Genomic DNA, 115,343 nt, shown 5'->3' on the forward strand with positions numbered 1-115,343 from the left:
CAGTTAAGGACAATTTCGCCAGCGCCACGGCGTTGCACTTCAGCTATCCAGTCAAAGGTTTGCCATGAGGTTTTTTGCGTGCGCGCCTCATCACCAGTAAATTGATAAACCTGATATTGTTGCGTTTCTTGATCAAAATAGCTGTCGATTCCAACCACAATACATTGCTGACCAAACTGATCAGCTAACCGTGAAATTAAACTAGGATCGAGCAGGGCGGGTGAGTTTATACTGATTTTGTCAGCGCCCATATTGAGGATTTGTTGTGCATCTTCAGCGGTTTTAATGCCACCAGCAACACAAAACGGAATATCGATCACTTGGGCAATTTTACTGACCCAACTTTTATCTACCACTCGTTGATCAGCACTTGCGGTGATATCGTAAAAAACTAACTCGTCTGCGCCTTCTTCGGCGTAACGTTGAGCAAGTGGCACGATATCGCCAATAATTTCGTGATTGCGAAATTTAACGCCTTTAACCACTTTGCCATTTTGTACGTCGAGACAAGGAATTATCCGTTTGGCCAACATGCGATAGCCTCCTCTAAGGTAAACTTGCCTTCAAGTAAAGATTTGCCAAGGATGACACCGCTAACGCCTGTAGGGATCAGTGCTTTAATATCATCAATGGAACCAATACCTCCTGAGGCTTGCCATGCGATATCTGGGTATTGCTGACAAAGTTCGCGATATAATTCAACGTTACTGCCAGATAACGTGCCATCTTTTGAAATATCGGTACATAGTACGTGTTTAATGCCAGCATTATGGTATTGCGCGAGTAAATCTTCTAAGACAACGCCTGAATCTTCAATCCAACCGTGGGTAGGCAGAGTTTTCTTGCCGTTTTCATCAATTTTAATATCTAGCGCTAAAACGATTTTGTCACCGCCAAATGTTTCAAGCCATTGGCTAACCAAATCTGGTTGTTTAATGGCAAGTGAGCCGATTACCACGCGATCAGCGCCTAGATCTAAAAGTTGGATAACGTCTTGTTCACAGCGCACGCCACCGCCGACTTGAATTGTCATACCGTCAAAGTTGACCAGTGGTTTTAAGGTTTCAAGTTGACGCTTGGCACTGTCTTTGGCGCCGTCTAAGTCGACAAAGTGCATCACTTTAGCACCGGCGGCAAAGTAAGCTTGTTGGCGCTCTTGCGGCGTGTATTGATAATTGGTTTTTTGCTGGTAATCGCCCTGAAACAGTCTCACGACCTGACCATCGATAAGGTCAATTGCTGGGATCATCATAAGTTACATTTCCAAAAAATTCTGAATAATTCGACTGCCAACATCACCTGAGCGCTCTGGGTGAAATTGGCAACCAATAAAGTTGTCTTTGGCTATCGCTGCACTAAACGGTTGACCGTAGTCACAGCTAGCAATGGTGTATTGGCTGATTGGCGCACAAAAGCTATGCACGAAATAGACATACGCGCCAGATGCTATGCCGTTAAAAATTGGGTGAGTGCCTTCAAGTGTTAAGGTATTCCAACCCATGTGCGGCAAACGAAGCTCGCCAACTTGCATGGCATTGACCTCGGTTGGAATAACATTAAGGCAATCAATGGTGCTTGAATTGTTAAAACCTGCTTCTGCTGATTGTTTACACATTAACTGCATGCCCAAACAAAAGCCAAGTACAGGTTGGCTAAGTGATTGAATGACCTCTACTAAACCTTTTGCTTTAATGTTATTCATCGCGTGTTTTGCACTGCCGACACCGGGTAAAATAACTTTATCAGCGCTTTTGATCACATCTGCCTGATCGCTAATCGCAACGGAATAACCGAGTCGTTCAACGGCATAACGCACCGATGCGATGTTGGCACAGCCAGTATCAACAATAACGATATTGGCACTCATTACAGGCTTCCTTTTGAACTTGGTAGTTCATCACCATTAACTAAAATCGCTTGACCTAATGCGCGCCCAAAGACTTTAAATAGGCTTTCAACCTGGTGGTGGCAATTGCCTTTAGTCGTTGATAGGTGAATAGTCGCTGCCATTGAATCGGCTAGGCTTCTAAAAAAATGAGAGACCATTTGAGTCGACATGGTGCCGACGTTGTCAGCAGTAAATTCAGCGTCAAATTCCAGCCATGGTCTGCCCGATAAATCGAGCGCTGCTTGCGCTAAGCACTCATCCATTGGCAAGACAAATCCAAACCGACCAATGCCGCGTTTGTCACCTAACGCTTGCTTTAGCGCTTGGCCGAGTGCAAGCGCGGTATCTTCAACACTGTGGTGCTCATCGATGTGATAATCACCATTGACCGAAACTTGCATGGAAAAACCGCCGTGGGTCGCTATTTGCTCTAACATATGATCGAAAAAGCCAAGGCCAGTATTGATGTTTATGGGCGCTTTCTTGTCTAAATCGACGGCTATTGTAATATCGGTTTCTTTGGTCGTGCGCGTTACCGTGCTCGTACGATTGGCTGACAATAGTTGCTCTGCAATCGATAGCCAGTTGTTATCTTGACGATCGTATTGAATACCGACAATGCCCATGTTTTTGGCTAGCTCAATATCGGTTTGACGATCGCCAATAACAAATGAATTTTGAAAATTGACCTTACCTTGTTGCAGATAGTCTGACACTAAACCGAGTTTGGGCTTGCGGCAGTTGCAGTTATCTTCATCAAAGTGCGGGCACAATAATACATCGTCAAAAATAACCCCTTGCGAGCTGAATAAATCCATCATTTTATTGTGCGGTAAATCGAAATCTGCTTGTGGATAGCTGTCTGTACCCAAGCCATCTTGGTTTGATACCATCACTAACCGGTAGCCTTTCGCTTGTAGCTTTAACAAGGTTGGGATCACCATGGGCTCAAAGACAAGCTTTTCGAGCGTGTCGACTTGTTTATCGCTGACTGGCTCCTCAATCAAGGTGCCATCTCTGTCTATAAATAGAATATCTTGCTGTGCCATGGTATTTCCTAAACCTTTGTTGAAACAGGTACTTGGGTGTTTGTATCAAGTGCCTGAGATAAAATCGTTTTAACTAATGTTAATTCTTGCTCGCTACCAATGCTGATGCGTAAGCAATTTTCTAGCTGTGGTTGCTTTGATTGATCGCGGATCAAAATATTTTGTGCTTTTAATAGATTGAAAATTTCATCTTTATCACTACATTCAAACAAGATGAAATTAGCACTGCTATCAAATACCCGTTTGCACCAAGCTTGTTGTGCTAGCCATTGGCTCAAGGCATCACGCGAGCGATTTATCGATGCTGCTTGCGCTTGCATTTGCTTTACGCCGTCTTGTGTTAATGCTTGGCTAGCAATTTCCGCCACTGGCGCCGCGATGGGATAGGGCGCAATGACTTTTGACAACATGGTAATAATTGCGGAATTAGCTAGGGTGAAACCGCAACGTAAGCCGGCTAAGCCGAATGCTTTTGACAGTGTGCGCAGGACCACTAAATTGTCGTAGCTATCAAGTAAGTCTTGCATACTCGATGTTGGTGAAAACTCGATATAAGCTTCATCGACGACAACAATTGCGTCATTTTTAAAACGCTCGAGCACTTGTAGAATTTGCGCTTTCGGCAATAAATTCCCCGTAGGGTTACCCGGTGAGCATAAAAATAATACTTTCACGTTACCTTTTTGCTCAGCGATCGCCTTAACGTTAAGTTGATTATTTACCAGCGGCACTTCAACGATACCAACGCCTTGGGCTTGAGCGCTGATGCCATACATGCCGTAGGTTGGCGGACAGATCAAAATGTTATCTTGATAGGCGCGGCAAAACGCTTTGATGACAAGTTCAATCCCTTCATCTGCGCCTCGGGTTGCCAATAGTTGAGACTTTGGCAACTTGGTGTACTGGCTATAGCCATTTAGTAAATTCTCAGGCTGAAAGTCCGGGTAGCGGTTTATATTACTCGCTTGTACTTGATATGCGCCATCACCAGGGGCTTCATTAGCATTAAGCCATACGTTATTCGCCGCGCTTTGCTCACTTGAGGCAAATAATCGACGCGCTGATTGGTATGGCATCATCTCTACCAATTCTGGACGAGCAAGGCTGTTAATAAGTTTATTTTGTTGGCTCATCGCTACTTCTCACCTTGTAGTTGCTGGTTTTCTAAACGTATGGTTACAGCGCGTTGGTGAGCGTCTAAACCTTCAGCATCGGTTAATTCAATTAGGCAAGGTGCTAAATTTGCTAAGCCTTGCTGGCTAATTTCTTGTACTGTGTATCGTCTTGAAAAATCGGCTAACGATAAACTACTAACCACTTTTGAATAACCATAAGTTGGCAACACGTGGTTGGTGCCACTTGCATAATCACCAGCAGATTCAGGCGTGTAATCGCCTAAAAAGATGGAACCCGCGTTTCTCAACTTACCCACTAAGCTATTTGGCTCAATGGTTTGAACAATTAAATGCTCAGGCGCATATTGGTTTGATACATCAATTGCTTCTTCGATATCACCAACCAAAATAAAACGAGCGTGTGCTAGTGACGCTTGGGCGATTGCTTTTCGAGATAATTGCGCAAGTTGTTTGGTGATTTCAGCTTTTACTTGCTCAATTAGCGACTCATCAGTTGCAACAAGTACGACTTGAGAGTCTGCGCCGTGTTCGGCTTGCGATAATAAATCGGCGGCAATAAACGCTGGATTTGCGCTAGTATCAGCGATCACTAACACCTCCGATGGGCCTGCTGGCATATCAATAGCAAACCCTGGTACTTGTTGTGAAAGCTGTTTTTTTGCTTCGGTGACATAGCTATTTCCTGGGCCAAATACTTTGTTGACGGGAGCTATGGTGTTAGTACCAAGAGCTAACGCAGCGACAGCTTGTGCGCCACCAACGGCGTAAATTTCGTCAATACCACATAATTTGGCTGCAGCTAACACTTCAGGGGCAATATCACCTTGATTATTTGGCGGTGAGATTAAAACTTTGCGCTGACAACCAGCAAGCTGAGCCGGTACACCTAACATTAATACCGTTGAAGGTAATGGTGCACTGCCAGCTGGAATGTACAAGCCAACACTTTCGATCGCTTCTGATTTTAACGTGCAAACTACGCCGGGGCTGGTTTCAACGCGAATATCTTGAAAAACCTGTGCTTGGTGAAACACCTTGATTTGCTGGTAAGCAGTTTCTAACGCGTTGAGCCTAGCAGGGGCAAGTGAGTTTATTGCTTGCTCAATTTGCTCTGTTGACACTCTCAATCTTGCTAAACGAGCGCCGTCAAATTTTTCTGTTAAGTCAAATAATACTTGATCACCGCCTTGGCTCACTTGGTCAATAATACTGGCAACTTGCTCACTCAACTGAGCGTTATTGGCAATTGCTGGTCGCTCTAATAGCTGACTTTGTGCCGATATTGATAAAGCTGACCACGAAGTTGTCGTAAACATGAGCTACTCCATCATTTTTTCTATTGGCATGACGAGAATTGAGTTGCAACCTAAAGCTTTGAGGGCTTCCATGGTCTCCCAGAAAAAGGTTTCAGTGGCAACAACGTGTACGGCAACTAAATCGTCACGGCCAGCAAGCGGCAAAACCGTTGGCGTTTCTTTCCCAGGCATTAATTCACTGACTTGTTCTATTTTATCTTTTGGCGCGTGCAACATTATGTACTTGCTTTCTTTGGCTTTCATCACGCCTTGCATGCGTTGTAATAACGTATCGAACGCTGCTTGTTTAGCCTCGCTCATCGGTGTTGGCGTTTGGATCAAAGCCGCCGTTGAGCGATAAATGACTTCTACTTCTTTAAGCCCGTTGGCTTCAAGTGTTGCGCCGGTAGAGACTAAATCGCAAATACCATCGGCTAAACCTACACGAGGGGCGACTTCTACCGAGCCTTTTAATAAACAAAAATCAATATCGATGTTGTTTTGGGTCGCATAGCGCTTGAGTAGTTGCGGGTAAGTGGTGGCAAAGCGCAAGCCGTTGAGTGATTCTATGCCTTGATAATCAAACTCTTCTGGCATCGCCAATGATAAGCGGCAACCACCAAAATTTAGCCCCATGGTGCGAGTATACTCACTTTTACTGCCAAGAAGTTTGCGCTCTAACGCAGCTTCTTCTAACGTGTTGTCACCAACAATACCTATGTCGCAAACACCGTCCATGACAAGACCAGGAATATCACTTGAGCGTACACGCATGATGTCAATCGGCATATTAGCTACATGAGCAAGTAAACGTCGGTCGGTTAAGTTGAGTTTTAAGCCACAGCGTTTGAGCAAGTCTTGAGTATCATCGCTTAAGCGACCTGACTTTTGCATGGCAATGGTTAAGCGTTTTGTACTTGTCATGATATATCCTTTAATTTATCACTTTTTTAAAATTTGAAACTTAATACGAAAAAACCCCCGATAGAGATGGACTCTTTCGGGGGTTTTTCTAATGTGTTGTTTCCCGCTGAAAGGTCCATAGCCCCTCAGCGATTAAACCTGAGCAGCTAACCGTGAATATGATGATGGTGATGTAAGTTGCTTAGGTTGTACATATTGCTTGAATCTCTTTAACTTTTACTTGTCTATAATAATTACTGCTGACGCTAGCACATTGTTGTTATTTTTATCTTGTGATTGGCTAACGAATGCTCGATTGCTTTTTACATTAACGGGAAAATTTTGGCGTTGCAAGTGGTGTTTGTGAAAGTTTTATGAAAAAAAGCACTAAGATATGTAGAAATTGATATTAAGGTTGTGTGATATTTAACCGATATAGTATGTGAAGATCATATGTTCTATAGATTGACGTAGATGAGGGAACTGTACGATGGACATTTTTACCACTCAATTGCGACGCGTTGTCCCAGTGAGAATTAAGCCAGAGAAGCTTAAGGTTAAGGCGTTAGCAAAAGACAGTAAAGTTGGAAAACTATCTGAAGAGCAAGATCACAGCCTCAAAGATGAAGTCGACGTTTATATTCATGCCGAGCATCAACAAGCTCAAGAGCAATCACAAGAGCAATCAGCAACTACTGAAACTATTGAGCCAACGAAAGACGATGACGATGAGTCACACAAGGGGACTAAACTAGATATTTTTGTCTAAGCGCTGTTGTTATCATCAATGTTGTATATAATGCGCTAAACTCGAATTTTCATTTCATTACATGGCAAAAGTCGAACACGCTTTTTCGGCATCTGGCGCATTGGCGCAAGTAATTCAAGGTTATCACCCCAGACAAGCCCAAATCGATATGGCGCTTGAAGTTGCCCTCGCCATTGAAAATCAATCATCACTGGTGGTTGAAGCCGGTACAGGAACCGGTAAAACCTTTGCTTATTTGATCCCTGCGCTACTGAGCGATAAAAAGGTGATTGTTTCGACGGGGACGAAAAACCTACAAGAGCAGTTATTTCACAAAGATTTACCGCTGATCAAAAAGTCCCTGAAATACGGTGGTCAAGTTGCACTGCTCAAGGGCAGGGCTAATTACTTGTGCTTACAAAGGCTTGATCAATTCTCGCAAAGTCGTGGTCAGTTGGACGCTCAAGGTTTACAAGATTTGGTCAAGGTTAAAACGTGGTCGAGTGCTACTAGCTCGGGCGATATTGGTGAATTGGTTGATGTTGCTGAGGATTCAGCAATATTTCCATTAGTCACCTCGACTGTAGATAACTGTCTAGCCAAAGATTGCCCATTCATCAAAGAGTGCTATTTGGTAAAAGCAAGACAACAAGCCATCGATGCCGATGTGGTTGTGGTTAATCACCATTTATTTTTTGCTGATATGGCGCTAAAAGACACCGGCTTTGGCGAGTTGATCCCAAAAGCGGAAGTGGTCATTTTTGACGAGGCTCATCAAATCCCCGATATTGCCAGCGAATATTTTGGTGATGCGTTTTCAACTCGACAAATTCACGAGCTCACCAGTGATGTTATGGCGCAATATAAAACCGCACTCACCGACGTCAAGCAGTTGGGCAAGGCGGCTGAAAAGCTCGATAAAACAGCGCAGGAGTTTCGCTTGCTGTTTGCCTATGATCCAGAGCGTGGCAATTGGCGAGAGAAAATCAACAAATCACAATTTAAAGCACAATATCAAGCGATAAAAGATGACTTAGATTTTCTCTATCAGGTGTTAAAACTTTGCGTTGGTAGAACCGAAGAAATAGATCACTGTTTTGAGCGAGCGGTTAGCTTATTGCAAAAGCACGAGATGATGGCCAATACCGATAGTTTTGGCATTAGTTTTTGGTATGAAACCACGCGTCGGCATGTGGTTTTGCATCAAACGCCATTGTCTGTTGCCGATAAATTTAATGATTATGTCGAAAGTTCACATGCAGGTTGGATTTTTACCTCCGCGACACTCGCGGTTGATGGCCATTTTGATCACTTTAACGATCAATTGGGCATAAAAGCTAAAGCCTTATTCCTTGATAGCCCATTTAATTACCTTGAGCAATCTCAATTGCTAGTACCGCGCTACTTGCCGAGTGCCAATCACCCGAGCCGAGCGCAAAAGCTTGCAGCGTTAGCCGTTGAATTGATTGCCGCCAGTGGTGGCGCTTGTTTCATGTTGTTCACCAGTTACCGAATGATGAATATGGTAGCTGATCTTTTAGCTGAGCAAATTGACAATCCGTTACTCATTCAAGGGCAAATGAGTAAACGCAAAATTTTAGCGCAATTTATTGAAAGCGAAGATGCAGTATTACTCGCTACTGCTAGTTTTTGGGAAGGGGTTGATGTACGAGGTGATAAACTGACGTGTGTGATCATCGATAAATTGCCATTTGCTTCACCCGATGATCCATTATTACAGGCACGCAGTGAAGATGTTAAACGACAAAACGGTGATCCGTTTGCCCAAATTCAAATGCCGCAAGCTGTGATTGCCTTAAAGCAAGGAGTAGGGCGGTTAATTCGCGATATTAACGATAAAGGTGTGCTAGTGATCTGTGATGATCGCATTGTTAATCGACCTTATGGCGAAGTTTTTGTAAAATCCCTCCCCAATATGCGAAGAACGCGAAATTTACAACGTGCTATCGCGTTTTTGAACACCATTAAAAAAGACGAAAGTGAATGAATTTATTAGCTATTGATGCTTCAACAGAAGCTTGCTCAGTTGCCTTATCTTTTGAAGGTAACACGTATCAAAAATTTGAATTATGCCCGCAATCTCATTCGTTATTGCTATTGCCAATGATTGATGAAGTGCTAGCTCAGGCCAACATCAAGTTGAGCCAACTTGATGGTTTGATTTTTGGTCGAGGCCCCGGCAGTTTCACTGGTGTTCGCATTGGCATTGGGGTGGCACAAGGTTTGGCTTTTTCATCAGATCTGAAGGTAGTAGGTGTTTCAACGCTACAAGCCATGGCTCAACAAGCTTATGAAGAAGAACAAGCCACCCAAGTGCTATCGGGCATTGATGCGCGGATGGCTGAAATATACCTCGGTCGTTATCAAGTTAACGAGCAAGGTATTATGCAACCTTGTCTCGATGAAGTTGTTATCAAACCAGAGCTGGCAGAAGCCCATTTAGCAATAACCGAGCCTTTGTATTGTGTGGGTACCGCATGGCAAGCCTATGACAATGTGCTTAGCGAATTGCGCACGGAGCAAGGCGAGCCAAAAATCAGTTTTCCCCATGCTCAATATATGCTCAATATCGGCAGGCAGGCGTTTGAAGCCGGCGAAGCGGTAACTGCTGAGCAGGCGCAGCCGGTTTATGTTCGCGATACTGTTTCGTGGAAAAAACTCCCGGGTCGTGAGTAAAGTAAAAAGATATTAAATAGATTTGTAGCCTATTGTTATCTTTGCTAAATTGAAGTCATGCAGATAAATTCATCAACTAATTCGACTGCCTTAGGGCAAGTGATTAATCCGAACCAAGGCGTTTCTCGCGAACAGGTTCGGGTTGAGCGTGCGCGTGAACAAAACGTTGAAACTAACGCTCGGCCGGCGCAACGTCTCGATGTTAATGAGCAGGCATTAGCCATTGTAGACGAGCAGCGCCAACAACAAGCACAGCAGCAAAACTTGCAGCAGGCTGTGGTACTGTCGAAGGATGATGAATATGGCAACACGGCGCGCGAACAAGTATCAAATAGTAATTTAACTGCTGTTTCAGCGTATCAAGGTGTAGAAAACCTTCAGCAACGCAGTGACATCGAACAGCTTTTTGGTGTTGACCTTTACGCCTAATGTCAGAAGCGCGTCAGTCTTTGTTTAGTAAATATCAATTTTATTGGCTACTCCTAGCCGCCGTTATTCTCCGTCAAATACCCATTGTATCGGTACCATTTAATTGGCTAGAAAGTTATTTTCACGAGTTAAGCCATGGCTTAGCCGCCATCCTTACCGGCGGACGGATCGTTCAAATCGAACTATTTACCAATGGTGCCGGCCTTTGTACTACACAAGGCGGTATTCGGTTTGTTGTGAGTTTTATGGGGTATTTGGGCGCAACCCTTTTCGGCATGTTAATTTATCAAGTCTCAGGTCAAACACTAGTAAAGGCAAAAGTCGTGTGTGGTGGGCTGATCTCACTACTGGTTATTACCTTGTTCTTGTGGACGCGAGATTTGTTAACTGCAGTTATTTTACTGATTTTAATAGGTTTGTTTTTGGCGAAATGGCAAATAAAACACACCTATTCATTAAACATATTATTGAAATTCACCGGAATCATTGTTTTATTAAACAGTGTTTATTCACCATTGTATTTAATTGATGGTCGCCACATGGGCGATGGTGCGACATTAGCCTCGCTAACCTTTATCCCCGAATTGATCTGGGTCGCACTATGGACAAGTTTAGGTCTGCTCGCTTTGTTTTATTTGGCGAAAAAAGCGACTTAGTCATGCGTAGTTATTGATATGTACGAAATTAAAATACCATTAGCACATCTCAATGTTGCAGCGATGTCTAATCAGCAACAGTTTGAGTCAAACAAAGCCAAAGTTATTTTTCTTCACGGGTGGCTCGATAACGCGGCAAGTTTCACTGATTTATTGCCAGCATTAGCTGATTACCACGTAGTGGCGATTGATTGGCCGGGGCACGGTTTATCTGATCACAAAAGCAAAGGCGCGTATTATCATTTTGTTGATTGGGTAGATGATCTCTATCAGATTATCCAAGCACTAGGCTGGTCAAGTTGCCATATTGTTGGCCATTCGATGGGGGGCATGATCGCTAGTGCTTTTTCTGCAGCCTTTCCCGAGTATGTTAGATCACTAACGCTCATTGATGCATTTGGCTTTATCACCGATGAAGCAAAAAATACCACCAAACAGATTCGCCAAGGCATAGAAAGTCGTTTTAAACAGCAACAAAAATCAACCAAGTATCATCCAAACTTATCGTCGGCAATTAAGGCGCGAGTAGCGGTATCTGACTTTTCGCTGAAAGAGGCTACACTGATAGTGGAGCGGGGTACTGAGCAAACAGAACAAGGCGTAGTTTGGCGCACAGACAGCCGGTTGAGAAATTTATCACCTTATCGCTTCACTCACGCTCAGGCACAACAATTAATGAGTGATTTAGCTGTTCCTGTACAACTTATCTATGGTGACAAAGGCATGGCTTTTGTCAGTAAAATGCTAGAGAAATTTCAAGGTGTAGTCAGCCAGATTACCATACACAAACTCGCTGGTGGTCATCATGTGCATATAGAGCAACCAGAAAAGACGACTGAACACATTTTGTCGTTTATTTCAGCACATTAACGTATTTTAGTAACAAAGTTCTGGGCTTTTGTCTCAAAGTGTGAAATTATGCGCAACTTTCGAGTAAAAACTCAGTGTAGAATTTAAGTGCTCAAACATAAAAACGTAAGAACGATAAATAATGAGCCCAACGAGTCGTATTAACAGGAGGAGAAAGTGGAAAAAATTTGGCTAGAGAAGAGTTATCCGCCGGGTGTGCCCCACGATATAAATCCAGATAAATATTCATCACTTGTTGAGATGTTTAACAAGTACGTTAGCATTTATGCGAACCGAACGGCATTCATTAACATGGGTGCGGAAATTAGCTACCAAGAATTGGAAGAGCAAGCAACTGCCTTTGCCGCGTATTTGCAACAAGATTTAGGCTTAGTTAAAGGTGATCGATTTGCCATCATGGTACCAAATACTTTGCAATACCCGATTGCTTTGTTTGGTGCGTTACTGGCTGGTTTAACCGTCGTTAATGTTAACCCGTTATACACCGCTCGTGAATTAAAACATCAACTTAATGATTCCGGCGCAAAAGCAATGCTAATCATTGAAAACTTTGGCGCAACCCTAGAAGAAGTTATCGCTGATACGCCTGTTGAACATGTCATTTTAACGTCGCTAGGCGATCGATTAGGTGCGGTAAAAGGCGGTATTGTTAACTTTGTTGTAAAACACGTGAAGAAAATGGTTCCTGCATTTCACTTGCCAAATACCATTCGTTTTAATCACGTCATCAAGGCTGGCTCGAAATTGCCTTACACGCCGGTATTGCTAACTGGTGACGATTTGGCGTTTTTACAATACACAGGCGGTACAACGGGTGTTTCTAAAGGTGCCATGTTAACGCACCGCAATATGGTCGCGAACCTTGAGCAAGCAAAGGCGATGATCAAAGAACTATTACTTGAAGGTGAAGAGTTGGTTGTAACAGCGTTGCCGCTTTACCATATCTTTGCGTTAACAGCGAACTGTTTAACCTTTATGACCATTGGTGGTACTAATTTGTTGATCACCAATCCGCGCGATATGCCTGCGTTTGTTAAAGAATTAGCAAAATATCCTTTTACGGCACTTACCGGTGTGAATACGCTATTTAATGGCTTACTCAATACGCCTGGCTTTAGTGACATTGACTTTAGTCGTTTAAAGCTTGCTTTAGGTGGCGGTATGGCAGTGCAAAAAGCTGTTGCTGACCGCTGGCAGCAAGTTACCAAAACGCGTTTATTGGAAGGATACGGCCTAACAGAATGTTCGCCGATGGTTTCAATGAGCCCGTATGATCAAGACGGTTACAATGGCACCATTGGTGTTCCAGCGCCTTCAACTGATATCAAGATTATGTTGGAAAATGGCGAAGAAGCACCGTTTGGCGAGCCAGGTGAAATGTGGGTGAAAGGCCCACAAGTGATGAAAGGCTATTACAACCGTGAAGATGCGACTAACGAAATCTTAAAAGATGGTTGGTTGGCAACCGGTGATATTGCTAAGTGCCATGAAAACGGTCACTTCTCAATAGTCGATCGCAAAAAAGACATGATCATTGTCTCTGGCTTTAATGTCTTCCCGAACGAAATTGAAGATGTCATCATGATGCATCCTGCTGTTGTTGAAGCTGCAGCCGTAGGTGTGCCACACGAGGTGAGTGGTGAAATTGTTAAAGTATTTGTTGTGGTTAATGACAAAAACGTTTCAGAGTTAGAGCTAATCAAACACTGCCGCGATAATTTAACGAACTACAAGGTACCCAAAATCATCGAGTTTAGAGATGAACTACCAAAAACCAATGTCGGTAAAATATTGCGCCGTGAATTGAGATAATGCATCACGCCTAGCACCTAAAAGGGTCAGACTAAAACGTCACAAATAATGTTCGACGTTTTAGTCTGACCCTTTTTGTTTGCTGCCTTAAATTATCAAAATTAGCGAATTGTTGTAAATAAAACGCTTTTCTCGTCATCTTAATTATGACAAAAGTAAAACGAGCCTCGAATTACACACCAGTCCCATTCGCAATAGATTAATTTTTCACTTCCATGTTTATTGCTGGGCGAGGCAGGGCGCCGAGGGAGATTAAAGAGGGAAACAGGCGCTTTTTCCCTCTTTAGTGCTGTCGCCACCGCGACAATATGATGAGAAAGGATATCTGATCTAGAAAGTATTTTACCTAAAAAGATAACCTCAGTTTTAACTAACCTTGTTGCTTTATTTCACTACTGAGCGTTAATGCGCTCGCCGTTAACTTCAATACTATCGTCAGACATTAAATAAACATACAGCGGCATGATTTCTTTAGGTGTCGCAATAGTGTCTTTGTCTTCAGCAGGGTAAGCACTAGTGCGCATTGGCGTATTCGTCGCCCCCGGATTTATTGCATTGCAACGCAAATTCGTACTGTCGTATTCATCAGCGATCACCTGCATCATGCCTTCAGTGGCAAATTTTGAAATACTATAAGCACCCCAAAATGCACGACCTTTATTACCTACACCTGAGGTAGTAAAAACCAATGAAGCGTTTTGTGCTAATCTGAATGCCGGCAGTAAGGCTTGAGCAAGTAAAAACTGAGCAGTAACGTTTACTTGCATAACATCATTCCAAATTTGCTCGTGAATAGTTTCAAACGGTGTCAGTTCACCTAACATTGAAGCATTGAGTAGGGCACCATCTAGGCGGCCAAATTGGCTGACAATAGTCGATGACATATCTTGGTAGTTTTTCTTCGTCGCACCCTTGAGATCGAGTGGGATAATTGCCGGCTCTGGTGAGCCTTGTGCGACAATTTCATCGTAAACACTTTCTAATTTCTCAACGGTTTTTCCCAATAATATAACCGTTGCGCCAAGGCTAGCGTAGGTCAGTGCGGCTTGCTTGCCTATACCGTCACCAGCACCTGTTACGAGTATGATTTTGTCTACTAAACTGTTTTCTTTGATTTGGTAATCGAACATAAATATCTGATCAGCGATGAATAAAACCGATATTTTAAACCTAAAGCCAAGCGCTGACGAGACAAAACTGCGCAATTTAGTCACTTATCTCTAAAATGTTATCAATTGATAAAAAAATCGCTAGCAGATTGCTAAATCTTAAGGTAATGTTAACTGGTCTAACTAGTTTGTTTTTGCTTATTTCAAATAAAAATATATTAAGCAATTTAGCAAACCAGTTAATTACAACAGTAATAAAAGACTAGTCCTTGGGGAGATATAATGAAAAAGCTAGTTCTTAGTATAGCGATCACCAGTGCGCTCGGTTTAGCCGGTTGTGGCGGTGATGAGACTATTTCGAGAGTTCAAGAAAATTTAGAAAATAACGGAACGACCGTTTTACCTGCCTCACGTGTTGTATTTGACCCATCAAATGGTGTCTTATCAATTCCAAATGATTTGCTTTTCTCTGGTACGGTAGATGGTACGTTGAACCTTCCGGTTGACGATCCAACAGATTTTGGCGATCCAACGGTAGCGCTGAGCGCGTTAGACGGTTGGTCAACAGTTAACCCTTTCACCATCGCAATTAATTTCCAAAGTGGTGTTAGCTTAGATGCAGACAGTGTAACACCGACATCGGTTCGCGTATTTGAAACTGTCATGGGTGGCCCTGTGCAAAACCCTGGTTTTGAAGATTGTGCAGCTGTACCACAAGGTGCTGCGTGTACGGTAGTGGGTGAATTACAATTCGGCGTTGATTTTGTGGCGCAAGCAAGCGGTGACAACATTGCGATTGTGCCAATCAAACCGTTAAAAGGAAAAACAAGCTACATTGTGGCGTTAACTAATGAGTTAACTGACAGCAATGGTAATGCTGTACTAGGCTCGCCAACTTACGAGCTGGTTAAGCAAGATTTAGCGACTAAGCCATTAGGTAGTGAAGCTCAGCGCAGTTTACAAGGCGTAGTAAACAGCTACGAGGCGGCAATTGGTCAAGCAGGTGCCGATACAGAAAACGTTATCTACACGATGGCGATGACCACACAATCAACGGTTGACGTGCTTGGTTCATTAAAAGCCTTGATGGCGCAACAGTTTGCAGCAGAAGCAGCGGCTATGGTGCCGCCGTCATTGTCGATTACCAATGTAATGGATACAACATTATCTGTGGCTGATGTGTTAGCTGGTCAAATTCCTCCTGAAGCTGTCCCTTTATACAGCTCAGCAAATTTATACTCAGCGACTATTAATCTACCATACTACTTAGGTACGCCTTCGGCTGAAAACCCAATGGCACCCGTAACTGATTGGTGGAAAGCATTATGTGATTCAGGTGCTATGTTAGCGGGTCTAGCTGCGCAAAACCCAGATGCTATCCCTGCTGATCCTGTTGATGCTATCGACGGTCAGTGTATGGCGATTTCACAAGCTAGCGGTTTACCAGCGCCAGGCTTGCGTAATCTCGGTATTGACGAGGAGCGCAACTTAACCAAATTTAACCCAGTACCAGCGCCAACAAGCACACAAACAGTATATATTCAGATGACAACACCTGATGTTACTGTTGCCAATATGGTGCGTGCAAGCCTAGGTTTACCGGCGATTTCAATGCCAGCAGCTGGTTGGCCGGTAGCGATTTTACAGCACGGTATTACCTCGAAGAAAGAAGATATGCTAGCGATTACTGGCGCACTCTCAATTCAAGGTATTGCAACGGTTGCGATTAACCATCCGTTACATGGTGACCCGGCATTAGGCGGTAGCCGTGGCTTTGATGTAAATCCTATGGTGCCAGGTGATGAAATCAACGCAACAACGGTTTCAGCAACGCATTACATGAACTTAGCAAGCCTATTAACCACGCGTGATAATTTACGTCAATCAGTGGTAGATACCTTAGGTTTACGCTTAGGCCTAAATACTTTACCGGGCTTTATTGATGGCTCTAACGTAACTTACTTAGGTCATTCATTAGGCGCGATCACAGGTACTAACTTTACGGCTTTAGCAAACGCACCACTTAATCCGCAAATTGATGCGTTATTTGCTGTTTCTGCCTCGTCGCTAGCGATGCCAGGTTCAGGTGTGGCTAACTTCTTATTAGAGTCGCCGTCATTTAGCGGCTTGATCAAAGCGAGTTTAACACTTGAGTTGTCTGAAGACTTTGCTGCATTAGTTGGTGCAACTTACCCAGACGGTCCATCAGAAGCAGAACTAGTGGGGTTATACACGCAGTTCTATGAAGCCTTAACTGCTGAGCAACAAGCTGAATTAGACGGTGGCTTTGCACAATTTACTTTTGCTGCGCAAACCGTAACAGATGCAGGTGACCCTGCAAACTATGCTGAATTGTTAGCTGCCACTCAAACGCCAATTCATTTAATTGAAGTTGTTGGTGACGGTGTGGACAACTTACCTGACCAAGTGATTCCAAATCGCGTATCAACTACACCAATTGGTGGTACTGAAGGCTTGATTATGTTGCTAGGCCTAGATAATGCTGGTGACAATATCACCGACTTACCTGCAGAAGTAGGCGGTGGTATGGGTGTTATGGGCTCTTCAGCAGTTCGCTTTACTGAAGGTTCACACTCGTCGGTATTAAGCCCTGCGTCAAGCCCTGCGGCAACGTCTGAAATGCAAACACAAGTGGCGACCTTCTTCGCAACGATGGGCGCATTATTCAAAGTGACCAACGAAGACGTGATTCAATAAGCAACTAATGCGAATTAATCGTTAATTAAGCCCTCTTTAAGAGGGCTTTTTTTTATCGCCTCATTTATTGAAATGTGTACAATGAGAGCCAATATCATTTGAAGAAAACAATAATATCCGGAGTACTCATTGGAATTTTTATATGAATATGGCTTGTTTTTAGCTAAAGCCATTACCTTTGTTATCGCATTTGCAGCGATTGTTATCACGATAACGGCGGCGGCAGTTAAGCAAAAACCCAAGAAAGGTGAATTAGATATCACCGATTTAAGCGAACACTTTGAAGAGGTAGAAGATGAAGTTATTCATCATTTACTGACTAAAGAAGAGTTAAAAGAAAAAGCCAAGCAAGACAAAAAAGCCGCTAAAGAAAAAAAGAAAGAACACAACACTGATGAAGAGAATAAATCTCGATTATTCGTTTTGGACTTTAACGGCAGTATTGATGCAAAAGAAGTGAGTGGCTTACGCGAAGAGGTAACGGCACTATTAACCGTAGCAACGCCACAAGACGAAGTATTTGTTCGCCTTGAAAGTGGTGGAGGAATGGTTCATGGCTATGGTTTAGCGGCCTCTCAACTTGATCGCATTCGTCAAAAAGATATACCACTTACGGTAGCCGTTGATAAAGTTGCCGCCAGTGGTGGTTATATGATGGCGTGTGTTGCAAATAAAATTTTATCGGCGCCTTTTGCCATTGTTGGCTCGATTGGTGTGATCGCACAAATACCTAACTTTAATAAGTTATTAAAGAAAAACGATATTGATTACGAACAACTCACAGCCGGTGAATTTAAGCGTACTTTAACCATGTTTGGTGAAAATACCGAAGCAGGTCGCGCTAAATTTATTGAAGAGCTCGAAGAAACGCATGTTTTGTTTAAAGACTTTGTCCGTGAACATCGCCCGAGTCTAGATATTGATAAAGTGGCTACCGGTGAGCATTGGTTTGGCACTAAAGCTAAGGAGCTTGGCCTGGTTGATGAGATCCAAACAAGTGACGACTACTTGTTAGATGCAAGTAAAACAAAACAAGTCATTGCAATTAAGTACGAGGTCAAAAAAGGTCTTGCTGAAAAATTCTCAAAAGCCGCTAGTTTGTCTTTTGAGACAATTTGGGGCAAATTATGGCAAAAAAATCAGCTTTATAAAGGTTAATTGTGGAAGCAAGTTTTTGGCATAACTGTTGGCAGAAAGACTCGATTGGCTTTCACCAAGATGAGTTGCACCCGTTTTTAACTCAGTACATACAACCGTTAATTGGTGCTCAAGACCATAAAGTGTTCGTACCTTTGTGCGGTAAATCACTTGATATGTTTTTTTGGGCTGAGCATATGCAAGTTGATGGGTGTGAGTTAAGTGAAATCGCGTGTCGAGACTTTTTTGAAGATCACAATATTGATTATCAAACACACTTAAAGCCGCCATTTGTTTGTTATAGCAAAGATGAAATAAGGCTCTATCAAGGCGATATTTTTGAACTTTCGCCAGAGATGTTAGGCAAAGTAGACTGGGTTTATGATCGCGCTGCGCTCATCGCCTTACCTAAGTCCTTGCAATTGCAATACGTTGATTATATCCGTAGCTTAGTTACCACAGGGGTTAAGCTTGCTTTGATAACGCTTGAGTTTCCGCCAGAAGAGTTATCAGGCCCGCCATTTCCTGTGTTTCAAGCTGATGTTAATCATTTGTTTGACGGCTTTAATATTGAATTAATAGGCGAGCGGGAGTTAACTAATAAACAATTTGCTCGACGGACGTTTGACGTCAGTTTTTTGCGTGAAAAGCTTTATTTGATTACTGTTTAATAATAAAAAGAGTCATATCTATTATATTGAGTCATACCTGCTTTATTGAGTGATACCCGAGTAGTCGGGTATCTCTCTTTTGAGTATCAAACCAAGAGATTCCGGCCTAAACCAACGCCGGAATGACGAACTAGGTCATGCCTTAGCAGTCCGGGCCTCACAGCAAAGCAGCCATACCCGAGTAATCGGGTATCTTACAGATAAAACGTCATACCCGAGTAGTCGGGTATCTCTTTAGGTCGCAGCCACAAAAAAAGGTCAACGTGTTACTGCGTTGACCTTTTTTGTGTAGGTTGACATCCCACTTCTAGGCTTTGCCGTCTTTCATATGGTGAAAGTCAATCTCTTCAATCTTCTGGCCGGCGTTTTCATCGTTGAAAACACTCTCATCAAGCTGGCCTTCTGTTTTCGCAACAACCATAGTCACCATTGAGTCACCTGTTACGTTAACCGCTGTACGTGTCATATCTAATAAACGGTCAACACCGATAATCAAACCTATACCTTCAACAGGTAAACCAACTTGGTTCAATACCATAGCGAGCATGATTAAACCGACACCCGGTACACCGGCAGTGCCGATAGAAGCTAGGGTTGCAGTTAAAATTACCATGAGGAAATCAGCAATGGTTAAATCAACATTAAAGACTTGGGCGATAAATACGGTCGCAACACCTTGCATAATTGCGGTGCCGTCCATGTTTATTGTTGCACCTAATGGCACGGTGAATGAGGCAATTGAGTTATTTGCGCCCATTTTCTTGGTGGTTGTTTCTAATGTTACCGGAATGGTCGCATTTGAGCTTGCCGTCGAAAAGGCAAAAATGGCCGTATCACGCATTTTGCGTAAGAACATGATTGGGTTTAAACCCGTTAATAGTTTTAATAAAACAGGGTAGGTAACCAGTGCATGAATAATCAATACACCCAATACCACCATAAAATAAGCGATCAAATTACTGATCGTGCTTAATGAAATGTCGGTGAATAGCTTAGCTAATAAACAAAATACGCCGTATGGAGCCAAGTTCATTAAAATGGTTACCAAGCGCATGATCACTTCATTTAAATCGACAAATAAGGCAGCGATGCGCTCGCCGGCTTTTCCCGATAACGCGGTAGCAATGCCAAAGAGTAGGGCAAAAACGATGACTTGAAGCATGTTACCTTGCGCAAACGCGGTAAAAGGGTTACTCGGGAACATTTGGATAATAACTTGGGCAAGTGAAGGCGCTTCTTTACTAGTAAATAAGGTGTCTGAGTCCATATTTACGCCTTCGCCTGGCGAAACTAATAGCGCTATTGAAATAGCAAAGGTAATTGCTAGGGCCGTGGTAATTAGATACAAACCTACCGCTTTACCACCAATGCGACCTAACTTAGCTGTGTCGTTTAGCGAGCAAGTACCGCACACTAAAGAAACAAACACCAAAGGTACAACGAGCATTTTCAAACTCGCAACAAATACTTGACCACCAATTTCAAAAACGCCATCGACAAAAAATGAGCGGAAAGAAAAGTCGAAAAAGTAGAGTGGAATGACGAAGTCGTTGCCGTCTGGCATCAGTAGTTGGAGGATAAAACCTACTAAAATGCCCAATCCCATACCGATGACAATTCGCGTTGTTAGATTTTTTGTTTTATTTTTAGTCATAACAAGAAGTAATTAGCTGAAAATCCCCAATAGCGTATCAGATTTTTAAGGATAAAAAACCTTAGAAGACGATGTTTGCTAATTTTGTCGTGACCTTACGGTGAATATTCGGTTAAGATGTTGTTGCTTATTATAATAATACTAGGGAGAGCCAGTATATGGAGCTACTTCGTCGCTTAAGTGTATTGCTTATGCTTGTTACGGTCGTCAGTTGTGGCGGTGGTGGTGATGGTCTGTCGAGAGACGGTAATGGAGGCGGAGATGACGGTGGTGGCAATAATAGCACCATTACAGTTTCGCTATCTAGCACAGACACCAACGTTACCGGACAAGCACCTATTACCGTCACTGCTACGGTACTTGAAAATTCTCAACCCAAAGAAGGTGAACTCGTTACGTTTACGACAACGTTAGGCGCGTTATCACCAACCTCAGGTACGGCTAGAACTAATGCTGACGGTGTCGCAGATATCGTCCTTACTGCTGGTTCTGTTCGTGGTGCAGGCGAAGTCACCGCTACATTGAATTCAGGCGAATCGGCAAGTTTAACATTCTCTACCCAAGGAGATGATATCGGCGTTGTTGGCGATATTAATATCTCTGTAGCGTTAGTCGATGCTCAAGGTAATCCTACCGATTCAATTACCGCTTCAAAACCTGCTAAAGCGATTGCTACCGTTAATGGTATTTCAGCGCCAGTAATCGTAACTTTTAATGCAAGTATTGGTGATTTACCTATTCCAACCGCCATTACTGATGCCAACAATCAAGCGTCGGTCGATTTATTTGCCGGTAACAGTTTAGGTGCCGGGACAATCACTGCCAGTATAGCGTCAGGTGAAAGTGGCCAAGAAATTTTCGTCATTGGCTCAACCAATGTATTAATGGGCAGTGGCGAGCCATTTGTTGAAGGTGTCGCAGCGATTGACCTAGCCGGTAGTTTATCTGCGGGTGGAACTGCGGTTATTTCCGTTAATATTATTGATGAAGAAGGCAACCCTTTTACTGAAGCGATTGACGTAAACTTTACTTCTGGTTGTGCTAGTTTGCCAACACCAACAGCGTTAATTAGCTCTCCGATTAATACGTCAAATGGTACGGCATCGACAACTTATTTAGCACAAGGTTGTGTTGGCGACGATACCATTAACGTTACAGCAAATGCTGGCGGAATAAACCTATCAGCAAGTGCGGTTATTAATGTGTTACCGGCTAATGTTGGTAGTATTGAGTTTGAATCGGCAACCCCTGAAAATATTTCTTTGTTAGGTACCGGTGCTTTAGGTGGCTCAGAAAGCGCAACTGTCGTGTTTAAGGTACTCGATACTAATGGCGATCCGGTAAATGGTCAGCAGGTTGATTTTAGCTTAAATACCGATGTTGGTAATGTATCAATTAGCCCAACGTCGGCAACAACTAATGCGCAAGGTCTAGTACAAACGGTAGTCAATTCAGGAACGGTAGCCACTACGGTACGTGTACAAGCTGTGATTGCGGGTAGTGATCCACAGATTACCTCACAATCGAGTTTACTGGTTGTTTCGACTGGTATTCCAGATCAAGATAGCTTTAGTTTATCTGCGGATGTGTTGAATCCCGAAGCGTGGATCATCGATGGTACTCAAGTGGTTGTAACAGCGCGCTTAGCTGATGCCTTTAATAACCCTGTGCCTGATGGTACTGCGGTTTCATTTACAACGGAAGGTGGTTCAATTGATCCGGCCTGTACCACGGTAAATGGTTCTTGTAGCGTAAATTGGTACAGTCAATTTCCGCGCCCAGAAGGCAAGGAGTTGGCAATCGAAGGGCGTACACCTGAAATCGTCAACACCATGGGGCAAAAATACGGTGGCCGCGCAACCATTTTAGCTACCGCAATCGGTGAAGAGTCATTCCCTGATTTAAATGGTAATGGTCGTTTTGATGCTTCTGAGCAAGCAGCCTTTACTGGCACCGATATCAGTGGTTTTGCCTATGACTTAAAAGAAGCTTTTGTCGATCACAACGAAGACGGTTTGTACAGCCCAGTAGAAGCAGGCGCGGAAACTGGTGGTGAAATAGAAACTTTTGTTGATTTTGATAATTCACAAGACTTTACAGTTAACGATGGCAAATATAATGGTGTTTTATGTGCGATTCCCGCTCATGATGGTTGTAGCACACAAAAGTCGATTAACGTGCGTAAATCCCTTGTTCTCGTCATGTCGGGTTCATCGGCAAACTTTGTTACCTTATCAACAACCGATGCGGTGGTTAAAACTATCGACGACGATAACGACCCTAATACACCTGAGGTTGCAAACCCCAACTATGACCCAAATGATGACACCGTTTACATCGCCGGTGAAAACGTGGGCTCTGCCAGTGTAATTATTGCCGACTTACACAATCAGCCAATGCCTGCCGGCAGTGAGGTGCGATTCAACGCAACAGTAGGGTCTGTTCAAGGTACTTCAAGCTTTACGTGGCCAAATGATAACCACAACGGTGGTGCTGCGTTTGGTGTATCAATTAAAGGTGAAAACGAACCTAAAACAGGTACGTTATTAATTGAGGTGGAAACACCAAGTGGCACAGTGACTACATACAACGCGATCACTATCGTGATTCAGTAGCAGCAAGCACCACAAGGAATAAAAGCGGAAGGTCGTTAATACCTTCCGCTTTTTTATTGGCTTAAATAAAAAGATACCCGACTACTCGGGTATGAGTCATGTTGTCGCGGTGTAATGCGAGTTCGTCATGCCGGCGTTGTTTTGGCCGGAATCTCTTGGATTGATAGTCAAAAGAGAGATACCCGACTACTCGGGTATGACGTCATGTTGTCGCGGTGTAATGCGAGTTAGTCATTCCGGCGTTGGTTTAGGCCGGAATCTCTTGGCTTGATAGTCAAAAGAGAGATACCCGACTGCTCGGGTATGACGTTCAATCTGTAAGATAGCCGATTGCTCGGGTATGACGCTAGTTCGTCATGCCGGCGTTGTTTTGGCCGGAATCTCTTGGTTTAATATTTAAAAGAGAGATACCCGACTACTCGGGTATGACCTTCAATCTGTAAGATAGCCGATTGCTCGGGTATGACGCTAGTTCGTCATTCCGGCGTTGGTTTAGGCCGGAATCTCTTGGTTTGATAGTCAAAAGAGAGATACCCGACTACTCGGGTATGACGTTCAATCTGTAAGATACCCGATTGCTCGGGTATGACGCTAGTTCGTCATTCCGGCGTTGTTTTAGGCCGGAATCTCTTGGTTTGATGCCTAAAAGAGAAATACCCGATTGCTCGGGTATGACTTATGTTAAAGCGAGTTACTTATTCATTGCCTTGATCATTAACGCCGACAAATCGCCCGCGACTTTAAAGGTTTTCGCTACCGCTTCTTGACCTCTGCCCGTACTATCGGTAAACGGTGCTAATTCCATCATGTCGGCACCAGTAATCGGATAGAGCTTTGCGAGCTCAGAAATGATCTTCTCAGCTTCGTCAGGATACAAACCGTCTGGCTCAGGCGTACCTGTTGCGGAAGCAAATTCTTGGTCGATGGCATCAATATCAAAACTAATGTATAGCTCATCAATTGCTTCAGGTGCTAATTGCGCTTTGATATTTTCGATAACGGCGTCAACGCCTTGCTCACGCACCTCGTGTGCCCAGTGCTGTTTAACACCAAAGGTTTCTTCCCAGTGTGATTTTGGTTTACCGCTTGAGCGAATACCCACCTGAATTAAGTGATGTGGTTCATGTAAATCATCAAGAATATGAGTACACCATGAGCCAAAGCACAAATCGATGCCTAAACGTTCGTGCAATAAATCGGTATGAGCATCAAAATGGATGATCGCTACGCGTTTGCCTTGTGCTTTTTTCGCCATTAAATAAGGCTTGGTCAGCGCATAACTAATTGAGTGATCACCGCCAATACCGAACACGCCTTTTTCCGGAAACTCGCGGTAAAACTCGTGCAATGTTTCTTCCGTAATGCTCAATGGGCTAACAGGTAAGTTGCTATTTTCATCTTGGTACAAAGCACGGCGGCAGTTGCTTAACGTCGCTTCATTCAAATATTTATCGTGCAATAAATGTGGGATAACGCGTACGTCACCTAAATCAAAGCTAGCAAGGTTTGGGTGTTGTTCTAATAATGTTGAGCGCAAGAATAGCGGCCCCCAGTTTGCACCGCGCAATATTCCACCGCCACAATCAGAGGCAACACCTAAAATTACCGTATTACACGCTGTCGGTAATTTGTCGAAAGATTGATGCCAGAGCTCATCAATATGCTGAGTTTGCCCAAATAAGCTGTAATGCAGCGCTTCTTTGCGCTCTTTAGCTGTGTTTACGGTAAAAACGCCATTGCCCGGCGGACAAAGCGTTTGCTTGATGTTGTCAAAAAATGCTGTTTTTGAGTCTGCCATAATAATCTCGAACTACTTGTTTTAGAGGAAAGCGCCCATACTTAGAGGTTTTAGTATTTATTATGTGCTATTTCACGGCTCGGCTTTGTATTAATTCAAAAAGCGGTTACCTTTTATAGCAAAGTCTATTATGATGTGGCGCCAAAAAATTGGGCGTCATTATATCTAAATTGATTTATTTGGGTAATATAAAAAAATTATTACTTGTCAGCATTGTTAATAATAGATATATCTAATAGTTATTTTAAAAAGCTTATTATAAGCGTTTTAATCATCATCGCCTCGCTCATCCATATTTAGTGCGATAAAAGATCGATAGGGGACTGCCCCTTAATTTAGGAATTTATATACGTATGGCAAAATCACTGGTTATCGTCGAGTCACCAGCAAAAGCTAAAACGATCAACAAATACTTAGGCAAAAACTTTGTTGTTAAGTCGAGTGTTGGTCATGTGCGTGATCTTCCGACGGGAAGTTCAGGCAAAAAAGTTGCAGCCAAATCTCCAGCAGAAGTGAGAAAAATGTCACCTGAAGCGAAGGCAAAGTACAAAGCAAAGCGTGACAAACAAGCCTTATTTAACCGCATGGGTATTAACCCTGAAAAAGATTGGCAAGCGGATTACCAAATACTGCCAGGTAAAGAGAAAGTTGTTACTGAATTAAAAAAACTGGCGCAAAACGCTGATACTATTTATCTCGCAACCGATTTGGATCGCGAGGGAGAAGCGATAGCATGGCATTTGAAAGAAATTATTGGTGCCGACGACGATAAGTACAAGCGTGTTGTTTTTAACGAAATTACGCAAAACGCGATTGAGCAAGCATTCTCTGAACCGGGAGAGTTAAGCATGCCGGGCGTAAATGCACAACAAGCGCGCCGCTTTTTAGATCGCGTTGTTGGCTTTATGGTAAGCCCGCTGCTTTGGAAAAAGCTCGCTCGCGGTTTATCGGCTGGCCGTGTTCAGTCAGTTGCTGTAAAACTCGTTGTTGAAAAAGAGCGTGAGATAAAAGCCTTTATCCCAGAAGAGTTTTGGGACATTCACGCGCAAACCCTAACGAGCGACAAAACAGCGTTAAAATTAGCGGTTACTCACGAATCGGGCAAAGCGTTTAAGCCAACCAATGAAGCACAAACGATGAGTGCGGTTAAAGCGCTTGAGAATGCCTCATACCAAGTCAGTAAGCGCGAAGATAAACCCTCAAAAAGTTCGCCTTCAGCACCATTTATTACCTCGACTTTACAGCAAGCGGCAAGCACGCGATTGGGGTATGGTGTTAAGCGTACTATGAGCTTAGCTCAGCGCTTATATGAAGCTGGCCACATTACCTATATGCGTACCGACTCAACCAACTTGAGTAAAGACGCAGTAGCTATGTGTCGCACTTATATTAGTGAAAACTTTGGTGATGATTATTTACCAGAGAAGGCGAAAGTATACGGTGCAAAATCAAATGCACAAGAGGCTCACGAAGCTATTCGTCCGTCCAATGTGAAATTAGAGGCTGCGCTATTAACAGATATGGACGCTGACTGTAAGCGTTTATACGAGCTTATTTGGCGCCAATTTGTCGCTTGTCAGATGACGGCAGCGCGCTACGATGTTTCAACGCTAACGGTATCAGCTGGCGACTTTGATCTTAAAGCCAAAGGCCGTGTGATGAAGTTTGACGGTTGGACGCGTGTTCACCCGCAATTATCAAAATCAGATAAAGACACGCATTTACCCGATTTACAAGTTGGCGATAGTTTGTCATTGGTTGAATTAGAGCCGGCCCAACACTTCACCAAACCACCTGCGCGTTACGGTGAAGCTTCACTTGTTAAAGAGTTAGAAAAACGCTCGATTGGTCGCCCATCAACCTACGCATCAATTATTTCAACGATTCAAGACAGAGGTTATGTTCGCCTAGAGAACAAACGTTTTTACGCTGAAAAAATGGGTGAAATCGTAACCGATAGCTTATCGGCAAGCTTTGAAAACTTAATGAGCTACGACTTTACCGCCAATATGGAAAGCGAGCTTGATGCAATCGCCGGTGGTAATAGCGACTGGAAAGCAGTATTAAATGAGTTTTACAAAAACTTCACTGGATTATTAGAAAAAGCGGATAAACCGGTTGAAGAAGGCGGTATGCCGAGTAATGAAGTGGTACTCACCGATATTGACTGCCCAACCTGTGGCAGAAAAATGGGTATTCGCACCGCATCAACTGGCGTATTCTTAGGTTGCTCTGGCTATGCGCTGCCACCAAAGGAGCGCTGTACTACTACGATGAACCTAACGCCAGGTGAAGAAGCGGTAAGTGTATTAGCAGAAGATCAAGAAACTGAAGCCTTACGTGCGATGCATCGTTGCCCTAAGTGTTCAACAGCGATGGATAGCTATCTGATTGATGAAAAACGCAAGTTACACGTATGTGGTAATAACCCACAATGTGACGGCGTAGAGTTAGAGTCGGGTGAGTTTAAGATCAAAGGTTATGACGGGCCAATTATCGAGTGTGATAAGTGTAGTTCAGACATGGAACTTAAATCGGGTCGCTTCGGTAAATACTTTGGTTGTACTAACAGTGAATGTAAAAATACTCGTAAACTATTAGCCAATGGTGAAGCTGCGCCACCAAAAGAAGATCCGGTGCAACTACCAGAATTGCCATGTGAAAAATCAGAAGCGCACTTTGTTTTGCGCGATGGTGCAGCAGGCATATTCTTAGCGGCGAGCACATTCCCTAAATCTCGTGAAACCCGTGCGCCCAAAGTGGCTGAGCTGGCTCGCTTTAGGGATCGCATTTCACCTAAGTTCTATTATTTAGCCGATGCACCAGCCAAAGATCCTGATGGCAATGAAGCTATTGTTCGCTATAGCCGTAAAACCAAAGAGCAGTACGTAATGACAGAGGTTGACGGTAAGGCCACTGGATGGACGGCCAAATATATTGACGGCAAATGGGTTGAAGAGGCCAAAGCAAAAGCTAAACCTAAGGCTAAGGCGAAAGCCAAGCCAAAAGCCAAAGCGAAAAAATAACGAAAAAAGCTCAACAATGTTGAGCTTTTTTATTTGCGCAATACTATTCCTTCAAGCCTTCAAGCCTTCAAGCCTTCAAGCCTTCAAGCCTTAAGTTTGCGTCGTTGCAATGAGCTTGTCTAACAAAGAGGTCAGTTGACTAAATTCAGTCTCAGAAAGCCCTGTTTGGCTAAATAAGCTTATCGGGATATCAAGTGCTTTACTTTCTAGTGAAGCGCCAAATTCAGTCAAGCCGATAGCAACACTGCGCTCATCTTCCTCGCTGCGAATACGATCAATTAACCCTTGGCTTTGCATGCGCTTTAACAATGGCGAAAGCGTGCCAGAGTCAAGCTCTAGCTTTTTACCTAACGCTTTTACACTCATTGTATTTGGCGCTTCTTGCCAAAGCACCAGCATGACCAAGTATTGCGGATAGGTTAAGCCTAGCCCCTTTAACAGCGGAGCATACATTTTGGTCATCCGCTTATTGAGCCTATATAGGCGAAAGCAAAGCTGATTTTCTAAACGTAATTGTTCAGCCATATAACTTACTTAGCTAATTCAGCTTTAATATCTGCTTCTATGTCTTGAGGTTTAGTCGTTGGCGCATAACGTTTTACCACGTTACCGTTTTTGCCAATTAAAAACTTAGTAAAATTCCACTTAATCTTTTGCGTACCTAAAATACCCGGTGCTTCGGCTTTAAGGTGCTTAAATAGTGGGTGAGTGTTGTCACCATTTACGTCAATTTTGGCAAATAGTGGAAATGAAATATTAAAGTTGAGATCGCAAAATGATTTAATTTCTTCGTTGGAGCCTTTCTCTTGCTTACCAAATTGATTACACGGAAAGGCTAACACTGCTAAACCTTGATCCTGGTATTGGCTGTAGAGCTTTTGTAAGCCTTCGTATTGCGGAGTAAAACCACAAGCACTTGCCGTGTTAACGACTAAAACTACTTTACCTTGGAATGATGACATTTCAACCTTGTCACCTTTAAAGTCTGTTGCATCGAATTGATAAAAGTTACTCATAATTTTTCTCCAATAATTTAATGATAGTGATAGTAGTGCAAAATTAAATTGTGCGCAACCTAATTTTGTGGGTGAGATAAAAAATGCTTTTCGATAGAATGCAAAAAAGCATTAAGGAGTAATAGATGAAAGTTGCATTCATTGGTTTAGGCGTCATGGGGTATCCGATGGCGGGGCATCTACAAAATGCCGGGCATCAAACTTGTGTTTATAATCGCAGTAGTGAAAAAGCAAGTAAGTGGCAGACACAGTTTGGTGGTAAGGTTGGCGATACGCCAAAAGCCGCGGCACAAGATTGTGATATTGTGTTTTGCTGTGTTGGTAATGATGATGATGTGCGAAGTGTGGTATATGGGGATGATGGTATTTTAGCAGGCCTTAAAGCCGGTGCTATTTTAGTTGATCACACCACCGCATCGGCTGAGCTTGCTAAAGAATTAGCTCAAGCATGTGCTAAACAAAGTTGTGGTTTTATTGATGCGCCGGTTAGTGGTGGCCAAGCTGGCGCAGAAAACGGCGTACTTACCGTTATGTGTGGTGGCGAGCAAGCGCACTTCGATAAAGTCGCACCAGTGATGGATGCATACGCGCGCTTTACCCAATTAATGGGCGATGTTGGGGCAGGTCAGCTAGCCAAAATGGTTAATCAAATTTGTATTGCAGGTGTAGTACAAGGTTTGGCTGAAGGTTTTAACTTTGCTGAAAAAGTCGGCTTAGATCCAGATAAGCTCGTCGAAACTATTGCAAAAGGTGCTGCAGGTTCATGGCAAATGGAAAATCGCTATAAAACCATGTTTGCTGGTGAATATGATTTTGGTTTTGCTGTCGACTGGATGCGCAAAGACTTAGCTATTGCCTTTGAGCAAGCTAAACAACACAACGTAGAGCTGCCTATGACGACTATGGTCGATGGTTTTTATCAAGAAGTTCAAGCTATGGGTGGAAACCGTTGGGACACTTCAAGCTTGATTGCTCGCTTTAAAAAATAAAATTCAACCCAATGATTAAAAAAGCCTCTATACTTGTTGAGACTTGTAGAGGCTTTTTATGACATTGAAACGTAATGTATCTACGTTTGTTGTATGCGTACTACTATGTTGTGCGCCAATAAATGTTGCTTATGGACAAGCCCAACAAACTTCTGAACAACAGTTATCGCCGATTGAGCTTGTGATCCCCGGACCGCTTGATGGCAATGCTGTGCGCAATCCTTTTATTGAAGACTTACTTAAATTGGTGTTCAAGCAAGAGGGTTATAATCTATCTCTTGTTTATTTTAAACGTCAATATACCCAAGGCAGGGCATTGAGAGAACTGGAGCACGGCAGTGATATTGATCTGAATTGGTCGACAACATCGATTGAACGAGAACAGCACCTTCGGGCAATTCGCTTTCCACTCTACAGAGGGTTAATTGGTTGGCGCGTCGCGCTTATTCGCCAAGGTGATGATGAGCAGTTTGCTAGAGTAACAACACTTGATGACCTTAAACAGTATTTAGCTGTACAGCGCTTTGACTGGACTGATTTTGACGTTTTTAAAGAGAACGATTTGCCAATAGAAGGTAACTTTACTTTCGCGACCATGTCTAAGGCAGTACGTACAGGTTTGGTTGATTACTTTCCACGCTCTGTTTTAGAAATAGGTAATGAAATTAAACATCCGCGAAATAATGAATTAGCTATCGAGCAGACACTGCTATTCAAATACCCTGCAGCCTATTATTTCTTTGTTAATAAAAAAGACGAAGCGCTAGCTCAAACGGTTGAATCTGGTTTGATTAAAGCCTTTAAAAATGGCAGTTATCAAATATTGTTCAATCGCCATTTTGGTGAAAGCTTGGCGTTACTAAATTTAGATAGTCGCAAGATAATTCACTTAACCAACTCAACGTTTCCCGATGAAGAAACCGTTGAGCGTTTCTGGTATAAGTAGTGGTATAAGTAATAGATTTTGATGTCAGAGTTCGCTAACTCTGACCCCGATTTATTATTTGAACTAAACAGATCAAGTTAAGAATTATTCAGTAATATAGTGATATAGCGCTTTTAATATCGCCATTTTATGCTCATTACTCTCGTGCTCGTAGGCTAAGTTTTCCAGCTTTAACATAAACTCTTCGGCGCTCAATAGTCCTTTACCGCCAAGTTGTATCTTATCTTTACAATAAAGCTGCCATTGCTGTTTTTCTGTTTCGTTGAGCAAATGTGGGTAATTACGCGCTCGATACTTAAAGAGCATGGGTGATAATCGAGGATCGGTAAATTCAAATTGATAACTTGCTAATTGTTCAACGGGTAATTGGTGTAATAACGCCATTTGCGCTTTATCGCTATCGTTGAAAAACGCGCCTGAATAGAGCGCATGCTCAGGATCGATATCTGCATCTGACTGGTAACTACTCGTAAATACTTCAGTCATCGTTTCTCGAAGTTCAGGGTGTTGTTTAAGCTTCGCCAAATTAGCTAAACAAGCTTCGCGATCAATACCAAGGCGCGCTGCGTTTTCGGGTAACAATGTTTTGGCCGGAGCGACAACAGGGCACTTATTAATGTGAATAAGTTTTACAGGAATCGGTAACTCATCTTCAGCTAAATCTTTATATGAGGTATACAAACGCGCTTTAATTTGCTCAGCATCGAGCTCAAATATTGGCGAAATATCTTTTGCTAAATCAACACAAACTACGGCATTTTTATTGGTTGGATGATAACTAATGGGTGCAAACCAGCTAGTGCAGCCCTGAGCTGATGGTATTTTACTGGTGGTGTGAACAACCGGCGTCATACTGTAAACATCAAGAAGTTCAGCAACCGCTTTCTTATTGCGCAAACTAAATAAGAAATTATATAGCTTAGGTTGTTTTTCTTTGATTAGCTTTGCCATGGCAATGGTAGCGTATACATCTGACATTGCATCATGTGCCTCCTCATGACTAATAGCATTGGCAGCAGTTAATAATTCTAAACGAAAGCTAACAATACCATCTTCGTTTTCTGGCCAATTAATACCTTCTGGGCGAAGGGCATAACAGGCCCTAACCATATCAATGATATCCCAGCGACTGTTGCCATTTTGCCACTCACGCGCGTAGGGATCGTAGAAGTTGCGATAAAGCAGATACCGCGTGACTTCATCGTCAAAGCGAATGTTGTTATAACCGGCGACACAAGTATTGGGCGCAGAGAAAAGCGCGTGGATACGATCGGCAAATTCAGCCTCTGGTAGTCCTTCTTTTAATGCTTTTTGTGGGGTAATCCCAGTAACAAGCGCAGCTTCAGGATGCGGCAAATAATCGGCTGGTGGTTGGCAATAAAACACTTCGGGCTCGCCAATAATGTTTAAATCAAGATCGGTTCGAATAGCGGCAAACTGAGATGGTTTATCGTACTTTGGCGATACGCCCCAAGTCTCATAATCGTGCCATAAAATCGTAGGTTGGCCGTTAAAATTGTCGGTATTATTGCTTTGAGTGACAGTCATTATATGTTGCGTGTATCTTTTTATTTTGATGCTCTGCCTGTAATAGAAACAGGTAATTTAGCTTAGTGCTTTGCATGATAAACGCTTTGTGCTTTGAAATCGAGAATCACAGGTTGTTACTGAGCTTTTATTAATCATTAAGTAGTTATTGTGATGAATTTGTTACTAAAATATATGGGTTGTTTAAAGAGACAGGATTAAAGATTTTCAGCAGTTAGATGATAGGGTTTAACACCTGAGCTAGCTTAAATGTGTTTTGACTGTTTAATTTTTGGCATTAGGAGAAAGAATTTGAATAGTAAACTCTATAACTGTCATTGGGGCTTCAAATGTGACAAGACCTGGGAGTCGTTAACTAACACTGACGATCCTAAGGTGAAGTATTGCACTAATTGTAAACGCAATGTTCATAAAATCGAAAATGAAGCCGAGTTACATTATCAAATTAACCTAAATCGCTGTCTTTATTTTAGTGGTTTATTCGTTGATCACAAAAAAGATTATAAATACCCTGTTGATAGTAATATCAGTGACCAAATGTACGTTGGTGAAGTCCGTGCTGACTATGTTATCGCCCCTAAAAAAGACTAGCGTGAGGTTGATTAAAACCAGCCCCAATACTAGGCTTTAGTTAGCGTCCATAGTATTAAATCACGAATTTTTATGCGCATTGAATTACGTCAATTCGTATGAGTGATGGAGTTATTAAACACAACACATGAAATTTTTCTCTCCTCGCCAAAAGGGCAATATGATAATGGCTCTTTGTATTATTGGAGTTCTAGTAATCGCTCCATTTGGCGTCGTGCGTTTACTGCAGGAAGACTATATGATGATGACATTCGATTTCATCATCTCAGGGCTAATTGCCTCAGCTGCTTTATACATCTACTTTACCGGTAAGATTGACTTTCCGACATATCTCTTGGGTTTTCTCTGCTCTGTTGGCACAATTACGACAATCTACATACAGGGAGCTAGCGTTGCTTATTGGGCATACCCCCTAACCATCGTCCAGTATTATATATTCAAACCTAAGGTCGCATTTTGGCTAAATACCTTTACTTTAATTGGCATCTTCCCGCCTTGCTACGCTTCATTAAATTCCATCGAGTTAGCGTCTTTATTAATCACGTTATTCACCACCAATATGTTTTGCTATACCTTCGCTGTGCAAACCGATAAAAGCACCTCTGTATATGAAGAACAAGCACTCAAAGATGGTTTAACAGGCACCCTTAACAGGCGAGCCATGGACAATCGATTTACCCAAATTGAAAAAGGTGGATTAGCAACATCACTGATTATCTTTGACATTGACCGATTTAAAAAGATAAACGATCAATATGGGCACCTAGTTGGCGACGATTTACTGATAAAACTAAGTAGTACAATTAAACAAGAGCTGAGAGCTGAAGATGGCATTTATCGATATGGCGGTGAAGAATTTGTTGTGATAGCACCTAACACACCACTTTCAAGTGCTCATGCGCTTGCAGAAAAACTTCGTGAACATGTCGAAAATGAGGAGCTTTTAGCTGACAGGAAGGTCACGATTTCATTAGGTGTCGCTGAGCTAATGACAAACGAAAGTATTCACGATTGCTTTCAGCGTTGTGATGAAGCACTTTATAATGCTAAGTCCAGTGGCAGAAATCGTACTTGCATCGCCGCCTGATAAACCAATTGCCGCTATTAGCCTACGTATATTTTACCGGTTAACAAGCGATAATTATTCGTCGAATTTCCATGGGTGTTCATAAAGATAAGCCGTAGCTGACTTTAAGGAATACCGAGCGGAAACTGCGGTGCAACTGCCGAAATTCATCATTGGTGAAGCCAACGTCATTGTATCCGGCATACACTACCGTCTGAGGGCTGACTTTGTAGGAATATAGAATTTGTCGGTTGATGTCTTTACTTTGTGCATTAAAGTCCTGTGGATTGCGGTATAAATCGAGATTACGGCTGGTATTGATCTTCTGAAAACTAATACTGAATTGAGTGCGATTCGAGAGTTGGTAAATCATCCGCGCATCAAGTGCTTGAGCCTTGAACAAGGTGCCTCCTGTAACATCCATGCGCTGAAAGTCCATGCCCACATCCATTTGTAAGTGTTTGCCGTATTCAAAATTTATCCGCGGTTGAAAACGCAAATTTGAGCCTGAACGATTGTTGTCATAATCGATTTTATTACCACCGGATACGGCGAGTTTTACTTTTGATGTGGTATGAGGGCGAAACTCTGCACTGAGATTAATATCAGAAATATCAAAGGTGTCTCCCTGATAATATTCGCTACCGCTATTAGCACCGAGCCTTAACGAGGATTGTAGGTCGCCTTTGACGTTGATAAAGGCGTAATACGATTCTTTAAGGGATAGGCCATCACCGCGAGATTGACGTTCGCCACCACCTTGGAGCCTAACTTCATTCCACCACTTGTTCGGCTTAGCGTACCAAGTGCGTGCACCGCCAAGCGCTTGTTTGGCAAAGTTTACCTTTTCGACAAAGCCCATGTCAGCGCGAAAATCTTCATCGTATTCTTCCGAATTAGCATACATTAACCAATCTCTTGACTGATAAAGATAAAGGGCTCGATAAGCAAATCCATCCTTGTCATTCTCCTCACCGTAGCGCTCAGACAAAAGCGCATAATCAAAGGCGTCACGGGTTTCACTGAGCGCGACCTGATAAAAAACACTGTGGTTATCTGCTAGCCGGTGTTTACCGTCTACCGATATCAGATAGTTGTGATAATCATCACTTTGTCGCAGCGTAGAAACGATGCCAGCAAAAGAGTTATCGCCATAATCTCGGCGATACCTCAATACCGCATTAATGCTTTTCTCGTCTAATGTCGTTACCGTAGAGCCGTCAAAATCAGGCACGATAAAAGAGGTGGTGTCGTCATCGGTGATAATAATCCCACCGGTGTTGTTGCCAAGTTTACTGGTGATCTTAGCGCCCCAATTTGGGGTGGCGATATTTCGGGTGTAAACCAGCCGCATAAAGTTCTCAAAATAGTCGGCATTGTCGAGAAAAAATGGCCGTAACTCAGGGTAAAACAACGTAAAGTTATTGTTGACGTCGAGTTGTGCACCATCGACAGAGACCTGCGAAAAATCTGGGTTTATCGTCATGTACAGTGAGGTAGACGGCGTGATCCCCCAGCGAATATCGCCACCGATTTCTGTGTTGCTGAGTGCTTCGGTTTCGCCGCGCTCGGTATCCAAGGTTTGGGAGTTTCCTGTTACAGCATAGGGAATAACATCCAGACTGCGTCCAGGTGATGCGTTGTCAAATCCTTCTAGCTTGGGAAGCTGGCACAAATAACAGGGGTTTTCTCTGTCTAACGGGATATAAGAAATACGCTCAAGGATGCTACGAGGACGGTTGCGAATAAAATTTACCCCCCAGCTTTGCTTACCTGAAGAAGCGACAAATTGCATGACTTTCAACGGGATAGCCATTTCAACTACATAGCCCTGATCGGTCAGTTTTCCGGCTGATTGCCATAAACCATCCCATGCGCTGTTGCCTCTGTTTGACACGCCGTCGTAAACTAAATCCATTTGTGCGCCTAGCGCATTGGCGTAAAACATATAAGAGCGTCGAGCTTCACCGAAAGTGTCTAATACTACGCCGACAAAATCATCTGACCAGCCTTTATCCTGATCTCGATAGGCCGCACGAATAGTATCTGGTTCAGGATCATTGGCGGCAAATGCAATATAAAGCATGTTATTGTTTTCAAGGATCCAGACTTGTGTGCTCGCACTAGGCGCGACATTTTCACCAGGGCGGATTTGATAATCCAGGGTCAGCGTCTTGGCTTGATGCCAAGCTTCATCGTCGAGTACACCATCGATTTTAATCGGTAGCTCGACCTTAGGTAGCGACATAACCTCTATATTAGATGCTAACGAAATCGCTGATAAAACCGCGCAGCTCCATGCAAAGAATAAATTTCGTACAGTGATCCTTGGCCTGAACTGCATAATTGTCCTGTCTGGTCGTTACTTAAAGATGCGTAATAAGCACAGCTTAGCCAACATTTTTATCTAAAACAATCGCGCAAAAGTGTGCAGTGCTTGATATACCAGTATACGCCTCGACCATAGTTTAAAGGCTAAGCATAGACAAATATGCTCAATGACGTAAACTAGCGATCAATCTAGTTCAACATAGTCGGTTATAAAAAATGAAGTACATTGTTATTATGCTTGTTGTTGCCCTAATGGTGTTTATGTATCAACGCGCGGGCAAAAATAAAGCGTTGGCAGTAGAAAATAAACAGATAGGCGAGGCATTTCTTACAACAAATAAACAGCAAGAAGGTGTCGTAGAAACTCAATCTGGTTTGCAGTACTTGGTGTTAAATAAAGGTGACTCAACGATTCAACCATCGGCTAATTCAACGGTAAATGTTCATTACCACGGCACACTCATCGACGGCACGGTGTTTGATAGCTCTGTTGAACGAGGCTCGCCGATCAGTTTTGGTCTTAAGCAAGTTATTGCTGGTTGGACAGAAGGCCTTCAAACCATGCATGTTGGCGATAAAACACGATTTTTTATTCCTGCAGAATTAGCTTATGGCGATCGCGCTGTTGGTAAAATCCCTGCCGGTTCAACGTTGATTTTTGACGTTGAGCTGTTAGCTGTTCAATAAGGTTTTCTCTTGAACACGATGGCAAATTCTTTGGTCGTTTTAGATTTTGAAACGACGGGGTTATCGCCGCAACAAGGTGATAGGGCGATTGAAATAGGTGCGGTAAAACTCGTTAACGGCGAAGTCGTTGATAGTTTCCAAGCGCTAATGAATCCTGGACGCAAAGTAAGTGGTTTTATAGAAGATTATACAGGTATCTCAAATGAGATGCTGGCATCAGCAAAACCCAACGCTGAAGTAATGGAGGAGTTTTGTGATTTTATTTCAGGCAATAATCTGCTTGCCCACAATGCCTCGTTTGATCAGAAATTCCTCGATGCAGAACTGGCGAAAATTGGTCGCAGTTATCAAGGGCAGTTTGTTTGCTCATTACTCACATCGCGCCGGATATACCAAGATGCGCCAAATCACAAATTAGGCACCTTGATTCGTTATAAAGGTATCATCGGCGATGGCAGTTTTCACCGCGCCTTATATGACGCACAAATGACCGCGAAGCTATGGCAAGTCATGTTACTTGATATTGAGGCTCAATTGGGTGAGGCGCTATCCTCTTCTTATCAAGGCGTACCATTTTCCTTGATACAAAAAATCGCTAACACGCCAAAAGCAAAAGTCGCGAAACTGCTCGCTAGTTACTGATAAACTTCAGGCGCTCGTGAACACCCGTTTACGAGGCTAATCTAATAATTTTTTTAGAAAAAGTGACCCAGCTTGGTTATTTTGGTGTATAACATTAGGATTCAATCTAACCAGAAAAATCAAGGTAAATAACAATGAAATATGGAAGAAAATTATTACCCTTGTCTGTTGCGCTAAGTTTAGCGCTACCGTTTGTTGCTAGTGCCGACAAACACGGCACACACAGCATTGATAATACCCACCGCAGTGAAGCTAATCAGCAACGTGATCAGTTTCGCAAGCCACATCAAACCCTTGACTTTTTTGGCGTGAAAGCGACCGACAAAGTTGTTGAAATCCTACCTGGTGGTGGTTGGTATACAGAAATTTTAGCGCCAATGCTAAAGGACAATGGCCAATTAGTTGCGGCACATTACCCAACCACGACAGAATCGAAATATCGCAAGCGCTCAAGAGATAATTTTGAGAAAAAACTCGCTGATAATAAGTCTGTTTATGGCAAAGTGGTTGTTGCCGACTTTGACCCAAAAGCTAGTGTTGATGCCAAAGCACAAAATGCGGATGTCGTATTAACATTTCGCGGTTTACACGGTTTACAAAATGGTAATGATTTAGCTGCAGCTTTCGCTCAGTTCAATGCCATGCTAAAACAAGGTGGTAAATTAGGTGTTGTTCAACACCAAGCGCCAGAAGGTTATGATCCGGTAGAAACGGCGAAAAAAGGCTATTTGCCTAAATCGCATGTGGTAGCTGTAGCAAAAGCAGCTGGTTTTGAGTTAACCGCAGAGGGGTATTTTCACAATAACCCGATGGACCGTATTATCGCAGACGGTGTAGCAGGCGGTGTGTGGACATTACCACCTTCATTACGCACTGAAACTGATGCTGATAAAGAAAAATATCAGAAAGTTGGCGAGTCAAATCGCATGACTTTATTGTTTACCAAGCGCTAATTCTCGAGCGCTCAATATAAGGGCTACCGTTCTAGTTTAACGTGGTTAATGCGTTATAAAGTAAAAGAACGGTAGCCTTTTCACATGTTAGTATTTATACAATATAATGAGATACCCGATTACTAGGGTATGACGTCATTTCTGTAGCGGGCCTAAAACCACTTCGTTATTCCGGCGTTGTCTTAGGCCGGAATCTCATTGCTTGTTATCCCTAACAAAAGATACCCGACTACTCGCAATGACACCATTTCGTCATTGCCGCGAAAGCGGTATTTGCATGCTACCTTTTAATGTCAATTCAAAACCCGGTAACTTAGCAAAACCACACAATTTAATTGCCCCTGGCAAATTAATACAGGTTATAATAGGTAGATTAATAAAAGCAGGACTGGAGTAACACTTGCAATTTTCTGATTTTGGTATTGAACGAAAACTTCTTGAAACGGTTGATCATTTAGGTTTTAAAGCACCCACTGAGATCCAACAACAAGCAATACCTGCAGCGATGGCTGGTCACGATTTGATCGCATCTTCAAAAACCGGCTCAGGCAAAACCCTCGCTTTTGTCGTACCGGCCATGCAACGTGTTATGCGCCAAAAAGCGTTGACCAAAAAAGATCCTCGCGTACTTATTCTTGCACCAACCCGCGAGTTAGCTAAGCAAGTATTCAATCAATTGCGTTTGTTTACTGCCAATACCCCTTTAAAGCTGTGTTAATTCTCGGTGGTGAAAACTTTAACGATCAAGTCAAAGTCCTTGAAAAACACCCGCATTTTTTAGTCGCCACGCCTGGCCGTTTAGCGGACCACTTAGAGCAAGGTCATTTTTACTTAGAAGGGCTAGAACTGCTGATATTAGACGAAGCAGACCGAATGTTAGATTTAGGCTTTGCAGAGCAGCTGAGTAAAATTAATCAAGCGGCGAACCATCGCAAACGTCAAACTCTAATGTTCTCGGCAACCTTAGATCACGCGCAAGTGAATGAGTTTGCCATGGCAATGCTAAAATCTCCTAAACGTATAGCAATAAACCAAAGCCACGATGAGCATGCAGATATCAGCAAGCGCTTTTACCTTGCCGACAACCTAGAGCACAAAGAAGCCTTGTTAACCCATGTATTAGCAGCCGAAAATTACAGCCAAATGATTGTATTTACTGCAACACGCGCCGATACAGAACGTTTGGCATCACTGTTAGCGCAAAAGGATATTCCAGCGGTTGGCTTAAGTGGAGAGTTAAACCAAGGTCAACGCAATCAAATAATGGATCAATTTAGTCGTGGGCAATACAAAGTATTGATCACCACAGATTTAGCGTCACGCGGTTTAGATTTGGTTAACGTTTCACATGTAGTGAATTTTGATATGCCAAAACACACTGAAGAGTTTGTTCACCGCATTGGTCGCACAGGGCGCGCTGGTAGCAAAGGTGATGCGATATCATTTGTCGGGCCCAAAGACTGGTTGAGTTTCAAAAATGTTGAAGGCTTTTTACAAACCCAATTTAAGTTTAGTGTTATTGATGAGTTACCGGCAAAATTCAAGGGCTTGAAGCCAAAGAAAGTGAAGGTTGCAAAAGCAATAAAACCGGCCGATAACAAACCCAAAGCAGCTGATAAAGTTCAATTAGGGCCTAAGGTGAAGAAGAAGGTGAAGTTTATTGACGATGCCGGCGATTTACCTATTTTAAAACGAAAATCTGGCTTACAAGATAACGATAAAGAAGATTAATCGAAGAGTTATTGATGAAAAATATCGTGGTAATGACGGGCGCAGGGATGAGCGCGGAAAGCGGTTTGAAAACCTTTCGCGATGACAACGGTTTATGGGAAGGCCACGATGTGATGGCGGTTGCCTCTATTGAGGGCTGGTATAAAGATCCCGAGTTAGTATTAGCATTTTACAATCAGCGACGAGCGCAATTGCTAACGGTTGAGCCAAATGCTGGCCACAAGGCTGTTGCACAATTAGAAAAGGCTTTTGAGGTAAAAGTTATCACTCAAAATGTCGATGATTTACACGAACGTGCTGGTTCAACTCAAGTTATTCATTTACATGGCGAGCTTTTGAAAGCGTGTAGTGTTGTTCAAAAAGCGCATGTTCACGAGTGCCGCACGTCGATAAATCTCGGTGATACTGGCGTTGATGGCGAGCAAATTAGGCCGTTTATTGTTTGGTTCGGTGAAGATGTTCCGTTATTACCCGAAGCAGCATTTGAGGTATCGCAAGCGGATATCATTTTGATTATTGGTACCTCTATGCAAGTATACCCAGCAGCTAGTTTAGTTGAATATGCTAAGTCAGATTGCCAAATTTACTATATTGATCCCAATCCTCAAATCAATTATGCCTTGGCGCAATCAAATCAATTAAAAGTCATTGATAAAAGTGCTGGTGAGGCGTTACCTGCGCTTATCGAAGCGCTATTAACTCAAGCATGAGCGATAGCTAAAAGCCCTTAACGAAGGTTGGTTATTGGCGTATAAAGCAAAGCGTTGTTGTAGCGTTTCATTAAGCTTATGCGGCTGTGTGATGACAAACTGCGCTTGCTGATAAAACGGTGCTAATTGCTGATCTGCAAAACAGACAATTGAATGGTGAACGTTAGCACAGTGCGTTAATAAGCTATGACCAAACCCTTGATTTCGATGTTCATTATCAACAAATAACGCATGCAGAAATAGCGAAGATTGAGGCGAGGGCACTAGTGACTCTTGCCCTGAGTGAAGTGCGTGTACCTTTTCTAAGTCTGATAAAATCACACTGGCAATTATTTGCTGTTTGGTTTTAATGACATAACAAATATCGAAACCCATAAACTTTGCGCTATAACCATGGCGACGATAAAACGCTACAACGTCTTTTTTATCAGCTTTAGTGGCTTTGCGAATAGGGTAGGGATTGATGAGTTCACGCATGTATTACTGACGATATCACTATTTATAGAGGTTATGGCTACTACTAGTGTACTTGATTTGACAATGTTGCCATAGCCATTACAAAAATTACCGCCATACCCGCTACAGAACTTTCGCCATATGCGATACAAAACTTTCGTCATACTCGGTACAAAACTTTTGTCATACCGAGTAGTCGGGTATCTTGTTTTTTTGATGAATCGGCTAAGAGATTCCGGCCTAAAACAACACCGGAATGACGGTGTAGGAAAACGGCGATGAACGCCGTTATCTGCTAGTCTACGGGATTAAACCCTAAGGGCTTTTTCACCACGGGCAATACCTACTGTGCCAGAACGCACTGATTCAATAATCTCGGTTTCATTGGCTAAGATCTGTATAAAGGCATTAATTTTTTCAACATCACCTGTCAATTCTATGGTGTAAACTTGTTTGCCAATATCGACAATTGAGCCGCGAAAAATATCTGTGATGCGCGTCACTTCAGTTCTCGCTTTGTCGGTCATTGCGAGTACTTTAATCAATAATAATTCACGCTCAACATGGTTGCGTTCAGTTAAATCGGTAATTCTGATCACATCAATTAACTTGTTAACTTGTTTAACGATCTGCTCAAGTACGCGATCGTCACCTTTTGTCACTATGGTAATCCGAGAAAGACTGTTGTCCTCGGTTGGCGCGACACTCAGGGTTTCAATGTTAAATGCGCGTTGAGAAAATAGCCCAACAATACGCGATAAAGAGCCCGGTTCGTTTTCTAATAAAATAGCTAGTATTCGGCGCATTATGCTTTAACTCCTTTGCTCAACCACATATCGTCAACCGCACCATGCTTAATCTGCATCGGGTAAACGTGCTCTTTTTCATCAACTAAAATATCAACAAATACCAGGCGATCTTTTATCGCAAATGCCTGCGCCATTTTATCCTCTAATTCATCTAAGTGATTAATTTGAATGCCTACGTGACCATAAGATTCTGCTAGCTTGATAAAATCAGGCAGTGATTCCATATAGGAAGACGAGTGGCGTCCACCGTAAATCATATCTTGCCATTGTCTAACCATCCCCAGTGATCGGTTGTTCAATGAAATGATTTTAACGGGCAAATTGTATTGTAAACAGGTTGATAACTCTTGAATGTTCATCTGAATGGAACCATCGCCTGTGACACACACTACATCAGAGTCTGGAAAGGCCATCTTAACCCCCATTGCAGCCGGTAAGCCAAAGCCCATCGTGCCTAAACCACCAGAATTGATCCATTGGCGGGGTTTATCAAAGGGGTAATATTGGGCTGCAAACATTTGGTGCTGACCTACATCAGAACAGATATAAGCTTGGCCGTTAGTGATCTGATACAGTGTTTCAACCACGCGCTGTGGTTTTATTTTGCCATCACCTTGCTCATAGCTAATACTTTTTTGCGCACGCCACGCTTCTATCTGTTGCCACCACTGGGCATTAGTATCTTGATTGAACGTAAATTCTTGGGCAGCGATTTCATCGAGCAGTTGCTGAATAACGATATCAACTAAGCCGACAATAGGAATGTGGGCATTAATCGTTTTTGAAATGGATGTCGGATCAATATCAACATGTACGATAGTGGCATCGGGGCAAAATTTAGCAACCTTATTCGTTACCCGATCGTCAAAACGAGCACCTAAGGCCAAGATAACATCGGCATTGGCCATGGCTTTATTTGCCTCTAAAGAGCCATGCATACCAAGCATGCCGATAAAGTTCTGATGTGTACCGCTAATGCCACCAAGTCCCATTAAGGTGTTAGTGATCGGGGCGTTAAGTGTTTCCACTAATTGAGTTAACAAGCCACTGGCATTAGCACTAATAATGCCACCGCCAGAATAAATGACTAAGCGCTTGGCTTTGGTAATAGTGTTAACCGCTTTTTTTATTTGTTTTTGATGTCCTTTGATATTCGGGTTGTATGCGCGAAGGTTGATCTCTTTTGACATCTTAAATGGCGCTTTGTGATCGGGAATTAGCATATCTTTTGGCAATTCAACGACAACAGGGCCAGGGCGGCCGGTGTTGGCAATGTAAAAAGCTTTAGCAATCACATTGGGAATATCGACCAGTGTTCGACAACTGAAGCTGTGTTTCACTATTGGCCGTGAACAACCAACAATGTCAGTTTCCTGGAAGGCATCATCGCCAATCATATTGCTAGCAACTTGACCCGCCAGTACTACCATCGGAATAGAGTCCATATAAGCGGTTGCAATACCGGTAACACAATTGGTTGCACCAGGCCCCGAAGTTGCTAAGACAACGCCGACTTTACCTGTTGCTCTAGCATAGCCATCAGCCATGTGGGTAGCCGCTTGCTCATGGCGAACAAGAACATGTTCAACTTTATCTTGGGTAAAAATCGCATCGTAAATATCTAAAACGGAGCCGCCGGGGTAGCCAAAGATGTATTGCACATCCAATTCAGCTAACGCTTTGATCACCATTTCTGCGCCGGTATAGTGTTGCGTTGTCATGAGTGTTGTTGCCCTATCTAAAAAATTAAATCATTGAAAACAAAAAAGCCCCCAGTCCTAAGAGTGGGGGCTTTGCGATATGCGTTAGTAAAACTTAACTACGACAAGCTCCCCGAGGTAATAAAATTACCACGACGACGAGGAGGTTGAGGACGGTTAAGTTGTTCATTTAAAGTTAACGCTCTAAAAATTTGAATTACCTCTATTTATAACCCATCAACGAGAAGTGTCAACAACTTTTTACGAAATAGTGAATATTGTAACTCGTGATGATCAATTTGTTATCTTGACAATAAATCAGTTTTCAATCTGCTAGCGTAAGTCTATAGTAAATATCGAGTTAAATTCCTTTTGAACTTAGTTTTATTCGTACAATCATAGTAAGATACTTATCGTTAAATAATGTCACTAAACAAGGGTTTACAATGCAATTAAAAAATATTTTCTCAGTTATCGCGCTTTCATTAGTGTTAGCGGCGTGTTCGTCAACTAATAGCGCTAAAGTGAACGCCGATAAAAACGATCAAATTGACACGTCAGGCTACAAAACATTTGCTTGGATTTCCGATGCAAAAACACTATCGCTACCTATTGATTTAAACCCAGTGATGCAAGTTCGCGTTGAAAAAGCTATTGAGCAAGCCTTTATTAACAAAGGTTACGAGCTAATTGACGATAGAGAAGCGGCGGATTTCACGATTGCCTATACAGTTGGCTCGCGTGACAAGATCAAAGTTGATAGCTATCCGGCAAGTTACCACGGCCAATTTGGTTGGGGCCGAGGCTATTACCCGCGTCATAGTTACTACGGTGTTGGTATGGGGACAGAAACTCAAGTACGTTCATATACAGAAGGTAAGTTAGCGATTGATGTATTTGACGTTAAAAGCAAGCAACCTGCATGGCATGGTTGGGCGGTGAAGCGTTTAAAAAGCGGTACACAAGAAGCTCCTACAGAAGTGATTACCCAAATTGTTGATCAAGTGATCAGCCAATTTAACGTTACTGAGTTGAAATAACATTATTGAGAGCATAGCTTGATTTGTAAAATTCTGTTTTACAAGGAATTTTGTGTTGACCGCCAATAGTTGAATATTTCAATTATTGGCGGTTTTTCTTATCTTCCGTGGTAAGGTAAACCTAAATTTTATGGCCATTGGCAAGCGGCTTTTTTAGCCAAGCCTCAAATTCAATTTTTGGTAGCGGCTTGCTGTAATAATAGCCTTGAAAGTACTGGCACCCCATCGAGCTCAATAGCTCAACTTGCTCTAAAGATTCGGTCCCTTCTGCAATATTGATTAGTTCCATCGCTTGGCCTATCGCCAAAATGGACTTAACCAATTCTCTATTGCGCTCATCGTATAAGCCATCAACAAACGATTTATCGACTTTTAGTACATCGAGTGGTAATTCGTTTAAATAACTCAATGAAGAATAACCTGTACCAAAGTCATCTAAAGCTATGGTAAAGCCATGCTTTCTAAGTTTTGATAAGGTAATGATAGCGTTATCTTTATCCGTTAATAAACCTGACTCGGTAAGCTCGAGTTCTACTAGGTGATAGGGTAGGTCTAAGCGCTTTACAATCGAAATTAAAAAAGCGATAAACTCAGGATCTTCAAATTGAGAAGCGGTTACGTTGATCGAAATGGGTACAAGCGGTAAGCCTTGTTCTCGCCACTGGCAAAAATCGGCTATTACTTGCTCAACCACCCAACGTCCTAGTGCGTGAATAGCACCGGTTTCTTCCGCGACAGGAATAAACTCAGCAGGAGAAACAAAGCCGCGTTTGTCACTATTCCACCTCAATAGCGCTTCTGCGCCAAACAGTTCAGCTGCTTTATTGACTTTGGGTTGGTAGTATACTGACAAACCATCTTCAACTTTCAGGGCTTCAAGCAAATCAGCTTCGAGTGCTCGGATGTATTCTTTATTAGATAAAAATGTCGGGTCAAAAAAGGTATATTTACCGCGGCCCTGTTCTTTGGCTCGGATCAGCGCTTGTTCAGAGGCGCTGATCACATCAAAATTATCTTGTTGCTGAGAAGGGAAAAGTACGGCGCCCATGGTGCAGCTTATATTGATTTTTCGATTACCAACAAAACAGGTTTGATTGACAATCGCTTTAATCGCTGTCCAATGAACATTGATAAGTGCGTTGATATCTGTTTTTACTTTATTAATGACGAGGGCAAACTCATCGCCACCGCTACGGGCAAAAAATAACCCTTCAGCACTGTAGTTGTTTAACCTTTCACCGATCACTTTAATGACTTGATCGCCAATATCGTAACCGTACTTTCTGTTAATGTCGCCAAAGTAGTCTAGGTCAAATAGCATCAGTAATGCTTGCTCGTCTCTCCCCGCAAATTCGGTGTTAATTCTATTGATATAAGTAAGAAGCTTAGTACGATTGGGCAAACGGGTTAAGTAATCGACATAGGCAGTAGCTTTAAGCTCATTTTGCAAAGCTTCACGGCGAAGCTCTGCGCTTATGCGCGTAGCAAATACATCGGTTACTGTTCGCAGTATTTGCTCATCGTTAAGAGGGGCTTTAAACAGTAATACTAAAACACCTATCGTACATTTATTAGCCCCGACGATAGGGTAACCCACATACGCCTCAATTCCTTCCTGCATCAGCATTAGGTCTTTTGGATAATCTAATGCAACCCCTGAGCGATGAACACAAGCATCGATTGTTAGCACATTTTCGCAAGGTGTCCCCGCGCGTTCATACAAGAAATTATCAACTTGATTACCATCTTTATAAACGAGGTTTGTTCGTATTTTACTGCGATCTTGGTCATCGACTAACCCGTAAATAACATAATCGGCCTTGCTGTATTGACACAGTAGTTCGATTGCCTGCTGATAAAAACTCGCATCGTTTTCTTCATTTGATATTTTTGCCAAACGTGAAAACACCAGATGCAGTGATTCCTTTTGTTTGACTTCACTAGAAAGCGCAATCGATTTTTCCTTGTAGCCCCGACTGATAATCGTTAATGCGATAAATGATAATAACGTCATTGGCACACCACCAACATATACCCAGTTACTATTTAGCTGATCTATCTGATAACCAATATAACTGGTTATAAATTGCAAAAAGACGGTAAATACTAAGATTGCAGATAACTCATTTTGTTTGCGTCGATAGAACCTCAGCGCGCAATAAGCCAAAAATAACGACATCGCGCCATAGATAAAGTGCATGATTGGGAAGTAGACGTAGGTCTCACCCGTCAAAAGATAAGCCTGATCACCAAATATCGTAATGTACGATACTAATTCAACTTGTTGACCATACCTTAGCGATGTTTCTGATAGGAAATTAATAAACAATAAGGGAACCGATAGTAATGTGAATAAGGCAAAGACAAGTTTGGTGTGCTTAAATCGAGTCCAATACCCGAAAATCAAGACAAAAACGGGATAACCAAAAATGATAGAAGCTAAATGAAGTTTACTAAAATATATAGCTGATTCGATATCATCAGATGTTAATAACATCAGTGAAAACCAATGAAAAATAAAGATTATTATGTTGAGCATTGCTAATGCTAAAAAGTGTTTATTGCGTCGATTAATGCCTGATATTAGGATCAAACACACGCACAGCGCATTTAGGCACATCAAAACACTGTAAAACGCTACCATAAAAAATCCTTCTTGCTTCTCTATCAACCAAAGCGATTTATTTGGTTTCAATCTTTACTATGTATAACACAAGGGGTTGGTTTCTTCCTGTTAATGGTATTTGCCAATTCATTTTAATCATTGAACACTAAAGCTAAGTTTGGAGACTTCTGCATCTTTATTACCAAACGGCCATATTTCCTCAGTCAATGTGAGACATGTCTTACATTAGCGTAGGAGATATGTGTTATTTGCGGTAGTCCTATATTTTATTTTTGGCTTTAATATGTTGTTTTTTAATGTTTTATTAGGGTTTTGTTGTTTGTTGCAATTTTGTTAAATAGAATCATTTTAATTGAGTGTATTCAGCTTTAATCTCATTCGCGTAATATTATCAACGTCAGGAAGACAAAGGTCAGGAAGACCTTCTACTAGGAAGGTAACTTACTAGGATGGTCAGGGAAAGTTTCAGGATGAAACTTGTAATAGGGATGTTACACAGGAAGTCTTTAACTCATGGATGAGTTAATAAGGAAGACAAACGCCAGGATGGCGATAAGGATAGCTTAAAATTTGTATTTGCATTTCAAGGTTGGAAGTGCTGCCGAGGATGGCAAAGGACAAAGAACGGATACTTCGGATAAACTAGGGATAGTACTTCAGGATGAAGAAGGGACTAAGATTGATGAAGGATTTATCAAGCTAGATAGTTAAAAAGCGACTCGCACTGGAGTCGCTTTTTTCTTTTTAGCGCGCTAACACACTCTTGCACTTCATTTTATTTATTAGCTCAAGATCATTCCCGGAAAACAGTCGTTCAACTTGTTGAAAATGACACTCGTCGTTATTCGTTGGCAGTTTGTCTTTATCATGCTAGCTTGAGGTTATGATTTAACGTTTTATTAACGCAAAAGTTCATGACGACAATAGATAATCATATCGAAAGCTTGTTAACGCATTGGTGTTTACACAAAAATAAATGCCAATGGGTTTTAGCCACAGTCATCGAAACACAGGGATCGGCATATCGCAAAGCCGGTGCCATGATGCTGATCAACGACTTAGGGCAGTTTTTTGGTTTGGTTAGTGGGGGCTGTTTAGAATCTGATGTCATGCGGCACGCAAAGCAGTGCTTGGTTAGTGGTGAAAATAAAATCGTGACCTACGACATGCAGGACGATAGCGACATTAGCTGGCAACTTGGCATTGGCTGTGGTGGTATGGTCAAAGTGTTGCTTCAACCACTCCTCGAATCGAATCAATATTTACAGCTTGAGCAGGTACTTAAGCTGTTAAAGCAAGGTTTACCGGTTAATTATCATGTTAACGCTGGCGATAAACTTGCCGATAATACAGTGCTCTCAAGCGATTATGATAGTGACGCTAATCGTTTGGTATTTACCTTAGCGCCTCGCGTTAAGCTGATTATTTTTGGTGCAGGTAGTGATGCCATTCCGTTGGTGAATATGGCAAAACAACTTACTTGGCATGTTAACCTCATCGATTCTAGACCTAGCTATGGCAGAAAAAGTCTATTTGGCCAGGCTGATAATATTATTAAAGCGAGCTTTACTGAACTTTCAAATCATCCAGAAATACTAGCTGCCGATATTGCTATTATTATGACGCACAACCTCACATTAGATGCCAAAGCACTGAGCTTGTGTCAAAGCCTTAATCTAAAATATTGTGGTTTATTAGGCCCGCAGCACAGAACTGAGCGAGTATTGCGAATCGCGAAAATGACGATAGACGCGCTTACCACGCCATTGTTTAACCCAGTGGGTTTTGATATTGGTGGCGAGTTACCTGAATCGATTGCATTGTCGATGCTAAGTCAGGCTCATGCTTGTGTACACGGTAAACTTGAATTGGCAAAACAACATAATGTACTGGTAAAAAGAGGCTTTAAAAATGCCGTATAGTGCTTTGTTATTTGCCGCTGGTGCGAGCACGCGATTTTCGGGCCTTAAACAGCTACAAAAGGTTGGCAAAACCACCTTAGTAGAGCATTGTTTTAATGCGCTTAATGGCAGTGACATCGATGATGTCAGGTTGGTGTTGTCAAATCAAAATCGTCATATTCTAGATACGGTGAGTATTGCGTTAAAACAGGTATTAGTCGCGTCGAATGCCAATGACGGGTTAAGCTCAAGTATTAGTGATGCGATCAAACAACTGCGCCAAGAAAACAATACCTTAGCTAAGTTTACTTTACCGACAACCTCTCATGTATTAATCAGCTTGGCTGACCAAATCAGCTTAACAACCGATGATTTTCAGCGGCTCATCTTAGCTTCAAAAAATAACCCTAACAACATTGTATGTGCCAGCAGTCAGATTGGCCTGAGCCCGCCAGTGATTTTTCCTTCGCAATTTTTTAACGCGTTAGCACAACTCACAGGTGATAGCGGCGCTAAGTCAGTATTAATAGATAACAAACAGCATATTTTACCGGTAACCATCAATAACGCAGCCTGTGATATTGATACCCACGAAGATTTTGCTCAATGGCAGCAACAACAAATACACTTTACAGCAGCGACTTAACAAGGAGCTAACCGCATATGATTAAATTCAAGATTAATAATAAGGATGTCACATTAGGTGTTGAGCAAGAAATGCCAATCCTCTATGCCATTCGAGATGAATTAAAGTTAACGGGTACCAAGTTTGGTTGTGGGGCTGGTCAGTGCGGTGCGTGTACAGTGCATGTTGATGGTCAAGCGATTCGCTCTTGTATTACGCCAGTTTCATTTGCTAATGGCAAGCATATCACCACCATTGAGGGGCTTGATAAGAACAACGATCATGAACTTCAGATCACTTGGCGCGAATTTAACGTACCGCAATGTGGCTACTGTCAGTCAGGGCAAATTATGAATGCAGCGGCTTTGTTATCGCAAAACCCAGCGCCAAGCGATCAAGATATCGATAACGCAATGCAAGGTAATATTTGTCGTTGTGGTACGTATCCTAGGATCAAAGCGGCGATAAAAAAAGCGGCACAGCTCAAGGCTGATAACAAAGTGAAGGAGGCGTAATCATGGAGCAGGTAAAAGCATCGCAAAATGTTGTGGTCAATGTCAGTCGCCGCCGGTTTATTCAAGGGTTGGGCTTAGGCTCTAGCGCATTGGTTTTGGGCTTGTCGTTACCAGGCTTTTCGGCACTTGCGAGTGGTCAAACAGCGACAGAAAAGGCCGAGCACGCACTTAACTTTTTTGTCGCAATTGATAACGATGGTACTACATCTATTGTTTGTCATCGCGCTGAAATGGGCCAAGGGATCCACACCTCAATTCCTCAAATGATCGCCGATGAACTCGAAGCCGATTGGGCACAAGTTGTTATGGTGCAAGGCAAAGCTGATAAACGCTATGGCTCGCAGGGCACTGCCGGGTCAACGTCTATTCGAAATCAATATATTCAAATGCGCCAGATTGGCGCGAGTGCTCGGCAAATGCTTGAGCAAGCGGCGGCAAATAAGTGGCAGGTGCCGTTGGCAAAAGTGAGCGCTGAAAATCATCGAGTGAAAAACTTGGTGACTGGTGAAAGTATCGGGTTTGGCGCACTCGCGATGGCGGCTAGTGCTCTTGAGGCACCTAAAACTGAAGCGATTAAATTAAAATCACCTGAGCAATTTCGTTATATCGGTAAATCGGTCAAGCTGTTTAATATTGACGACATCGCCGCTGGTAAAGCGATTTATGCCCAAGATATCCAACTCCCTGATATGTTGATTGCCAGTATCGCTAGACCACCTGTAGTGGGTGGTAAGGTGAAGTCTTTTGATGCTAGTAAAGCGCTAAAAGTAAAGGGTGTAGTTGATGTCATTCAACTTAAAGATCGCAACATGCCAGTGAGCGTGCTTCCTTTGTCGGGCGTTGCCGTGTTAGCGACTAATACTTGGGCAGCTCACCAAGGTCGTAAACAGTTAATTATCGAATGGGACCACGGGGATAACGCTAGCCATAATACGAAGCAGTATCAACAAGAGCTGATTGATAAAGTGAATGCCAAGGGTATTTCAATTAGGCAAAAAGGCGATGTCTATCAACATAAATATGATGATAAACGAACGGTTGAAGCGACTTATAGTGTGCCTTATATCAACCATTCACCCATGGAAACACCAAGCGCAACAGCTGTGGTTACTGGCTCGGGTGACAATACCCAATGCGTCGTTTGGGCGGGAACTCAAAACCCGCAATGGGCGCAGTCAGTTGTTGCGGCAGAGCTTGGCTTACGTGAAGATAAGCTAGAAAATGTTGAGATTAACCTGACCTTGATGGGCGGGGCTTTTGGTCGTAAATCAAAGGCCGACTTTATTGTTGAGGCCGTTGAGCTCTCACAAAAGGTTAAGCGCCCCGTAAAAGTTGTTTGGACGCGTGAAGACGATATTCAGCACGGTTTTTATCATTCTATATCTGCTAATTACCTAAAAGCTGAGCTAACGGCTGACAACAAAGCTGATTTTTGGTTGCAGCGCGTGACTTACCCACCTATTGGTTGGTTATTTAACGATAAACAGGACAAACCAAGCCATCGAGATTTATCACTAGGGTTTGGCGACATTCCATTTGAGTTGAATAACTTAATGTGTGAAACCCAAACGGTAACGACTCATATTCGCACCGGTTGGGTGCGTTCTGTTGCCTGTATTAACAATGGCTTTGCTTTGGGGTCATTTGTTGATGAGCTCGCGGTCAAAGCCAATATTCCGACAAGACAAATGTGGCTGAACTTACTTGGTTCGGATCGCCACATTGATGAATTGAAAGACGAAGGTTTTGATTACAGTAACTACGGCATGGATTATTCGACCCATCCTATTGATGTTAAACGAATGAAGTCGCTAATAAATTTGATTAGTGATAAAGCTCAAGTGGAAGAAAAATTACCTGAAAATCAGGGCTGGGGCATTAGCTTTTTACGTAGTTTCGGCTCTTATGTTGCAGCTGCAACCAAAGTAGAGGTGACTAATAACACAGTAAAAGTGCTAGAGATGCATACTGCGATTGACTGTGGTGTTGCGGTAACACCTGATCGGGTTAAGTCGCAAATGGAAGGCGCGATGATTTTTGGCTTATCGATCACCTTAATGGGTGAGATTACGACCAAAGACGGTAAAGTGGAGCAGTCAAACTTCCACGACTCACCTGTAACGCGTATGCATCAATCACCACCGATGTTTGTTCATATTGTTGAGTCCAATGAACCTCCAGGTGGTGTCGGTGAGCCAGGTGTTCCGCCAATTATTCCAAGTATTACTAATGCGATTTACCACGCGTGTGGTAAGCGGATAAGGCACTTACCCGTTAATAAAACGATGTCGGTATAAGGCGCTAAGGTTAAGGCTGAAAGGCTATAAAGCGGTAACGCTCGAGGGTGGTAAGGTTTTAGGGTTATAAGTAGAGTGACCCCGTTTTAGTGGACACCTTTTTAAATTTAATATTTAGAGGTGTCTATGCGATACAAATCTCGAAAACAATACAGTGAATGCTATAAGATGGATGTTGTAAGACAATCTGTTGAAAGCATTGAAACTCTCCCAGAGTTTGCCAAGCGAGTTGGCATAAATGTTCACATGATACAGCGGTGGCGTAAAAAATACCTTTCATCAGATCCAATAGTTCCAGTGGAGTTAAAAAAATTGAAAGGTCCTGATAAAAGCTACAAACAACTTGAAAAAGAAAATGAACGTTTAAAGAAACAACTTGAACGTGCGAATGAAGATATTGAAATCCTAAAAAAGGCGGAAGAGTTCTTCAAGGAAAAACGGCAGAAAAATTCGAGTTCATAGAGCAAATTCGAACGCCTGGAGATACTCTTCACTTGTGTAAACTGCTAGATGTATCAAGCTCTGGTTTTTATGCGTACTTTAAGCGTGGCACATCGAAAAGAGATGCAAGCAACGCTGAGTTATTACGTGCAATAGACAAGATAATTCAAATATCTGAAGGGGCATTTGGCTACCGGCAGATTCATGAGCAATTACTTGCTGAAGGCTATCAAGCAAGCCCTAATAGGGTTCAACGCCTATTACAGGCACAGCACTATCGTGCTGTTATGTCTCGAAAACAAAAGCGCTACCCTAAGGTTAGCCGTATTAACACACGGCCCAATTTATTAAACCGAGAGTTTTTACCTAAATCAGTAAATCAAGTTTGGGCGACGGATATTACGCAAGTTTATTGTCGTGAAGGTTGGCTGTATGTTTGCGTCATTATCGATTTATATTCTCGAGCTGTGCTTGGTTACAGTCAAGGGCGCGCAGCAACTTCGGATTTAGTTAAAAAGGCGTATTTGAATGCAAAGCGTTTTAGTAAGCTCAGTAACTTAAATGGTGTTCTTTGTCATTCAGACCAAGGCTCTCAATATAAAAGTGACTTGATCGTTCGGTGGCTAAATGCTCAAGGTGCTATAATTAGTATGTCTCGTAAGGGAAACTGTTGGGATAATGCTTGTGTTGAAAGCTTTTTCTCACTCATGAAACAACAATGGCTACACCCACAAGGGGTACAGCCATTGAAATACATGAGTCAAAGGGTTACGGGTTATATTGAAAATATTTATAACCGATTTAGAGTGCATGGCACTCATGGAGAAGTACCATTAGCTCGATACTTACGAGCAAGTTAAATGTGTCCATTATTATGGGGTCACACCAAAGGTGGTAAGGTTTTGAAGTGTCATACCCATTAATAAGTGTCGTCATCCCCATTAATAAGAGTCGTCATACCCGAGCAGTCGGGTATCTCTTTTTGGCGCGAATAACCATGAGATTCCGGCCTAAACCACCGCCGGAATGACGAGCTGGGGGCACTAATTCGGAACTAGAGTCTAGCCATTAGGAAGTGGCGTCATGCCCATTAAGAAGTGACGCCATACCCGTTAAGACATATCGTCATACCCGAGCAGTCGGGTATCTCTCGAGTTAGCCCAAAAACCTAAAGCGTTTCTATTTCTGCAACCTTTTGCGAAAACTCATCGAGACCTAACTCTTCGCAATCATTATCGTCGGCCCAATTAATACCGATAATAATGTTGTCGGCACTTAAGTCTTCCACCCAAAACTCTAACCATTGGCTTACCGTAATAGCTGAAGGTTGATAACTTGCCCACTCATCAATGCAATGGGCTTGAGCTAATGCTTGGCTCGACCACAGTGGCATTACGTCGGTATTTTCAAAGTGAACAGAGTCAAGAATGACCCAATCTTCAGATGCTGGCTCACAAAGAGCCCAAAATTTTTGCTCTGGTTTTACTTGGTTTAAAAATTCGCTAAGTGTGGCTTCGTTCATGCGTTTGCCTAAAAAGTAAGAAATAAAATTGGCGCTATTATAGCGATTGTTGGCCTAACTTTCTTATAATTTATTTTACGCGATATTAATGCCGTTTTAGCTTGAGAGAGACTACTTACTTAGCAGTTGATGTCTTGGCCTTGCTGATGTTGACTTATTACTTCGCTGATGAATAACGCAATGTTGTCATTTACTATATTTTTCTTTTTAAACCGAATACAGCCTTTACCGCAATCTAATCCAGCGAGTAGGGGGGTACTGTTGGGGATCTTGTCAATATTACCAACATATAAACCAACAAAGTGCTTTTGCGCGTTTAAATGAAAGATGAATTTATCACCCTCATGGTAGCCGAGCATTTTGTAATTGATTGATTCTTGGAGTTGTTGTGGGTGATTGAGAATAAGTTGGCGCAGAGCTAATAATGTTGCTTTGCGCCAATCGTTATCAAGCTTGGTTAGGTATTGCTCAGGCGAGCTTGCTTGATATTGCATTATTTGTTTGGATTGAGCTCGTTAAACTTAGCTAATTGCTCTGGTGTTGCTGGTAACTGGTATTTTTCTTTCCACTCGCTATATGGCATACCGTAAACTTGTTCGCGGGCGGTCTCAATATCTACTTCAACACCGAGTTTTTCAGCCTCTGCTACTGTCCATTTTGAAAAACAGTTACGACAAAATCCCGCGAGGTTCATCAGCTCGATGTTTTGTACATCTTTACGGTTATCTAGGTGTGCAAGCAACCTTCTAAAAACGGCTGCTTGGATCTCGATTTCTTTATCCATCATATTCTTCTTCTCATTGTTGTCGTTATTGGTTGGCATCAAAGGGTTTTGTCGGTACTTTATAACGTCTAATTTGTACTATCATACCCATGTATGGGTGATCAAAATAATGCACTTCCTGTGAGATAACCCGTCGATTTTGTGAAAAGCGAATGGCTTCAATTTTACTTTCTGGCGTTGTTAACAGCGCGGTTTCGTGCTCAGCTAGACTTTTGTTCGCAATATTAAATTCTGCGGTAATGTACAAGTAATGATTAAGATGAACATTAAACAAGCCGTCGATTGTCCAATCAACATCAGGTGCAACAGGCATGACGAGTTGCTTGTTATCTACCTCATCTTCTGCAGCTAGCGTTTGATTAGTATCTGCAAGCGCCTGCTGTGCTGAAATATCGCCGCGCTTAAGCGTATCAATGATAGTACTAAAAGGATGAGTTATAGCTGCGGTAACGTCTTGCTCACGTACTAGGTTATTTTGCTCGCCTTCAATTAGCTGATTTTCTTGCGCCAAAGTGAGTGCAAGTGCCAGTGCTTCACGCTCTTGAACTGCTTGTTGATAGGCTTGCATCGCTTGTTCGTGGGCGTATTTTAAGTTCTCGCCAGCAAAAAGTCGCATCGGGCGTGAGCGGCGCTTGCTCACCGCCGGTTGTCGCCAACCAAGGTGCATTAGCGGTTTAAAGTTTTTACTGCGTCTTAATTGAACCACAATATCGTGTAGCTCAAGTGAGTCGTCGTTGAGTAAATATGGCTGCTGGCTATAGATATCTTGGTAGCGCAAAATTTTACTTGGCATTACATCGAGGGCGAAATAGTCTGGATCAAACTTACTATTTGCTTGTTTTAATTGAGCGATGACTTCATCAGAGAGCAAACAAACCTCTTGGGGTAAACTAAAGTCATAGCTAAATTGCTGGGCGTCAAAATATGCTTGCGCTTGAGCCACTTGCGTTTGAAGTTGCGCTTGCTCCTCAGGCGTTAAACTCGAAACAAAGACTTCTTCACCATCGCTAGGTGCTACGCCAACTAAGCTTAACGGTGAGTTTTCTTGAGCAAATAAATCATCAATCGACTCAACAGCTTGGTAGCCTTCGGTACTCAGGCCTGATGATAAGTTAACGTTATCAATTGAAGAGTCGATAAATTGTTGATCGCGCTGTTGAAAATCAAACACCTCATCGGCACTTAATTCGCGCTGATCAATGTCTTCAAGATTTAAAACGCTAAACTCGGTGGTTAGTATCGACTGGCTTTCAATAAGTGGTGCAGGGTAATTGTCACCGCATACCGGCACCAAGGCTTTAACCGCTGTTAAATCTGGGTTGATATGCGGGGTTAGCAAATCACGCGGACGGTTGAGCTTTACCGGTGGTAGCTCAATAGCAAAGTCTTCTTTTAAGGCTGATTTATCACCAAGCTGTGAAAATAAGATCACTTCTATTTCAAACCAGCGCTGCTTTGCCTGTTGAGCAATTGCATTTGGCGCAAAACTTAAGGCACCAATAAGGGCAAAACTAAGTGACTGAGTTAACTTCATTTATCATCCATTTAAACGCGTGTAGCTTAATAGTGTTTGATAATAACAAATATTTATCAAACACTTCGACTGATATTTTTTATTCCCGTTCATTTCTTACCACCACTGGCTGGACTCAAGTCACTAATAATCGAGGTTATCAGGGTAAATCTTGCTTGTGTTGAGTCGGTTTTCTTAACGAACTTAACCTTATTGGCCCCTTCCATTTTATAAACCGTTGGCTGTTTTTGGATCATCGAGATAATTTGCATCGGATCAACGTTAGTATCATCACTAAATTCGATAACACCACCGTTATCGTGCGCATCGATACGGGCAATCCCGATTTTTTGTGCTTTGAGTTTTAACTTAGCAATTTGAATTAAGTTCTTAGTCGCTTGCGGTAATAAGCCAAAGCGGTCGATTAACTCTACTTGAATATCGTCAAGCGCTTGTTTAGTTGTACAGCTGGCAATGCGTTTATAAATACTCAGTCGTAAACTGACATCAAAAATATAGTCTTCTGGTAGTAAGGCTGGCAAGCGCAAGTCAATCTCGGTTTGCTTAGAAGTAACTTCTTCAAGCGAAAGCGGTTTGCCTTCTTTAAGCGCTGTTACCGCGTTATCCAGCATTTCCATATATAGGCTAAAACCAATTTGGCTCATTTGGCCCGATTGATCTTCACCGAGTAATTCACCGGCGCCACGAATTTCCATATCGTGAGTTGCCAAGGTAAAGCCGGCGCCTAAATCTTCAAGAGAGGCAATGGCGTCAAGGCGCTTTTTCGCATCTTTGGTCATGCGCTTTTCATGCGGCGTTAATAAATAGGCATAGGCTTGGTGGTGCGAGCGACCAACACGACCGCGCAATTGATGCAGCTGAGCAAGACCTAGGTTATCGGCTCGATCCATGATAATGGTATTAGCGCTCGGTACATCGATACCGGTTTCAATAATGGTGGTACAAACAATTACATTAAAGCGTTGATGATAAAAATCACTCATGATTTTTTCTAGTTCGCGCTCGCGCATTTGACCGTGGGCGGTAATAATTTTGGCTTCTGGCACGAGGGCTTGAATATCAAGCGCCGTTTTCTCAATAGTATCAACGTTATTGTGCAAGAAATAGACCTGACCACCGCGCAGTATTTCACGCAAAATGGCTTCGCGAATGAGGTTATCTTCGCGCTGACGAACAAAGGTTTTAACCGCTAATCGCTTAGCTGGCGGGGTTGCGATGATGGATAAGTCACGCATGCCGCCCATCGCCATATTAAGCGTTCTTGGAATTGGCGTTGCAGTTAGCGTTAAAATATCAACATTGGCGCGCAGTTTTTTCACTTGCTCTTTTTGTTTAACGCCAAAGCGGTGCTCTTCATCAACAATTAACAAGCCTAAATCGTGATATTTTATCGAGTTTTGTAGCAATTTATGGGTGCCAATTAAGATATCAATATTACCGGCTTCTACATCATCAATGATCGCCTTTTGCTGTTTTGGCGTTTTAAAGCGAGATAATACTTCGATGTTGATTGGCAAGTCGGCAAAGCGATCGCGAAAGTTTTCATAGTGTTGCTGAGCAAGCAGGGTGGTTGGTACTAATAACGCGACTTGCTTGGCATCGTTGGCAGCAATAAATGCGGCGCGCATGGCGACTTCAGTTTTACCAAAGCCAACATCACCACAAACTAATCTGTCCATCGCAGTTGGCTGTTGCATGTCATGGATCACCGCGTTGATCGCTTGCTCTTGATCTAAGGTCTCTTCAAAACCGAAACTGTTAGCAAAGGCTTGGTACTCGTCAGGATTTATCTTGAAGCTATAGCCTTTATGGCTTGCACGCTTGGCGTAGACATCTAGTAGTTCAGCAGCGACATCTTTAATTTTTTCAGCCGCTTTTTGCTTGGCTTTTGTCCAACCTTCATTGCCTAGTTTGTGCAATGGTGCGTGCTCAGCATCGGTACCTGAATAGCGTGAAATTAAATGCAGTGAGGCAACAGGGACATAGAGCTTGGCCTCATTGGCGTAACTGAGCACCAAAAATTCAGTGGTTAAACCGCCATTTTCTAGCGTTTGTAACCCCATATAACGGCCAATACCGTGTTCAAGGTGAACAACCGGTTGGCCAATGGATAATTCGGCTAAGTTTTTGAAAATCGCATCGGCTTGGCCATCTTGTTGTTTGCCACGGCGGCGCGATTGCCTGACCACATCACCGAGTAATTCCGTTTCGGTGATTACGTTAAACAGTTGCTTTTTGTGCTTAAAGATAAAACCGTTAGCAAAGCTGTTAACCGTAATACCGATAGTGTCATCAGCATTGATAAAGTCGTCAAAGTTTTTAAATAATTTTGGCGATAACTGATTCTTTTTCAGTAGCTCTAATACACTTTCACGGCGACCTTGGCTTTCAGCGACGAATAGCGTTCTTGCCGGTGGCTTAATTGACTGCTGACTTTGTAAAAAGCTATTGAGTGAAGTAAACGGCTGCTTTAGCTGATGATTAACCGCAACTTGTGGTAGCAATTCAACGTCAAAACCAATATCAGCTGTGCTTTGCACGTCACTTGGCGGCTTAACGATATTAATACGTTGAAATTGGTTAAGCTGACCGTATAGCTCATCAATTTTGAGATATAACTGCTCTGGTGGCACTAAGGGGCGAGTAGGGTCGTAGCGTCTGTCTTCATAACGATAGGTGATGTCGTGCCAATAATGGGCAACGGACTTTTCAATATCGCCTTGAATAATCAATAACGTGTTATCGGCTAAGTAATCAAATAGGGTACTGGTTTGCTCGAAAAACAGCGGCAAGTAATATTCAATACCGGCCGGCATGACACCGGAACTGACTTGATGATAAATCGACTCTTTATCGATGGCGCCGGTAAATAACTCACGGTACTGCTTTCTAAATAAATTAATACCTTCTTGGTCAGTGGGAAACTCGCGAGCGGGCAACAAATTAATCGCATCGAGTTTATCTGTAGAGCGCTGATTTTCTGTGTCGAAAAGGCGAATTTCATCAATTTCATCGTCGAAAAAATCAAGGCGATAAGGCGCATTACTGCCCATCGGGAAGAGATCGAGAATGGCACCTCTTACTGAAAACTCACCGTGCTCCATGACTTGATCAACACAGCGATAACCATTGGCTTCAAGATTTACCCTTACTTGGTGTAAATCTAGGGTATCGCCAACCTTGATCATCAAGGCGCTTTGTTCTAAATATTGTCGCGGTGACAGCTTTTGCACCAAGGTCGTTACCGGCACAATAATAATGCCTGACGACATTCTTGGCAGTTGGTATAAAGTCGCTAAGCGTTGAGAAATAATATCTTGATGTGGCGAAAAGCTATCAAACGGCAAGGTCTCCCAATCGGGGAATAGGCATAAGCTGAGCTGTTGGCTGTTGATGCTGTGTAACTCGTGTTCTAAACGGATCGCACTAGGCGTGTCATCGGTAATTACGAGTAGTGGCTTATCGGCTTGCAGCGCAGCTTGATAAATCGCTAACGTTGCACTTGAGCCAACTAAGCCATGCCACGCTTTTTTGTCGACTTTGCGTTTAAATTCAGCGGTAAGTATAGGCGCGTAAAGCTGAGATAGTTTTGACATAACAGATAATAAGAGTCGGTAATAAGAGTCGGGAAAATTAGTCGCGATACAGTTTGGTTAAATCTTGGTAGTGGTCAATTCTACGATCGCGCAGATAAGGCCAAATCCGTCTTACGTCTGTCGAGCGAGATAAGTTTACTTGCGCGTGTAAGATTTCTTCGTCTTGATGCTGGGCGTGGGCAAGGAATTCTCCTTGTGGTCCCGTAATAAAGCTATTGCCCCAAAATTCAATGCCGTGTTTAGCATCTGTAGCTTTCGGATCTGCTTCAAAACCAACGCGATTAGCACTTAATACTGGCACACCATTGGCGACGGCGTGTGAGCGCTGAATGGTGATCCAGGCATCGAGCTGACGTTGCTGTTCGTCTTGCTCGTCAAATAAATCCCAGCCAATGGCCGTTGGGTAAATTAGCAATTGTGCCCCTGCCATTGCCATTAAACGCGCGCCTTCTGGGAACCATTGATCCCAACAGACCATGACACCGAGTTTACCTAGCGAGGTTTCAATCGGCTCAAAACCTTGATCGCCAGGGGTAAAATAAAACTTCTCGTAAAAACCAGGATCATCAGGAATGTGCATTTTGCGATATTGGCCGGCCATTGAACCGTCAGTATCAAAGACCACTGCAGTGTTGTGATACAAACCTTCAGCCCGCTTTTCAAATAATGAGCTAACAATGACTACACCGAGTTTAGCTGCCAATTGACCCAATTTATCGGTTGATGGGCCGGGAATGGTCTCAGCTAAATCGAACTGGTCAACATCTTCTTGTTGGCAAAAATACAGTGAATTGTGTAACTCTTGCAAAACGATAAGTTGAGCACCTTGTTTTGCTGCTTGCTCAATATTAGCAAGGCACTTTGTAAGATTATCTTCAACAGTGGCACTATTGCGTTGTTGAATAACTGCGACGTTTAATGTGTTAGTCATGAAAAGCGAGTGTTATCTGGTTAAAATTAATAGCCCGTTATATTAGCACGAGTTTTTTAAAAGCTTTAACTTTTAAGCTTGCAAAAGTTGGCTTTTAGTCAATCTTTTAAGATCTGGTTAATTGTTAGCTGATAAATCGTCAAATGGCTTGTTATTCATAGACTTTTTAGCGCTGATATCTTATTTTAAACAGTAGTTAAAAAGATCTTTATCCTGCAAGGAATAATAATAATGAGAAAGCTGTATACCAGTGTTTTTCTAGCCAGTGCCGTTTTTCTAACGGGGTGTAATGGTAAATCAGGTGAGAATGAAGCTCCGCCAGTTGATGGTCCTGTTGTTGAACTTTCTGCTATTAGCATCGCTATTCAAAATGCCCAAGGTGATACTCAAGTGAGTTTTGAGCAAGGTGAGTCCGCAACGGTTATAGCAACATTAACCGATACTAATGGCGCATTAGTAACCAACACAACGGTCACTTTTTCAACCTCGTTTGGTCAACTTTCACAAGACAGCAAACTGACTAACAGTGAAGGTCAAGCTACTATTACTTTAACAAATCCTGAGGCGCTAGCTGGAGCGGGTAGTATAGCCGCAACCGCGGGCGCTCTAGAGCCAAGTACCATAGATTTTGAATATTTGGTGTCGACCGAATCTGAAGAAGCACTGCCGAGCTTGTCTTTGTCTTTGAGTTTAAACGGTGAGCAAGTTAATAACTTCAAATCAGATGAAACGGTTCAACTGATCTCTACGTTAGTTGATGGTCAAGGCCAGCCAATTAGCGGCGAAATTATTACTTACACAGCAGATATTGGTGCGTTAACACCTAATACGGCATTAACCAATGCGCAGGGGATCGCGATAGTCACGCTTGCCGGCAACGATCAGACAGGTGCAGGTATTGTCACTGCTAGTTATGGCGAGACTGATGTGATAGCGTCGAGTCGTATGAACTACCAAGTTATCGCGAGTGATGAAACCATTTTAGATGATGTTATTCGCATCGGTTACTTTGATGATAATGGCGATTTTATTGAAGGCGCAATTGAGCTTTCGATTGATGGTAATATCGTTAGCGCAGGTGGTACTTTAGGGTTAAGTGTTGATTTAGTCGATAGTGAAGACGCTCCAGTGACGATCCCAACATCTGTCAGCTTTAGCTCTAATTGTGTTGCCAGTGGCAATGCAACGATTGAAGAAACGGTTTTTAGTATTCAAGGCAAAGCGAAAGCGACCTACGAAGATATTGATTGCGCAGGTTTAAACGGCATTGACGATGTCATTCTTGCATCGGTTAGTTTAAATGGCGTGACCAATGTTGCTCAAGCGGTTATTTCAATTACGGGTGAAGAATTGGGGTCAATCGAGTTTTTATCGGCGGCGCCTGAAACGATTGTTTTAAAGGGAACTGGTGGCCAGGGTAATCAAGAAACCTCAACCTTAACTTTTCAAGTTAAAAGCTCGCTAGGTAATCCGCTTGCTCAACAAGATGTTGAATTTATTCTCGACACAACAGCAGGTGGTATTGTGGTAAATCCCGTTATTGGTGTTACCAATAGCCAAGGTATTGTCACGACTAAAGTGACTGCAGGCTCAGTGCCAACGGCTGTCCGAGTGACGGCAAAGGCAGTGGCTGAAGATGGTAGTACCATTCAAACGCAATCAGATCTATTATCGATTAATACAGGTTTACCTGAACAGCGTTCATTTACTTTATCAACGGCAGTTCGAAACCCTGAAGCAGGCTCTATTAACGGTGTAGATGTTGATATTACAGCCCAGCTTGCTGATAACTTCAATAACCCAGTGCCAGACGGTACAACAGTTAATTTTACCACCGAAGGTGGTGTAATTGAGCCAAGCTGTTTAACAGTTAACGGTGCGTGTAGTGTCACTTGGACCAGTGCAGAGCCGCGCGTTGCTGATCACCGCATCACCATTTTAGCAACTGCTCTTGGTCACGAAACTTTCTTTGATACCAATGGTAATAACATTTTTGATGACGCTGATGGCAGCGCGGTAACCGAGGCCTTTATTTCGGCAGGCTTTTCTCGTATCACACCAAGAGCAGATGGTTTCGTCGATATGACAGAAGCTTGGCGTGATGATAATGAAAACGGGCTGTTTGATGCCGGTGAAACCTTCTTAGATTTTAATAATGACGGCAGCTTTAGCATTGAAGATGGCTTGTTTAATGGGCCTCAGTGCGAAGGCAGTAGTTGTGGAGCACAAGGCAATCAGGCTATCCACGTTCGCCGAGCACTAGTGATGGTGATGGCAAGTTCAACAGCTTTGTTTACGTTAACCGACGAAAACGGCGTGAATTACCCGACCGGTGGCACTGAAACCGTTGTAGATACCTTAAGCTTTACTTTAGATTTTAGCGATACGGCAAGCCAAGCTATGCCATTTGGCACAACAGTAACCGTTGAAGCAAGTGCTGGTACTGTTGAAGGGACAACCAATTTCACCGTGCCAGATACCTTAGAACCACACTCGATAGAGTTTGTCATTGTTAATCCGCCATTGGATGATCCGGCAATTGGCACCTTGACCATCACCATTACCTCACCTTCGGGTGTTGAAACCACCATAGTACAAACGCTTGATTTACCCTAGTTTTTAGTACTCGTGTGTTGGAACAAATATCGAGCCAGTGTTAATCACTGGCTTTTTTTTGAGCTTGCCATTGATTTTGTCAAAGCTTGCGGTAACTTAGGTTAATAAAAGATTAATCCAATTATGGTTTTGATCAAACTTTTACCACAAAGAATACGTAGAATGTCTAGTTGAACCGTCTATACTAAAAGGGTCGGTATATACACTATCATTGAAGAGATGACATTATGGCAAATGTGTTAATTACTGGTGGAACAGGGCTTATTGGCCAAGCGTTAGTCGCACAATTAAAGCGTCATCATCACGATGTCACGGTATTAACTCGCCATGTAGCCAAAGCCGAAAAGGTCTTTGACTTTGATGTGGTGATTGTCGACGATCTTTATCAAATTGATGACGATATTTACTTTGATGTCATTGTCAATTTAGCGGGCGAGCCAATCGCTGATAAGCGTTGGTCAGAGGCGCAAAAACAGCGAATATATCAATCTCGGGTTGATAGTACTCATCATTTAGTTAAATGGATGAAAACTCGATTAATGATGCCTTCTGTACTTATTAGTGGCTCTGCTGTGGGCTGGTATGGAGACGGTAAAAACAGTTTGTTAACCGAGCAATCGGGCTTTCACGATGAATATACCCACCAATTATGTGACGCGTGGGAGCAAGCCGCCTTAAGTGCCAAACAACTTGGTTGTCGAGTTTGTATTATGCGTACGGGGCTTGTGGTATCAAGTGAAGGTGGCTTTTTGAAAAAAATGCTGCCGAGCTTTAAGTTATGCCTCGGTGGTCCGCTTTCTAATGGTCAACAATACATGCCGTGGATCCACATTGACGACATGGTTGCCGCTATCTTATTTCTCGCCTTTAGTAAAAATAAAAATGAATTATCAGGTATTTATAACTTCACTGCGCCTAAACCGGTGACTAACAAAGAATTTAGCCAAACGTTGGCCAGTGTGTTATCCAAACCGTGCTTGTTTTTCGTGCCTGCGTTGGTGTTAAAGTTGATGTTAGGGGAAATGTCCCGCTTAGTACTTACTGGTCAAAATGCCATTCCTGAGCGGTTACAACAAGCTGGCTTTGAATTTACATACCATACCTTGAAACCTGCCTTAGAAGATGTCTTAGGTAAACGAGCTAACGGTTGATGCGATTCTACAATATAGGTGAGTGGCGTTAAATCTTGTTTTCGTACTGGATTAGCACTTTTATTTCAGATAAAAAACGAGCCTCGAATTACACACCAGTCCCATTCGCAATAGATTAATTTTTCACTTGCATGTTTATTGCTGGGCGAGGCAGGACGCCGAGCACTGATGTCATACAGGACGTATCTTCTTCAGGAACAGCTAATACCAATTTCGTTAAATAGTTAATCATTCAGAGCTACGTCAGGGAAGTTAGAACAAAGCAAATTGGTGCAGGTATGGTTATTCCATATCAAGGCAATTTGTAAAGTTATCACTTTTCTGACGAGCTCCCCAAGGGCGAGTTTAAATGGCTTATATGCTTCGTTACTGATTTTGCTAAGGGAATAACCATTACCGGCAATCAAAGCCTTGCCTATAAGCCATTTAATTCTCGCTGAATGACCAACTATTTAATGAACTTGGTATGATAAACACAAGTGAAAAATTAATGCTGTCTATTGCGTTGTCGCCGAGGGAGATTAAAGAGGGAAACAGGCGCTTTTTCCCTCTTTAGTGCTGTCGGCACCCCGACAATATAACTAGAAAAAGTCATCAATCTAGAAAGTATTTATCCAATATAGTTAACACTTTTTAGATAGTTAACACCTTTTATCAGTTGTTTTTAACATTAAGTCGCAGCTTTCATCTGTTGAACAAAGCTGGTTAGCTCCGCTAGCATCTTGGTTTCATCTGCTAGGTTTTTCTCAATAATATTTACCACAGCCGAGCCACTAATAGCGCCTTGTGCGCCACTAGCTAGTGCTTGTTTTACTTGCTCTGGATTTGAGATACCAAAACCAATAACCGCTGGCGCACTATTTAATGCTGTTAATTTTGCCACTAACTTGTCGGCAACACTGGTTGCTTTGACATCAGCGCCGGTAACGCCTGCGCGACTTAAAACATAAGTGTAGCCTCGGCTATATGAGGCGATTGCTTGGAGTGTGTCGTCATCTGCATTAGGCGGTGCAATAAAAATTGGCGCGATACCATTGGTCATTGCCGCATCTCTAAATGGTTGACTCTCACGAATAGGTAAATCGGCGATCAATACTGAATCAACACCAGCACGTTGCGCATCTTGATAAAATTTTTCAATGCCGCGAGCAAAGACAAGGTTGCCATACAGCAATAAGCCAATGGGGATGCTTGGCGCATAATCACGCACTTTCGCTAAAATATCAAAGCAGATATCAATATCAACGTTGGCGTTTAACGCTCGTAAACCGGCTTTTTGAATGGTAACGCCGTCGGCGCTAGGGTCTGAAAATGGAATGCCAAGCTCGAGGGCATCGGCGCCAGCGTCGATTAGCGTTTTGATGATCTCAAACGACAATACTGGATTGGGATCGCCGATAGTCACAAATGGAATAAAGGCACCTTTGCCTTGTGCTTTTAATGCGCTAAAGCATTCATTGTAGCGCTGCCCAACTTGGCTCAGCACAGGATTTGGGGTAACAGAACTAATAGTACTCATTGTGGGTCCTCGTGCCTTTACTCGGCGTTTTGCTGTGCTTGAAAGTTATCACCTAAAATGGTGTGAACATGGGCGAGATCTTTATCGCCACGGCCAGATAAATTCACTAAAAAGATGGTTTCTTCTGTGACTTGTTCCGCCATTTTTAATGCTTGTGCCAGCGCGTGAGATGATTCAAGCGCAGGAATAATGCCTTCATTTGCCGCTAAAGTTTGAAAGGCAGCAAGTGCTTCATCATCGTTGATCGCCACGTATTGCGCTCGACCTGTTTCTTTTAAAAATGCGTGTTGTGGACCAACACCTGGATAATCTAAGCCCGCTGAAACAGAATACGACTCTTCAATTTGACCATCCGTCGTTTGCATGATGTAAGTATAATTACCGTGCAACATACCTTTCGTACCCGCGGTTAGCGTTGCGCCGTGATGATCAGTTGTTATGCCCTTACCACCTGGTTCAACACCAACGAGTTTTACGTCTTTTTCTTTAATAAAATCGGTAAACATACCAATGGCATTCGAACCACCGCCGACACAAGCAATCACATAATCAGGTAAACGTCCTTCTTCGGCCAATAATTGCTGTTTAGCTTCTTCGCCGATCATTTTTTGAAATTCACGCACGATCGTTGGGAATGGGTGAGGGCCGGCAGCTGTGCCTAACAGATAATGAGCATTGTCGTAATTGGCTGACCAGTCGCGCAGTGCTTCATTAACAGCATCTTTTAAGGTGCCAGAGCCTGCGGTGACTGGAATGACTTCAGCGCCCATCAGTTTCATGCGAAATACATTGGGTTGTTGGCGTTCACAGTCTTTCGCGCCCATATAAATACGACACTTTAAGCCAAGTAATGAACATGCAATAGCGGTGGCAACACCGTGCTGACCAGCACCCGTTTCTGCGATAATTTCATGTTTACCCATGCGTTTTGCGAGTAGTGCTTGGCCTAACACTTGGTTGGTTTTATGGGCACCACCGTGAAGTAAATCTTCGCGTTTTAAATAGATTTTTGCCAACGGGTTTTTAACGATGTTACGACATAAGGTTAGTGGTGTAGGGCGACCCGCGTAGCTATGCAACAAGTGGTTAAACTCATCGATAAAAGCCTTATCGTTTTGCGACTCGATAAAGGCTTGTTCAAGCTGTTCAAGCGCGGGTACGAGCAATTCGCCAACAAACATGCCGCCAAATTCACCAAAGTAGGCGGGTAATTTATCGTGTTTTTTGTTTTGAGTATGATCTTGTACTGAATGAGTCATGATTAATAATTCCGAATGTTTTTGAACACCGCAGCTATCATTGCTGAGCATTTGTGTCCTGGGCTTGATTCTACGCCCGAATTAATATCTAAACCTAATAAATCTAGGTTGTTCATGGTATCTATTGCTGTTGAAATATTCTCACAGTTAAGCCCGCCAGCTAACATACACTTAGTTAAATCGAGCTCACTTTGGTGTAACGCTTGCCAATCAAACTGCTCACCCGAGCCACCTTGCTTGTTGTCTAAAATAAAACGTGAAATGTTTGGGTTGGCGCTTAGTGAAAAGTTGTGATCTTTCACACTAACTGCTTGCCAAATTTGCGTGTTTACGGGCAAACTTTTTCTTAATTCATTGATATAGGCATCATTTTCACTACCGTGAAGTTGCACTGCAAATAAGTTCAACGTGTTAGCTAACGCTGCAACGGTTTCTATTTCGTGGTTAACGAAAACACCAACGTAATTGAGGCCGCTCACTTGCTCGGTAATGGTTTTAGCCATTGCTTCACTTACAAAGCGAGGTGATTTCTCAGCAAAGATCAAACCGCCGTATACACCACCGTTTGCTAATACCGCGCTGGCACTTTCAGGTGAGGTTAAACCGCAGACTTTGTTTTCACCGAAGATCAGCTGTCGACAAGCTAAGTCAATATCAGCTTGCGCCATGATTGAGCTGCCCACTAAAAAGCCATCTACTGCAGGGGCTAACTCGCGAACCTGCGCATTGGTGTATATGCCCGACTCTGAAATCACTAAAGTGCCATCGGGTAAATGTGGTGCATAATCAAACGTGCGAGAAATATCGGTGGACAGATCGCGCAAGTTACGATTATTAATACCAATTAACTTGGCGTTAAGCTTGATCGCTCGCGCCATTTCTTCGGTGTTGGATATTTCCGTTAAGATTGCCATTTGGTAGCGTTCGGCAATTTTCGCCAGTTCAATATATTCTTGATCTGTTAACACGCTAAGCATCAATAAAATGGCGTCGGCGCCTAAATGACGAGCCAAGTAAACTTGGTAAGGCTCAAAGAAAAAGTCTTTATTGAGCACTGGGCAGTCAACAGTTTCACAAACGGTTTTTAAATACTCATACTTGCCTTGAAAGTACTTCTCATCGGTTAGTACCGAAATCCCTGCCGCGTATTTGTCGTAGATTCGGCAGATATCTAGTACGTTAAAGTCATCGCGAATTAACCCTTTAGACGGTGACGCTTTTTTACATTCCAAGATAAAGCCTGCTTCAGGCTGTGATAAGCTGGCATATAAATCTTTAGTGCTTGGCGTTAAGCTGCCAATAAAATCTTCTAACGGATTTTCTTGCTTATAAGTTGCCATAAAAGCGCGTTTATCTTCGACAATTTTTTCTAAAATATTGGCCATTAAAACTATCCTTGTGAAACTTCAACATATTGCATGAGCGTGCTGTAACCTTTGCCACTAGCGAGTGCTTCAGCGGCAAGCTCGGCGCATTTTACTAATGAGTCAGCTTTGTTGTGCAAATACAAAATGGCTGCCGTGTTGATTACAACCGCGTTGTTATGCGCTACTTGGCCATTGCCTTGTAAAATAGCTTTAATGATATTGGCATTTTCCTGCGGTGTGCCGCCTTTGATATCTTCCAGCGTTGCCTCAGCTAAGCCAAAATCTTGAGGAAAAATTTGCTTTTCAACAAGCTTACCGTTTTCAATGGCAACGATTTGAGTCGTGCCGTGTAAGGCGATTTCATCTAAGCCGCTACCGTGAACAACCCAAGCACTTTCGACACCGGTAATTTGTAGCGCGCTTGCCATGGTATGCAGTAACTCAGGCGTATAAACACCTAATAACATGGTTTTTGGCGCAGCAGGGTTAACCAGTGGCCCAAGAATATTAAACAGCGTGCGTACACCCATGGCTTTGCGCACGGGGGCAGCGTGTTTAAAACCGCTGTGATAAGCAGGGGCAAATAAGAAACAAAAGTTGGTTTGGCTTAAACATTTTGCCGCAACCTCTGGTGACATCGTTAAGTTGGCGCCAAATGCTTCGAGTAAATCCGCTGAGCCAGACATCGATGATACGCTGCGATTGCCGTGCTTTGCCATTTTTACGCCACAGGCGGCGGCTAAAATTGCTGCCGTGGTTGAAATGTTAATGGTATTGGCACCGTCACCACCGGTACCCACGCAGTCGGTCACGTCAAAATCGACTGTTGGAAAGGCGGTCGCCGACTGGCGAACCGCAATGGCTGCACCGCCAATCTCACTCGGAGTTTCACCTTTTATTTTTAACGCGGTTAATACGCTAGCCAGCAGTTCTGGTGCTACTTGGCCGGTGATCATTTGTTGGAAAAAATCTTGCGCTTGTTGTTGCGATAAACTTTGGCCTTCAATGAGTTGTTGTAAAACGTCGCTCATATTAGCAGCTCCCTGTTAATAGCGTTTCGGTATGCTTTGCCGCTAAGTAACTCATCGCTTGCTTGAGTAGGGCAGAGCCATAATTGGTTAAAATTGATTCGGGGTGAAATTGAAAGCCAATAATGGCTAACGTTTTGTGCTCAATGGCCATGACAATATCATCAGTTTTCGCCGTTGTGATCAGTTGCTCCGGCATTTTTGTTGCCATTAATGAATGATAACGAGCGACCGATAATGGATTAGCAATACCTTCAAACGCGCCTGTTTGACTGTGCTCGACCATAGATGCTTTACCGTGAACAATGGCATTTGCTCGGCCAACTTCACCACCAAAGTGCTGGACTAAGGCTTGATGGCCTAAACAAATACCGATAATTGGAAACTTACCGGCGACTTTTTCAATCAACGCCATTAAACAACCGGCTTGGCTTGGGTTACCTGGGCCTGGTGAGAGCACTAAAATAACATTTTCACCGGTGGTTTCTTGGTGTTCACACATTTTATTAAAAATAAAATCGGCACTTAAGGTGTTGCGATAAATTTCAGGTTTAAAGCCTAGCTGATAAAATTCGTCTACTAGGTTGTAGGTAAACGAATCTAGGTTGTCGAGCATAAAGATTTTGTCTTGTTTCATATCTACTGCTCCTGCTTGTCAAACGTAAGGTTTGATACTAGCGACGTCGTTTGTGCTTGTAATAGCGCGCCAATTACCGCTTGTGCTTTTTGACGAGTTTCATCGGCTTCCGATTGTGGCACTGAGTCGTAGACTACACCAGCACCTGCTTGAACATGTGCCGTATTATCTTTAACAAAGGCTGAACGAATCACGATACAGGTATCCATTTCTCCTTCACCTGTCATGTAGCCGACTGCGCCGCCATAGCTACCACGGCGTTTTTGCTCCACTTGGCGAATTAAACTTGTCGCTTTTACTTTTGGTGCGCCAGATAGTGTCCCCATATTCATACAGGCTTGGTAGGCGTGTAGGGCATCTAATTCGGGGAGTAGGGTGCCGCAAACACGAGAAACTAAATGCATGACATGTGAATAACGATCTACTTTTAGCAAATCGGCGACATGGCGCGAGCCGCCTTGGCTGACTCGTGCAATATCGTTGCGTGCCAAGTCAACTAACATAATATGCTCTGCAAGTTCCTTTTGGTCTTGTCTTAGCTCAAGCTCAATTCTGCTATCTAGATCAAGAGCAATACTACCATCGGCATTTTTACCGCGCTGACGAGTACCTGCAATTGGATAAAGCTCAACTTGGCGAGACTTTTGTTGATATTTCAACGCCGATTCTGGCGATGCGCCAAACAAACAAAAGTCTTGGTCTTTTAAAAAGAACATGTAAGGACTAGGGTTACTTTGTTTCAACAAAGCGTACGTTGTTAGTGGTTTTTCACAGGGTATTGAAAAAGTACGAGAAGGCACGACTTGAAAAATATCACCAGCGCGAATGTTTTCTTTTAATTGCTCGACGATATCGCAAAATTGCTGATCACTAATATCAACTTCTGGAGCTACTGCTGTTGGCGTATGCTTTAGCGATTCAACAGTTGCGCTAATAGCTTCACTGAGTGTCCCTTTGATTTGCTGGATCCGACGGCTCGCTTCAAAGTAGCATTTTTGCTGCTCAGGGCCAGAAAAGACTTGGCTAATAATATCGGTGGTGCGTTTTTCGTGATCGATAACAATCACGTTTTCCGCGAGATAATAAACATAATCTGGGCAAGTATTTTCACCACTTTCAACTTCTGGCAAGTCTTCGGCGATAGCCATTAAGTCAAAGGCAAAAACGCCACCTAAAAATACGGCAAGTGGGTGATGGCTTTCATTGTTAAGTTGATTGAAAATACGCAACACTTGAAACGGGTTAGCGGCTTTTAAGCGGGTTAACTCATCAACTTCGGCATGAGCTTTTTCAAAGGTGACAGTTAAAACGTTCGCATTAAGCTCACATGTTGCGTCATTTTCTAATGCTTGGTGGGCAAAGGCGATCGCACTTTGGCCGTTAATACTTAAACTTGTTAACTTAACTTGATGACCATTACACTCGATGCGAACTGCCGCATGGGTTAACAGCAAACTTTTAGTTTGTTGTTTGTTATCTATTTCGGCAGATTCAAGCAATAAACTATTGTTTAAGTCACCGCACAGCGCTTGATAAACCGCAAGCGGATCACTTTGGTAGCGCGCTGTACTCGTTAGGGTTGAAACCGAGCCAATCTCGGTGTTGATGTTGGCAAATCCTCCACTCATAGTTGTTTCCCTGCTGCCGAGATAAATGGTTTTATATCGGCCATCAACTGAGCAAAATCATCGGCAGTTAACGCTTGATGACCATCTGACAACGCTTCTTTCGGGTTTAAGTGAGTTTCAACAATAATACCATCGGCGCCAACCGCTGCTGCCGCTCTTGAAAGTGGATTAATTAATGATTTAACGCCCGTACCGTGTGATGGATCAACCAATACCGGTAAATGGGTTTTTTGTTTTAATAGCGCAACGGCATTTAAATCGAGGGTATTACGGGTTGCTGTTTCAAAGGTGCGAATACCGCGCTCACATAAAATGACGTTAGGATTACCGGCATTAATAATGTATTCAGCGGCTAATAACAGCTCTTCAATCGTTGCGCTCATACCGCGCTTCAACAACACGGGCTTGTTTTGTTTGCCAACGGCCTCGAGCAAGCGGAAGTTTTGCATATTGCGAGCACCGATTTGGTAGCAATCGATATACTGCGCCATTAAGTCGGCATCACTTGGGTCGATAATTTCAGAAACAACGGGTAAGCCGTAAATGTCTTTTGCTGATTTTAGTAGTTGTAAACCTTCTTCGCCTAAGCCTTGGAAACTGTATGGGCTGGTACGTGGCTTAAAGGCACCTCCGCGCAGTAAAGGCACTTGTTGGTTTTTTAGCATTTCGGCAATGCCAAAAAGCTGATCTTGGCTCTCGACCGAGCATGGTCCAGCAATTATTGTAAAATTACCGCCGCCGACTTTTACGCCGCCAAGAGAGACAATACTGTCGTGGGCTTGGAGCTCTCGAGAAACGAGTTTATAGGGGCTGAGAACGGGTTTAACTTCATCAACCATTGGATAGCTGTCTAAATGAAGTTGGCGAAGAATACGCTCATCACCAAGCGCGCCAAGTACGGTGCGTTCAACACCGGGCATATAAAGTGGTTTTAATCCCAAACTTGAGATTTTATCTAATATTTCGTTAGCGTCTTGTTCAGTAGCTTGTGGTTTTAATACGATAATCATAAATAATCCTTAATTTTATAAAATAAAAACGAGTCAGCCTGCGTAGATTGGCTGAAGCCACCAGATGAACCAGCTTTTAACCTTAGTTGTTAACATTGTTAATTCCTAATATGCTTAAAAATCAATGAGTAAAAAACAAAAAAGCCCACTTTAAAAGTGGGCTTTTTTGAAAAAATTTGCGTACAAGCAACTCTCACAACCCACTTACGTGTTGTTGTGCCACCACCAAATTGTGTTATGTGATACTGAGTTTGAAATAGTCATTGCTTGTAATTTTCGTTTCCAAGTACGTTGATTCAACGTAGAATTGCGTTAATGCCTATATGAAAAGCTATTTTAAATTAGATGTCAACAGCTTCAATCCAATTAAATCGTCAGCAGCGTATCGACTTGCACAGCCATACGACATGCTCTGATGGTAAATTTACCGCGACCGAGCTCGTTGATAGGGCGGTAAACTTTCAACTCGACGTATTAGCCATTACCGATCACGATTCGATTGACGCATTAGCTAGCGCAAAAAGTTATATTCAAGCAAACCAATTACCACTGAAAATTATTAATGGGGTTGAAATATCTACCCGTTGGCATGGCTTTGAAATTCATATTGTTGGTTTGAATTTTGATCCAAATAATTCTGCTCTGAATGCGTTACTTGAACAGCAAGCTCAGGCACGTGAAGAACGCGCGATTAATATGGCAGTCAAACTCGAAAAATGTGGTTTTGTTGGTATTTATGACGATGCCAAACAGCTAGCGAAAGATGGGACGATTACCCGCTCGCATTTTGCCCAAGCGCTGTATAATCGTGGCGAAATCAGCAAATTACAGTCCGCGTTTGATAAGTATATCGGCAAGAATAAACGCGCATTTGTTAAATCTGCGTGGTGTGATTTGCAAACCGCGATTGAGACCATTCATCAGGCTGGCGGCAGTGCAGTGATGGCGCACCCCATTCGATATGATATGTCGGGTAAATGGCGTAGAAAGTTGATCATTGAATTTAAATCCTTAGGTGGCGATGCCTTAGAAATTGTTCTGCCGCAAATGAACCCAGATCAGCGCCGATTAATGCTTTCTTATTGCCAAGAGTATGAGCTAAAAGCTTCACTTGGCTCAGATTTTCACTACCCAACACCGTGGAGTGATTTAGGTAAGAACTTAACCTTGCCTGAGGATTGCATTGAAGTGTGGAGTAACTGGGACAATATCCACCCATAAAAAAGTTGGGGTCAGAGTTATTTGACTCTGACCCTGAGGGATCCCCACAAATTTAAGCATCGCAAGTATTCCAGTAGGATATAACGCGATTTATTTGCTCAAAGGCCAGCCGAACTAAGGCTTTTGAGCACTTAAACCGCTTATCTCTTATCAGTCTTCGTCCAAGAAACGACAAGGACAATACGCGTTTATTACGTGTAGTGTTTGCTTGGTACCGTCTCGCAACTCGGCTAATCTCACCACAAACACCCACTATAATCGATAACCAATGAGCAATAGTTGTTAGCAATAATAGGTTGTTGAGTCTATGAGTTTTGTAGCTAAGGTGTAAGTTTAAACTAAAGCCATAGCGCTCACTTTTTACATCTCTAAACGCCTCTTCTTCCTGCATCCGTGTTTTATAAAGCTCAACAATACGCTTTGCTGTGTTTGAAGATGTTATGAGGGATGTAGCTAGTACCCAGGGCTCTCGCCCACTTTTAGCATGTTGTTTAGCAAGCTTACTTTTCCGAGGTAGCCCTTCATTATTCAATGATTTACGACCTTTAGATTTACTTTTATAAACAACAACGTTAACTGCTAATGGGTTAGTTTTAGTTATGTGTCCAATGAAGTATTTTGGTGTCGGTGTTGCAATTTCATGTAGCTTACTAATGTGCAACCATTGATTACCGGTGCAATTATAATAATTATTGCCACGTATACGTCCGATAAAATCCCAACCCAATTTGAGAATTTGTTTAAACCAAGGCACTTTAAAACCGCCATCTGTTACAATGACTGGTCTACAGCACGCAGGTAGTACTTGTGCAAGCGAGATTAAAAACGCTTTATGAGTCGCAGGCTTTTCCTTAGTAGCCATGCCGTGCACCTCTTCATAGACCGTAATACTACGACCATCCAAAGCAACAGATGCTCGAATTAGAAAATTACGCTTGCGATTATCTAAGTCTGACCAATCAACTTGAATGAGCGGGCGACTATAGGGAGATATGTGCAACGAAGTCATTTCCCTATATATATCAACACGTTCTCTATACAGATGCGCATTGGAGAGTAGTCTGTCAGCACGCTTAATTGAATGCTTTTCATAGGCACAACTATCAATACCACGTCCAATTGATGTCACGGTCGCAAAACTATCGAGTAGTAAGCTATCGACACAGCTTTTAATAGCCATTCGGCGCTTGGCGTGAATATTATTAGTGATCTTTAAAAAGGTTTGCTGCAAACTAGTGGTAACTTTCATGTGTGGTTATGGCTTTTCTTTTTGGCGATTGATCAGATCATCAACCGCCATGAAAGTTCCAAATTTTTAAAATAATATAACTGTTTGAAAAAATTAAATTATTTGTGGGGATGGCTCAGACTCTGACCCCCTTGTTGGTGATTAGCTGAAGTTGCGGTTTTGGTATGACTTTTTATCTTGGTTATCGCTAGCCATTTCTCGTTTAACGGCAATGCGTTGATTTTTACCCATCAACACCTTGATTTGATACCAAGACTCACGAAATAGCGCGAAACCAGCGCTTGACCACCATGATTTGCGATACAGTTTTTTAACAGCAGCCAGAGCGTCGGGCGATCGATTGAGTAATTCATCGGCCAATTGATGGGCATGAGCTGTAGGGTCGTCACTGACATGAGTAACTAAACCGAGTGTTTTTGCTTGCTCACCACTGATTTGTCGAGCGGTCATCGCTAACTCAAGTGCAACATCTTTACTGACTAACTCTCTCAGTGGCAACGAACCGCCCATATCGGGAATGAGCCCCCATTTTGCTTCCATTATTGACAAGTTGGCGTCAGGTTTAGCGATGCGAAAGTCTGCGCCAAGAGCGATTTGTAAGCCGCCGCCCCAACAAATACCTTGAATAGCACAGATTACCGGCACCGGCACTTCACGCCAACCAGTACAAACGTACTGTGCTTTATTAGCGATAAAAGGTGACCATTTTGCTAATAATTTTATGCCATTACTTGAGCTGGTTAATACTGATTTAACATCAAGGCCCGTGCAGAAATTGTCGCCATTACCTTGTAAAATAATAACGCGAACTCGCTTGTCTTTTTTTAATGATTTTATTGTTGCGCAAATCGCGTCAAACATTGGCATATCTAATGCGTTCCCTTTGTCTGGTCGGTTGAGGGAAACGGTCGCGATTCCTTTATCATCAAGGTTGACGGTTACTCTATTTTGTTTGGTCATTTCGGCATTTTTATGATTGGTCGTACCAGTAGGTTAATGGAATTTTAGCAAGAGGTGAAGATATTTAATTGGGATAGCTACGCGCTATCGTTAATAAATCGAATTTTTAATTAATTTAACGAGAAAAGTATCCACTTACCTTAATTATTCGATGCAAATCAGCTTATTTGCTGTTTTATTTGAAGATTATTACATACAATAAAGTTATCTATGTGGTGGGGCTTTCGATATTTTACCCGCCAAATTTGCCAAGGAATCATCATGAGTCAGTTTTTCTATGTTCACCCAGATAATCCGCAACAGCGCTTGATGAAACAAGCCGTTGCTATGATCAACGATGGTGCGGTTATTGTTTATCCGACCGATTCAGGCTATGCACTAGGTTGTCATTTAGGTGACAAAAAAGCGCTAGAGCGTATTTGTCAGATTCGCAATATCGATATGGATCATGACTTTGCTTTGGTTTGCCGTGATTTATCTGAATTATCTGATTACGCCAAAGTTGATAACACGGCGTTTCGCCTAGTTAAAAATAATACGCCCGGCGCATATACTTTTATTTTTAAAGCAACTAAAGAAGTGCCCAAGCGCTTGATGAACCCTAAAAAGAAAACCATTGGTATTCGTATTCCACAAAATAACATCGCTCAGGCCTTACTTGAGGAGCTCAATGAACCCTTGTTATCAACGACCTTGATCATGCCTGGTGCGGCAATGGCAGAGTACGATCCTGAGCATATTCGCGATATTCTAGAAAAACGCGTTGATTTAATCATAAATGGTGGCTATTTAGGCGAGAACCCAACCACGATAATTGACTTTAGCGAAGGTGAGGTTGAAATCATTCGCGAAGGTGAAGGTGATCCCGAGCCCTTTAGGTAGTGCGATGCAAGCTAATGAAGATAACAAGTCACCACATGGTGCCATGATCCAACAAGAATTGCCGCTTGCTTTTGTCAAAGGTGAAGCGGTGATCGAAAAGCCGCAAGACTTGTTTATTCCGCCCGATGCCCTTGAAGTCATTTTAGAAAGCTTTGAAGGGCCCCTTGATTTACTGCTTTATTTAATTCGCAAACAAAAATTCGACATTTTGGATTTACCGATAGCACCTATTTCTCAGCAATACATGCAGTATGTTGAAGTGATGAAAGACTTTAATATGGAGCTTGCGGCAGAGTACTTGGTGATGGCCGCTATTTTAGCGGAAATAAAATCAAGGCTGTTGCTGCCCAAGCAAGCGATTGAAGAAGATGAACTCGATCCTCGTGCAGAACTCGTTAGACGCTTACAAGAGTATGAAGTGTTTAAGCAAGCGGCGGAAAAAATCGATGAATTGCCAAGGTTAGAGCGCGATAACTTCACCGGCCAAGCCATGATGCCCGATGCCTATAAATTGCAGATACAATTACCCGATGTTGACCTACAAGAGCTCGTCTTTGCTATGCAAAGCGTACTTAAAAGAAGTGAAGCGTTTGAGCATCATCACATTCACAAAGAGGCCTTATCCACGCGCGAACGGATGAGTTTGATTTTATCGCAATTACAAACATCGCCTGAACAGATGTTAGATTTTGTGCAATTGTTCGATGTTAAAGAAGGCCGGGCAGGGGTTGTGGTGAGTTTTCTTGCGATTTTGGAGCTGTTAAAAGAATCGCTAATAAAATGTATTCAAACTACCGCTTTTGGTACAATTTCGGTTAAACTTGCCTGATGAAAAAAATTGATGATAAGCAAGTGGTTAAATTAATTGAAGCAGCAGTTTTTGTTGCCGATAAACCCTTGTCAAAAAATCAAATTAAATCAACGGTTTTAAGCCCGTATCAGGTAAGCTCGCAACAATTTAATCAGGCGATTACTCAGTTAATAGCCGATTATCAAGATCGCGGCATAAGATTTCTTGAGGTTGCTTCTGGTTATCGGTTTCAAGCTGTCGATGAAGTTGCACAAGAGTTATCTATTTTGTTTCAAGAAAAAGCGCCGAGGTATTCTCGAGCATTACTTGAAACTTTAGCGTTAATTGCCTACAAACAACCCATTACGCGCGGTGAAATTGAAGAAGTTCGCGGCGTAGCGGTGAGTAGTCACATAATGAAAACGCTACAAGATCGAGAGTGGATACAAGTTGTTGGCCACAAAGAAGTGCCTGGTCGGCCTTCGCTTTATGCCACAACCAAAGCGTTTCTCGATTATTTTTCGTTAACGTCGTTAGCTCAGTTACCTGAGCTAATGCCAGTTCCTACGATGAACTTGGCAGATGACCTAACTCCCATTAAAGAGTCAGCAGACAGTGCCTGATAAGGTAAGCACTACTGACGTAAGAGATAAAGACTATGTCTGAAAAGTTGCAAAAAGTACTTGCTCGCGCAGGAAAAGGCTCACGTCGTGAAATGGAGTCTTTTATTAGTCAAGGCCGAGTAAGCGTTGATGGTAAAACCGCCTTTTTAGGCGATCGTGTTGAAGGAACTGAGCAGATCCGTGTTGATGGTCACTTGGTCGCACTTCAGTCGAAAGATAAAGATATTTGTCGGGTATTGATGTACAACAAACCTGAAGGTGAGATGTGTACCCGTAAAGATCCCGAGGGTCGACCAACGGTATTCGATCGTCTGCCTAAGTTAGAAAATGGTCGCTGGATAGCCGTCGGTCGTTTAGATATTAATACCCAAGGCATGTTGTTATTTACCACTGATGGTGAACTTGCCAACCGCTTAATGCACCCATCGCGCAAAGTCGAGCGTGAATATGCCGTGCGCGTGTTTGGCGAAGTTGATGATGCGATGTTACAGCGCTTGCGCAACGGGGTTAAATTAGAAGATGGCCCAGCTAAATTCAATAAAATTACTTATCGCGGTGGTGAAGGGCGCAACCATTGGTTTCACGTTGTTTTAACTGAAGGTCGAAACCGCGAAGTACGACGTTTATGGGAAAGCCAAGACGTACAAGTAAGTCGTCTAATTCGCGTGCGCTACGGTGATATTCAATTGCAGCGTCAGTTGCCGCTTGGTGGCTGGGTTGAGTTAGGGATCAAAGACGTAAATTACTATCGCAAATTGGTTCAATTGCCGCCAGAAACACAATCAAAAGTGAAAGTGGATGAAAAAGCGATTGATAACGCCAAAAACAGACGTATTCGTCGTTCGGTGAAAAAACACCATATGCGTCAGCAACAGTCTAATCGCCGTCGCAGAAATTAACCGGGATGATTATCCTCGAATCTAAATGAGCACTTGCGTTATCAGTGCTCATTTTCTTTTAGATTACATTACAAAGCGTGTACTTGATGGAACATCAAATTTTTACGGTTGAAAGCCAAACCGAACTCGTAGAATTATGTCAACAACTTGCCGAAGAAAGCGTATTAGCGATTGATACTGAGTTTGTCCGCACGCGCACCTTATTTCCCAAACTGGGGCTGTTACAAGTTGGTAGTAGCCAGGTAACAGCCTGTATTGATCCGTTAGCGGTCGACGATTTAACACCGTTCTGGCAATTACTCACCAATAACAACATTTTAAAAGTGCTACACGCTTGTAGTGAAGATCTCGAGGTTTTTGCCACGAGTGGTAATATCACGATTAACAATATGCTCGATAGCCAAATTATGATGGCATTTCTCGATCACGGCATCTCGGTAGGGTATGCAGCGACTGTCAAACATTTTCTTGATGTAGAGTTAGATAAAACCGAATCGAGAACTGATTGGATCAAACGCCCGTTGAGCGATAACCAAATACAATATGCGGCAGCCGATGTTTATTATCTATACCGACTGTTTCCCAAATTACTGGCTGAAATCGAAGCGAAAGGCTATTTAACTGCGGTTGAGGAAGAGTCTTTGCAGTTAATCAACAAAAAAGCGCAAGTTATTGACCCAATGAGCTTATATCAAGATGTTAAGCTGAGTTGGAAACTAGCGCCAAGTGGCTTAAACCGCTTAAAACACTTAGCTAACTGGCGGTATATACAAGCGGTAAAGCGCGATTTACCGATTAGTTTTGTCGCTAAAGATCCAACCTTGTTTACCTTAGCCTTGCACGATCCAAAGAGTGTTTCAGCCATGCTCAACCTTGAAGGTTGTGATATGCAAGACGTTCGCTATAAAGGTAAAGCGATGTTAAATGTACTCAAAGCGGCTAGAGCCGATAGCCCAGATGATTATCCTGAAAAAATTGAGCGCCTTGATACTGCAGCCGGTTACAAACAAATATTTAAACGATTAAAAAACTTCTTATCGCAGCAGGCCGATGCTAACCAAGTACCGATGGCAGTACTTGCTTCGAAAAAACAGATGAATCAACTGCTAAAATGGCAGTTTAACCTCAATAATTATCGTCAAACTAACGAGCGTATCGACTTACTATGCGGTTGGCGTCACGCATTGATTGGCGAGCAATTAGCAAAATTTATTGCCAATAATTACCAATAATTTATATTACACCAACCCCGTTAAATTCTCGCTGAGTGAGTAAAAGTTTAACGGGATTGGTGTTACATTTTCTAATTTACGCGAAAGGTTATTTCCATGTTATGTGCGGTTTATAAAAGCCCGAAAAAAGCGCAAACCTATTTATTTGTTGAAAAACGAGATGATTTTTCTCGTGTCCCTGAACCATTATTGAATACATTTGGTAAACCAGTATTGGTTACCTTAGTTAATTTGGCGAAAAAAGATAAATTAGCTTTTGCCGACATCAACAAAGTAAAAACAGAGCTTGTCGACAACGGTTTCTATTTACAATTACCACCGCCACAAGAAGACTTATTAAAAGAGCATTTAAAAGCGCAAGGTCGTTCAGAATATGAGTAAAATGAATTCTTTAATTAAACTTATTGCGAGCTCAGCAATTGGATTAAGTGTTTCCTTCCACGCCATTGGTCAAGAGCAAAAGCCGACCTTTGAGCAATATATTGAGCAAATCAAGCAAGAAGCAATAGCCAAAGGTTACAGCGAACAATTTGTAGAAGATAGCTTTGCTAACGTCACTTTTCACAAACGCGCAGTAAAGGCAGATCGCAACCAACCTGAAACCGTTGAAACACTCGATACTTACTTACCCAAACGCGTGCCTGAGTGGAAAGTTAATCGCGCCCGTAAGCTTTATAAAGAAAATCAAGAGCTATTAACCAAAGTTGGTGAAGAATATGGTGTTCAACCGCGTTTTATCGTTGCACTGTGGGGCCTTGAAACCAACTTTGGCCGCATCATGGGTAACTATAATGTGGTTTCTGCACTATCAACGTTGGCCTATGAGGGGCGCCGTGAAGCCTTTTTCAAAAAGCAGTTATTCGCGGCACTACAAATTCTCGATGAAGGCCACATCAAAGTTGAAAATATGAAAGGCTCATGGGCCGGCGCTATGGGGCAAAACCAATTTATGCCGACCTCTTTTCTCGCCTACGCAGTTGACGGTGATGGCGATGGCAAAAAAGATATTTGGGGCAATAAAGCTGATGTTTTTGCATCAATGGCAAACTATCTTAAAACAGAAGGTTGGAATGACGCATTAACTTGGGGACGTCAAGTTAAATTACCTGACAACTTTGATGTTTCACAGGCTGTACCTCGCAATACGGGGAGTCGTAAAAACTGGCTAAAGGCCATGGATAGTTACGCTAAAACAATGGCTGAATGGCAAGCTTTAGGTGTGCGCCGCGCTGATGGTAGAGATTTACCAAAAGTCGATATCAAAGCGGCGATGGTTTTTCCCGATGATGAAAACGGCCGTGTCTATTTAGCCTACGACAATTACAAATCGTTAATGCATTGGAATTTTTCCTACTATTTTGTCAGTTCGGTTGGTGTGTTATCTGATCGCATAAAATTCCCGCCAATTGAATAGAGCATCTGTTAATGGCTAAAAACAAAGCGCGTAATAAAGCTAAATCACAAGGCTCAAAAGTAGTACCTTTTTGGGAAACCAAAACACTCGAAGAAATGAGTCGTGAGCAATGGGAGTCGTTGTGTGATGGTTGCGCTAAATGTTGTTTACACAAGTTTATTGACGATCCTGATGTCGATGAACAAGACGAGCTAAAGCCTACTGATCACATTAAAGATCACGAGCAGATGGTACACAGTTCGATTGTTTGTCATTTGTTAAACGATAAAACATGCCAATGTACTCAGTATGAAAAGCGCACGGTATTAGTACCTGATTGTGTGCGTTTAACGCAAGATAATATCGACGATGTTTTTTTTATGCCACCGAGTTGTACGTATCGCCGACTTAAAGAGGGCAGAGGTATGCCTTCTTGGCATCCGTTATTAAACGGCGGTAAAAAAACAAAAATGCATGCCGCCGGTATGTCGGTGCGTGGCAAAGTGGTTAAAGATAATGAAGTGTCATTAGACGATTTTGAAAAATATATCGTCACTTGGCCGTTAGACGATATCGACTAACGGCTTGGAGCGCTTTCAGGACAAAGTCTATTTTATTTCTGTTAACTGTTCAGCAAAAAACTGTGCATTGTTAACATAGTGATCAGCGGAGTGTTTGAGCAACGCCTGTGTTTTTTCATCTAATGGTTTAATGACTTTTGCCGGCGAGCCCAGTACCATGTGGCCGTCAGGTATTTCCATCCCCTCGGTAACGAGGGCGTTTGCACCAATCAAACAGTGCTTACCGATTTTAGCGCCGTTTAACACTACGGCATTCATACCTACTAAGCTGTTATCGCCTATCGTACAGCCGTGTAGCATCACTTTATGGCCTATTGTTACGTTAGTGCCAAGCGTTAGTGGGAATTTTTCATCAACATGTAAAATACTGCCATCTTGAATGTTCGTATTTTCACCTACCGTAATGGTATCGCAATCTGCCCGCATTACTACGTTAAACCATACACTGGCGTTTTTGTGTAACATCACTTGCCCAATTACCGCTGCTGTTGGTGCGATAAAACAGCTTTCATCGATAATGGGTTGATGCTCTGCAAGTTGGTAAATCATAATCTTCCTATCTATTTTTTTATTACTTTTATTGGCGCCATGGTAGAACGCTCGCCGCCTGTACAGTCATTTTAACGATCAATAATGAAAATAATATAAGTTAAAACAAAAATCGGTATATAAAACAGTCATAAAGTGGTAAAACATTAACCGCATGTGCTCAAAAATTACAATAAGAAACAAAGTACTAATCAAACAATAGGTACGATCGCATGCAAAATACCAATCGAGCGAATTGGTAGTTAATAATAATTTTCACAGGAACATAAGGTGCCTCATGAGAATAGGAATACCCAAAGAAACAATATCAGGGGAGAATCGGGTAGCCGCTTCACCCACCTCGATAAAAGCGCTGATCAATTTAGGTTTTGACGTTGTTGTTGAAAAAAATGCTGGTAAAAAAGCAAGTTTCAATGACAGTGATTTAGCCGATGCAGGCGCTACGATTTTAACGGCGGAAGAAACTTGGCAAAGCGATATTATTTATAAAGTTAACGCGCCTTCTCTCGAAGAAGTTGACTTAATGAAAGACAACGCCACCTTGGTAAGTTTTATCTCGCCAGCGCAAAATCAAGAGCTACTCGATGCGTTAAAAAACAAATCAATTAATACATTGGCGATGGATATGGTGCCTCGAATGACCCGCTCACAGTCACTCGATGCGTTAAGTTCGATGGCTAACATTGCTGGTTATCGCGCGGTAGTGGAAGCTACTCATCATTTTGGTCGTTTCTTAACAGGTCAAATTACCGCTGCTGGCAATTTACCCCCTGCAAAAGTAATGGTTATTGGTGCTGGTGTAGCTGGTTTAGCTGCCATTGGTACTGCTGGGAGCTTAGGTGCCGTTGTTCGTGCTTTTGATACTCGACCTGAAGTTAAAGAGCAGATCGAGAGTATGGGCGCAGAGTTTTTAGAGCTCGACTACGAAGAAGAGGAAGATGCTGGCTCAGGTGACGGTTACGCCAAAGAAATGAGTAAGGCGTTTATCGAAGCTGAAATGGCTTTGTTTGCAGCGCAAGCAAAAGAAGTTGATATCATTATCACAACGGCGATGATCCCAGGTAAACCAGCACCTAAGCTGATTACTGCTGAAATGGTTAAGTCGATGAAACCAGGCAGTATCATTGTTGATTTAGCCGCTGCGGGTGGTGGTAATTGTGAATTAACTAAGCCGGGCAAAGTGTCAACGGTTGCCGGCGTTAAAATTATTGGTTACACCGATTTAGTTTCGCGTTTACCTAATCAATCATCGGCACTTTATGCCAATAACTTAGTCAACTTAACTAAGTTAACGTGTCCTGAAAAAGACGGTGAGTTTGTTATTGATTTTGACGACCAAGTTATTCGCAATATGACGGTTGTTAATCAAGGTGAAATTACCTTCCCGCCACCGCCAATTCAAGTCAGTGCTGCGCCAGCTAAGCCTCAAGCTAAGCCAGAAGTGAGTAAAGTTGAAGAGCAGGAACCAACAGAGAAAGACAAGTCGAAAAAATACTGGGCGATGACCTTAGCAGCCGGTGTTTTTGGCTGGATAGCTAGTGTTGCACCCGCTGATTTTCTATCGCACTTCACGGTATTTGTTTTAGCTTGTGTGGTTGGCTATTACGTGGTTTGGAATGTCAGCCATTCACTGCACACGCCGCTAATGAGTGTTACCAATGCGATTTCGGGCATCATCATTGTTGGCGCTATCTTACAAGTTGGCAATGATAATTTATTGATCCAAGTGCTATCGGCGTTTGCCATTTTAATAGCCACGATTAATATCGTTGGTGGTTTTGTGGTGACCGACCGCATGTTGAAGATGTTTAGGAAGTAGGGGAGCACAATGGAAATTTCTCAAGGTTTAATTACCGCGGCGTATATTGTCGCGGCTCTGCTATTTATCTTTAGTTTAAGCGGTTTAAGTAAACAAGAAACAGCACAAGAAGGTAATTGGTACGGTATTGTCGGTATGACAATAGCCTTACTTGCAACCATTGCCGATCCGCGAGTTGACAATATTGGCGTGATTATTGTTGCTATGCTCATCGGTGGCACGATCGGCTTGAAACTGGCGAAAAAAGTTGAAATGACCCAAATGCCAGAGCTTGTTGCAATCTTACATAGTTTTGTTGGTTTAGCGGCGGTATTGGTTGGTTATAACAGCTATTTTGAAATGAAAGATAGTATGTCGGTAACGCTTACAGACGCGCAACATGTTGCACACAATATTCACCTAGTAGAAGTATTTCTCGGCGTGTTTATCGGCGCGGTAACCTTTACGGGTTCAGTGGTTGCTTTTGGTAAACTGCGTGGCGTTATTAATTCTGCAGCACTGATGTTGCCACATCGTCATAAAATGAACTTAGCGGCGGGTGTTATTAGCTTTTTATTGATGATCAGCTTTGTTAACCAAGGTGGCGTTAATACACCGCTATTTGTTATGACACTGATTGCATTGGTGTTTGGTTGGCATTTGGTGGCATCTATTGGTGGCGCAGATATGCCGGTAGTGGTCTCAATGCTTAACTCATATTCTGGTTGGGCAGCAGCGGCAGCAGGCTTTATGCTAAGTAATGATTTGTTAATTATTACAGGGGCGCTAGTTGGTTCATCAGGTGCGATTTTATCTTACATTATGTGTAAAGCGATGAACCGCTCATTCATTAGTGTTATCGCTGGTGGTTTTGGTACCGATGTTAAAGTTGATACCGATACTGATTACGGTGAACACGTGGAAATTCAAGCTGAGGGCGTTGCTGAGTTACTAAAAAATGCTAAGTCTGTAATCATCACACCCGGTTACGGTATGGCCGTTGCTCAAGCACAATATCCTGTCCACGAGCTAACCCAGAAGCTTAAAGGCATGGGCGTAGAAGTTCGCTTTGGTATTCACCCAGTAGCAGGGCGCTTACCTGGGCATATGAACGTACTTTTAGCTGAAGCTAAAGTACCTTACGATATTGTTTTAGGCATGGAAGAAATCAATGATGATTTTGCCGAAACTGATGTTGTACTCGTGATAGGTGCTAATGATACGGTCAATCCAGCTGCGGCTGAAGATCCAACGAGCCCAATTGCTGGTATGCCAGTACTTGAAGTGTGGCACGCAAAAAACGTTGTGGTATTTAAACGTTCAATGAATACAGGTTATGCCGGTGTGCAAAATCCATTGTTCTTTAAAGAAAACACGCAAATGCTTTTCGGTGATGCTAAATCATCAGTTGAAGACATTAGCAAAGCGTTATAAAACACTAGTTAGCTTAAAACCCGCCAAGTGCGGGTTTTTTTATGGCTATAAACGCTACAATTAACAAAATATTTATCAGATATAACAACTTGACTACGAAACATCGTGAGATTTTTGTTAAGGTACTAACATCTCAGCAATTTAGGTTTTAGTATGATTGAACAATGGGTCGACACCCTCAATGGCTATTTGTGGAATGACATTTTAATTTATGTGTTAATTGGTTGTGGTATTTGGTTTAGCTTAAGATTAAAAGGCATTCAGTTTACTCGTTTTATTCATATGTTTTCGGTGCTAAAAATGAGCACCCAATCGTCAAGTCAAGGCATCTCTTCTTTCCAAGCATTATGTACAACGTTAGCTGCTCGTGTTGGTACGGGTAACCTCATGGGGGTTGCTGTTGCTATCTCTTTAGGCGGCGCTGGCGCGGTTTTTTGGATGTGGGTTATCGCTTTTTTAGGGATGGCGACGGCATTTGTTGAAAGTGCTTTGGCACAACTTTATAAAGAAAAAGGCGAAAATGGTGAGTTTCGCGGTGGCCCTGCTTATTACATGCGCAAGGGCTTAAATAGTAAAGCAATGGCGATTACTTTTTCGCTGTGTTTATTTTTTGGCTATGGCTTTGTGTTTAGTGCCGTACAGGCCAATTCTATCGCGCAAGCGTTTCAGGGCTCATTTGGTTTTGAACCACTGCATACCGGAATTGTCATCACCATAGTCGCTACCGCCATTATCTTAGGTGGTTTGCGTCAAATCGCGCGATTTGCCGAAATTACCGTACCGTTTATGGGGCTAGCATATGTGTTAGTCGTAGGCGCTGTATTGATCATTAATATTGAGCACGTACCTGCTATATTCTATAGCATCATAGCATCAGCCTTTGGTTTAGAAGAAGTTGTCGGTGGCGTATTTGGTGCAGCATTGCAAGGTATAAAACGCGGCTTGTATTCTAATGAAGCGGGTATGGGGTCATCACCCAATGCGGCGGCTGCCGCAGTGCCTTACCCGCCGCATCCTGTGTCTCAGGGCTTTATTCAAATGCTAGCGGTATTCTTCGATACTATCGTGATTTGTTCGTGTACCGCATTTGTTATTTTACTCGCCAAGGGGTCGGTCAATTCAGCTGAAGGTATTCAATTAACCCAGCAAGCATTAGCACTGCAAGTTGGCGACTGGGGACGTGAGTTTATTTCATTTGCTATTTTGGTCTTTGGCTTTACCTCAATTGTTGCTAACTTTGCATACGCTGATAACAACTTAAAGTACATTAAACTCGATCACTTTATTGGCCGATGGTTTTTGCGTATCGGCTTTTTAGTTATGCTTGTCATTGGCTCTCAAGCCACGTTAACGCAAGTCATTGCACTGGCCGACTTGTCTGTTGCTATGATGACTTTGGTTAACGTCACTGCGATCATCTTACTGACTAAAGCGATCGTATATATTACTCGCGATTACGACAAACAATTAGCCAGTGGCCATATCCCAACCTTTGGTGTCGATCGACAAAAAGAGCTCGAGCTTGGCTTAACTGAGGGAATTTGGTCAAAACGAGATAAATCGTAAGTTAGCCGCTACAATGCTAAGAGTTGTTTATTCGTTGTTAAGGTAAAACCTATGTTACACGTAACGTTACAACCCAATTATGGTATTGCTATTTTAGAGCCAGACGGTGCACTTAGCGAAGCTGATTTTTTGGAAGCTAAGGCGATTATCGACCCGTATATTGCGGAGTCAGGTGGTTTAAAAGGCGTGATGATCTATACCAAGGAATTTCCCGGGTGGGAAAGTTTCAATGCTTTACTCACCCATTTGAGCTTTGTTCAAGAGCATCACAAGTTTATTACCAAAGTCGCTTTGGTTACTGATTCCGTTATTGGCAACCTGATTACGCCTTTGGTAACCCACTTTGTTAGCGCTAAAGTACAGCTATTTGCCTACGAGGATGCTCAAAGTGCAAAAGCGTGGTTACTCGATAGTGAATAAATAAACGCGTTTATTCAAAGAGTTTGTTATAATCGCGCCGATTTTCATCTTGAGGTACAAACATGAGTGTTGATGCTATTGGCTTATCGGCTGATTTATTGAAAGCTGTTAAAAGTTGCGGTTATAAAAATCTGACACCGATTCAGCAAAAATCTATTCCTTTGATTCGCAAAGGCGGTGATTTACTTGCTAGCGCACAAACGGGAACCGGTAAAACAGCGGCTTTTTCTCTACCTCTTATTGATTTAATTGCACCTAAAAAAGCTAGCGGTAATCATCATGTTAAGGTGCTTATTTTGACGCCTACCCGAGAGTTAGCGCAGCAAGTACACGACAACATTACCGCCTATACTCAGTTTATGGAAGTAACGGCAGGCGTGGTTTACGGCGGTGGCGCTATGCCGAGCCAAAGCAAGATGCTAAAGCAGGGCGTTGATATTTTAATTGCTACACCGGGGCGATTATTAGAACACACTGCGCTTAATAACGTGAGCCTTGCGGGTGTTGAACACGTTGTGTTAGATGAAGCCGATCGCATGTTAGATATGGGCTTTTTGAGTGATATTAATCGGATATTCGATTTGATAAAGCACAAGCATCAAACCTTGATGTATTCAGCGACATTTTCAAACAAAGTAAAAACCTTAGCCAATCAAATTTTACAAACGCCAAAAACCATTGAAGTTGCGAAACAAAACTCAACTTCAGGTAAAGTTAAACAAGCGGTTTATATAGTCGCCGAGTCACGTAAACGCGAGTTACTGTCTGAAATTATTGGTGTCAACAATTGGCAGCAAGTGTTGGTTTTTGCTGGTACCAAAGAAAGTGCCAACATTTTAGCTAAGGAGCTAAAGCTCGACGGTATCAAAGCGGCGATTTGTCACGGTGATAAATCACAAGGTGCGCGCAACAAGGCGCTTGATGATTTTGCTGAGGGTAAAGTAAGGGTATTAGTAGCAACCGATGTTGCTGCTCGTGGCTTAGATATTCCCGATTTACCGTATGTGGTCAACTTTCATTTACCGTTTTTAGCTGAAGACTATGTACATCGGATTGGCCGAACGGGGCGCGCAGGTAAAACGGGTACGGCTATTTCACTAGTTTCACCTAAAGATGAAAAGTTTTTAGCGAATATTGAAGCGTTTATCAAACGTAAGTTTGACCGTATTGTGTTACCAGGCTACGAAATGACGGCATCACAAGAAGCGGAAAACTCGACAAAAACCTACGAAAAGCCCTCGCAAAACCGATATAAAACCACACAGGCGAAAAACCGTAAAATAGCCCAAAAGAACAAGCAAAAGAACTCGGGTAATCGCTCGGTAACGAAAGGGCGCAATAAACGACGCTAATGGAGATCACCAGCGACCAACAGCTCAATTCGATGATCGGTATTCCCTTTGAGTACCGTCATTGTTGTTGGTTTTGCGGTGAGCCGTCCAACCGATATTTTTCCTTTCCTAATAAACACCATTTGGTGGTCAATTGCGTTCACCCGGTTGTAACTATGCCAACGTGTGGAGAATGCCATCGCTTTGCTAGTAAAGCGCAAGTAAACGATATTTTTGCGGTGCGCAGTGAGGTGAAAAAAATGCTGATCCATCACTATCGCAAAGACTTAGCAATTGGCCTTAATTGGACCAAACAAGCGTTAGAAGAGAGTGAATTTGACGGCGGCAACTTTGAAGGTTTTAAACGCAGCGCTTGGTTTATGTATGAAGTCGCAAAAGGGCGGGTTAACTTTCGCGCTTGGCCGATAGAAGTCAATGGTATAGCCCTTGAAAACCTGCTAATTGAGCAAGAGTTTAGTTTTGATGGCATGGTATTTCCGCATATTGATGCCGCTATTGCGCATTACGCCAAGGCGTTTCGTTTAGACAGGTACTTTCTAAAACGCTTGGTATATCAACTAACAAGCGATAAATTTTCACGTGCGGTGAGTCTTGCGCGTATCCATATTGATGCAACCGAGCAAGAGAAACAGGCCATACTTCGCGCACTGAGCTAAGCATACCTGTTTCGGTATAACGCTTCTTCGCTATTGCTCTTTTGAGAACCGAGTCACTAATTCATCTAGCGGCATCCGATTGATATTCCAAATACCGTAAAATGGGTGGTCTAAATCTTCTATGATCATATAAAGCAAATGAATTGCCACTGTAAGGCTGACAACAATGGCAATATGAACGTACATATTTTGCACTGCGAGCATCATAAAAGCAGCCACCAAGACGATAGACATAAAAACCATTAAAATTTTTAGCCTTGGGGGAAGTTTCTCGTTTGCCAGAGAGATCCTTCGTGTGCGTAACTTTGTTATATCAGAAATGTTTTCGATAATTGCCGTGAAAACTACGCTGTCACTATCTGCATTGACTGTAATTTCTTTGCTTTTGCGCATAATTTCATAGAGCTCATCTGAAGTGTCAGAGTCCATGGGTTGACGAGGAACACTCATTTCAAGCCATTCTTTATTCAGCAGTGAGTAGGTGTAATTTGATAATGCTTTGCGAATGTTGTTCTTGCGCTCTTTATTGGTATCGTTTAAATAAATGAGAAAGTCGCGCACGGTTTCTATAGCGTTTAGTTCGTTTTCTATCACTTGGCTAAGATCACTGTATTTCGTCAACACAGTGACTAAAAGAAAACCTGCAACGATAGCGTAGACAATGCCGAAGACACTAAAAAATGCACTCCAAGCCGAAATATCGTTAAACATGCCATCGTACTGCACATGTTCTTTGATTAAGGATAATACTAGCGCGGTAAACGCGCCTGAGATAAACAGGGGGACAATAATTTTTATCAATTTTTTTGGCGTCAGTATTTGCATCTAATCACTCTTATTTTGGTTTGCGTAGTGAAGCCTTTATGACTGCACATAACTAGTATGTATTGTTATGTAAAAGTTAATCAAGCGAATCCAACAATTTCGTCATAAAGCAACTGTGAATATTTTCTTGATAGTCACCAAATGGGCCGCAATAGTGAAAATTGAATTTTTCATACAGACGACGTGCAGGTATGAAGTAATCTTGGCTGCCAGTTTCTAAGCTAACTTTTTGGTATCCTAATGAATGGGCATGTTGTAGTGCATGCGCTAGTAATTGGCTCGCAACACCCGATTGCCTAGCGTGCCGCGCCGTCCTCATCGATTTTATTTCGATATGTTGCTGACAGAGTGTTTTTATTGCAACACACCCCTGTAAAGTATTCCCTTGCCACGCACTAAAAAAGCAAATTTCGGGCGATTTTAACGCTTGAACATCAAGGGCGTGAACACATTCAGGTGGCGAGGTTGCATACATATCTTCAAGGTGCTCTTCAAGCAATGCTATAACTTGTCCGTCTTCGAGGTCATCTCGTTTTATTTTCATCACGTAATTTTGTTTTTTAGATAAATTGTTAATTGGCAAATATGGTGAAGCTAAGCCAAACGTAGCCAACGTAGCCAGCCAATAATAGTAGAGCTTCGATACGACTTAACTGACGCCTAGAATAAAGAAAGTAAAGTAATAGGGCGGATACAAGTAGCATAACCCACTGATCAAATTGTACTACTCTCAATGAAATCGGTAATGGACTAACTATCGAAGAAATACCTAAGATCCCTAGTACGTTAAATATATTACTACCCAAAACATTACCCACGGCAACATCAGCATGACGGCGAATTGCGGCGATAAGTGAAATCGACAACTCTGGCAATGAAGTACCAACGGCGACAACGGTTAAGCCTGTTACTGACTCAGGTACACCAAAATGATTTGCTATTGATGTGACACCCAGTAAAAATGCATGGGAGCCAACGAGTAAGAGTGATAAACCACCTAGTGTTGCGACCGTTGTTAATAAAGCAGATTTAGGGATATGTGCCAGCTCTTTAGCTTCGGCTTTGTGAAGCTTTGCTGAAGGGGCAACACGGTACTTTTCACTCCAGTACGCCCAACCAAGGTAACACAGCAAAACGGCTAGTAATAATGCTCCGTTAGCTCTCCCTAAATGACCGTCAACAACGAGTCCTATAAACAGAGCGCTTGCTACTATTACCATAACCGCATCTCGTTTTATTGCTGTTATATTGACATTAAGCGGAGATATTAAAGCACATAAGCCAAGTATGAGTAGTATGTTACCGATATTGCTGCCAACAACATTGCCGATAGCGATATCTGCTTGACCATTTATTGCAGCATTTAGCGAAACGACTAACTCGGGTGTTGATGTACCAAAGCCAACAATCAGTAGACCGCTTAACAGCGGCGAAATGCCAAAGCGTTTAGCAACGGCAAGTGAACCACGAATAAGTAATTCACTGCCGACGATAAGCAAAGCAAGCCCAGCAAGAAAATATATTATGTGTAAAGCCATTTAGTTGCTTGGAACCTTAATTAAATATCAAAAAGCTTCGAGGAACTACTAGCAATTAGTTTTTCGCATCATGACCTAAATTATCGCTTTCTACAGCTAGTTTTTCGCGTTGGTAGACAATCACTGTAGCAACACGCAGCGCACCGATAACAAATAAAAATGCTGACAATGCATAAAGCATATCCGGCTTGATTTGGTGTTTGAATAAGGCAATCAAGATTTCTCTAATAATGAAGACAATCGCCGCATCGAGGATAAACGTGAGCCTGATTTTATGAATGTTAAAATATTCAACCAGTGATCTCGATAACTCTATCATTACATAAAGCGTTAATACATCAGTGATGATGTCAATGTAGTGGCCTGTTATGCCCTCAAAGGCGAAGAGCTTCCAAGTGGTTACGAGTAGCTGAGCTGTACCAATGGCAATCCCGATCATAATAAACAAAAGTATGATCGCAAAGACAACATCTACCGATTTGTCGAAGTAAATTTTAATTTTTTCACTTATCACAGTCGCTTTCCTAAATTAACGAGTAGACATTAAGCTAAACAGCTAATTTGTTTATATATTTTTAATAAATAGTGTTTGTTAAATACCTACAGCTAAGCGTAGTCAAAAAAGTATCTAGTGTATATAAAAAGTGATACGTTCACCCCATTAAAACAACAGCAAGCAAAAAACGAAAATGGCTAGGTAAATAAAATAACGACCAAGCCTTGAGGTTACTGCCACCTGTTTGGCATGGGGAATGTGAATATCTCTAATAATTTGATCATTAGTTTTACCTGCGCAATGAGGACAAATTAGGTTTTCAACTTTGTATTCCAATCCGCATTTATTGCACTTGCTTGTTGGGTCTCTTGTAAATGTGCTAATCATCTTGGTATCGCCATGTAGCCGACAATTTTACGCGTTAGTAATAGCGTAGGTTGACGCCTAGTTATAGGTTAATTGGATAAATAGCAAATGATGGGATCCCTTTGGGGTGCACTACGCGGTATTGTCGCTGGATATCACACGCTTTAATTTCCCACACGTAATCGAATAGCCCAGACGTTATTTGGGCTCCCGAATTATCAGTATCTGATACTGGGTCGAAATTTCGAGTTTGCAGGAGCTCAAGTGATTTACACTCTTTATTGTTGATTAATTCCAATATTGAAATGTAATCGAGTGACCAGCGAATGTCTGCTTCGTTAAGCATCTTGTTTGGCACTATCATGCTGGTTTCACCTTTCCAGTGTTCGCGCAGCTGAGATAGTACATTGTCTGGTACAGGAATATTTTTACCGTTGAGGTTAAAAATATTTGAACTGCGCGCGAGAGATTCTTCTGATATAGCAAGAGCGCTAATTACTAGCAGAGCAATGATTATCCGTTTCATTAAAAACCTATATCCTTATACTTAGAGAGTCATGTTACTCAGCTATTTCGTTAAACTTAGCTGAGCCAATTATTAATGGTTCAATACTGTAGTTAATTGAATGTATTACATTTTATCTAATAGCTCAAATATTTGATTACGTTGTTCTGATGAAAAAGCGTAATAACTAAACTTAGTTTTACCGTAAACCTTGTTATAGATAACAACTTGATGGGGCAACAATTTCGTAATTTTATAGCCTTGATAATCACTATGGTTGATTTCTGTTACAACGTTCTGAAATTTATATATTATTTTATCGTTATCGAAGGCTAAATATTGAGAGCCACCTGACTGGGTAAATTTAAGATAAAACAATGTGGATAGGGTAAACAGGCCTGCAATAGTAGCATTGATAGCAAAACCAATGTCGTATGAAAAAAACATCTCTAAAGCTATTGCCGCTAATAAATACCAACCAAGAAAGCATATAGCTTCATAGCACCTTGAAAAGTAATCTTGAAAGCGTGATTGAACAAACTTCACATAACCTCCATGTAATGCTGATGCTGTGTTGGCACAAAGTAAAACCTGTATTAGCTAAAAGTAGCCAATAAAGTAAGCAATATATAAAACTGTGAAATAGCTAGAAACGAGTAAATGACAACCCAAACCAAAGTAGTGCCAATTGCTCCAGTGCGCCGATTTACGGGTAAACGTGCGCTGAAAACTTTTGAGAAATATAATGCCAAAATGAAATAGGGCATAGGTAAGAGTTAGGAGCAATAAAACTAAATAACCCCAACCTATATCTCCATTTATGACGAGGTAATTGCCTACCACCAGCGCAATAAACCAAACAAGGTAGAGTTGCCACCAAAATGGCGCTTTGACTAGATGAAAGAATGAGGGGTTAATGTTCAAAGTAGATTCCTTTCTCGTTAGCGCCGTGGAACAGCGCCTATTTATAAGTTAAACACTAATCATCGGGCTTTTACGGCCGTTTATTCAAGGCTTAGTGGGTGACAGTGTTGAATAACCTGACAGCATAAACTTGTTTTCTTAATTGATGAATAGAAATTTCCATAAAGTACCATAGTTTTAACAGCTCAATGCGATGTCGTCTTGAATGCAAGATGCAAATTGCTCAAAGAAAGCTGATTACCCCATTGATGAGAATAAGTAATGAACAGAAGAAAATTGTCATGAAAAGCCATTTTATCCCTCTGTTTTCTTTATACAAGCTTGGAATAACTGACGCTATACTGGGGAAAGGAGCTCGGCCAAAAGCGGCTAATAAAACATACCCAGAAATCAACATATTCAATAAACTGACAAATATTACATCCATATTCCCTTTTCCTTTTGTTCTTTTAAAACCGCTATTGTTTCTGCTCTCATAGCCTCAGGGGCTTTTTCCAGAATTTCCGCTGCGATTGGCCGCATTTCTAGAGCATCACCTACTTTCATCGCCTCCATTGCCATTTTTACCTGGAGGTGATGCCTTGCATTACTTGCAAGTGACCATTTAGCAGAAGAAGCCGTTAAAAATAAATTAATATCTTGGCGATCATCTAAATAGTTAAGCACCCCAATTAAAGAATAATTAAACTGTCTAATTGAATGTTTGTAAACCAGAGAATTAACCTCTCGCTCGCAATTTATTTAACTTCTGTGCCCCAACTACAGGGTTAATTAAAAAATATAACCCTATGGCGATTTCAAACAGGTAACCCAATAGCCAAGATAGTAATAATGCATATCCATGTTTTGGATTGAAAAAAGAGACAGCCATTGTAGGTAACTCTGAAACACCAGAAACGATAAAATAAACACCGATTATTTGTAATAGGATCTCTTCGTTTATCACAGCACTGTTGCGCTCAGACGATTTAGCATTAGCAATAATAGAATTAGACAAACGAAATATAAAAAATGAGACAAAAAGGCCTAATAAAAGAAAAGAACCAACTATCGTAATATATTTGGTGCTGTTGAAATCACCGTTAGAGTATTCTAGCAAACGAATGTTTCCTAACATTGGCAGAGTATAAGTAACGACGCTCACCAGTAGGTAGATTCCAAAAAGTTTTAACGCAATTGCGGTAATATCCTTTGCTTCCATAATCTCATCTTCTTGTATGCTCATAGTCAGAGGCTAATAAAGCTTGGCTAAACTGTGAAGTGAAAAGGAACTGCGCCAAGCACTAGCAGTTTCGTACTTCATTGCTCTGCTATACAGTAACCGATTGATTATTGGTCAACACAATATAATAAAAAGCAGACGCTATCACTATCAGCCCCACAACCGAACACCAAAAGCTTTGTTGATTTCGCCCAACTACAGCGTTAGTTTGATTCGCCTTTGGGTAGTGACCAAACGTTATAGCTTTACAAACAGGCCAGCCAATCCAATAGCAAACGGTGTTAAAAAATATTTCAGCAAGCAAATAACCGACTGCTCGGAAAAATCCGCTAATTATGTCTTCCATTTAAAATACCTAATGCCTGATATCCCTAACTAGGGCAGATAAATACTCTATATTCCTAAACTACCAGAACTTGTCAGTATTTCAATGGTTTATCAATGTGCTCTTGTCGGTTTTGTTTCGGGGAGAAGTGATAATGCTATGTAATGTCGGGAATCACGAAAAAGAAAGGTGCTCATATCTTGTCAGTTGATGCCCGAGGCATATGTTGACGACCTTGGATGTTAGATATGAGCACAAAGTCGTTAAACGATACGCAGTGGTTTTCTAGGTTGTGATACTTTTTGTTTGTACAAACCTTGATCAGCACGGTTAAAGAAGTTGGCTTCGTTGTCGTTGTTATGTAAGAACGAAAAACCAATGCTTGCGCTAACATCGTATTTGGCAAGCAATGAGTTCATTTGGGTTTTGTGATGAATGCGAGCTTCTATATTGCTGACCGCTTTTGTGTCTGCACCTTCAATGATAACGGCAAATTCATCGCCACCAAAGCGAAATGCAGTATCGTAATCCCTGATTGATGCTGCCAAGACTCGTGAAAACTCTTTTAATACAAGATCGCCTACATGATGGCCATGGGTGTCGTTTATTTGCTTAAACTTGTTTAAATCAAGTAACATCAAACTAAGCAAATTGTTATTGCGCTTGGCGTGGTTAATCGATTTTTTCAGTTGATCATCAAAGAAGCGTCGGTTATTGAGGCCAGTTAAATGATCGTGCATCGCTAATTGATTGGCTTGGTGTAACAATACCGCATTTTTAAGTGGGTAGGCTAAAAAGCGGTGTAACTCTTGTAAACAGTCGAAACTTGTCACGCTAAATTTTTGGTTTACATGATAAGTTAATACACCAATGAGTTCTTGATTGATTTTTAGTTCGATTTGCTCTTTGTATTTACCAGGGCGGCTGCCACGCATATTGGCAACGCCATCGCGATGTTGAAAATTTAAACCGGTAAACTCAGCATATTTTGAAGCTTCCATGGCAAAGCGGTTGATTAAACTTTCAAAACACAATGTGCTTTGTAATTGCTCAACTAAGTTTAATAATCGCTCTGAAGAGATTAATGGATTTTCATTAAATAATTGAAAAGCATTAAAACTCGACGACGAATTTTCAATAATATTTAACGTTTGCATACTGTCACCCTTATTTACCGCTAGCCTAGCTATTGAAAAGATTTGCAAAAATCACGCCGCTTATAGCGCTTTTAATATAAAAAAATATTACCTTATGTTTTTTATGGTAATTTTTGCTAAGCTTTAGTTGGTGTGTTGCAGTGATTTTTTGAATGTCATAAAAATGACAACAAGATGTTGCCGTTATTGCCGTGTTTTTGCCGTAGTGATTTTTTAAAAAATTGCCACCTGTCATGATTTTTCCGATGAGTTTGATATATTGAACTCGTCAACCTTTACTGTAAGGAAGCTTTGTGGGTACGTATTTAGAAGTTGTCGTTATCTTAGCGTGTGCTGTAGGTCTTGTTTGGTTATTCAGAAAACTCAATATGCCTGCGATTCTTGCCTATTTAGTGGCCGGGATGCTTGTTGGTGAACACGGTTTAAACTTTACTCACAACAATGTTGATTTAGAGCACTTTGCCGAATTAGGTATTGTTTTCTTACTTTTTACACTGGGCTTGGAGTTTTCACTGCCCAAGCTAATGGCCATGCGTCGCCTAGTATTTGCCGTAGGTAGTGCTCAAGTAGCCATTTCTATGCTGCTATTTACCTCCATCGCAATGTTATTAGGGCAAAGCTTTAGCAGCGCCTTTGTTATAGGTGGTGTGTTAGCACTATCATCTACCGCTATTGTTATTCGCCAGCTCAGTGAAACCGGTGCAATGAAGCGTAAATCAGGCCAGCTTTCTGTTGCTATTTTATTATTTCAAGATATCGCGGTTGTCCCATTACTCATTATTATCCCGTTGCTAGCCCAACCGAGTGAGAGCTCGATGGTTTTAGCTTTAGCGGTTGCGCTAGTTAAAGGCGTTTTTGTTGTTGGCTTATTAATGTTGGTCGGTAAGTGGATTTTACCGCGGATATATAACCTAGTTGCACAAGTAAGAACCGATGAACTGTTTGTTTTGACCACTCTATTAGTAACCTTAGTGGCTTCTTCATTAACCTTATGGTTTGGTTTGTCGATGGCACTTGGCGCATTCTTAGCCGGGATGATGCTTGGTGAGAGCCAGTATAAGTATCAATTAGAAGCTGATATAAGGCCTTATCGCGATATCTTATTAGGCTTATTTTTTGTCACTGTCGGTATGAAGTTTGACGTCAGCTACTTGCTCAATAACCCGATTGATATGTTGGTGCTATTAGTCTGTTTTATGCTGTGCAAAGTGGCGATCATTTACTATTTAGCAAAACGTGCCGGTGAAAATGCAAAAGACGGTTTAGCCAGCGGTATTATGCTTTGTCAAATGGGGGAGTTTGGTTTTGTCTTAATTGCACTTGCTCGCCAGGTAGATGTGATCCCGGTTGATATAGCGTCTATTTTAATTGGTGTCGGTGTGATCTCCATGGCGATGACGCCGTACTTGATTGAAAACGCGCGTAATTGGTCATTAACATTAACCAAAGAGAAAAAAGAAAGTTACGCTGAGCTACAAGAGCTGCCACAAAATACTGAGTTAGAAGATCACGTGATAATTTGTGGTTTTGGTCGTGTAGGCCAAACGATAAGCCGGTTTTTGAAACAAGAGGGTATGGACTTTGTCGCAATAGACATTGACCCACTGCGCACTACTAAAGCACGTGAAGCGGGCGAAAATATTTTATTTGGCTCATCACGACAAACTGAACTTTTACATGCGGCAAAAATTGATAAAGCAAAGCTAGTGGTTATTACTTTTGGTGAAGACAAACAGTCAGCAGATGCTATCCAAAGGGTCAGGGCACTCTCGCCAGAAGTCCCCATTTTAGTGAGAACTCGTAACGACGATCAGCTAGAAATGCTCAAATCAGCTGGTGCTAATGAAGTTGTGCCAGAAATGCTAGAGGGCAGCTTAATGCTAGTCTCGCAGGTACTGTCGTTATCAGGTGTTTCGTTTTCTCGAGTGGTACGCTTGATGCAAAAAGAGCGCAAAAGCCATTACAATCACATGCATGGTTTTTTCCAAGGTGAGCAAACAGATATGAGTCAAAACGTGATCGAGCAACGCGAATTTGCTCATGGTATCACGTTAACAGAGAACTCATACGCTGTTGGTAAGTCGATTGGCGAGTTAAATTTTGGTTCAAAACGCATTGATATACTTACCCTTCGCCAAGGTGAAGAGGAAATTGACTTACCCGATGAAAGCATCGTGTTGCAAAACCAAGATACCTTAGTTATTCGCGGTAAACCAAGACGCGTTGAGTGGGCTGAGCACTTTATTCACGAGGGTGAGTAACTCAGCTTGCCCTAATATATTTGTATCGCTGTAACGACACCCTATGCTATAGCCGTTTACCGCTAAAATCAGCCGCATCGTGACGCTCAATCAGTTGCTCGTCTGGCTCGCCCCATGCTTTATTGACGATCCTGCCGCGCTTAACGGCTGGGCGTTGGCCAATAAGCTGACTCCAACGATTAAGGTGGGCATAGCGCTTTACATCTAGAAATTCAGCTGCTTCATATAAGCCGCCGTCAACCAGCACACCGTACCAAGGCCAAATAGCCATATCGGCAATGGTATAGTCATCACCACAGATATAAGTGTTGTTCGCTAGGTGTTTGTCGAGTAAATCGAGTTGGCGTTTCACTTCCATGGTGAAACGCTCAATTGGGTATTCAAATTTTTCTGGTGCATAGGCATAGAAGTGGCCAAAACCACCACCCAAGAAAGGACCTGCACCAACTTGCCAAAATAGCCATGATAAACATTGGCTTCGACCTTGCGGATCTTGAGGTATGAATCGGTTAAATTTTTCGGCAAGGTGTAACAATATCGCGCCAGATTCAAAAATTGGCATTGGCTTATCGCCTGAGTTATCGACTAATGCTGGTATTTTTGAATTAGGGTTAATATCGACAAAGCCGCTAGTAAACTGATCGCCTTCCATAATATTCACGCTGTAAGCATCGTACTCAGCTTCTGTAATGCCTAGCTCCAGTAGCTCTTCAAACATTATGGTGACTTTTACGCCATTTGGTGTAGCGAGTGAATAGAGTTGAAAAGGGTGCTTACCTGAAGGCAATTCACGCTCTTGTCGTGCGCCTGCCGTAGGTTGATTAATATTGGCAAATTTACCGCCATTACCAGGTTTGTATTGCCACACTTTTTCGGGCGTGTAAGGTTTATTCGCCATGGTTAGTTTCTCGTCTATATATTTAAAAAGGCTCTTAATTCTTGCTCTTTCGCTAAGCCGTCTTGATAACCTATTTTCATCAATTTTTTAGTAAAGGTATTTTCAAACAGTAGATAACTGATCAAACTCGACTCTGAATCATTGGTGATACCAACGCTTCTTAATAGCATGCGTACAGAAATGGGTAGTTCATTAAAATGCTCAACGGCAATGGCATTAAAGTCTTGGCTTGGATTAATGAGTAGCGTTTTAACTTGCTTAAGCCCATGAGGCGACTCAATACCATGAGACTGCATTAGCGCTAGCGATTCATTGACTCTTGCTAGGCGTTCCAGATCACTTTGTAGGGTGTCAGCAAATACCGAATCAAGCATATGGCCTGCAATGGTTGAGCTCGTAGGTGGGTGTGGATTATTTTCTAAACTAAACAAGGGTTGATGAGGTTGATCAACGCCTATGATTAATATTTTCTCTGCACCCAAATGGATGGCTGGGCTCAATGGTGATAATTGATGGATTGATCCGTCGCCAAAGTGTTCACCGTCTATTGAAATTGAAGGAAAGACTAATGGAATCGCTGCCGAGGCCATTAAGTGTTCAGTATTTATCTGACACGGCTTACCTTTGCGCTTGGCTCGTTGCCATGGCTCAATGCTATTTGCCGATTGAAAAAAACTGATTGAATCACCTGTGGTATAGCTAGATGCAGTGACAGAAATAGCAGTTAAGTAGCCGCGTAAGATGTTGTCGTCAATGCGTTTAAAGTCGAACACTTTTTTAAGTAATTCACGAAGTGGCGCATTGTTTAATAAACTGTGTGCCCGCTTGATTGAGTAGTCGGCTTGAAAGCTCGCTAAAATACCACTGCCCAAATAGCCAAAGGCACCCCAAGCATCACTTTGGTAGACGTTTTTAGTTCTTAGGTTTTTCCATACCCATTCAAGCTTTTTTACCCCTAGATGGAAACATGAGGCGTAACAGGCCATTGCTGTGGCGTTAATTGCGCCAGCAGAAGTACCGCAAATGATTGGGAATGGAATGCCGTGATTGCGAGGCATGAAGCGAGTAATTGCAGATAACACACCAACTTGGTAGGCCGCACGCGCGCCGCCACCGGTGAGAAGTAAGGCTTGTCGATTACCTTGATAGGTCTTTTTTGACGACATATAAAACACGGAAGAATATCAGCGACAACAATAACCACACAATATTACAAAGTTATTGCTATATAAAGAAAAAAAAGCCAGCTTGCGCTGGCTTTTTTAGTTCTATCAGACAAAAAGATTCATTAGAAAACATTATTATTAACGTCCACTAAGGAACCTTAACTGCTTACGCGTTCGTTCGCAGCGTCAAATAAAGGTGTACCTGACTGAATCGCCGCTAGGTTAGCTGAAACGGTAGACTTTGGTAATTTAGAAATCATCAAAGAACCTGTTTCGACTGAACCACGATTTGCGGCAAACTCTAACAAGTTCTGACCATTACATTGAACACCGTCAAAAATAGTGCGTATTTTCAACTTGTTCGATTTCAAGTATGAACGCATGCGTTTCTTGTCATCAGCAGCAACAAATTCACAAATATTTTGAGCAATATTTGAAGCTTGAGCTGTAGGTGCCACGAAGGCAGACGTTAAAGTTAAAACTGTAATAGTAGAAGCTAGTAATAATTTTTTCATTTTTTAATGACCTTATAAATTGTTGGGCTTAAAAAAGAAAAAACCACTGGTTTTACCTTATAGGTAACTCCGCTGTCATAGGCTTTCGCCCTTAGACCGGTGGCTTTGCGTAATACACTTTCGCGTATTTTGCCTTTTCTTTGTCCACTTCAGGTTAACAAAACTGTACGTTATTGCAACACTTTATGTCAGATATTTCCTAGTTTACCTGGTGCTCAGACCTGTTAAGGTACATAAATAACAGATTTTATTTACTTTATTCTTGAATGTTTAACTGAAAATTTTCACCTGAAAAATAAAAAAGCGAGGGAAATACCTCGCTTTTTAACAATATTCGCTAGCGAAATTAAAAGGTCATTTCTGGAACGTTATCTGGTATAACTAGTTCGCCTTCGGTTAATTTAGCTATTTCTTCAACACTCACCCCAGGTGCGCGTTCAAGTAGGTGGAACTTACCGTCTTTAATTTCTATAAAAGCAAGATCCGTCAGTACTTTCTTGATGCAACCTTTACCAGTAAGTGGTAATGTGCAGTTGCTCAGTAGCTTAGATTCGCCGTGTTTTGACGCGTGGGTCATGGTGACAATAATATTGTCTGCACCAGCAACTAAATCCATTGCACCGCCCATGCCCTTAATTAACTTACCTGGGATCATGTATGAGGCGATATTACCGTTTACATCAACTTCAAACGCGCCTAATACGGTGAGGTCAACATGGCCGCCGCGGATCATGGCAAATGATTCAGCTGAATCAAAAATTGAAGCGCCCGTTACATGTGTAACGGTTTGTTTGCCAGCGTTGATTAAATCAGCGTCAATTTCTTCTTCTGTCGGAAACTGCCCCATACCCAATAAGCCATTTTCAGATTGTAGCATCACTTCCATGCCATCAGGCACGTAGTTAGCAACAAGGGTAGGGATGCCAATACCTAAATTAACGTAGTAACCATCTTGTAGCTCTTGTGCTACACGCATTGCGATTTGTTCACGTGATAATGCCATGGTAATTCCTTATCCTTTTGCTGTTTCTAAACTGCGTACTGTTCTATTTTCAATGCGCTTTTCGAACGTACCTTGAATGAGGCGGTCAACGTAAATACCCGGCGTGTGTATTTGATCAGGATCTAACTCACCAGGCTCAACAATTTCTTCAACTTCAACAACGGTAATTTTACCTGCGGTAGCCGCCATAGGGTTAAAATTACGTGCGGTTTTGCGATAAACCAAATTGCCGTAACGGTCGGCTTTCCACGCCTTAACAATGGCAAAGTCGCCCTTGATAGATTCTTCAAGAATGTATTTTCGACCGTCGAATTCACGCTCTTCTTTACCTTCAGCTACCGGTGTACCGTAACCCGTTGCGGTAAAAAATGCCGGAATGCCAGCACCACCAGCGCGCATTTTTTCAGCTAATGTACCTTGGGGCGTTAATTCAACTTCTAATTCACCGCTCATCATTTGGCGCTCAAACTCACCGTTTTCGCCGACGTATGAAGCGACAATTTTTTTGATTTGGCGATCGGGTAACAAAATACCTAAACCGAAGTCATCAACACCACAGTTGTTTGAGACAACCGTTAAGCCTTTTGTGCCTTTGCGTTTTATTTCTGCGATTAGGTTTTCGGCAATACCACATAAACCAAAACCACCCGAAATGACTGTCATGTTATCTTCTAAACCCGCTAGGGCTTCTTCATAACTACTGACAACTTTATCAAAACCTGCCATTTTACTTTCCTCTTTTATTCTTGTTTCGCGCGCATTGCTTGCGACACTTTCGAGATAGGCGCGCGTCCTAATTTGTCTGAAATAAACCACCCAGCTTTGAGTAATTTCTCAAAGTCGATGCCGCTATCAATCCCCATACTGTTGAGCATGTAAACAACGTCTTCAGTAGCAACATTTCCCGATGCGCCTTTAGCATAAGGGCATCCGCCTAAACCAGCAATGGCACTATCGACTACCTTGATGCCTTTGCCAAGCGCAGTGTAAATATTGGTTAACGCTTGGCCGTAGGTATCGTGAAAGTGAACGGCGAGTTTGTCCGCTGGTACTGCGGTTAACACGTCGTCAAGCATTGCTGACACCGATGCTGGTGTACCTACACCAATGGTATCGCCAAGCGATATTTCATAGCAGCCCATTTCTAATAGCTTTTTAGCTACCTTAGTTACTGCTTGTGGCGAGATATCACCTTCGTAAGGGCATCCGACGACACATGACACATAGCCACGAACGTTAATACCTTTAGCTTTGGCTGCATCCATAATGGGAGCAAAGCGAGCTAAACTTTCGTCAATTGAGCAGTTGATATTTTTCTGGCTAAAACTTTCTGAAGCTGCGCCAAAAATAGCAACCTCATCAACGTTAACGGCCATCGCTGCCTCAAAGCCCTTCATATTTGGGGTTAATGCCGCGTAGGTAACACCTGCTTTTTTATTAAGCTTGCTAAAGATCTCGCTCGATGTTGCCATTTGAGGCACCCATTTAGGCGAGACGAAACTACCACTTTCAACATAAGACAAACCTGATTCGGCTAGCATGTCGATTAAAGCAAGTTTATCGTCCGCGCTAATCAAGGTTTTTTCGTTTTGTAAGCCATCACGTGGACCTACCTCGATGATTTTCACGTGTTTTGGTAGCAGATTTTGTTCGCTAAACGACATCGCTTATTCCTCGATTGGCTCAAAACCTAGTAACTCTGCGCCACCATCAACCATATCACCGGCGCCAAAGTATAATTCAGTCACTTTGCCTTTTGCTGGTGCTTTGATGGTGTGCTCCATCTTCATTGCTTCCATGATCATGAGCGGTTGGTTAGCTTCAACAATATCGCCTTTTTCAACCAATACCGTCACCATTGTGCCGTTCATTGGCGCAGTTAAGCCACCTTGGTCTGTTGCGTCGTTGTCACTGCCTAAATCCGGTAAAATTTGGAAGAAGTTAAATACACCGTTTTGGCGATAGAGGCTAATTTGCTCTTGGTTTTGGGCTATGGTCGCAATACTGCGATAGCCATTAATATTTGTCGTTAATACATCGCCATCGATCTGGCCTTGGCAATCGTATGACTTACCGTCAACTTGAATGTTAAAACCGTGGCGTTTTTGCTCTACAACCACATCATAAGTTGTCTCATTATGACGTAACCCAATGTGGTGAATGTGTGGCTCGTTCAATCGCCAAGCATTGGTTTGATGCCATGGTGAGTAAGGATCTGTTGAACCTTTTGCCGTGGCTTTTGCTTTATTCTCGTTAGCTAAAACAAGATATAACGCCGCCATCGGTAATTCTTCAGCCAATGATTGCTCGTCATTATGGAAGATTTTATCTTGATGCTTTTCAATAAACCCTGTATCCAACTCTTCATCTATAAATGGTTGACAGGTTGCGAGGTTATAGAGAAAGTCAATGTTTGTGGTAACGCCATTAATGCGGTATTCACTTAACGCTTTGGCTAGACGTTGAAGTGCTTTGTTGCGATTTTCATCCCATACGATCAGTTTTGCGATCATCGGATCGTAATACACACTAACTTCATCGCCTTGACGAACACCGGTATCAACGCGGACAAATTCAGATTCCAGCGGTGTAGAAAGGTATTCTAAAACACCTGTGGCAGGTAAAAAGTCGTTGTCGGCATCTTCGGCGTAAATACGCGCTTCAAATGCGTGACCTTTAATTTGCAATTGCTCCTGAGTTTTTGGCAACACTTCATTAGCGGCAACGCGTAATTGCCATTCAACCAAGTCTTGGCCTGAAATCATTTCAGTGACTGGGTGCTCTACCTGCAAACGCGTATTCATCTCCATAAAGTAGAATGAACCGTCGACATCGAGTAGGAACTCAACAGTACCTGCGCCTTGATAACCAATAGCTTTAGCCGATTTTATTGCAGCTTCACCCATTTGCTGGCGCAATGCTTCGCTCATGCCAGGTGCTGGTGCTTCTTCGATCACTTTTTGGTGACGACGTTGCACTGAGCAGTCGCGTTCAAATAGATAAACCGCGTTGCCGTGATTGTCACAAAAAACTTGGATTTCTACGTGGCGAGGCTGTGTTAAGTATTTTTCTACTAACATGGTGTCATCGCCAAAGGCATTGAGCGCTTCGCGTTTTGCTGCGGCTAAGCCGTCGCTAAATTCTGCTTCTGACCAGACTTGACGCATTCCTTTACCACCGCCACCAGCGGTCGCTTTAAGCAATACCGGGTAGCCCATGTCATCTGCAGCTTGTTTGATCACTGCTTCACTTTGGTCATCGCCATGGTAGCCAGGTACTAATGGAACATTAGCTTTTTCCATGATCGACTTAGCAGCCGACTTAGAACCCATCGCTTCGATAGCGCCAACAGGTGGGCCAATAAAGATGATGTTGTTTTGTTCACACAAGCGACAAAACTCGGCATTTTCTGACAAAAAGCCATACCCTGGGTGGATAGCCTGTGCGCCGGTACGCTTGGCTGCTTCAATTACCCGTTCACTTAATAAGTAGCTGTCACGTGAGGCGCTACCACCGATGTGAACCGCTTCGTCAGCCATGTTAACGTGCAGGGCATCTGCATCGGCATCTGAATAAACGGCAACCGTTAAAATGCCAAGCTTTCTTGCTGTTTTTATAATGCGGCAAGCAATTTCACCACGGTTGGCAATTAAAATTTTATTAAACATGATGATTTATTCCTCGCTGTTGCTATGCCAAGCAGGGGAGCGTTTTTCAAAGAAAGAGCTCAAGCCTTCTTGTCCTTCATCGGATATACGAATAGCAGCAATGCGTTTACTCGTTTCAGAAATTAGTGCTTGATCTATGGTTTGGTATGCTATGTCGAATACCAATTGTTTTGCTTGGCGCATCGCTATAGGGCCATTTGCCAACAAGGTGTTGATCATTTTATCAACGCTTTCATCGAGCTGCTCTGGCGTGGTAACTTCATCAACTAAACCAAGTTGCTCAGCTTTATCAGCGAAAAAGCGTTCGGCTGTTTGGAAATAACGGCGCGCCGCTTTCAAGCCAATGGCACCGACAACATAAGGGCTAATGGTTGCAGGAATTAATCCAAACTTAACTTCTGACAAGCTAAAACTTGCTTTTTCACTGGCAATAACGATGTCACAACAACTCGCCAGGCCAACTGCGCCACCAAAGGCCGCTCCTTGAATTTTGGCAATGGTTGGCTGTGGAATAAAGTTTAACGCTTTTAGCATATTAGCTAAGCCGTTAGCATCGTGAAGGTTTTCTTGGTAGCTATAGTTAGCCATACGCTTCATCCAACCTAGATCTGCACCGGCACAAAAGCTTTTACCATTGGCCGCTAACACCATTACACGAACGTTTTCATTTTTCGCAATGTCAGTGAAAATAGTGGTTAGTTGAGCGATTATATCGTCATCAAACGCGTTGTGTTTTTCGGGGTTGTTTAAGGTAACTGTTGCTACACCACGGCTGTCGATATCGACTAATACCGCTGCTTCGTTTTTTGATATTTCTTGTGTCATAGCAACCTCTACATTCTAAAGACGCCAAATTGCGTATCTTCAATTGGCTTGTTTAATGATGCTGAAATTGCCAGACCTAACACTTGACGGGTATCGGCAGGATCGATTACGCCGTCATCCCATAAACGGGCAGAGGCATAGTATGGATGACCTTGGTGCTCGTAAGTATCGATAATTGGCTGCTTGAATTTAGCTTGCTCTTCGTTAGACCACGATTCACCTTTTTTCGCTAGCTGATCTGTTTTAACTTGCGCTAATACGCCAGCAGCTTGTTCGCCACCCATAACCGAAATACGAGCATTAGGCCACATAAATAAGAAACGAGGATCGTAAGCACGACCACACATGCCGTAGTTACCAGCACCGAAACTACCACCAATTAATACGGTAAACTTAGGCACTTTGGCACAGGCAACCGCCGTAACCATTTTTGCGCCGTGCTTAGCGATACCACCAGCTTCATATTGCTGACCAACCATAAAGCCGGTGATGTTTTGTAAAAATATCAGCGGAATTTTACGTTGCGCACACAACTCTACAAAGTGAGCGCCTTTTTGCGCTGATTCGCCAAATAAAATTCCGTTATTTGCAACGATACCAACGGGGTAGCCGTAAATGCGAGCAAAACCACAAACAAGGGTGGTGCCGTAAAGCGCTTTAAATTCATCAAATTCACTGCCGTCAACGACCCGAGCAATAACCTCACGAACATCGTACGGTTGGCGGGCATCTTTTGGAATAACGCCATAAATTTCGTTGACATCGTAAGCAGGCTCCGCCACTTGTTCAATATTCATTTGCACCGGCTTAACGCGATTCAGGTTTTTCACCGCATTACGGGCAATGGTTAGGGCGTGATGATCGTTTTGGGCGTAGTGATCTGAAACACCAGAGGTACGACAGTGAACGTCAGCGCCGCCTAAATCTTCGGCACTCACTACTTCGCCTGTCGCCGCTTTTACCAACGGTGGACCGGCTAAGAATATGGTACCTTGCTCTTTAACGATAATTGATTCGTCAGCCATTGCAGGAACGTAAGCGCCACCTGCAGTACACGAGCCCATCACAACAGCGATTTGTGGGATGTTTTGCGCCGACATATTAGCTTGATTAAAGAAAATACGACCAAAGTGTTCTTTGTCTGGGAATACGTCATCTTGGTTCGGTAAGTTAGCACCACCCGAATCAACAAGGTAAATACACGGTAGGTTGTTTTCTTGTGCGATGGTTTGTGCGCGTAAGTGCTTTTTCACCGTTAACGGGTAGTAGGTGCCGCCTTTTACGGTAGCATCGTTGGCAACGATGACACATTCTTGCCCACCAACGCGGCCAATACCGGTAATTATACCAGCCGCCGGAACGTTGTCTTTGTAAACCTCATGTGCAGCTAATTGTGAAAACTCTAAGAATGGCGAGCCTTCATCGAGTAGGGCGTTTACGCGATCTCTAGGTAATAGCTTGCCACGTGATAAATGTCGTTCACGCGATTTTTCACCGCCACCAAGTTTGATTGCTTCAAGTTGCGCTTTTAAATCGTCAACTTGTGCCTGCATGTGCTCGGCATTATCAAGAAAGTCTTGTGACCTTGTGTTGATTTTCGAAATGATCTTTGACACAGCGAAATCCTTTATTGATTGAGTCGTTACCCCTGTTTATTCGGGGCAACGAAAATAGTGTTAAACGTGAAATATCAGAGCGATTAGTTGCTCTCGTTGAACAATTCACGACCAATCAACATACGGCGGATTTCAGATGTACCAGCACCGATTTCATATAACTTAGCATCGCGCAATAAGCGACCCGCGGGGAACTCATTGATGTAACCATTACCACCGAGTAACTGAATAGCATCTAACGCCATTTTGGTTGCTAACTCAGCAGAATAAAGGATAACGCCAGCAGCGTCTTTACGGGTTGTTTCACCGCGATCACAGGCTGCAGCTACAGCGTAAACATAAGATTTCGCCGCATTCATTTGCGTGTACATATCAGCAACTTTGCCTTGTACTAATTGGAATTCACCGATTGATTGGCCAAATTGCTTGCGATCGTGAATATAAGGCACTACTAGATCCATACACGCATCCATAATACCTAATGGGCCGCCAGATAAAACAACGCGCTCGTAATCAAGGCCCGACATTAATACTTTAACGCCTTTACCTTCTTCACCTAAAATGTTTTCTGCTGGTACTTCACAATCTTCAAACACTAATTCACAGGTGTTTGAACCGCGCATACCTAGTTTGTCTAATTTTTGATGGCGACTAAAGCCTGGGTAGTCACGCTCAACGATAAATGCAGTAATGCCTTTTGAGCCAGCGTTGACGTCTGTTTTAGCGTAAATAATATAGACGTTGGCGTCTGGACCATTAGTGATCCACATTTTGTTGCCGTTTAAGATGTATTTGTCACCTTTCTTCTCTGCGCGCAATTTCATGCTTACTACGTCTGAACCAGCATTTGGCTCTGACATAGCTAAGGCACCAATGTGCTCACCTGAACATAATTTAGGTAAGTATTTTAGCTTTTGTTCATGGCTACCGTTCTTGCGCAATTGATTTAAGCAAAGGTTAGACATAGCGCCGTAACTTAGGCCAACTGAAGCTGAAGCACGGCTAATTTCTTGCATTGCGACAACGTGCTCTAGGTAACCTAAACCCGAACCGCCGTATTCTTCTTCAACGGTCATACCTAATAAGCCCATATCGCCAAATTTGCGCCATAGATCATTTGGAAATTCGTTGTCGATATCGATTTGAGCTGCTCGAGGTGCAATCTCGTCGCGGGCAAAAGCGTTAACTTGATCGCGAATCATGTCGACAGTTTCGCCTAAATTAAAGTTTAATGATGAAAAATTTGAAATCATGATGTTTCCTCAATGTGCCTTCATTTTGGCACGCTTGTTGTCTTTTATTTTTTAATTTGAATCTTGTTTAATGTCGTTAAACAATTCTTCTCTAAGTTATCTAACTCGAGAAGAACCACGTTAATATCTTCTAGCTGCTGTTTTAGGTCGGCTTTCTTTTCAGTAATAATATTGAGTATGGTCGTTAATTGCGTTTCGCTCGATTTATCGACGTCATATAGTTCAAATAACCTGCCTGTCTCTGCTAGAGAAAAGCCGAGCCGCTTGCCGCGTAATATGAGTTTCAAGCGAACTTTATCACGTGGTAAGTAAATACGTTTTTGACCTTCACGCAAGGGTGAGATTAAGCCTTGATCTTCATAAAAGCGGATACTACGGGTGGTAATATCAAATTCTTTGGCTAATTCACCTATGGTAAACGTAGGCTTAGTTGTCTTCATGCGCATTGGTTTCATGGGTAATATTGCAATACAACATACTGGAAGTTTACGTAAAGGTAAAGTATGATTCTTGCCGATGTGGTTGATGAGTGTAAGCCTAGGATTACAGCTTTTATGAGATTTCGAGTGGGAAATTAGTAGTAAAAGGCAGAAATTAACCGTTCAATCATCTAAAGTAGCGGCAGCTAAAAACAAAATCATACGTCTGTCGCATTACCAATATTTTTTTGTTGACGTTTACGTTAACAAAAATACAACAAGCGTAAATAGCTCGTGTTTACTATTTAGAAAGATAAAAAAGTACATCAATAATAAGATGCAATGTACTTGAAAAGAGGAATTATCATGTCAGATCCAATTGTTATCGTTTCCGCAGCCCGTACCCCTATGGGTGGTTTTATGGGATGTTTTTCATCGGTAACATCACCGCAATTAGGTGCTGTTGCAATCAAAGCCGCTGTTGAACAAGCTAAACTATCATCAAATGATATCGATGAAGTGGTTATGGGGTGTGTTTTACCTGCCGGTTTAAAACAAGCGCCTGCTCGCCAAGCTGCATTAGGGGCAGATTTGGCGCTTTCTACGGTTTGTACAACGATTAATAAAGTATGTGGCTCAGGCATGAAAGCGGCAATGTTTGCTCATGATTCTATCGCCGCTGGTAGCATTGATGTTGCGATTGCAGGTGGTATGGAGAGCATGACTAACGCGCCTTACATGTTACCGCAAGGTCGCCAAGGTATGCGTATGGGCCACAGCCAAGTCATGGATCACATGATGATGGACGGTTTAGAAAACGCCTATGACGGTGTTGCAATGGGCTGTTTTGCGCAAGATACCGCAGATGGCGAAGGCTTTACACGTGAAGCCATGGATGAATTTGCTTTGCGTTCATTATCACGTGCTAATGCGGCGATTGAATCAGGTGCATTTGCTAATGAAATCACACCGGTAACGGTTAAAAATCGTCGCGGCGATGTGGTTGTTGATACTGACGAACAACCAGGCAACGCCCGTCCTGACAAAATCCCATCACTGCGCGCAGCGTTCAAAAAAGACGGCACAATTACTGCCGCAAACTCTAGTTCAATTTCAGACGGCGCCGCAGCACTTGTCATGATGCGTTTATCAGAAGCGCAAAAACGCGGTTTAACACCACTGTGTAAAATTGTTGGTCATGCGACTCACGCACAAGAGCCAGCTGAATTCACCGTTGCTCCGGTTGGTGCGATGAATAAGCTGTTAGACAAAGTTAACTGGACGGTAAACGATGTTGATTTGTTTGAAATTAATGAAGCGTTTGCCATGGTAACCATGTTAGCAATAAAAGCACTAGAGCTTGATATTGAAAAAGTTAACGTAAATGGTGGTGCCTGTGCATTGGGTCACCCGATTGGCGCAAGTGGTGCACGTTTAATTGTTACCTTAGTGCACGCACTTAAAAACCGCGGTTTATCTAAAGGTATTGCATCACTGTGTATTGGCGGTGGTGAAGCAACGGCTATTGCAGTCGAAATGCTTTAGTTTCAACTAAAAATCTATTATTACAACTTGCCTATACCTCAACTAAAAATAACAAATGTGAGGTATAGGCGCTTTCCTTGTGCATTTCTAATGTACAAAAGTGAGGATACTCGTGAATTTTGAATTGACTGAAGATCAGAAGATGTTTGCCGATATGGCGAAACAATTTGCTGACGCTGAATTTGCCCCACACGCAGCAAAGTGGGATGCAGAACATATTTTTCCTAAAGAAGTGATTGCACAAGCCGGTGAGCTTGGGCTTTGTGGTTTGTACTCACCAGAGGATGCTGGTGGCTTGGGTTTATCTCGCCTAGATTCATCAATTATTTTTGAGCAGTTGGCCATGGGATGTACAGCGACTACCGCTATGATGACTATTCACAACATGGCAACGTGGATGTTGGCAACTTGGGGTAAACAAGCACTTAAAGATGAATGGTGTCCTGGTTTGGTATCAGGTCAACAACTTGCTTCATATTGTTTAACAGAGCCAGGTGCTGGCTCTGATGCAGCATCGCTAAGAACGACAGCCAAAAAAGACGGTGAGTTTTACCATGTCAATGGTTCAAAAATGTTCATCTCAGGCGCCGGTGAAACTGATATGCTGGTGGTTATGGTACGCACAGGTGGTGAAGGTGCTAAGGGTATTTCAACCTTAGCGATCCCAGCTAATAGCGAAGGTATCATCTATGGTAAATCAGAAGAAAAATTAGGTTGGAATGCTCAACCAACAAAACTGATCACCTTTGACAACGTTAAAGTGCCGGTAGAGAACCTACTTGGTGAAGAAGGTGAAGG

Annotated in this window: 101 protein-coding genes, 1 pseudogene and 1 riboswitch (2 of these 103 cut by a window edge); of the genes and pseudogenes, 48 read left to right on the forward strand and 54 right to left on the reverse strand. The window is 42.4% G+C overall.

Annotated elements, in window-relative coordinates; all coding sequences use genetic code 11:
* The 7 genes in view from hisF to hisG are tightly spaced (at most 8 nt apart) and all read right to left on the reverse strand, a layout consistent with a single transcriptional unit that may run on beyond the window.
* Positions 1 to 533: the 5' portion of an imidazole glycerol phosphate synthase subunit HisF gene (gene hisF, locus LP316_RS09730; protein ID WP_193020795.1), read on the reverse strand. The gene continues 241 nt to the left of window position 1, outside the view; 533 of the gene's 774 nt are visible here — the first part of the coding sequence; it begins with the start codon at positions 531 to 533; its stop codon lies beyond the left edge, outside the window.
* Positions 515 to 1,252 carry a 1-(5-phosphoribosyl)-5-[(5-phosphoribosylamino)methylideneamino]imidazole-4-carboxamide isomerase gene (hisA, locus tag LP316_RS09735; protein WP_193020796.1) on the reverse strand — a complete coding sequence of 246 codons (738 nt, stop codon included), beginning with the start codon at positions 1,250 to 1,252 and terminating at the stop codon, positions 515 to 517. The genes hisF and hisA overlap by 19 nt, the downstream gene beginning before the upstream one ends.
* A gap of 3 nt (positions 1,253 to 1,255) precedes the next feature.
* The gene (hisH, locus tag LP316_RS09740) at positions 1,256 to 1,867 is read right to left on the reverse strand and encodes an imidazole glycerol phosphate synthase subunit HisH (RefSeq protein ID WP_193020797.1); all 612 of its coding nucleotides are present in this window, start codon (positions 1,865 to 1,867) and stop codon (positions 1,256 to 1,258) included.
* Positions 1,867 to 2,937: a bifunctional histidinol-phosphatase/imidazoleglycerol-phosphate dehydratase HisB gene (gene hisB, locus LP316_RS09745; protein ID WP_193020798.1), complete on the reverse strand. Its 1,071-nt coding sequence runs from the start codon at positions 2,935 to 2,937 to the stop codon at positions 1,867 to 1,869. Before hisB ends, hisH begins: the two co-directional genes overlap by 1 nt.
* An 8-nt stretch (positions 2,938 to 2,945) precedes the next feature.
* Entirely contained in the window at positions 2,946 to 4,070 is a 1,125-nt protein-coding gene (hisC, locus tag LP316_RS09750) for a histidinol-phosphate transaminase (protein ID WP_193020799.1), read from the reverse strand.
* Between the two features lie 2 nt (positions 4,071 to 4,072).
* Positions 4,073 to 5,389, reverse strand: coding sequence for a histidinol dehydrogenase (gene hisD / locus LP316_RS09755; RefSeq protein ID WP_193020800.1), 1,317 nt, complete (start codon positions 5,387 to 5,389; stop codon positions 4,073 to 4,075).
* A 3-nt stretch (positions 5,390 to 5,392) separates the two neighbouring features.
* Positions 5,393 to 6,292: an ATP phosphoribosyltransferase gene (gene hisG / locus LP316_RS09760; protein WP_193020801.1), complete on the reverse strand. Its 900-nt coding sequence runs from the start codon at positions 6,290 to 6,292 to the stop codon at positions 5,393 to 5,395.
* Between the two features lie 469 nt (positions 6,293 to 6,761).
* Between hisG and LP316_RS09765 the strand changes: the two genes are divergently transcribed.
* The 7 genes from LP316_RS09765 to fadD all read left to right on the forward strand — a co-directional run bounded on the left by LP316_RS09765 (position 6,762) and on the right by fadD (position 13,483).
* Entirely contained in the window at positions 6,762 to 7,040 is a 279-nt protein-coding gene (locus tag LP316_RS09765; RefSeq protein WP_193020802.1) for a hypothetical protein, read from the forward strand.
* 61 nt (positions 7,041 to 7,101) lie between these two features.
* Positions 7,102 to 9,027: an ATP-dependent DNA helicase gene (locus LP316_RS09770; protein ID WP_193020803.1), complete on the forward strand. Its 1,926-nt coding sequence runs from the start codon at positions 7,102 to 7,104 to the stop codon at positions 9,025 to 9,027.
* Complete coding sequence (gene tsaB, locus LP316_RS09775) at positions 9,024 to 9,716, forward strand: tRNA (adenosine(37)-N6)-threonylcarbamoyltransferase complex dimerization subunit type 1 TsaB (protein WP_193020804.1); 693 nt, start codon at positions 9,024 to 9,026, stop codon at positions 9,714 to 9,716. The genes LP316_RS09770 and tsaB overlap by 4 nt, the downstream gene beginning before the upstream one ends.
* A gap of 57 nt (positions 9,717 to 9,773) precedes the next feature.
* Complete coding sequence (locus LP316_RS09780) at positions 9,774 to 10,145, forward strand: hypothetical protein (protein WP_193020805.1); 372 nt, start codon at positions 9,774 to 9,776, stop codon at positions 10,143 to 10,145.
* Entirely contained in the window at positions 10,145 to 10,801 is a 657-nt protein-coding gene (locus LP316_RS09785; RefSeq protein WP_193020806.1) for a M50 family metallopeptidase, read from the forward strand. Before LP316_RS09780 ends, LP316_RS09785 begins: the two co-directional genes overlap by 1 nt.
* Before the next feature lie 18 nt (positions 10,802 to 10,819).
* Positions 10,820 to 11,671, forward strand: coding sequence for an alpha/beta fold hydrolase (locus tag LP316_RS09790; protein WP_193020807.1), 852 nt, complete (start codon positions 10,820 to 10,822; stop codon positions 11,669 to 11,671).
* A 156-nt stretch (positions 11,672 to 11,827) separates the two neighbouring features.
* Positions 11,828 to 13,483, forward strand: a complete 1,656-nt coding sequence (fadD, locus tag LP316_RS09795; RefSeq protein ID WP_193020808.1) for a long-chain-fatty-acid--CoA ligase FadD — start codon at positions 11,828 to 11,830, stop codon at positions 13,481 to 13,483.
* A 392-nt stretch (positions 13,484 to 13,875) separates the two neighbouring features.
* Here the strand turns inward: fadD and LP316_RS09800 are convergent, their stop codons facing one another.
* The gene (locus LP316_RS09800; protein ID WP_193023871.1) at positions 13,876 to 14,613 is read right to left on the reverse strand and encodes a YciK family oxidoreductase; all 738 of its coding nucleotides are present in this window, start codon (positions 14,611 to 14,613) and stop codon (positions 13,876 to 13,878) included.
* A gap of 261 nt (positions 14,614 to 14,874) precedes the next feature.
* On the opposite strand from LP316_RS09800, the gene LP316_RS09805 reads away from it, so the two are divergent.
* The 3 genes from LP316_RS09805 to LP316_RS09815 all read left to right on the forward strand — a co-directional run bounded on the left by LP316_RS09805 (position 14,875) and on the right by LP316_RS09815 (position 19,118).
* Complete coding sequence (locus LP316_RS09805) at positions 14,875 to 17,310, forward strand: VolA/Pla-1 family phospholipase (RefSeq protein WP_193020809.1); 2,436 nt, start codon at positions 14,875 to 14,877, stop codon at positions 17,308 to 17,310.
* Between the two features lie 129 nt (positions 17,311 to 17,439).
* A complete protein-coding gene (gene sohB / locus LP316_RS09810; protein WP_193020810.1) occupies positions 17,440 to 18,468 on the forward strand; it encodes a protease SohB in 1,029 nt (342 codons plus the stop codon).
* Positions 18,469 to 18,470: 2 nt separating this feature from the next.
* Complete coding sequence (locus tag LP316_RS09815) at positions 18,471 to 19,118, forward strand: thiopurine S-methyltransferase (RefSeq protein WP_193020811.1); 648 nt, start codon at positions 18,471 to 18,473, stop codon at positions 19,116 to 19,118.
* Between the two features lie 307 nt (positions 19,119 to 19,425).
* Here the strand turns inward: LP316_RS09815 and LP316_RS09820 are convergent, their stop codons facing one another.
* Positions 19,426 to 20,772 (reverse strand): dicarboxylate/amino acid:cation symporter, encoded by a 1,347-nt coding sequence (locus LP316_RS09820; protein WP_193020812.1) that lies wholly within the window; start codon positions 20,770 to 20,772, stop codon positions 19,426 to 19,428.
* A gap of 158 nt (positions 20,773 to 20,930) precedes the next feature.
* Here LP316_RS09820 and LP316_RS09825 point away from each other — a divergent pair, with 158 nt between their 5' ends.
* Complete coding sequence (locus LP316_RS09825; protein ID WP_193020813.1) at positions 20,931 to 23,387, forward strand: hypothetical protein; 2,457 nt, start codon at positions 20,931 to 20,933, stop codon at positions 23,385 to 23,387.
* Between the two features lie 691 nt (positions 23,388 to 24,078).
* Here LP316_RS09825 and LP316_RS09830 read toward each other — a convergent pair.
* Positions 24,079 to 25,185, reverse strand: coding sequence for an arginase family protein (locus tag LP316_RS09830; protein ID WP_193020814.1), 1,107 nt, complete (start codon positions 25,183 to 25,185; stop codon positions 24,079 to 24,081).
* A gap of 353 nt (positions 25,186 to 25,538) precedes the next feature.
* On the opposite strand from LP316_RS09830, the gene topA reads away from it, so the two are divergent.
* Positions 25,539 to 28,211 (forward strand): type I DNA topoisomerase, encoded by a 2,673-nt coding sequence (gene topA / locus LP316_RS09835; protein ID WP_193020815.1) that lies wholly within the window; start codon positions 25,539 to 25,541, stop codon positions 28,209 to 28,211.
* Positions 28,212 to 28,301: 90 nt separating this feature from the next.
* Here topA and LP316_RS09840 read toward each other — a convergent pair whose 3' ends face one another.
* Both LP316_RS09840 and LP316_RS09845 read right to left on the reverse strand, forming a co-directional pair.
* Complete coding sequence (locus LP316_RS09840; RefSeq protein ID WP_193020816.1) at positions 28,302 to 28,736, reverse strand: MarR family winged helix-turn-helix transcriptional regulator; 435 nt, start codon at positions 28,734 to 28,736, stop codon at positions 28,302 to 28,304.
* Positions 28,737 to 28,741: 5 nt separating this feature from the next.
* On the reverse strand, positions 28,742 to 29,230 hold the full coding sequence (locus LP316_RS09845) for a glutathione peroxidase (protein WP_413470676.1): 489 nt from the start codon (positions 29,228 to 29,230) through the stop codon (positions 28,742 to 28,744).
* Positions 29,231 to 29,352: 122 nt separating this feature from the next.
* Between LP316_RS09845 and LP316_RS09850 the strand changes: the two genes are divergently transcribed.
* Both LP316_RS09850 and LP316_RS09855 read left to right on the forward strand, forming a co-directional pair.
* Positions 29,353 to 30,216 carry an NAD(P)-dependent oxidoreductase gene (locus LP316_RS09850; RefSeq protein ID WP_193020818.1) on the forward strand — a complete coding sequence of 288 codons (864 nt, stop codon included), beginning with the start codon at positions 29,353 to 29,355 and terminating at the stop codon, positions 30,214 to 30,216.
* 58 nt (positions 30,217 to 30,274) lie between these two features.
* Positions 30,275 to 31,162, forward strand: coding sequence for a substrate-binding periplasmic protein (locus LP316_RS09855; protein ID WP_193020819.1), 888 nt, complete (start codon positions 30,275 to 30,277; stop codon positions 31,160 to 31,162).
* 84 nt (positions 31,163 to 31,246) lie between these two features.
* Here LP316_RS09855 and sbcB read toward each other — a convergent pair whose 3' ends face one another.
* On the reverse strand, positions 31,247 to 32,710 hold the full coding sequence (sbcB, locus tag LP316_RS09860) for an exodeoxyribonuclease I (protein ID WP_193020820.1): 1,464 nt from the start codon (positions 32,708 to 32,710) through the stop codon (positions 31,247 to 31,249).
* A 291-nt stretch (positions 32,711 to 33,001) separates the two neighbouring features.
* Here sbcB and LP316_RS09865 point away from each other — a divergent pair, with 291 nt between their 5' ends.
* The gene (locus LP316_RS09865; RefSeq protein ID WP_193020821.1) at positions 33,002 to 33,301 is read left to right on the forward strand and encodes a hypothetical protein; all 300 of its coding nucleotides are present in this window, start codon (positions 33,002 to 33,004) and stop codon (positions 33,299 to 33,301) included.
* 238 nt (positions 33,302 to 33,539) lie between these two features.
* Positions 33,540 to 34,388, forward strand: a complete 849-nt coding sequence (locus LP316_RS09870; protein WP_193020822.1) for a GGDEF domain-containing protein — start codon at positions 33,540 to 33,542, stop codon at positions 34,386 to 34,388.
* A gap of 79 nt (positions 34,389 to 34,467) precedes the next feature.
* On the opposite strand, the gene LP316_RS09875 is transcribed toward LP316_RS09870, so the two are convergent.
* Entirely contained in the window at positions 34,468 to 36,615 is a 2,148-nt protein-coding gene (locus LP316_RS09875) for a carbohydrate binding family 9 domain-containing protein (protein ID WP_193020823.1), read from the reverse strand.
* A 299-nt stretch (positions 36,616 to 36,914) separates the two neighbouring features.
* Here LP316_RS09875 and LP316_RS09880 point away from each other — a divergent pair, with 299 nt between their 5' ends.
* From LP316_RS09880 to LP316_RS09900, 5 genes and pseudogenes are all read left to right on the forward strand, one after another.
* A complete protein-coding gene (locus LP316_RS09880) occupies positions 36,915 to 37,385 on the forward strand; it encodes an FKBP-type peptidyl-prolyl cis-trans isomerase (protein ID WP_193020824.1) in 471 nt (156 codons plus the stop codon).
* 18 nt (positions 37,386 to 37,403) lie between these two features.
* A complete protein-coding gene (locus LP316_RS09885; RefSeq protein WP_193020825.1) occupies positions 37,404 to 38,027 on the forward strand; it encodes a PolC-type DNA polymerase III in 624 nt (207 codons plus the stop codon).
* Positions 38,028 to 38,161: 134 nt separating this feature from the next.
* Positions 38,162 to 38,980, forward strand: a complete 819-nt coding sequence (locus tag LP316_RS09890; RefSeq protein ID WP_193020826.1) for a class I SAM-dependent methyltransferase — start codon at positions 38,162 to 38,164, stop codon at positions 38,978 to 38,980.
* A 400-nt stretch (positions 38,981 to 39,380) separates the two neighbouring features.
* Positions 39,381 to 40,711: pseudogene (locus tag LP316_RS09895) on the forward strand (DEAD/DEAH box helicase).
* 14 nt (positions 40,712 to 40,725) lie between these two features.
* Positions 40,726 to 41,421, forward strand: coding sequence for an SIR2 family NAD-dependent protein deacylase (locus tag LP316_RS09900; protein WP_193020827.1), 696 nt, complete (start codon positions 40,726 to 40,728; stop codon positions 41,419 to 41,421).
* Here the strand turns inward: LP316_RS09900 and LP316_RS09905 are convergent.
* From LP316_RS09905 to LP316_RS09915, 3 genes are all read right to left on the reverse strand, one after another.
* Positions 41,407 to 41,898, reverse strand: coding sequence for a GNAT family N-acetyltransferase (locus LP316_RS09905; RefSeq protein ID WP_193020828.1), 492 nt, complete (start codon positions 41,896 to 41,898; stop codon positions 41,407 to 41,409). The genes LP316_RS09900 and LP316_RS09905 overlap by 15 nt on opposite strands.
* 287 nt (positions 41,899 to 42,185) lie before the next feature.
* Entirely contained in the window at positions 42,186 to 42,683 is a 498-nt protein-coding gene (ilvN, locus tag LP316_RS09910) for an acetolactate synthase small subunit (RefSeq protein ID WP_193020829.1), read from the reverse strand.
* The gene (locus LP316_RS09915; RefSeq protein ID WP_193020830.1) at positions 42,683 to 44,407 is read right to left on the reverse strand and encodes an acetolactate synthase 3 large subunit; all 1,725 of its coding nucleotides are present in this window, start codon (positions 44,405 to 44,407) and stop codon (positions 42,683 to 42,685) included. The genes ilvN and LP316_RS09915 overlap by 1 nt, the downstream gene beginning before the upstream one ends.
* A 425-nt stretch (positions 44,408 to 44,832) precedes the next feature.
* Here LP316_RS09915 and LP316_RS09920 point away from each other — a divergent pair, with 425 nt between their 5' ends.
* Positions 44,833 to 45,426, forward strand: a complete 594-nt coding sequence (locus LP316_RS09920; RefSeq protein WP_193020831.1) for a DUF4136 domain-containing protein — start codon at positions 44,833 to 44,835, stop codon at positions 45,424 to 45,426.
* 121 nt (positions 45,427 to 45,547) lie between these two features.
* Here LP316_RS09920 and LP316_RS09925 read toward each other — a convergent pair whose 3' ends face one another.
* Positions 45,548 to 47,923, reverse strand: coding sequence for a putative bifunctional diguanylate cyclase/phosphodiesterase (locus LP316_RS09925; protein WP_193020832.1), 2,376 nt, complete (start codon positions 47,921 to 47,923; stop codon positions 45,548 to 45,550).
* A gap of 1,043 nt (positions 47,924 to 48,966) precedes the next feature.
* Here LP316_RS09925 and LP316_RS09930 point away from each other — a divergent pair.
* The 6 genes from LP316_RS09930 to LP316_RS09955 all read left to right on the forward strand — a co-directional run bounded on the left by LP316_RS09930 (position 48,967) and on the right by LP316_RS09955 (position 54,691).
* On the forward strand, positions 48,967 to 49,974 hold the full coding sequence (locus LP316_RS09930; protein ID WP_193020833.1) for an XdhC family protein: 1,008 nt from the start codon (positions 48,967 to 48,969) through the stop codon (positions 49,972 to 49,974).
* Positions 49,964 to 50,599 carry an NTP transferase domain-containing protein gene (locus LP316_RS09935; protein WP_193020834.1) on the forward strand — a complete coding sequence of 212 codons (636 nt, stop codon included), beginning with the start codon at positions 49,964 to 49,966 and terminating at the stop codon, positions 50,597 to 50,599. Before LP316_RS09930 ends, LP316_RS09935 begins: the two co-directional genes overlap by 11 nt.
* 17 nt (positions 50,600 to 50,616) lie before the next feature.
* Positions 50,617 to 51,093 carry a (2Fe-2S)-binding protein gene (locus LP316_RS09940; protein WP_193020835.1) on the forward strand — a complete coding sequence of 159 codons (477 nt, stop codon included), beginning with the start codon at positions 50,617 to 50,619 and terminating at the stop codon, positions 51,091 to 51,093.
* Positions 51,094 to 51,095: 2 nt separating this feature from the next.
* Positions 51,096 to 53,390: a xanthine dehydrogenase family protein molybdopterin-binding subunit gene (locus tag LP316_RS09945; protein WP_193020836.1), complete on the forward strand. Its 2,295-nt coding sequence runs from the start codon at positions 51,096 to 51,098 to the stop codon at positions 53,388 to 53,390.
* A gap of 126 nt (positions 53,391 to 53,516) precedes the next feature.
* Positions 53,517 to 53,852, forward strand: coding sequence for a transposase (locus tag LP316_RS09950; RefSeq protein ID WP_193020511.1), 336 nt, complete (start codon positions 53,517 to 53,519; stop codon positions 53,850 to 53,852).
* Between the two features lie 5 nt (positions 53,853 to 53,857).
* On the forward strand, positions 53,858 to 54,691 hold the full coding sequence (locus LP316_RS09955) for an IS3 family transposase (protein ID WP_226960847.1): 834 nt from the start codon (positions 53,858 to 53,860) through the stop codon (positions 54,689 to 54,691).
* 308 nt (positions 54,692 to 54,999) lie between these two features.
* Here LP316_RS09955 and LP316_RS09960 read toward each other — a convergent pair whose 3' ends face one another.
* The 6 genes from LP316_RS09960 to LP316_RS09985 form a co-directional block, all read right to left on the reverse strand.
* Entirely contained in the window at positions 55,000 to 55,353 is a 354-nt protein-coding gene (locus tag LP316_RS09960) for a DUF2750 domain-containing protein (RefSeq protein ID WP_193020837.1), read from the reverse strand.
* 119 nt (positions 55,354 to 55,472) lie between these two features.
* Complete coding sequence (locus tag LP316_RS09965; RefSeq protein ID WP_193020838.1) at positions 55,473 to 55,847, reverse strand: iron chaperone; 375 nt, start codon at positions 55,845 to 55,847, stop codon at positions 55,473 to 55,475.
* Positions 55,847 to 56,137 carry a DUF1244 domain-containing protein gene (locus LP316_RS09970; protein WP_193023872.1) on the reverse strand — a complete coding sequence of 97 codons (291 nt, stop codon included), beginning with the start codon at positions 56,135 to 56,137 and terminating at the stop codon, positions 55,847 to 55,849. Before LP316_RS09970 ends, LP316_RS09965 begins: the two co-directional genes overlap by 1 nt.
* A 25-nt stretch (positions 56,138 to 56,162) precedes the next feature.
* Positions 56,163 to 57,671 carry a CsiV family protein gene (locus LP316_RS09975; RefSeq protein ID WP_193020839.1) on the reverse strand — a complete coding sequence of 503 codons (1,509 nt, stop codon included), beginning with the start codon at positions 57,669 to 57,671 and terminating at the stop codon, positions 56,163 to 56,165.
* 89 nt (positions 57,672 to 57,760) lie between these two features.
* Positions 57,761 to 61,267 (reverse strand): transcription-repair coupling factor, encoded by a 3,507-nt coding sequence (gene mfd, locus LP316_RS09980; RefSeq protein ID WP_193020840.1) that lies wholly within the window; start codon positions 61,265 to 61,267, stop codon positions 57,761 to 57,763.
* Positions 61,268 to 61,304: 37 nt separating this feature from the next.
* Complete coding sequence (locus LP316_RS09985) at positions 61,305 to 62,198, reverse strand: carbon-nitrogen hydrolase (protein ID WP_193020841.1); 894 nt, start codon at positions 62,196 to 62,198, stop codon at positions 61,305 to 61,307.
* 231 nt (positions 62,199 to 62,429) lie between these two features.
* Between LP316_RS09985 and LP316_RS09990 the strand changes: the two genes are divergently transcribed.
* On the forward strand, positions 62,430 to 64,814 hold the full coding sequence (locus LP316_RS09990; protein ID WP_193020842.1) for an Ig-like domain-containing protein: 2,385 nt from the start codon (positions 62,430 to 62,432) through the stop codon (positions 64,812 to 64,814).
* A 227-nt stretch (positions 64,815 to 65,041) separates the two neighbouring features.
* The gene (locus LP316_RS09995; protein WP_193020843.1) at positions 65,042 to 65,965 is read left to right on the forward strand and encodes a TIGR01777 family oxidoreductase; all 924 of its coding nucleotides are present in this window, start codon (positions 65,042 to 65,044) and stop codon (positions 65,963 to 65,965) included.
* A gap of 670 nt (positions 65,966 to 66,635) precedes the next feature.
* On the opposite strand, the gene trpA is transcribed toward LP316_RS09995, so the two are convergent.
* Genes trpA through aroF form a run of 7 tightly spaced genes read right to left on the reverse strand, consistent with a single transcriptional unit; the run spans position 66,636 to position 74,413 of the window.
* Entirely contained in the window at positions 66,636 to 67,484 is an 849-nt protein-coding gene (trpA, locus tag LP316_RS10000) for a tryptophan synthase subunit alpha (protein WP_413470654.1), read from the reverse strand.
* A 17-nt stretch (positions 67,485 to 67,501) separates the two neighbouring features.
* Positions 67,502 to 68,743, reverse strand: coding sequence for a tryptophan synthase subunit beta (gene trpB, locus LP316_RS10005; protein WP_193020844.1), 1,242 nt, complete (start codon positions 68,741 to 68,743; stop codon positions 67,502 to 67,504).
* A 2-nt stretch (positions 68,744 to 68,745) separates the two neighbouring features.
* The gene (gene trpCF / locus LP316_RS10010; RefSeq protein WP_193020845.1) at positions 68,746 to 70,128 is read right to left on the reverse strand and encodes a bifunctional indole-3-glycerol-phosphate synthase TrpC/phosphoribosylanthranilate isomerase TrpF; all 1,383 of its coding nucleotides are present in this window, start codon (positions 70,126 to 70,128) and stop codon (positions 68,746 to 68,748) included.
* Positions 70,129 to 70,133: 5 nt separating this feature from the next.
* A complete protein-coding gene (gene trpD, locus LP316_RS10015; protein ID WP_193020846.1) occupies positions 70,134 to 71,141 on the reverse strand; it encodes an anthranilate phosphoribosyltransferase in 1,008 nt (335 codons plus the stop codon).
* A gap of 1 nt (position 71,142) precedes the next feature.
* Positions 71,143 to 71,775, reverse strand: coding sequence for an aminodeoxychorismate/anthranilate synthase component II (locus LP316_RS10020; RefSeq protein ID WP_193020847.1), 633 nt, complete (start codon positions 71,773 to 71,775; stop codon positions 71,143 to 71,145).
* Between the two features lie 2 nt (positions 71,776 to 71,777).
* Positions 71,778 to 73,403, reverse strand: coding sequence for an anthranilate synthase component 1 (locus tag LP316_RS10025; RefSeq protein WP_193020848.1), 1,626 nt, complete (start codon positions 73,401 to 73,403; stop codon positions 71,778 to 71,780).
* On the reverse strand, positions 73,400 to 74,413 hold the full coding sequence (gene aroF, locus LP316_RS10030) for a 3-deoxy-7-phosphoheptulonate synthase (protein ID WP_193020849.1): 1,014 nt from the start codon (positions 74,411 to 74,413) through the stop codon (positions 73,400 to 73,402). Before aroF ends, LP316_RS10025 begins: the two co-directional genes overlap by 4 nt.
* A gap of 345 nt (positions 74,414 to 74,758) precedes the next feature.
* Between aroF and LP316_RS10035 the strand changes: the two genes are divergently transcribed.
* Entirely contained in the window at positions 74,759 to 75,634 is an 876-nt protein-coding gene (locus LP316_RS10035) for a PHP domain-containing protein (RefSeq protein ID WP_193020850.1), read from the forward strand.
* A gap of 52 nt (positions 75,635 to 75,686) precedes the next feature.
* Here LP316_RS10035 and LP316_RS10040 read toward each other — a convergent pair whose 3' ends face one another.
* Both LP316_RS10040 and LP316_RS10045 read right to left on the reverse strand, forming a co-directional pair.
* The gene (locus tag LP316_RS10040) at positions 75,687 to 76,883 is read right to left on the reverse strand and encodes an IS4 family transposase (protein ID WP_193020745.1); all 1,197 of its coding nucleotides are present in this window, start codon (positions 76,881 to 76,883) and stop codon (positions 75,687 to 75,689) included.
* A gap of 141 nt (positions 76,884 to 77,024) precedes the next feature.
* Positions 77,025 to 77,843: a crotonase/enoyl-CoA hydratase family protein gene (locus LP316_RS10045; RefSeq protein ID WP_193020851.1), complete on the reverse strand. Its 819-nt coding sequence runs from the start codon at positions 77,841 to 77,843 to the stop codon at positions 77,025 to 77,027.
* Positions 77,844 to 78,104: 261 nt separating this feature from the next.
* Between LP316_RS10045 and LP316_RS10050 the strand changes: the two genes are divergently transcribed.
* From LP316_RS10050 to LP316_RS10085, 8 genes are all read left to right on the forward strand, one after another.
* Positions 78,105 to 78,725 carry an L-threonylcarbamoyladenylate synthase gene (locus tag LP316_RS10050; protein ID WP_193020852.1) on the forward strand — a complete coding sequence of 207 codons (621 nt, stop codon included), beginning with the start codon at positions 78,105 to 78,107 and terminating at the stop codon, positions 78,723 to 78,725.
* A 4-nt stretch (positions 78,726 to 78,729) separates the two neighbouring features.
* Positions 78,730 to 79,554: a segregation and condensation protein A gene (locus LP316_RS10055; RefSeq protein WP_193020853.1), complete on the forward strand. Its 825-nt coding sequence runs from the start codon at positions 78,730 to 78,732 to the stop codon at positions 79,552 to 79,554.
* A complete protein-coding gene (gene scpB, locus LP316_RS10060) occupies positions 79,554 to 80,138 on the forward strand; it encodes an SMC-Scp complex subunit ScpB (protein ID WP_193020854.1) in 585 nt (194 codons plus the stop codon). Before LP316_RS10055 ends, scpB begins: the two co-directional genes overlap by 1 nt.
* Before the next feature lie 35 nt (positions 80,139 to 80,173).
* Positions 80,174 to 81,037, forward strand: coding sequence for a 23S rRNA pseudouridine(2605) synthase RluB (gene rluB / locus LP316_RS10065; protein WP_193020855.1), 864 nt, complete (start codon positions 80,174 to 80,176; stop codon positions 81,035 to 81,037).
* Between the two features lie 86 nt (positions 81,038 to 81,123).
* Positions 81,124 to 82,269 carry a ribonuclease D gene (gene rnd / locus LP316_RS10070; RefSeq protein WP_193020856.1) on the forward strand — a complete coding sequence of 382 codons (1,146 nt, stop codon included), beginning with the start codon at positions 81,124 to 81,126 and terminating at the stop codon, positions 82,267 to 82,269.
* A 96-nt stretch (positions 82,270 to 82,365) separates the two neighbouring features.
* On the forward strand, positions 82,366 to 82,650 hold the full coding sequence (locus LP316_RS10075) for a YcgL domain-containing protein (RefSeq protein ID WP_193020857.1): 285 nt from the start codon (positions 82,366 to 82,368) through the stop codon (positions 82,648 to 82,650).
* A 1-nt stretch (position 82,651) separates the two neighbouring features.
* Entirely contained in the window at positions 82,652 to 83,683 is a 1,032-nt protein-coding gene (locus tag LP316_RS10080) for a lytic transglycosylase domain-containing protein (protein ID WP_193020859.1), read from the forward strand.
* A gap of 11 nt (positions 83,684 to 83,694) precedes the next feature.
* Entirely contained in the window at positions 83,695 to 84,243 is a 549-nt protein-coding gene (locus LP316_RS10085) for a YcgN family cysteine cluster protein (protein ID WP_193020860.1), read from the forward strand.
* Positions 84,244 to 84,270: 27 nt separating this feature from the next.
* Here LP316_RS10085 and LP316_RS10090 read toward each other — a convergent pair whose 3' ends face one another.
* Positions 84,271 to 84,792, reverse strand: coding sequence for a gamma carbonic anhydrase family protein (locus LP316_RS10090; protein WP_193020861.1), 522 nt, complete (start codon positions 84,790 to 84,792; stop codon positions 84,271 to 84,273).
* A 277-nt stretch (positions 84,793 to 85,069) separates the two neighbouring features.
* Here LP316_RS10090 and LP316_RS10095 point away from each other — a divergent pair, with 277 nt between their 5' ends.
* The 6 genes from LP316_RS10095 to LP316_RS10120 all read left to right on the forward strand — a co-directional run bounded on the left by LP316_RS10095 (position 85,070) and on the right by LP316_RS10120 (position 92,018).
* Positions 85,070 to 86,611, forward strand: a complete 1,542-nt coding sequence (locus tag LP316_RS10095; protein WP_193020862.1) for a Re/Si-specific NAD(P)(+) transhydrogenase subunit alpha — start codon at positions 85,070 to 85,072, stop codon at positions 86,609 to 86,611.
* Between the two features lie 15 nt (positions 86,612 to 86,626).
* Positions 86,627 to 88,024, forward strand: a complete 1,398-nt coding sequence (gene pntB / locus LP316_RS10100; RefSeq protein WP_193023874.1) for a Re/Si-specific NAD(P)(+) transhydrogenase subunit beta — start codon at positions 86,627 to 86,629, stop codon at positions 88,022 to 88,024.
* A gap of 153 nt (positions 88,025 to 88,177) precedes the next feature.
* Positions 88,178 to 89,590 carry an alanine/glycine:cation symporter family protein gene (locus LP316_RS10105; protein WP_226960716.1) on the forward strand — a complete coding sequence of 471 codons (1,413 nt, stop codon included), beginning with the start codon at positions 88,178 to 88,180 and terminating at the stop codon, positions 89,588 to 89,590.
* Positions 89,591 to 89,641: 51 nt separating this feature from the next.
* Positions 89,642 to 90,010 (forward strand): STAS/SEC14 domain-containing protein, encoded by a 369-nt coding sequence (locus LP316_RS10110; RefSeq protein ID WP_193020863.1) that lies wholly within the window; start codon positions 89,642 to 89,644, stop codon positions 90,008 to 90,010.
* A gap of 62 nt (positions 90,011 to 90,072) precedes the next feature.
* Positions 90,073 to 91,362, forward strand: a complete 1,290-nt coding sequence (locus LP316_RS10115) for a DEAD/DEAH box helicase (protein ID WP_193020864.1) — start codon at positions 90,073 to 90,075, stop codon at positions 91,360 to 91,362.
* 155 nt (positions 91,363 to 91,517) lie between these two features.
* On the forward strand, positions 91,518 to 92,018 hold the full coding sequence (locus tag LP316_RS10120; RefSeq protein ID WP_226960717.1) for a hypothetical protein: 501 nt from the start codon (positions 91,518 to 91,520) through the stop codon (positions 92,016 to 92,018).
* Between the two features lie 30 nt (positions 92,019 to 92,048).
* Here LP316_RS10120 and LP316_RS10125 read toward each other — a convergent pair whose 3' ends face one another.
* The 9 genes from LP316_RS10125 to LP316_RS10165 all read right to left on the reverse strand — a co-directional run bounded on the left by LP316_RS10125 (position 92,049) and on the right by LP316_RS10165 (position 99,376).
* The gene (locus tag LP316_RS10125) at positions 92,049 to 92,843 is read right to left on the reverse strand and encodes a DUF4239 domain-containing protein (protein WP_193020866.1); all 795 of its coding nucleotides are present in this window, start codon (positions 92,841 to 92,843) and stop codon (positions 92,049 to 92,051) included.
* A gap of 76 nt (positions 92,844 to 92,919) precedes the next feature.
* Complete coding sequence (locus tag LP316_RS10130) at positions 92,920 to 93,387, reverse strand: GNAT family N-acetyltransferase (protein ID WP_193023877.1); 468 nt, start codon at positions 93,385 to 93,387, stop codon at positions 92,920 to 92,922.
* Between the two features lie 28 nt (positions 93,388 to 93,415).
* Entirely contained in the window at positions 93,416 to 94,381 is a 966-nt protein-coding gene (locus LP316_RS10135) for a calcium/sodium antiporter (protein ID WP_193020868.1), read from the reverse strand.
* Positions 94,382 to 94,436: 55 nt separating this feature from the next.
* Positions 94,437 to 94,895, reverse strand: coding sequence for a phosphate-starvation-inducible PsiE family protein (locus tag LP316_RS10140; RefSeq protein WP_226960718.1), 459 nt, complete (start codon positions 94,893 to 94,895; stop codon positions 94,437 to 94,439).
* Positions 94,896 to 95,325: 430 nt separating this feature from the next.
* Entirely contained in the window at positions 95,326 to 95,769 is a 444-nt protein-coding gene (locus LP316_RS10145) for a hypothetical protein (RefSeq protein WP_193020871.1), read from the reverse strand.
* 105 nt (positions 95,770 to 95,874) lie between these two features.
* A complete protein-coding gene (locus LP316_RS10150; protein WP_193020873.1) occupies positions 95,875 to 96,294 on the reverse strand; it encodes a hypothetical protein in 420 nt (139 codons plus the stop codon).
* Positions 96,295 to 97,089: 795 nt separating this feature from the next.
* Complete coding sequence (locus LP316_RS10155) at positions 97,090 to 97,338, reverse strand: hypothetical protein (RefSeq protein ID WP_193020875.1); 249 nt, start codon at positions 97,336 to 97,338, stop codon at positions 97,090 to 97,092.
* 52 nt (positions 97,339 to 97,390) lie between these two features.
* Complete coding sequence (locus tag LP316_RS10160; RefSeq protein WP_193020877.1) at positions 97,391 to 97,897, reverse strand: hypothetical protein; 507 nt, start codon at positions 97,895 to 97,897, stop codon at positions 97,391 to 97,393.
* A gap of 585 nt (positions 97,898 to 98,482) precedes the next feature.
* On the reverse strand, positions 98,483 to 99,376 hold the full coding sequence (locus tag LP316_RS10165) for a GGDEF domain-containing protein (RefSeq protein WP_193020879.1): 894 nt from the start codon (positions 99,374 to 99,376) through the stop codon (positions 98,483 to 98,485).
* Positions 99,377 to 99,669: 293 nt separating this feature from the next.
* Here LP316_RS10165 and LP316_RS10170 point away from each other — a divergent pair, with 293 nt between their 5' ends.
* A complete protein-coding gene (locus LP316_RS10170; protein WP_193020881.1) occupies positions 99,670 to 101,637 on the forward strand; it encodes a monovalent cation:proton antiporter family protein in 1,968 nt (655 codons plus the stop codon).
* Positions 101,638 to 101,683: 46 nt separating this feature from the next.
* On the opposite strand, the gene yghU is transcribed toward LP316_RS10170, so the two are convergent.
* The 11 genes from yghU to LP316_RS10225 all read right to left on the reverse strand — a co-directional run bounded on the left by yghU (position 101,684) and on the right by LP316_RS10225 (position 113,027).
* Complete coding sequence (yghU, locus tag LP316_RS10175; protein WP_193020883.1) at positions 101,684 to 102,535, reverse strand: glutathione-dependent disulfide-bond oxidoreductase; 852 nt, start codon at positions 102,533 to 102,535, stop codon at positions 101,684 to 101,686.
* A gap of 14 nt (positions 102,536 to 102,549) precedes the next feature.
* Complete coding sequence (locus LP316_RS10180) at positions 102,550 to 103,701, reverse strand: patatin-like phospholipase family protein (RefSeq protein ID WP_193020885.1); 1,152 nt, start codon at positions 103,699 to 103,701, stop codon at positions 102,550 to 102,552.
* Positions 103,702 to 103,859: 158 nt separating this feature from the next.
* Positions 103,860 to 104,216 carry a DUF3718 domain-containing protein gene (locus LP316_RS10185; protein ID WP_226960719.1) on the reverse strand — a complete coding sequence of 119 codons (357 nt, stop codon included), beginning with the start codon at positions 104,214 to 104,216 and terminating at the stop codon, positions 103,860 to 103,862.
* 59 nt (positions 104,217 to 104,275) lie between these two features.
* Positions 104,276 to 104,360: riboswitch (cyclic di-GMP riboswitch) on the reverse strand.
* A 202-nt stretch (positions 104,361 to 104,562) separates the two neighbouring features.
* A complete protein-coding gene (locus LP316_RS10190; protein WP_193020887.1) occupies positions 104,563 to 105,219 on the reverse strand; it encodes a 3-oxoacid CoA-transferase subunit B in 657 nt (218 codons plus the stop codon).
* Positions 105,220 to 105,228: 9 nt separating this feature from the next.
* A complete protein-coding gene (locus LP316_RS10195; RefSeq protein ID WP_193020889.1) occupies positions 105,229 to 105,945 on the reverse strand; it encodes a CoA transferase subunit A in 717 nt (238 codons plus the stop codon).
* 14 nt (positions 105,946 to 105,959) lie between these two features.
* A complete protein-coding gene (locus LP316_RS10200; RefSeq protein WP_193020891.1) occupies positions 105,960 to 106,883 on the reverse strand; it encodes a hydroxymethylglutaryl-CoA lyase in 924 nt (307 codons plus the stop codon).
* A 3-nt stretch (positions 106,884 to 106,886) separates the two neighbouring features.
* Entirely contained in the window at positions 106,887 to 108,887 is a 2,001-nt protein-coding gene (locus LP316_RS10205; protein ID WP_193020893.1) for an acetyl/propionyl/methylcrotonyl-CoA carboxylase subunit alpha, read from the reverse strand.
* A 6-nt stretch (positions 108,888 to 108,893) separates the two neighbouring features.
* Entirely contained in the window at positions 108,894 to 109,712 is an 819-nt protein-coding gene (locus tag LP316_RS10210; RefSeq protein ID WP_193020895.1) for an enoyl-CoA hydratase/isomerase family protein, read from the reverse strand.
* Between the two features lie 8 nt (positions 109,713 to 109,720).
* Positions 109,721 to 111,328 (reverse strand): carboxyl transferase domain-containing protein, encoded by a 1,608-nt coding sequence (locus LP316_RS10215; RefSeq protein ID WP_193020897.1) that lies wholly within the window; start codon positions 111,326 to 111,328, stop codon positions 109,721 to 109,723.
* 83 nt (positions 111,329 to 111,411) lie between these two features.
* Positions 111,412 to 112,581 carry an isovaleryl-CoA dehydrogenase gene (locus LP316_RS10220; RefSeq protein WP_193020899.1) on the reverse strand — a complete coding sequence of 390 codons (1,170 nt, stop codon included), beginning with the start codon at positions 112,579 to 112,581 and terminating at the stop codon, positions 111,412 to 111,414.
* Positions 112,582 to 112,625: 44 nt separating this feature from the next.
* The gene (locus LP316_RS10225; RefSeq protein ID WP_193023879.1) at positions 112,626 to 113,027 is read right to left on the reverse strand and encodes a MerR family transcriptional regulator; all 402 of its coding nucleotides are present in this window, start codon (positions 113,025 to 113,027) and stop codon (positions 112,626 to 112,628) included.
* Between the two features lie 339 nt (positions 113,028 to 113,366).
* Between LP316_RS10225 and LP316_RS10230 the strand changes: the two genes are divergently transcribed.
* Together LP316_RS10230 and LP316_RS10235 are read left to right on the forward strand one after the other, a co-directional pair.
* A complete protein-coding gene (locus LP316_RS10230; RefSeq protein ID WP_413470655.1) occupies positions 113,367 to 114,545 on the forward strand; it encodes an acetyl-CoA C-acyltransferase in 1,179 nt (392 codons plus the stop codon).
* 112 nt (positions 114,546 to 114,657) lie between these two features.
* Positions 114,658 to 115,343 carry the 5' portion of an acyl-CoA dehydrogenase family protein gene (locus LP316_RS10235; protein WP_193020901.1) on the forward strand. The gene runs 472 nt beyond the window's last position, so 686 of the gene's 1,158 nt are visible here — the first part of the coding sequence; the start codon lies at positions 114,658 to 114,660; its stop codon lies beyond the right edge, outside the window.

Origin of the sequence: Thalassotalea sp. LPB0316, assembly GCF_014898095.1 — a bacterium.
In the GTDB taxonomy this organism is placed as follows: Bacteria; Pseudomonadota; Gammaproteobacteria; order Enterobacterales; family Alteromonadaceae; genus Thalassotalea_G.

Bases quoted from the DNA above. Each gene is read 5' to 3' on its own strand.
- LP316_RS09945 (WP_193020836.1), top strand. From the start codon at position 51,096: ATGGAGCAGGTAAAAGCATCGCAAAATGTTGTGGTCAATGTCAGTCGC.
- LP316_RS09805 (WP_193020809.1), top strand. From the start codon at position 14,875: ATGAAAAAGCTAGTTCTTAGTATAGCGATCACCAGTGCGCTCGGTTTA.
- LP316_RS10110 (WP_193020863.1), top strand. From the start codon at position 89,642: ATGTTACACGTAACGTTACAACCCAATTATGGTATTGCTATTTTAGAG.
- LP316_RS10185 (WP_226960719.1), bottom strand. From the start codon at position 104,216: ATGAAAAAATTATTACTAGCTTCTACTATTACAGTTTTAACTTTAACG.
- LP316_RS10205 (WP_193020893.1), bottom strand. From the start codon at position 108,887: ATGTTTAATAAAATTTTAATTGCCAACCGTGGTGAAATTGCTTGCCGC.
- LP316_RS09905 (WP_193020828.1), bottom strand. From the start codon at position 41,898: ATGCGTGAACTCATCAATCCCTACCCTATTCGCAAAGCCACTAAAGCT.
- topA (WP_193020815.1), top strand. From the start codon at position 25,539: ATGGCAAAATCACTGGTTATCGTCGAGTCACCAGCAAAAGCTAAAACG.
- LP316_RS09875 (WP_193020823.1), bottom strand. From the start codon at position 36,615: ATGTCGCTACCTAAGGTCGAGCTACCGATTAAAATCGATGGTGTACTC.
- mfd (WP_193020840.1), bottom strand. From the start codon at position 61,267: ATGTCAAAACTATCTCAGCTTTACGCGCCTATACTTACCGCTGAATTT.
- rnd (WP_193020856.1), top strand. From the start codon at position 81,124: ATGGAACATCAAATTTTTACGGTTGAAAGCCAAACCGAACTCGTAGAA.
- yghU (WP_193020883.1), bottom strand. From the start codon at position 102,535: ATGGCGAATAAACCTTACACGCCCGAAAAAGTGTGGCAATACAAACCT.
- LP316_RS10080 (WP_193020859.1), top strand. From the start codon at position 82,652: ATGAATTCTTTAATTAAACTTATTGCGAGCTCAGCAATTGGATTAAGT.
- LP316_RS10195 (WP_193020889.1), bottom strand. From the start codon at position 105,945: ATGGCAGGTTTTGATAAAGTTGTCAGTAGTTATGAAGAAGCCCTAGCG.
- trpCF (WP_193020845.1), bottom strand. From the start codon at position 70,128: ATGGCCAATATTTTAGAAAAAATTGTCGAAGATAAACGCGCTTTTATG.
- LP316_RS10160 (WP_193020877.1), bottom strand. From the start codon at position 97,897: ATGAGCATACAAGAAGATGAGATTATGGAAGCAAAGGATATTACCGCA.
- LP316_RS10055 (WP_193020853.1), top strand. From the start codon at position 78,730: ATGCAAGCTAATGAAGATAACAAGTCACCACATGGTGCCATGATCCAA.
- LP316_RS10120 (WP_226960717.1), top strand. From the start codon at position 91,518: ATGCCAACGTGTGGAGAATGCCATCGCTTTGCTAGTAAAGCGCAAGTA.
- LP316_RS09925 (WP_193020832.1), bottom strand. From the start codon at position 47,923: ATGTTATTAACATCTGATGATATCGAATCAGCTATATATTTTAGTAAA.
- LP316_RS09880 (WP_193020824.1), top strand. From the start codon at position 36,915: ATGAAGTACATTGTTATTATGCTTGTTGTTGCCCTAATGGTGTTTATG.
- LP316_RS09990 (WP_193020842.1), top strand. From the start codon at position 62,430: ATGAGAAAGCTGTATACCAGTGTTTTTCTAGCCAGTGCCGTTTTTCTA.
- LP316_RS10050 (WP_193020852.1), top strand. From the start codon at position 78,105: ATGAGTCAGTTTTTCTATGTTCACCCAGATAATCCGCAACAGCGCTTG.
- LP316_RS09780 (WP_193020805.1), top strand. From the start codon at position 9,774: ATGCAGATAAATTCATCAACTAATTCGACTGCCTTAGGGCAAGTGATT.
- LP316_RS10040 (WP_193020745.1), bottom strand. From the start codon at position 76,883: ATGAAAGTTACCACTAGTTTGCAGCAAACCTTTTTAAAGATCACTAAT.
- LP316_RS10025 (WP_193020848.1), bottom strand. From the start codon at position 73,403: ATGAGTGGAGGATTTGCCAACATCAACACCGAGATTGGCTCGGTTTCA.
- hisC (WP_193020799.1), bottom strand. From the start codon at position 4,070: ATGAGCCAACAAAATAAACTTATTAACAGCCTTGCTCGTCCAGAATTG.
- LP316_RS09785 (WP_193020806.1), top strand. From the start codon at position 10,145: ATGTCAGAAGCGCGTCAGTCTTTGTTTAGTAAATATCAATTTTATTGG.
- LP316_RS09855 (WP_193020819.1), top strand. From the start codon at position 30,275: ATGACATTGAAACGTAATGTATCTACGTTTGTTGTATGCGTACTACTA.
- LP316_RS10220 (WP_193020899.1), bottom strand. From the start codon at position 112,581: ATGATTTCAAATTTTTCATCATTAAACTTTAATTTAGGCGAAACTGTC.
- LP316_RS10095 (WP_193020862.1), top strand. From the start codon at position 85,070: ATGAGAATAGGAATACCCAAAGAAACAATATCAGGGGAGAATCGGGTA.
- trpA (WP_413470654.1), bottom strand. From the start codon at position 67,484: ATGAGTACTATTAGTTCTGTTACCCCAAATCCTGTGCTGAGCCAAGTT.
- LP316_RS09790 (WP_193020807.1), top strand. From the start codon at position 10,820: ATGTACGAAATTAAAATACCATTAGCACATCTCAATGTTGCAGCGATG.
- LP316_RS10190 (WP_193020887.1), bottom strand. From the start codon at position 105,219: ATGGCATTATCACGTGAACAAATCGCAATGCGTGTAGCACAAGAGCTA.
- LP316_RS09995 (WP_193020843.1), top strand. From the start codon at position 65,042: ATGGCAAATGTGTTAATTACTGGTGGAACAGGGCTTATTGGCCAAGCG.
- tsaB (WP_193020804.1), top strand. From the start codon at position 9,024: ATGAATTTATTAGCTATTGATGCTTCAACAGAAGCTTGCTCAGTTGCC.
- LP316_RS10115 (WP_193020864.1), top strand. From the start codon at position 90,073: ATGAGTGTTGATGCTATTGGCTTATCGGCTGATTTATTGAAAGCTGTT.
- LP316_RS10125 (WP_193020866.1), bottom strand. From the start codon at position 92,843: ATGCAAATACTGACGCCAAAAAAATTGATAAAAATTATTGTCCCCCTG.
- hisH (WP_193020797.1), bottom strand. From the start codon at position 1,867: ATGAGTGCCAATATCGTTATTGTTGATACTGGCTGTGCCAACATCGCA.
- LP316_RS09915 (WP_193020830.1), bottom strand. From the start codon at position 44,407: ATGACAACGCAACACTATACCGGCGCAGAAATGGTGATCAAAGCGTTA.
- trpB (WP_193020844.1), bottom strand. From the start codon at position 68,743: ATGACTCATTCAGTACAAGATCATACTCAAAACAAAAAACACGATAAA.
- LP316_RS09965 (WP_193020838.1), bottom strand. From the start codon at position 55,847: ATGCAATATCAAGCAAGCTCGCCTGAGCAATACCTAACCAAGCTTGAT.
- LP316_RS09960 (WP_193020837.1), bottom strand. From the start codon at position 55,353: ATGAACGAAGCCACACTTAGCGAATTTTTAAACCAAGTAAAACCAGAG.
- LP316_RS09765 (WP_193020802.1), top strand. From the start codon at position 6,762: ATGGACATTTTTACCACTCAATTGCGACGCGTTGTCCCAGTGAGAATT.
- LP316_RS09920 (WP_193020831.1), top strand. From the start codon at position 44,833: ATGCAATTAAAAAATATTTTCTCAGTTATCGCGCTTTCATTAGTGTTA.
- LP316_RS09825 (WP_193020813.1), top strand. From the start codon at position 20,931: ATGGAGCTACTTCGTCGCTTAAGTGTATTGCTTATGCTTGTTACGGTC.
- LP316_RS09820 (WP_193020812.1), bottom strand. From the start codon at position 20,772: ATGACTAAAAATAAAACAAAAAATCTAACAACGCGAATTGTCATCGGT.
- LP316_RS10130 (WP_193023877.1), bottom strand. From the start codon at position 93,387: ATGAAAATAAAACGAGATGACCTCGAAGACGGACAAGTTATAGCATTG.
- LP316_RS10020 (WP_193020847.1), bottom strand. From the start codon at position 71,775: ATGAAACAAGACAAAATCTTTATGCTCGACAACCTAGATTCGTTTACC.
- LP316_RS09840 (WP_193020816.1), bottom strand. From the start codon at position 28,736: ATGGCTGAACAATTACGTTTAGAAAATCAGCTTTGCTTTCGCCTATAT.
- LP316_RS09900 (WP_193020827.1), top strand. From the start codon at position 40,726: ATGAAAAATATCGTGGTAATGACGGGCGCAGGGATGAGCGCGGAAAGC.
- LP316_RS09970 (WP_193023872.1), bottom strand. From the start codon at position 56,137: ATGGATAAAGAAATCGAGATCCAAGCAGCCGTTTTTAGAAGGTTGCTT.
- LP316_RS10090 (WP_193020861.1), bottom strand. From the start codon at position 84,792: ATGATTTACCAACTTGCAGAGCATCAACCCATTATCGATGAAAGCTGT.
- LP316_RS09975 (WP_193020839.1), bottom strand. From the start codon at position 57,671: ATGAAGTTAACTCAGTCACTTAGTTTTGCCCTTATTGGTGCCTTAAGT.
- LP316_RS09850 (WP_193020818.1), top strand. From the start codon at position 29,353: ATGAAAGTTGCATTCATTGGTTTAGGCGTCATGGGGTATCCGATGGCG.
- ilvN (WP_193020829.1), bottom strand. From the start codon at position 42,683: ATGCGCCGAATACTAGCTATTTTATTAGAAAACGAACCGGGCTCTTTA.
- hisG (WP_193020801.1), bottom strand. From the start codon at position 6,292: ATGACAAGTACAAAACGCTTAACCATTGCCATGCAAAAGTCAGGTCGC.
- hisD (WP_193020800.1), bottom strand. From the start codon at position 5,389: ATGTTTACGACAACTTCGTGGTCAGCTTTATCAATATCGGCACAAAGT.
- LP316_RS10075 (WP_193020857.1), top strand. From the start codon at position 82,366: ATGTTATGTGCGGTTTATAAAAGCCCGAAAAAAGCGCAAACCTATTTA.
- LP316_RS10200 (WP_193020891.1), bottom strand. From the start codon at position 106,883: ATGTCGTTTAGCGAACAAAATCTGCTACCAAAACACGTGAAAATCATC.
- LP316_RS10165 (WP_193020879.1), bottom strand. From the start codon at position 99,376: ATGCAAACGTTAAATATTATTGAAAATTCGTCGTCGAGTTTTAATGCT.
- aroF (WP_193020849.1), bottom strand. From the start codon at position 74,413: ATGATTATCGTATTAAAACCACAAGCTACTGAACAAGACGCTAACGAA.
- LP316_RS10180 (WP_193020885.1), bottom strand. From the start codon at position 103,701: ATGTCGTCAAAAAAGACCTATCAAGGTAATCGACAAGCCTTACTTCTC.
- hisA (WP_193020796.1), bottom strand. From the start codon at position 1,252: ATGATGATCCCAGCAATTGACCTTATCGATGGTCAGGTCGTGAGACTG.
- LP316_RS09930 (WP_193020833.1), top strand. From the start codon at position 48,967: ATGACGACAATAGATAATCATATCGAAAGCTTGTTAACGCATTGGTGT.
- LP316_RS09800 (WP_193023871.1), bottom strand. From the start codon at position 14,613: ATGTTCGATTACCAAATCAAAGAAAACAGTTTAGTAGACAAAATCATA.
- LP316_RS09950 (WP_193020511.1), top strand. From the start codon at position 53,517: ATGCGATACAAATCTCGAAAACAATACAGTGAATGCTATAAGATGGAT.
- trpD (WP_193020846.1), bottom strand. From the start codon at position 71,141: ATGAGCGACGTTTTACAACAACTCATTGAAGGCCAAAGTTTATCGCAA.
- LP316_RS09890 (WP_193020826.1), top strand. From the start codon at position 38,162: ATGAAATATGGAAGAAAATTATTACCCTTGTCTGTTGCGCTAAGTTTA.
- rluB (WP_193020855.1), top strand. From the start codon at position 80,174: ATGTCTGAAAAGTTGCAAAAAGTACTTGCTCGCGCAGGAAAAGGCTCA.
- LP316_RS09830 (WP_193020814.1), bottom strand. From the start codon at position 25,185: ATGGCAGACTCAAAAACAGCATTTTTTGACAACATCAAGCAAACGCTT.
- LP316_RS10135 (WP_193020868.1), bottom strand. From the start codon at position 94,381: ATGGCTTTACACATAATATATTTTCTTGCTGGGCTTGCTTTGCTTATC.
- LP316_RS10225 (WP_193023879.1), bottom strand. From the start codon at position 113,027: ATGCGCATGAAGACAACTAAGCCTACGTTTACCATAGGTGAATTAGCC.
- LP316_RS09935 (WP_193020834.1), top strand. From the start codon at position 49,964: ATGCCGTATAGTGCTTTGTTATTTGCCGCTGGTGCGAGCACGCGATTT.
- LP316_RS09870 (WP_193020822.1), top strand. From the start codon at position 33,540: ATGATGATGACATTCGATTTCATCATCTCAGGGCTAATTGCCTCAGCT.
- LP316_RS09940 (WP_193020835.1), top strand. From the start codon at position 50,617: ATGATTAAATTCAAGATTAATAATAAGGATGTCACATTAGGTGTTGAG.
- LP316_RS09885 (WP_193020825.1), top strand. From the start codon at position 37,404: ATGGCAAATTCTTTGGTCGTTTTAGATTTTGAAACGACGGGGTTATCG.
- hisB (WP_193020798.1), bottom strand. From the start codon at position 2,937: ATGGCACAGCAAGATATTCTATTTATAGACAGAGATGGCACCTTGATT.
- LP316_RS10085 (WP_193020860.1), top strand. From the start codon at position 83,695: ATGGCTAAAAACAAAGCGCGTAATAAAGCTAAATCACAAGGCTCAAAA.
- LP316_RS09985 (WP_193020841.1), bottom strand. From the start codon at position 62,198: ATGACTAACACATTAAACGTCGCAGTTATTCAACAACGCAATAGTGCC.
- LP316_RS10105 (WP_226960716.1), top strand. From the start codon at position 88,178: ATGATTGAACAATGGGTCGACACCCTCAATGGCTATTTGTGGAATGAC.
- LP316_RS09770 (WP_193020803.1), top strand. From the start codon at position 7,102: ATGGCAAAAGTCGAACACGCTTTTTCGGCATCTGGCGCATTGGCGCAA.
- LP316_RS10210 (WP_193020895.1), bottom strand. From the start codon at position 109,712: ATGACACAAGAAATATCAAAAAACGAAGCAGCGGTATTAGTCGATATC.
- scpB (WP_193020854.1), top strand. From the start codon at position 79,554: ATGAAAAAAATTGATGATAAGCAAGTGGTTAAATTAATTGAAGCAGCA.
- LP316_RS10230 (WP_413470655.1), top strand. From the start codon at position 113,367: ATGTCAGATCCAATTGTTATCGTTTCCGCAGCCCGTACCCCTATGGGT.
- LP316_RS10145 (WP_193020871.1), bottom strand. From the start codon at position 95,769: ATGAAACGGATAATCATTGCTCTGCTAGTAATTAGCGCTCTTGCTATA.
- LP316_RS10045 (WP_193020851.1), bottom strand. From the start codon at position 77,843: ATGACCAAACAAAATAGAGTAACCGTCAACCTTGATGATAAAGGAATC.
- LP316_RS10035 (WP_193020850.1), top strand. From the start codon at position 74,759: ATGTCAACAGCTTCAATCCAATTAAATCGTCAGCAGCGTATCGACTTG.
- sbcB (WP_193020820.1), bottom strand. From the start codon at position 32,710: ATGACTGTCACTCAAAGCAATAATACCGACAATTTTAACGGCCAACCT.